The organism is Pelomonas candidula (assembly GCF_043555985.1).
Taxonomy (GTDB): Bacteria; Pseudomonadota; Gammaproteobacteria; order Burkholderiales; family Burkholderiaceae_C; genus Pelomonas; species Pelomonas candidula.
Genome location: NZ_JBIGIC010000004.1, coordinates 1 through 113338 on the forward strand (window position 1 = coordinate 1; position 113338 = coordinate 113338).

Here is a 113338-nt window from a genome sequence, read left to right on the forward strand (position 1 = left end):
GCATCCTTCATCCTTGGCCAAACCAGCGCTTCGACGCCACCCACCCAAGGCAGGAGCCCGGTGCGGGAATTCTGCACGCCGGGATCTGCGCGGGGGGCGCCCGGTAACGGGTGGCCCTATCGCAATTTTGCAGTATCGGCCCAGTGCCGGCGGACAGCAAAACGCCCATGCCGGCGCAAGGCCTGCATGGGCGTGAAGGGCGCATCGTGGCGCCGTGGACGTGTGCCGCGCCTCAGGCCTCGCGGCGCAAGGCCGGAGCGATCACGCCTCCCGGCGCAGCGCCGGGAACAGGATGATGTCGCGGATCGACGGCGAGTCGGTCAGCAGCATCATCAGCCGGTCGATGCCGATGCCGCAGCCGCCGGTCGGGGGCATGCCGTACTCCAGCGCACGGATGAAATCGGCATCGAAGAACATCGCCTCGTCGTCGCCGGCTTCCTTGTTGGCCACCTGGGCGTGGAAGCGGGCGGCCTGATCCTCGGCGTCATTCAGCTCAGAGAAGCCATTGGCGTACTCGCGGCCGGTGATGAACAGCTCGAAGCGCTCGGTGATCTTGGGGTTGGCGTCCGATGCGCGGGCCAGCGGCGAGACCTCGACGGGGTAGTCGATGATGAAGGTGGGCTCCCACAGCTTCTCTTCGACGACGGCCTCGAACAGGCCGAACTGCAGCTCGGCCAGGCTCCAGCGTGCTGGCGCCTCCTCGCCGGCGGCGACGATCTTCGCCCGCAGCACCTCGGGGTTGTCGGCCTCGGCCTCGGTCAGGCCGGCGAACTGGATCAGCGAATCACGCACCGACACGCGGGCGAAGGGCTTGTCCAGCGCGACGGGCTTGCCCGCATAGGTCAGCGCGGCGCTGCCGGTGGCGGCAATGGCGGCGTGGCGCAGCACGGCCTCCGTGAAGTCCATCTGGTCGTGATGCGTCCAGTAGGCCGCATAGAACTCCATCATCGTGAACTCGGGGTTGTGCCGGACCGAGATGCCTTCGTTGCGGAAGTTGCGGTTGATCTCGAACACGCGCTCGAAGCCGCCCACCACCAGGCGCTTCAGGTACAGCTCCGGCGCGATGCGCAGGTACATCTGCTGGTCCAGCGCGTTGTGGTGCGTGATGAACGGCTTGGCGTTCGCGCCCCCCGGGATGGGGTGCAGCATGGGCGTTTCGACTTCCAGGAAGCCGTGGTCCACCATGAAACTGCGGATGGCCGACACGGCCTTGGAGCGCGCCGTGAAGCGCTTGCGGGCGTCCTCGTCGGTGATGAGGTCGACGTAGCGCTGGCGGTACTTCTGCTCCTGGTCGGTCATGCCGTGGAACTTGTCCGGCAGCGGGCGCAGGCTCTTGGTCAGCAGGCGCAGCGTGGTGACGGCCACCGACAACTCGCCGGTCTTGGTCTTCATCAGCGTGCCCTCGGCGCCGAGGATGTCGCCCAGGTCCCACTTCTTGAACGCCTCGTAGACCTCCGCGCCGACGTTGTCGATGGTGACGCGCAGCTGGATGCGGCCGGTGGCGTCCTGCAGCGTGCAAAAGCTCGCCTTGCCCATGACGCGCTTGAGCATCATGCGGCCGGCCACGCTGACCTGGATGGCCTGCGGTTCCAGCGCCTCGTTGTCCAGCGCGCCGTACTGCTCCTGCAGCGGCTGCGCGCGGTGCTGGGGCTTGAAGTCGTTGGGGAAGGGCACCGCCGTGGTGGCCCGCAGCGCGGCCAGTTTTTCGCGGCGCTCGGCGATCAGTTGGTTCTCGTCGGCGGCGGGGGCGGCTGGGGTGGGCGGAGTCGTGTTGTTCATTGCGGACCTTGGGTGAACCGGCGATTTTAGAATCGCCCGCCTCCATGAACCCCCACAGTCTCCAGCGCGCCACTCTCACCCTGCTTGCGGGCAGCGCGCTGGCCCAGGCCGTGCCCCTGCTTCTGGGGCCCTGGATCTCGCGGCTGTACACCCCGGCCGAGTACGGCGAGTTCTCCCTCGTCTGGACCGTCGCCAGCAACCTCGCCGTCGTCGGCTGTGCGCGCTACGAGTTCGCGCTGGCCCTGGAAACCTCAGAAAAAGGCGCGGCGGCACTGCTGGCCCTGTGCCTGCGCCTGCTGATGGCGATGACCGCGCTGGCCATCGTCGTGGGCGCCGCCTGGATGGCCGGGGCGGATCTCCCCCTGGCTGCCACGCTGCCGTTCGCCGTGCTGGCGCTGGCTGCCAGCCAGGCGCTGGCGCAATGGGCGGCGCGGGGAGGGCGCTTCGCCGCGCTGGCGTGGGCGCGTGTCGTGCAGTGGGGCGGCGGCGCCGTGGGCCAGGTGGGCTTGGGGCTGCTGCAGCTCGGGCCCTGGGGGCTGGTGGGCGGTGCGACGCTCGCCACAGCCGCCGCGGCAGCGTTGCAGGCCCGGCCGACGCCGGCCGGCGGCTGGCGCCAGTTGCTCAAACCCCAGCCGCTGCGTGACATCGCCGGCAAGCACAAGGACTTCCCGCTGCTGAACACGCCGCACGCCTTTGCCGGAGCGCTGCAAGACACGCTGGCGATCGGGCTGCTGACGGCCTGGCTGGGCGCGCCCGAAGCCGGCGCCTGGGCCCTGGCGCTGCGCTACCTGAAGGCCCCGGCATCGCTGGTCGGGGGCTCGCTGTCGCAGGCCCTGTACCCGCGCCTGACCCAGACCGCAAACCTCACCGAGGCGCGCGCCCTGGTGCGCCGCAACCTGCTGCTGCTGGCCGCCATCGCGCTGCCGCTGATGCTGGTGCTGCTGGCCTTCGGGCCCTGGCTCTTCGCCACCGTCTTCGGGCCGCAATGGCGCAACGCCGGCGAGCTTGCGCGGTCGCTGGCGCCCTACATCGCGCTGCACTTCATCGCCGCGCCGCTGTCCGTTGTCACGATGGCCTGGGGCGCCCAGGCCTGGGCGCTGAAGCTGGCGCTGGTGGGGCAGGTCATGTTCATCGGCGGTCTCGCGGCCGGCCTCCAGCTCGGTGGCCTGGCCGGCGCCGGCTGGGGCGTGTCCGCGGCGATGCTGCTCTACTTCGGCTACTTTTTCTGGTCACTGTGGACCTGGGACTGATGCGCGTCTTCCTCAATCGCCTGCGTCGCCGCCTGGTGCGGCTGATCGGCTTTCGCATGCTGTTCGGCGAGGCCGGCGCGCCGCATACGCGCATCGCGCCCAGCACCTGCATCGAGGGCGAGGCCGGCCTGCAACTGGCCGACCATGTCTTCATCGGCCAGTTCAACTTCATCGACGCCGGCGCCGGCCTCGTCATCGAGGAAGGCGTGCAGATCACCAACTTCTGTTCCATCTTGACCCACAGCACCCACAACGCTCTGCGCATCAACGGCCGCCGCTTCGCGACCGCCGGCGGCGAGCCGCCCGGCTACGTCAAGGCGCCGGTACGCCTGGGCGCCTACAGCTTCGTCGGCCCGCACAGCCTCATCGAGCCCGGTGCGGTCCTGGGCAAGGGCGCCGTCCTGTGCGCCTTCTCGCAGCTGCGCGGCATTGCGCCCGACTTCGCCATCATGGCCGGCCAGCCGGCCCGCCAGGTAGGCGACACCCGCGAGCGCGACGCGGTGCTGCTGACCCGCCACCCTGAACTGCGCGAGGCCTACGAGGCCTGGGCTGGAGGCCAGCCATGAGCCTCGGTGGTGGCCTCAAGCTCGTGCTGATCGGCGACGGCGAAAGCCCGCATCTGCTGAAGTGGGCGAGGGCGCTCAACCCGCGCGTGCAGCTCTACGCCATCTCGTCGCGCGGCTTCCTGCCCGAGTTCCTGCAACTGCTGCCCGATGCGCGACGCCTCGCGCTGGACACCCAGCCCGAGCACGCCGGTGGCAATGTCGCGCTGATCAAGCAGCTGCCGAAGATCGGCGCCTGGCTGGCCGACACCGACGCCGACTGGCTGCACGCCCACTACCTGACCTCGCACGGCAGCCTGGCCTGGGCCGCCAAGCTCGGCTGGCGGCTGCGCGCACAAATCGCCGGCTCGGCCTGGGGCAGCGACATCCTCGTCACGCCGCAGCGCGGCGGCGCCTGGCGCTGGATGACGAAGAAGGTGCTGCGGAACTGCGCGATCACGACCTCGGACTCCCACTTCATGACCGAGCGCATGCGCGAGCTGGGCGCGGGTGAGGTGATGACCTTCCCCTTCGGTCTGGAGGCCATGCCCAGGCAGAACGCGAAGAAACAGCCCTGGCTGTGCTTCGCCAACCGGGGCCTGGAGCCCATCTACCGGCCGCAGCTCGTCATCGACGCCTTCGCGCGCATCGCCGCGGCGCAACCCGAAGCTCGGCTCGTCGTCGCCAACGACGGCTCGCTGCGAGCCGCGCTGGAAGCCGACGTGACGGCACGAGGCCTGACGGAGAAGATCAGCTTCGTCGGCCGCCTGGACGCGCAGGCGCAGGCCGCGCACTACGCGCGCTCGACCTGGTTCCTGAGCCTGCCCGAGAGCGACTCGGTGTCGGTGTCGGCGCTGGAGGCGATGGCCCACGGCTGCGTGCCGTTGCTGTCCGATCTGCCGGCCAACCGCGAGGTCATCGGTGACTCGGCGCGGGGCCTCATCGTCGGATCGCTGGACGACCTCCCCGCACGCATGGCCGCGCTGGACACAACCCGGTTCGCAGCGGTCAACCGCGACTGGGTCGCCGCCAACGGCCTATTCGAGCCCCACGTGCAGCGCTTCCTGACCCGCCTCAAGGAGCTCACCCCGGCATGAGGATCCTTCTCGTCAACCACTACGCCGGATCGCCCCGCCACGGCATGGAGTTCCGGCCCTACTACCTGGCCCGCGAGTGGGTGAGGGCAGGGCATGAGGTCACCATCGTCGCTGCGTCCTACTCCCATGTGCGCGCCGTGCAGCCGCAGGTGCCGGGTCATCCCGTCGAGGAGATCATCGACGGCATCCGCTACCGCTGGCTGCCCGTGCCGCAGTACGCCGGCAACGGAATGGGACGACTGCGCAACATCCTGTCCTTCTTGCGCCAGCTGCGCGCCGACGCCTGGCGCTTGACACGCGAGATCCGGCCCGATGCCGTCATCGCCTCCAGCACCTACCCGATGGATGTGTGGGTGGCCAGGAAGCTCGCCAAGCTCGCGAAGCCTGAGCGGGCGCCGGGCGCTGTCGGCCCGTCGCGGGCCAAGCTGGTCTACGAAGTCCACGACCTCTGGCCGCTGTCGCTGATCGAGCTGTCCGGCATGTCGCCGCGCCACCCCTTCGCGATGCTGTGCGGCAAGGCCGAAGCCGACGCCTACCGCGATGCCGACGTCGTCGTCTCCATGCTGCCCTGCGTGCACGACCACATGGCTTCCCGGGGCCTGGACCTGCGCAAGCTGCATATCGTGCCCAACGGCTTCGCGCCCGAGGAATGGCAGGGTGAGTCCGCCCCGCTGGGCGAAACGCTCCGGGCGCACCTCGACGCCGAGCGTGCGGCCGGCCGCGTCGTCGTCGGCTACGCCGGCTCCATGGGCCTGCCCAACGCGCTAGACGTGCTGCTGGACGCAGCGGCCAAGCTGAAGGACTCCCCGCTGAGCTTCGTCCTTGTCGGCAGCGGCCACGAGGCCGCACGCCTGGCCGAGCGCGCGACCGCCGAGGGACTCTCGAACGTGCGCTTCTTCGCCCCCATCCCCAAGGCGCAGATCCCGACCCTGTTGAGCCACTTCGACATCGCCTACATCGGCTGGCAGCGCACCCCGATCTACCGCTTCGGCATCGCACCCAACAAGCTCATCGACTACCTGATGGCCGGCCGCGCCGTGCTGCACTCCGTCGAGGCCGGCAACGACCCGGTGGCCGACGCAAACGCCGGCCTGACCGTGCCGCCCGAGGATGCAGAAGCTGTTGCCCAGGGCCTGCTGAAGCTGGCGGCCCTCTCGCCGCAACAACGCTCGGAGATGGGCCAGCGCGGCCGCGCCTTCGCGATGGCGCACCACGCCTTCCCCGTGCTCGCCGAGAAATTCATCAAGGCCCTGTCTTGAACGAACTGGAACGGATCGCGCAGCGCTACGCCCGCCGAGACGCGGGCGACCGCTACAGCCTGCTTCGCCCCGAGGTCTGGCAGATGTGGCAGGAACGCCAGCGCGTGCTGTTGAAGCTGCTGGCAACGCGCCCGGGTCACCCGGCGGACTGGCATGCCACCGAGGTTGGCTGCGGCGCCGGTGGCAACCTGCTCGACCTGCTGCGCCTGGGACTGCAGCCCGCACATCTGACCGGCATCGAACTGCTTCCCGAACGCCTGGCCGCCGCCCGCGCCGCGCTGCCCGAGAGCGTGCGGCTGCTGTCCGGCGACGCGTCGACGGCCGACGTGCCGCCTGCCAGCCAGGACCTGGTGCTGCAATCCACCGTCTTCTCGTCCATCCTCGACGACGCCCTGCAGCAGCGTCTTGCCGAGGCGATGTGGCGCTGGCTCAAGCCCCGTGGCGCGGTGGTCTGGTACGACTTCACCGTCGACAACCCACGCAACCCCGACGTGCGCGGCGTGCCACACCGGCGCGTCCACGAGCTCTTCCCGCAAGGCTGCTTCACTGCCCGCCGCGTCACGCTTGCACCGCCGCTGGCCCGCGCCTTCCCGGCCGCCTACGGACTGCTGAATCTCGTGCCTCTGTTGCGCACACACCGCCTCGTCCTGATCGAGAAGCCGTGATGACCGAAAATCCTGCCGGATGACTGCCCAGCCCTTCCTCCCCTTCGCCCTGCCCGACATTGGTGACGACGAGATCGCCGAAGTCGTCGACACCCTGAAATCCGGCTGGATCACCACCGGCCCCAAGGCCAAGCGCTTCGAACAGGCCTTTGCCGAGTTCCTCGGCGAGCCGCAGATCGAGTGCATCGCCGTCAACTCGGCGACCGCCGGCCTGCACCTGGCCCTCGAAGCCATCGGCCTCGGCCCCGGTGACGAAGTCATCACGACGACCCACACCTTCACGGCCACCGCCGAAGTCGTGCGCTACCTCGGAGCCGACGTGAAGCTGGTCGACATCGACCCCAAGACGCTGAACATCGACATCGCCGCCATCGAAGCCGCCATCACGCCCAAGACCAAGGCCATCATGCCGGTGCACTACGCCGGCCTGGCCGTGGACATGATCGCTGTCCTGGACATCGCCCGCCGCCACGGCCTGCGCGTCATCGACGACGCCGCCCACGCACTGCCGACGACGCTGGAAAAAGAGCTGATCGGCACCCTCGGCACCGACGCCACCGTCTTCAGCTTCTACGCCAACAAGACGATGACGACAGGCGAGGGCGGCATGCTGGTCACGCGCAATCCGGAGCTCGCCAAGCGCGCCCGCGTCATGCGCCTGCACGGCATGAGCCGTGACGCCTTCGACCGCTTCACGGCCAAGGTCCCGAGCTGGTACTACGAGATCGTCGCGCCCGGCTTCAAGTACAACCTGACCGACATCGCCGCGGCCCTCGGCCTGCACCAGCTCAAGCGCCTGCCGGCCTTCCAGCAGCGCCGCGAACAGATCGCGAACCGCTTCAACGAGGCCTTCGCCGACCTGCCGCTGATCCTGCCGCCCCAGGCGCCCGAAAGCGACACCCACGCCTGGCACCTCTACGTCGTGCGCCTGGCCGACGACGCCCACATCACACGAGACGCATTCATCGAGGGCATGTTCGCCGCCGGCATCGGCTGCAGCGTGCACTACGTGCCGCTGCACCTGCACCCCTACTGGCGCGACCGCTACGCCCTGACGCCGGAGCAGTTCCCGCAGTCGCAGAAGGCCTTCGAGCGCATGGTCAGCCTGCCGCTCTACACGGCCATGACGGATGCGGACGTGGAGCGCGTCATCGCCGCCGTTCGCGGCCTGCTGGCTTGATCAAGCGTCTCTTCGATGTCCTCTGCTCGGCGCTGGGCCTGCTGCTGCTGGCGCCGGCGCTGCTGCTGATCGCCCTCTGGATCAAGCTGGATTCGAAGGGCCCGGCGTTGTTCCGCCAGACCCGTGTCGGGCGCTACGGCGTGCCATTCACGATCCACAAGTTCCGCACCATGCGTGTCGAGCCCGGAGCGGCCATCACCGTCGGTGTCGATCCGCGCATCACGCGGGCCGGACGAGTCCTGAGAGCCAGCAAGCTTGACGAACTCCCGCAACTCTGGGACGTGCTTCGAGGAGCGATGAGCCTGGTCGGCCCGAGGCCCGAGTTGCCGCGCTACGTGGAGCTCTACCCGCAAGACCTGCGTGAGCGCGTTCTCTCCGTGCGCCCCGGCGTCACCGATCCGGCGTCACTGGCCTTCAGCCACGAAGCCGAACTGCTCGCAGCAGCAAGCGACCCCGAGCGCGAATACCGCGAAGTCATCCTGCCCGCCAAGCTGCGCCTATCGGCTGACTACGCCGCCAAGGCGAGCCTCGTCACCGATCTGAGGCTCATCCTCCGCACCCTCGGCCGGGTCCTGCGCGGCTGAGCCCTGACAATCACGCCCCTATGGATTGGCAACGTCTCGATGTGCTGCTGACCCGCGTGCGCCCGCACCGGGAGCGGCTCGCCCTGCTGCTCGACCTCGTCGTGGTCGCGCTCGCCTGGCAGTTCACCTACCTCTTTCGGCTCGGCTTCGAGCGTTGGTTCTCGGCACGCCCCGACTACGACGGCTATGTGCTGATCGGCGTGCTCGTGCTCTATGCGCTGGCGCTGCTACTACTTCGCGTGCCCAAGGGTATGTGGCGCTTCTCCGGCTTCGGAGAGGTCAAACGTCTTGCATTGGCGTGCGCCAGCGCCGGCCTCGTCGCTGCGACGCTCGTGCTGATGGCCCACCTGCATGGCGTGCCGCGAGCGGTATTGGCCCTGCATCCGGTCTTCGCGCTGATGCTGCTCGCCATGATGCGCATGGGTTACCGCATGCTCTACGAGCACATGCGAAGCAAGATCAGCGGCAGTGCGCAGGAACAGCGCCGGGCCCTCGTGATGGGAGCAGGCGACGCCGGCCGCCTGCTCGTCGCCGGCCTGCAGCACACGCAAGGCTGGGTCATCGTCGGCTTCCTGGACGACGCGCCCGAAAAGCTGGGCGCCCGCGTCGCCGCCGTGCCGGTGCTGGGGCGGCTGGAGCAGGCGGCCGAGTTCTCTGCGATGCATGGCATCACCCACCTGATCGTCGCCATGCCCGGCGCCAGCATGCCGCAGCGCCGCCGCGCGCTGGACATCGCCGGCAAAGTTGGCCTTCCCGTGCTGACCGTGCCCAGCAGTGAGGAACTGCTGTCCGGGCGCTCGGTCAACCAGGTCCGAGATATCGAGCCCGAAGACCTGCTGGGCCGCGAGCCCGTGGAGCTGGACGAAGGCGGCATCAGTGAATGCCTGAACGGCAAGGTCGTGCTGATCACCGGCGCGGGCGGCTCGATCGGCTCCGAGCTCTGCCGCCAGGTGGCTCGCTACGGCCCGTCCAAGATCGTGCTGTACGAACTCAGTGAGTTCAACCTTTACACGATTGAGCAAGAGCTCAGCGAAAAGTTCCCCCACATCCCTCTCGTACGCCTGATCGGTGACGTGAAGGACCTGGAGCATCTCAGACACGTCTTAGGTAAATACAAGCCCCAGATCGTCTTCCACGCCGCGGCGTACAAGCATGTGCCGCTGATGGAAGAGGAGAACGCCTGGGCCGCGCTGCGCAACAACACGTTAGGCACCTACAACGCCTGCCTGGCCGCGGCCGAGCATGGCGCCGAGCGCTTCGTGCTGATCAGCACGGACAAGGCGGTCAACCCAACGAACGTGATGGGCGCGACCAAGCGCGCGGCGGAGCTGGTGATCAGCTATATGGCCGGCCAGGGCCACGCGACCAAGTTCATAGCGGTGCGCTTCGGCAACGTGCTGGGCTCCAGCGGCAGCGTGATCCCGAAGTTCAAGGAGCAGATCGCCAAGGGCGGGCCGGTGACGGTGACCCATCCCGAGATCACGCGCTACTTCATGACGATTCCGGAAGCTGCGAGGCTGGTAGTGCAGGCAGGCGCGATGGGCGACACCGGGAAGGTTTTTATTCTGGACATGGGCGAGTCAGTACGCATTGCCGATTTGGCGCGAACGATGATTCGTATGGCAGGCTATCGCTCCGAGGCGATCCCGCTGGTGTTCACCGGACTGCGGCCTGGAGAGAAGCTTTATGAGGAGCTGCTAGCCGATGCCGATGCTACGTTGGCCACGCCTATTTCGAAACTCCGTATGGCCCGATTGAATGACAGTCAGGCGGCTTCGGGCATACGCGTCGGCGATTGGCTGGCCAGTTGGCACGACACGCGCGCGATGAACCAATCCGAGGTCATGCGACTGTTGCGCGAGGTCGTACCGGAGTACGAGGCGCGACTGCCGCGTGAGTGATCAGTCAAAGTAGTAGCGAAACAATCTGAACGACAGCAACAGGCGTTTGAGGCGGAACATAGACGGCTGCGCCAACAGACGCCAAACGCCCTCGAGGCCGATGTTCTGCACAAACAAAGGTGCGCGCTTGATCCGGCCAGCCATGAAATCGACCGTACCGCCCGCGCCGCAGGCGAAGCTGACGCCGTTCGCGGAAAAGAACTCCAATTGATCCTCGATCAGGAATTCCTGCTTGGGTGAGCCTAGGCACACCGCTACCGCCATGGGCTGCAGTGCCTTCACCCTGTCGCGCAGCGCGTCGATGTAGCCTTGGGACATTGGATAGGGCTCGAACGGCGGTTCCCAGCTGTGCGCGCCGTTGCCACCGAAGCGCTCGTTGAGTCGCCGTGCTGCCTCCGGTGCGACACCGGGGCCGCCCCCAAGGATCAGTAAGGTGCGCCCTGCAACATGGCATTGCTCGGCATAGCGGTAGATCAAGTCGGAGCCGCTGATCTTGTCGCAGGGCTCCCCGGGATGACGAAGTCGGGCGATCAGCCACGGCCAGAAACCGTCGAAGGTGCTGTAGTGCGTGTCGATGATGCGCCGCAGGCGCTCGTCGCCTTCGCGGGCGCGAACAATGAAATCTGCATTTACCGTGACGATGAACTTGCAATGGCCGGCCACGGGAGTCTCCACGGCGGCGCGGCATGCGCCGCGGAAGGTCAAACCCAGAACGTTCATGTCAGGTCTTGAAGAGAAGTGAACGGTATCGTCGTCATTGCAGCTCATCGGTCCAGGCCACACTCGAGCCCAGCAGAAATCGAAGAGTACCCATTGGAACGATCAGTCGTTGAGGTCGGAAGGGGCTTGGTTTAGGTGGTCAGACCGGGAAGCAAAGATCAATGTGTTCGGCGAGATCGGCCGCAACGATTGCACGATCAAAAGCCCTCGCCAACGCTTGACCGTTTGCTGCGAGCGCCGCCAAAGTCTCGTCGGATGCTTCGAGGGCGCGCGCCAAGACAGCGCCCAGGTCGCACGCCGAAGTGGGGTCGAAATGAAGCGCGCTTACTCCGTCGACCGTTATGTCGGTGAAGGGACGGATCCGGCTGCAGATCAACACGTGGCCTGCGCCCAGGCCTTCGATGGCCGCCAAGCCGAGGCTTTCGCGACTTGAGGGGACGACGTGGAAGTCGAATCGGGTATGTGCGGCGGGCAACTCTGCTGCTGGAACGGCACCGTGATGGGTCACCTGCCCTGCGGCTTCCATGGCAATGCGTTCGCGCAGGCGAGACGCCTCCTTACCGTCGCCCCAGAAGTGCAACTGTGCGCGTCGCCGCAGCGAATCGGGCAGTTGAATGAAAGCGTCGAACAGCACTTCCCATCCCTTGTCGGCGTCGATGCGGCCGATGTAGCCAAAGTTCGCAATCCTTGAGGATTGATCCTGCTGCCAATAGCTTGCGCGGTTCCGTGTGGCCGCGCTCAGGGACTGAAAGTCGATGCCGCTGGAGGGGGATACAACGACGCGGTTGGGATTGATGTCTGGCAGCGTTTGCATCAGTAAGTCGCGGAAATATGGCGAGGGGACCACGATCATGCGCGCTGATCGCAGCAGCAACGATTGACCGGTTTTCATTACGCGCCGATACAGGCTGACCCGTGCGAGCGCTAGGTCGTCACCGTGGATGTTCACCAGCACTTGTAGACCCAGAAATCGGGCGCCGAGCGCTGGCAATAGGCAATGATGCGATGCGTAGTGGATGTAGAGATGACGTAGCCTCGGCTGCAGCAGTAGCAGCGCCAACGCGGAGTAGTGCTTGGCATACGCGCGCAGGCGCGCCAGCCCTGAGCTGCGTCCGCGGATCAGGATCTCTGCCTCGATGTTGAAGCCCTGGGATATCAGATCCTCGCGGCTGCGCTGGACGAATGCTCCATAGGAAACGTCGTCCGCCGATGGGTACATGTTGGAGACGAAAGTCCACACACAGCGACGCACGGGAGAGGCCGTCATGACAATAGCGCCGACACAGTTGGCCCGGAGGCGGACTTTGGCGCGGCGTTTTCAATACCATGCGCTGCGCCTGCATTCCCGGGGAATGTGCGCGCTGAACTCAGGGCCAGCAGCGCGACGAATGGTGCCAGCGTGGCCGAGTACATCACGTGGCCCGCGAACATGCTGAGCAGCAGGAACATGGCGAGGATGTAAGCAGTGAACGAACCCTCACGACGACCTTCGCTCCACCGGACAGTTACCCCGCGCAGCATCCAGCCGAACCAGATGCCATAGACAAGAAGTCCCAGCAATCCTGCGTTATAGGTCAGGTCAAGAAGGTCGTTTTCAAAGGACGCAGCCAGCTCGCCAATGGACTGCCCCTCACCGAACAGTAGATGCCAAGGTGTGTCGGTACCATAGAGCCAGTCAACATAGCGGTCGATGCGGTCAGCACGACCGCTAGTGATGAAGGTTATGAAGTCTGGACTTCTCTCCCACATGAATTCCCAGCGGTCTATCGACGTTTGCAGTACCGGAATCCACCACGGCGAGGTGGCGAGCACGCTGACGGTCAGCAGCGCCGTGAACTTGATCTTTGTGGCCCGCGACAGGTAGGCTTGGATCACGAACAGCAGGATCAGCAAGAAGCCTAGCAGCGAGGTCTTGCTCAGCGACACCAGCGACGCGATGAAAAACACTGCCACGGTTGCGAGCAGCAGGGACTGCCGGCGCTGGAATTTGGCCCTGCCGGCAAAGATCACCAGCGCAAACACCGCGACCAGCGTTGCGGACACTTCATTGCCGGCATAGAAGAAGCCCTTGCTGCCTAAGAGTTCACCGTCCTCGGTTTCTCCATAGTTGCCGAAGCCGATGCCGAACAAGCCCAACGACAAGTTGATCAGTAGTACCGCGGCATTGAGGCCGAGGATGCAATGAAGTCGACGTCCGTCCAGCGCACCCTGCTCGAATTGGATTTGTAGCACCGTGTACAACAGCACCGGCGTCAACAGCTTCAGCAGGAACTGCAGGTCCGCAATGGCATGCGGCCCATCCATGCCTTGCGCCATCATGTGCGCGCCGATCCAGACGAAACACAGGAAGAGCAGCACTATGCCAGGCAAGCGACTGACGCTCGCATGGCGCAGGATGATGGCGATGAACAGGCCGACCGCGAACAGGCGGACCAGCGCGCTGACAGTCTGGTCGCCGGGAAGGAAGATGTTGTGGTTCTGGAGGAATCCGCTGAGCGTGTCCACCAGCAGCCAGGTGAGTTCGACGATGTAGGCGAGTCGAAGCATGTCAGCCGGCCTTCATCAGGCGATGCCGATAGCGATCCACCGGTTTGTCGATGGAGTGCGTGAGCAGCACGGCTATCCCGATCGCCGCCACGATCATCGCAACGTTCCGGCTCGCGCCTGGTGCCATGATCAATGCGAAGAGCTGGAACACGAAGACGTGGCAGAGATACAGTGGGTAGGAGTACTCGCCGATCGCACGGTCCCAGCGGGCGCTCCGCGTAAGCCGGAACAGCCATGGGATCGCTGCCGTGAGCAGGAGGGTCGCGGCCGCCGCGGGACTGAGCAGCTTGGCATTCACATGGCCGAAGCCGTTGGCCGCCAGACTGGCAACCGCTGCCGCGACCGCGCCCAGATAGAGCAGCCCTCCCGCCGACAGCAGTGACGCGCCTGGTGCGCAGACCCAGCGGAAGGCCAGCATGCCCAGCAGGAAGAATGACAGCTCGGACGGAAAGAAACGCGTCGCCCAGGGGTCCTGGCCGAGGTCGGCCCCGAAAGCGAGCGCCAGACGCAGGAGGATGCTCGCTCCCATGAGGACCGCGAGCCGACGCGTGGACCAGCGCGCCAGGAACGGGACGACGAGGTAGAACATCAGTTCCAACGACAGCGACCAGGCTGGGGGAATGATGTTCAGCGACGTAAGGGCCGTGCCCGGCGCGGCCTCCAACGGGCGGAAAGCAAGCATCCCTTGCGCGTCGAGTCCGAAGAAGAGCAGCACGTCCTGGCAAAGGATCAAGGCCTGCGACAGGATCCAGCCCAGGAACAGCCAGGGATGAGCGGTGGGGAGATCAAGCTCGAGCGCGAATCGCCACCCGTGCGAGGGCAGCCAGATGCCCAGTAGCACGGACAGGGCCAGCAAGACCCAATAGGTCGGGAACAGGCGCAGCAGCCGCTGCTTGTAGAACGTGCGCACCTCGCCATAGGCGCGCCTCTCCGCCAGCACCATGGCCATGTAGAAGCCCGAAATGGCAAAGAAGACGGTGACGCACAGGTCGCCGGACAAGCCCTTCGGCAGGCCGGCATGCGTCCAGGCGACGCTCAGTGCGAGCAGGAAGCGCAAGAGGCCCATGTTCAGTCCCGGCGACCCGCAGCCGGCAGGCCGTCGATCGATGTCGCGACGATGTTGACCAGGCTGTCGTGATACAGCGTCTTGCCGGCAGTGCGAAGGAAATCGCGCCCAGCCTCCCGGCGCCGCTGCCACTCGGCATCCGTCATTGCCGACACGCTGGCCCACATCGCCGCGTAGTCGTTGCTGCCGAAGTCGCGCATGTCGATGTAGGCCTGCGGGGGGATCAGCGTCGAGATGTCCGGCGCACCGAGGTACACCGGCACCGTACCGGCGTACAGGCAGTCGAAGATCTTCTCGGTCACGTAACCCAGCATCGGCATGTTCTCGAAGCAAAGGCTGAAACGGTACTGGCTCAGGGTGTCCATCTTCGACGCGCAACTGCCGCGGTACGTCGAGCGTATCGCGCGGCGGTGAAGCCAGTAGGCCGGCGACGCGGCCTGCCTCGTCCACCAGCGCTCCCAGCCGCGACCGTACAGGTCAACGGCCCCGAGCGGCTCCAGTGCTCCAACCGCCTCGATGCGGCTGCTGTAGAACTCCGGCTTGCGCCGACGCGGATTGTGCAGGCCGGCGATCACCACGAGCTTGCTCTGCCGGTCCGTGCGTGACCAGTGAGGTTCGGACGCGTCCGCATAGGGCTGTGGCCAATGCAGCTTGGCCAGCCGCGGCCGCGGGACCCCGGCGATCTCGTAACCGTCGCCCAGTGTGTTGTGCAGGAAGACCTGTTCGAATGTGTTGGCGAGTTCTGGCAGTGCGCGGTACATCCATGGCGCAACGAGCGGTGGTTCCAGCAGGATGAACCCGCGAAGCCGCACGTCGGCGCGGCCGGCCAGCGATCGGTGGCCGTTTAGCAGGCCCAGCGACCAATAGTGGTTGGTGCGCGCCTTCACGCTGCCATCGCGCAGGCGGTCAGCCGTGTGGACCGGAATGCCGTGCGCTTGCAGGTGCTCCCGCAGCCGCGCGAAGGGCAGCAGCGTGCCGTCACGATTCAGCGTGGGATTGCTGGTGTCGAACAACCGGTCTTCGAGGAAATGGTCGCTCGACGGATCGATGAAGACCGCGTGATTGGGCGTCGCGCTCACGGAGCGGATTCCAATGCGTTGTCGACAGCAGAAGGCCTGTCGGACGTCGCGTGCGACAACGTACCCAGCCCCATCTGCGCGAACACACCGTCGAAGCGGCGCGCGAATGTGTGCTCGGTCAGCGTGCGCGCGAGACCGGCCGCGGCGATGCGCTCGCGCAGGTCATTGTCGGCCAAGTAATAGCGCACCTTGTCGATCATCTCGTCCGGTTCCGCGTAAACGGCCACTTCTTCGCCGATGCGATAGGCTCGCTCGAGTCCCTCTACGTAGTAGGACAGCTGAAAGGCGCCGCAGGCATTGATCTCGAAGTGGCGCGCCTTGATCTGCTCGGCGGTCTTGTGGCTGCGCAACTGGCGCAGACCGTTGACTGGGTGGGTCGCCAGCATGCGCAGGTCCCAGCAGCGCGAGTTGGTGAGATTCAGATTGATTCGAGTCTCGTTGAACATGCGCACCATGGCGTCGTGTTCGATGATGCCCCCTGGCCAGCCGAACCCAGCGACAGCCACCTGGATTCCAGCCTTGCGCAGGCGGCCGATCAGCCATTCGCGTGCCGGATTCCAGCCGCCGATGAAGGACGCGTCATGGCGCTTGGGCTGGTTCAGAGGCTTGTACAGCCGAGGGTTGGCACCGAACGGGAAATGGATAACGTGCGGCAGACCGGCCTTGACATACTTGTTGTGACACTCGTAGTCCGACGAGGTGAAAAAGTCGAAATGTGGTGCCCAGGTGCGCACGAACTCCCGCCGCCAGTTGTCGTCATGAAAGAAGCACAGAGTGCGTGTGTGACGACGGACCGCATCCACCGCAGCAGGATCCAACTGGTCGGTGTACAGGGCGAAGATGGCCACGTCGAAGCCGCCGCTCGCAGCAGCCTCCACCAACCGTTCGTTCATGCGCGTCTTGCCATCAGCCTTCAGGCCCTGCATGTAGTCGAACAGTTCGACCTCATGGTCGGCGCGCAGGCTGTCGTAGAAATTGAAGTACTCGTAGGAGCGGCCCCGAGCGGGGTCGCCATAGTCGTACTCCATGCAAACGAGGAGGATCTTCATGGATGTTGGGCTCGGTTCATGAACGAGGGTTTCAGCAGTCGCCACGCCAGTAGGCTCCATACTGCGCCTATCCCCAGGCAGGCCAGCAGCGGCACACTGCGCTGGCTCAGGTCTAGCCAGGTCTGGCTGGCATAGGCCAGGGCTGCACAGGCCGCCATGGTCGCGGTGGCAGGCAGCAACCTCGGGAAATCGATCGTCATGTGGGCATCTCCCGCATAGGTGACGCCGTAGAGAAAGGCCACGATAGACAGCCCCCCCAGGAACACTGCCAACGGTGCGGCTGCCATGCCTATGGTGTGCGCAAGTGCGTAGAACGCGGCGTAGGTGGCCAGAGCTCCCAGGATATTGGGCACGATCAACGCGCGGGTCGCCATGTGGCGATGCGCGTTCAGGCCGATCATGCCGACCATCATCCGTGCCCATTCGGCCAGCGCACCCAGCACTACAAAGTCGGACACGCCGTGGAAGGCCGGCCCCAGCATCACGCGCGGCAGACTGGGCGCGGCGGCGATCAGCGCTGTGACGGCAAGCAGCGACGCGGGGATCAGTACCGACGCGTAGGTGGCCCATGCCCGGTCGCGCCGCAGCGGATCCTCTGCATTGACGTCGCGATAGAACTGAGGCTGGAACCAAGTGGTGAGGATAGTCTCCGCGGCGGACATGAGTGAAGCCGCCAGCCCATAGCCAGCGGCATACAGTCCGAGCTGGGCGAGGCCGAATCTCTCCGCCAGAAGGAAGCGGTAGCCCTGCATGTGGGCCCATTGAAGCAGCACCGCGATCGCAATTGGCCCGCAGAACTTGGCCATCTGTCGCAACTTGTCTGCGGTCAGCGGTGACGGTTCGTGCGTTTTCGCAGTACGTGCGCCGAAGAACACGCGGTAGCTGACCAACGAGAAGAGCACCTGCGCCAGCAAGATGCCGGTGAGCCAGTGCTCTGCGCTTTGGCCGGTGAAGTGGATCAGCAAGACGGAGGCGACCAGGCCGGTAACGAGAGTCCCGAGCGTCAAGGCGATAAAGGCGCGCGGCCGTCCGACCATGTTGAGCGACGGCACCAGCGTTTGCACCATGGTGCTGAAGAATATTGATCCGCAGATCAGGATTGCAGCCCATGTCAGCGAGGCCCCGCCGATGTCCACTCCTAGCCGGGCGGCCACCCACAGCGCGCCGCTTGCGAAGAGGCAGACGCCTGCGAGATATACCAGGTAAAGGTGGAAACGCACCCGCGCGACGCCCTGCTGCACCCATGCGTGCAGTCGGCGGTTGAAGAACATGCCGACCGGATTGACCAGGAACAGGGCGAACAGCGCAGTCGCAGTCGTGATGAGCGCCACGCGCCCCATGTCCGCAGGAGACAGCAACTGCGTCATGATGCGCACACTCGCGAACATCAGCGCAAACTGGACCAGGCGTCCGATCAAAGTGATCAGCATGGCGATGTTCAGTTCGCGCGTGTTAGCTGCTGGCGCACCAGTCTCCTCAGCTTGGCGGCGGAGCGCTGCCAAAGCGTCGGGCGGGTTAGGGCATAGGCCACGGAGCGCGTTAGCAGGAAGCGCTGGACTACGCGCCGGCGCCAAGGCTGTGCCTGCCTCGCCTCGCCACTGCATCGCCACCAATTCATCCAGTAACGATAGCGATACTGTTCGATCAAGGGTGAGCAGCGCTCGACCCGTGTCGTCGCATAGACGTACCGCAGGAGCCTCAACCGCTGCCCGACGGCTTCAGTGGCGCTGTCGTTGTGGTCGTGAATTCGATAGCGCATCAGCGGCTCGGCGAGCCAGAGCATCGGGCCGCGACGCAGTACCTTCAGAAGAAAGGAGACGTCTGAATACTTGCCGCCATGGCTCGGATCAAGGTACAGATCCTGAATCGCAGTTCGGCGGTACATATAGCCGGGAAAAGGGGCAGGGCCCTCGGGAGAGAGCGAGAAGTACTCGCGCAACAAGTCCTCAGGCGCGCGCAGCCTCAGGTCTCCGCGTTCGCTAGGGGCGAAACGCTCCTGCGTAGGCAGGTTCCCGCGCAGGATAGTGGCGTTGCAGCAAACGGCAGCTAGGGATGGATCGGCTTCTAGACGACTTCGTAGCGTCTGGACATAGTTGTTCAGCAAAACGTCGTCGTCATGGAACATGACCACGAACTCGACGTCAGCCTCGTCGATTACCGTACGGAAATGATCGAAGGGCCCGAGCGCGGGGACGCGGCGAACACAGTAGACATGAGGGAATTCCTCCGCCAACATGCGCGCGACATCTTCCCGTTCGGAGTTGTCCGAGACGATAACCTCAATGTCATCGCCCACTTGCGCAAGCGCAGAGCGCAACGTCTCCCGCAGATAGGCAGGGCGATCGCGCGAGAGGATGAAGAGCTGCAGACGGCTAGCCATTCTGTAACGCCCCGGCTCAGGGGACGATGCCGCCAATGCGATTGAGTGTTGCCTGCGAGCCCACCGTACCGCATACGACATGATTCAGCGCAATAGGGCGAATTCGGCAGCTGATACCAGTGTTCATTGCCTGTGACTCCAGTAGCCAGGACCCGAAGCCGCCGTCCTCGAGATGATCCTCCACTGTGACGATGTCGTCGTAGTCGGCGAGTAACGCTGCCTGAGAAGCCTTGCTCGCCATTGACCACAGGGGCATGGAGTACACGGAGCGGGCGGCGTGCTCCTCGGTTTGGACCCAGTCCATAGCGATCTGCAAACCCGCGCCGGTGCTGAGCAGCACAGACCTCCCTGTGCCATCACGCAGTTTTAGCCAGCGTCCCGGCGCCACGTCGGGTGGTGCAGCATGAAAGTTGGGTTCGCCAGCCTTGCCGAGTCGCAGGTACGACGGGCCGGGATGTTCGACCAAGTAGCGCATGCAAGCTCTGACCTCCATCGGATCACCTGGTGCCGCGATCAACATCCCGGGCAGCGTGCGCATCAATGCATAGTCCTGCACCGCGTGGTGCGAGTAGCCCAGCGCCCCGTAGGCCAAGCCGCCTCCGACCGACACCACGGTGACCGGCAAACGGTGATATGCGACATCGTTGCGAATTTGCTCCGCGCAGCGGAATGTCGGGAAATTGGCGATCGAGTAAGTGAAGACGTGGTATCCCTCGGATGCCATTCCCGCCGCTAGGCCGGTCATGTTCTGTTCAGCAACGCCGGCGTTAATGAAGCGATCTGGGAACTCGTCGGCGAAGGGTTCAATGACGGAGTAGCCGAGGTCGCCGACGATCAGTGCGATCTGAGGGTGTTGGCGAGCTAGGCTGACCAACTCCTGGATGAAGGCGTTACGCATGGTTCAGTTCTTCCAATGCCTGAGCGAGTTGATCGTGCGACGGTGATTTGTAGTGCCAGTCGACGCTGTTCTCCATGAAGCTCACGCCCTTGCCTTTGGTCGTGTGAGCGATGAGGAATGAAGGCTTGCCCCTTTCCCAAGGGGCGCCGCCCAGCAGGGCCGTCAAGCCGGTATGGTCGTGGCCTTCAACTTCGCGAACAGACCAGCCGAAAGCACGGGCCTTGTCTGCCAGTGGCTCGATGCGTAGCGTCTTGTCGACGGTCGTGAGGCTCTGCAGCTTGTTGTAGTCGACGATGGCGACAAGGTTGTCGAGCTGATGGTGGGCGGCGAACATCATGGCCTCCCAGTTAGAACCCTCTCCCAGTTCCCCGTCGCTGAGCAGTACAAAGGTCCGCCACGTCTGCTTGGAGCGGCTGGCCGCCAGGGCCTTGCCGGTCCCAAATGGGAGGCCGTGGCCCAGAGAGCCAGTAGAGAACTCTACGCCGGCCACCTTGTGGCTGACGTGGTTCATCAGCACCGAATGATCCTGGCCATACTTCAGCAGGTCATCGGTCGGGAAAAAGCCGGTTTCCGCGAGCGCCGCGTAGACCGCGACGCAGGCGTGGCCCTTGCTCAAGATGAAACGATCTCGTTGCGCCGCAGTCGGCTGTTTCGGATCGAGGTGCAAGACCTGGCCGTAGAGGACTGCGACGATGTCGCAGATGGACAGGGCCGACCCGATGTGCGAGGCCTTGGCCCGATGCACCATGTGGAGCGCCTGGATGCGCATGCGACGGGCCAAATCTTGGCTGTCGATGTGAAGGCTGTTCATGTCAGTTCCGGGAAGAGGTGCCGGCCCAACGGGCCGTGCGGAGGATGGCGTCGTCCAGGCCGACCGTAGGGCTCAAGCCTAGTTCGGCGGCGATGCGGTCTACCGAGGGCACGTAGGCCTGCGGCGCGGCGCCAAGCGGCGGCGTCTGGGCGATGCGCACTTCGCCAGTCCCGCCGAGTACGCGGTTGACGCGATGGGCGAGGTCGCCGATCGAGAGGGCCTCAGCACCACCGACGTTGTAGGCGCGGCCGCTCGGTGCGTCGAAAAGCATGACCCACAGCCAGTGCGCAAGATCTGCTGCGTACAGGTAGCTGCGCAGTGGCGTGCCGTCGCCTTGTATGCGGATGTCTTCGCCGCACAACGCGGCACCGATGAAATTGCCGATCGCGAAATGCTTGTCGAGCGGCAGGTGAGGGCCGACGAACGCGAAGCAGCGGGCGATGGCCACTTCGAGGCCGGGCCGCGCCGCTGCAGCCATCGTGCAGAGCAGTTCGCTGACGCGTTTGCCCTCGCCATAGGCGGAGGTGGGTGCCAATGGATCGGGCGCTCCGCTCCAATCCTCGGGAATGGCGCCGAGCTCGGGTGGTGTCCGGCCGTAGACGGCGCCCGAGCTCAGCGACAGCACGCGGCGCGGTGCGGTGCCGCCCGACGCCATCGCGTCGAGCACGCAGCGCGTGCCAGCGGTGCAGGTGTCCAGGATCTCCTGCGGCGGGCTGGTAGCCACGACATCCGTCGCGGCATGGATGGCGAACGCGCAATCACCAGCGGCTGCAGGCGAGAGTTCCCGCACATCGCCGGCGAGCCATTCAATCTCGTTGGCCCCGTGCAGTCCGGGGAACTCCCGAAGGAAGGACTCCGGCCGGCGACTCAGCACCACGACGCGGGCAGACAGGCCCAGCCGTTGGTTGGCGTGCAGGAAACTTGCCAGCAGCCACTTGCCGATGAAGCCGGTGCCGCCGGTCAACAGCAGGCGCTGGCCGCGCAGGCGCTCCCAACGAGCACCGACCGCATCGACGATGCGATCCAGGTCTTCAGCTGGCAGCCGCAGCAGGGAAGGGGCGCTGTACATGTTCAGAAGTTGACGCCGAAGAACTCTTCCAGCTTGTCCGCGATGTAGTCCAGCTGCGCCTGACCCAGAGCCGGGAAAGTGCCGAGCCAGAAGGTCTGGTTCATCACGATGTCGGTGTTGGTCAGCTCGCCGCTGACGCGGTAGTTGCGGCCGGCCATGTAGGGCTGCTTGGTCAGGTTGCCGGCGAACAGCAGGCGGGTGCCGATCTTGTTGTCTTCGAGGAAGTTGATCAGGTCGGCGCGCTTCACGCCGGCGCTGTCTTTCACGATGAGCGGGAAGCCGAACCACGACGGTTCGCTGTTGGGTGTGGCTTCGGGTAGGTGCAGGAAGTCGGCCACGCTGACCAACTTCGCCTTCAGGTAGGCGAAGTTGGCGCGGCGCTTGGCGATGAACTCCTCGACGCGGTCCATCTGCGCCAGCGCGCAAGCGGCTTGCATGTCGGAGATCTTCAGGTTGTAGCCGAGGTGGCTGTAGGTGTACTTGTGGTCGTAGCCGTCAGGCAGGTCGCCGCCGAGCTCCTTCTTGGTCCAGCAGAAGCGTTTGTCGCATGTGTTGTCCTTGCCGGGCGGGCAGTAGCAGTCGCGACCCCAGTCGCGGAAGGACTCGGCAATCAACTTGAGTTCGGCGTTATTGGTGAAGACCGCGCCGCCTTCCCCCATGGTGATGTGATGGGCTGGGTAGAAGCTCAGCGTGGCGATGTCGCCAAAGGTGCCAACCAATTGGCCGTTGTAGGTCGCGCCAAGTGCGTCGCAGCAGTCCTCGACCAGCCAGAGGTTGTACTTCTTGCACAGCGCCGTCACCACGTCCAGATTGAACGGGTTGCCCAGGCTGTGGGCCAGCATGATGGCCTTGGTCTTGGGCGTGATCGCTGCTTCGATCTTGCTGGCGTCGATGTTGTGCGTGGCGAGGTCAACGTCGACGAAAACCGGCACTGCGCCGAATTGGATGATCGGGTTGACCGTGGTGGGAAAGCCGGCGGCAACGCCAATGACTTCGTCGCCCTGCTTGATGGCGCGTTCGCCCAGCTTGGGACTGGTCAGCGTGGAGAACGCCACCAGGTTGGCCGACGAGCCGGAGTTCACCGTGATCAGGTACTTAACGCCAAGGAACTGCGCCAGGCGCTGCTCGAACATCGCGTTGAAGCGGCCCGTGGTCAGCCAGCCGTCCAGCGACGCGTCCACCATCATCTTCAGCTCGCCGGCGCCGATGACCTTGCCCGACACCGGCACGGCGGTTTGGCCAGGTACGAAAGGCTTGGGAGCGTAGGCGATGTCGGCGTATTGCTGGACCAGTTCGCTGATCTGGCTGCGCAGTTTGTCAAGCTGCGGCTGGAAGTTGACGGTGGTGGTGCTCATACGTCGGATTGATATTGAGAGATTTGGTTCAGGCAAAGGGCGCGCATGTCCTGACCGGCCAGCCAGGCTTGGTGCCATTCGGTGATGCGGGTCAGAGCGGTCTCGAGCGACCAGCGCGGGGCCCATTGCAGGCGCTGGCGCGCCTTGGAGATGTCCAGCTTCAGGAAGCTGGCTTCATGAGGGTGGTCGCCTGGCTGCAGGGTCCAGCTCGCGCCATCGCCCCAGGTGTCGCACAGGTGCTCGACGATCCATTGCACCGGGCGCGCGTCTTCGTCGCGCGGGCCGAAGTTCCAGCCTTCGGCGTCCGCCTGGCCTTGCGTATATAGGCGCTCGGCCAGCAGCAGATAGCCAGACAGCGGTTCCAGCACGTGCTGCCAAGGACGGATGGCGTGAGGGTTGCGGATGAGTACCGGCTCCCGCTTCTGCAGGGCACGTAGGATGTCAGGGATCAGTCGGTCCTGCGCCCAGTCGCCTCCGCCGATGACATTGCCGGCGCGCGCCGTGGCCATCGCGATACCGGCCTCCTTCAGGAAAGACTTGCGATAGGCCGAACTGACCAGTTCAGCGCATCCCTTGCTGTTGGAATACGGGTCGTGCCCACCCATCGGCTCGTCTTCACGATAGCCCCAGACCCATTCGCGGTTCTCGTAGCACTTGTCTGTCGTGATGTTGACGATGGCCTTGACCGAGCCGGCATGGCGGGCGGCCTCAAGCACATGTGCCGTGCCCATCACGTTGGTCGCGTAGGTCTCGACTGGTTGGTGGTAAGACAGGCGTACGAGCGGCTGTGCCGCCATGTGGATGACGATCTCTGGTTTGAATTCGCCCATCTGCTCCTTCACCGCAGCGAAGTCGCGGATGTCGACGATGCGGTGGTCCATGCCGACGGCAACGCGGGCCACATCGAATAGCGCGGGCTCGGTAGGCGGCGTCAGCGACAGGCCGTGCAGCCGTGCGCCCATGGATTGCAGCCACAGGCTCAGCCAGCTGCCCTTGAAGCCGGTGTGGCCGGTCAACAGGACGCGCTTGCCGTGCCAGAAGGTCGGATCGATTTGAGCGATGCGCGTCATTTCCAGGTCTTCCAGGGGGCCTTGCCTGAGGCCCACAGCTCTTCGAGGTAGGTCTTGTCGCGCAACGTGTCCATCGGCTGCCAGAAACCGTGATGTTCGTAAGCCATCAATTGACCGTCGGCAGCGAGACGCTGCAATGGCTGTTGCTCCCATACGGTGGTGTCGTCTTCTAGATAGTCCAGAACCCGCGGCGACAGCACGAAAAAGCCTCCGTTGATCATGGCGCCGTCACCCTTCGGCTTTTCCATGAACTGCTTGATCTGATGACCCTGGATGTCTAGCGCCCCGAAGCGGCCAGGCGGGAAGGTGGCGGTCAGCGTCGCGGCCTTGCCGTGCTGCCGGTGGAAGGCGATGGACGCGCCGATATCGATGTCGCTGACCCCGTCGCCGTAGGTGAAGCAGAAGGCCTCTTCATCGCGGACGTAATCGGCTACCCGGCTCAGGCGGCCGCCTGTCATAGACTCGTCGCCGGTGTCTACCAGCGTGACGTTCCACGGGTCGGCACGCTTGTGGTGCACTTCCATGCGGTTGTTGCGCATGTCGAAGGTGACGTCGGACATGTGCAGGAAGTAGTTGGCGAAGTACTCTTTGATGACATAGCCCTTGTAGCCGCAGCAGATCACAAAGTCGTTCACGCCGTGGTGCGAGTACATCTTCAGGATGTGCCACAGGATGGGCTTGCCGCCGATCTCGACCATCGGCTTGGGCCGGGTGGAAGTCTCTTCGCTGAGCCGGGTGCCCAGTCCGCCGGCCAGAATCACTGCTTTCATTGAATGGTCCTATCGGATTGGTGAGTCGGAAAATTCGACTTTCAGGTCACGGCCGAACACACGAAGGCGTCGGAATGGAATTGCCGGTCGGGCAGGCCGGCTGCATGAAGTTGGGCTTGAGCGCCTTGGATCATGGCGTCCGAGCCACAGGCGTAGACGAGGGTGTCGGCGAGGTAGGTGTGCTCGCGCAACATCACATCCTGGACGTGGCCGTGCCGGCCCGTCCAGTCGCTGCCCGCGCGGGACAGCACTGGAATGAATTTCAGGTCGGGCATGTCGGGCGGTTGCCAGTAGAGGTCTTCGCGATGCCGCCCACCCCAATAGACGCTAAGGCTGCGCGGCTGGGCCTCGGCCGGTAGGCTCGATAGGCTTTCGAGGATGGCCTTGACCGGCGCGATGCCGGTGCCGGTGGCCAGCAGCACGAGGTCCTTGCCAGCCTGCCCGCGCAGGAAGAAGGTGCCGAGCGGACCGCGCAGACGCAGCAGGTCGTTCACTTTGGCCTGCTGGAACCAATAACGGCTCATCGCGCCATCCGGCACCTCGCGGATGTGCAGTTCGATCTGCTTGTCGGCGCGCGGAGCGTTGGCGACGGAATAGCTGCGACGCAAGCCTTCGGCGCCAATGACGTCAACGTACTGGCCTGGTAGGAATTCGAGTGCGAATGTCGGTGGCAGGCGAAGCATGACGCGTACGACGTCGGGTGCTAGGCGGTCGATGGACTGGATGCGGCAGGGCAGGGTCTTAGCCTCGGGCAGGATAACGTCGCCAAGATCGTCGATCTCAAGCTCAACGGAACCACAAGCCTGACGAACGCAGGTCAGAATGAATCCTTGCGCTTTGTCCTGTGCACTCAGACCCAGTTCGTCGTGCAATGCAGCGGTTTCACCCGACCGCACCCGCCCCTTGCATGAACTGCAGCGCCCCGTTCGGCAACTGTAGTCAAACGCAATACCTTGTCGGAGCGCGGCATCGAGCAACGCTTCGCCAGGCCGTGCCTCGTACGACTTGCCGCTGCTGATGTTGACGGTATGCATCCCTACTTCCCGGTGTTCTCTGTCAAGCCTCAAGAGAGCCCGTTCTTTTCGCTTCCGCTACTTCGTTGCGAAGCGCACCGATCTGGCGTTGAAGCTCTTCGAACTCCTTTTCCTTAATCGCGAGGAACTTGCGTGCCATGCGCAACTTGGCCGCCGCGCCGCTAGGGGTCAGCAGGTAGGCATAGGACAACTTGTTGTCAGCGCGGCGGAAGTTGTTGACCTTGACCCATCCGCGATCAACGAGCGCACGCATGCAGAAATTTACTTTCCCGACACTCACACCAAGCCGCTTGGCAAGGTCACGTTGACTGCTGTCGGTCTTTCTTTCTAGCTGCTGTAGCAGTGCGTAGTCGAGTTCGTTCTCCGTCGGCGCTGGGTCGCTCAATGAACACCACCCGTTCAATCGATGAACGAGTGGAAGTCTAGCATGGCCAGTCGGCGCCCTCACACGAGTGTGGAGCGCCAGTCTCTGGATCAGATGGTCTTCAGCACCTTCAGGGCGTCGACGATCGGATAGTGATGGTTCCCGATGAAAAGGCCGAAATTGTCGATGTGATCTGCGTTGCGCAGCGCGCCGTGAATGGACGCATCGAAGTACTTCATGACTTCGTTCTTTGCAAAGTTGCCGGCAACGATGGGGCGAGATTCAAAGCCGAGTTCATTCAGACGCGTGAGCAGATGTTGGCGCGTCATCGTCGACTGAGGTCGGATAACCAGACTGAAACCAAACCAACTGCTTTTGCCAATCTCGCGTTGGATCATTAACTCTGGGTGCGTGCCCATCACGTCCTGCAGCACGGCTGCGTTCTTTCGACGCTCGGACACGATGGTAGGTAGCTTTTTCACCTGTTCAATGCCCAGGGCGCCGGACATCTCCAGCGGGCGAAAGTTGTAGCCCGGTAGGACAAAGCGGAAGGACTCCTTGAAGGGGTCATCACTCTTCTCGCCTACTACATGGTTGAACTTGGGAAGATTGCGGGTCCAACCATGTGCGCGCAGCGACAGCATGATGTGAAACAGCTCTTCATCGTCGGTGACGACCAAGCCGCCTTCCATCGTCGAAATATGGTGTGAGAAGAATGAGCTATAGCTCCCCATGACGCCGAATGTGCCTGCCTGCTTACCTTCGAACTCGGCGCCCATGGACTCGCAGTTGTCCTCAATGATGCGGATGTCACGACCAGCAGTCACGCGCTGGATGGCGGTGAAGTCATTGGGATTGCCGAGCAGATTGACCACCATGATAAGGCGGGTCTTGTCGGTAACTGCTGCGGCCAGTTCGTCCAGATCGTAGTTCAGCGTTTCAAGGTCGATATCAACGAACCGCAGTTTCAGACCGTATTGATGCAGTGGATAGTATGTGGTGCTCCACGACACCGCAGGGACGATGACTTCGTCGCCAGGCTGCAGGCGGTTTTCCTTGGTGAAGAACAGCGCGCCGACCATCAGCAGGTTTGCCGAAGAGCCCGAATTGACCATCACTGCATGACGGCTGCCGACGAAGGAAGCGAAGTCCTTCTCGAACTGCTGCACCTCACGGCCCATTGTGAACATGCCGGAGGCAATGACACGCTGAATGGCTGCGTATTCAGCGTCGTCCCACGTAGCAGTGGCGAGTGGGTACTTAATTGTGTTCACTTGGAAATTTCCTGAATGTAGTATTGGTAGGTTAAACGCAAGCCTTCCACGATCGATGTTTTGGCTTGCCAACCCCAGGCTGAAGCGCGCGACACATCGACCATCTTCTGCCTCATTCCGACTGGCTTAGTGAGGTCGTGCACGAACTCGCCCTGATAGCCGATTACGTCGGCCGCGGCACGGTAGTACTCGTTTACGGTCAGATCGTGACCGAGGCCCACGTTCATCATCGACGGGAGATTGTCGAATCTATCTACCGCCTGCCAGATGCAGTCGGCGAGATCGCCCGAATACATAAACTCTCGACGGGCAGTTCCGTCGCCCCAGATGTCCACTTGCGGGGCGTCGGACAGTTTGGCCTGGTGAAGCTTGTGGATGATGGCCGGAACCATGTGGGAGTGGCGCGGATCGAACTTGTCGTGACGGCCGAACAGGTTGCAGGGCAGCAGCGTTTTGTACTGGTACTCCGGCGATTCCTTTGAGATGTAGTCGCACAGCCGCGCAGTCGCGATCTTGGCGAGTGCGTACCCTTCGTTAGTAGGCTCCAGCGCGCCGGTAAGTACGGCATCTTCAGGGATCGGGTTGTGCGTTTCCCGCGGATACATGCACGAGCTGCCTAGGTTGATGAGGCGCTTGACGCCGGCGTTGCGTGCCGCGCCAACGATGTTGCGCCCCATGTCTAGGTTGTCCAGCAAAAAAACTACCGGTTCACGGATGTTCGCCTGAATGCCGCCGACGCGGCCGGCCGCATGGATGACGATGTCGGGCTGCAGCTTCAGCAGGTACGAGTCAACCGCTGATTGGTTGCGCAAGTCAAGTTCGCGGCTATCCGGCGCTATCAGCTCGTAGTCAGCCGCAGCTGCGTGTTCCGCAACATTGCGACCGACCATGCCGGTGCCCCCAGTCAGAAGTACTCGCTTCATCTGTCCGGCGCCGCTTACTCGTTGTAGTTGAAAGTCGCGAAGCCGTGGCCCTTGACCAACTCGTCGCGCTGGGCTGACCTCAGGTCCTCGCGGATCATCTCGGACACCAACTCGGCGAAGGTGGTGCGAGGAGTCCAGCCGAGCTTCTCGCGTGCCTTGGTTGGATCGCCCAGCAGGGTCTCAACTTCGGTCGGGCGGAAGTAGCGGGGGTCGACCGCCACGATCGGTGTGGCGCGAGCGTTCGGCGCATCCACCCAGAAGCCCTTTTCCTCCTCGCCCAGGCCTTCCCAGCGGATTTCCATGCTCAGTTCCTTGGCGGCAAGACTGACGAAGTCGCGTACGCTGAACTGCACGCCAGTGGCAATGACGAAGTCTTCCGCAACGTTTTGCTGCAGCATCAGCCACTGCATTTCGACGTAGTCGCGTGCGTGGCCCCAGTCGCGTTTGGCGTCCATGTTGCCGAGGTACAGGCATTCCTGCAGGCCCAACTTGATGCGTGCCAGCGCACGCGTGATCTTGCGCGTCACGAAAGTTTCGCCGCGCAGCGGGCTTTCGTGGTTGAAGAGAATGCCGTTGCACGCGTAGATCCCGTAGGCCTCGCGATAGTTCACGGTGATCCAGTAGGCGTACAGCTTCGCGACCGCATAGGGGCTGCGCGGGTAGAACGGAGTAGTTTCCTTTTGCGGAGTCTCCTGTACCAGGCCGTACAACTCGGACGTCGAGGCTTGGTAGAAGCGCGTCGTCTTCTCGAGCCCCAGGATGCGGATCGCCTCCAAGATGCGCAGGGCGCCCAGCGCGTCCGAATTGGCGGTGTATTCCGGCTCCTCGAAGCTCACGGCAACATGAGACTGGGCGGCTAGGTTGTAGATCTCGTCCGGCTTGACCTTCTGAATGATGTGGATGAGGCTGGACGAATCCGTCATGTCGCCGTGATGCAACACGAAGCGTCCATCGGAGTTGTGCGGATCCTGGAACAGGTGATCGATGCGGTCGGTGTTGAACAGCGAGGTGCGGCGTTTGATGCCGTGCACCTCATATCCTTTGCTCAACAGCAACTCCGACAGGTAAGCGCCATCCTGGCCGGTAACGCCGGTGATCAATGCCTTCTTCATAGTGGTCCTCAAATGAACTGCGCGTAGTGCCTTCCGGGCCAACATGGCGGAAAGGCGATCATGTTTGTGATTGTCGCGGGCGCGAACTCGCCCTTATCAAATCCGCGAAATCACTTTTGTTTTCTGGTTTTGCGTTCAGTCGCCCTTCCAAGCCAGTCTGATGCGGTCTAGCTTGCTCCTATTGGCGGGATCCTGGCGGATTGTCGTCAGCAAGTGCACGACCATGAGTCCGGTGAGTATCAACATGCCAGTGACGAACCAGGTCAATAGTGCTGCCATGGCTCGCTTAGGTCGACTCTTGTACTCTGGCTTCGTCGCAACATCTATGACCTGCAGTAGGCCACCGTCGCGGGCCTCGTCCAGCCGAGCCATTTCATACTGCTTGGAGAACAGCTCGAACAAACTCTCTTGATATTTGTATTCGCGATAGCGACTCACATAGTCAGACAAACCGACGGTGTTGTCAGCGCTCTCGATGCGGCGCAGCTCGGCGCGTAGCGCGGCAATCGTGGCGTTTTGACGTTGGATCTCGGATGCGCTGTCGACAAGCGTGCGGCGCATCGCTTGCAGTGAGACTTCGGCGGCGGTCGTTTCGGCCCTTAGTCGGGCGTACTCTTCGGCGGCCGTCTTGGGTTCGGCTTTGATGGCACTGGGATTGAAGCCGCTGCCCTGTAAGGCCAGTTGCGCTTGGGTCAGGCGATCCCTGGTCCGCTTCAGCTCCGCTTCGAAGAAGACGCGCCGCTGCTGTGCCTCGGTTAACGCCAACTCGTTGGTCAGGCGGCGCAGCTCGACGATGTATTGGTTGGCGATGTCGGCGGCTCGTTGTGGATCCTTGTCGTCCACCTCGATAGCGATCATCGTGTCTTTCTTGCCCAGCGCAAAGCGGACGTTCGCCTCGAGTGACCGGCGTGCCTGGAATCGGAACTCTGACTTGAAAACGTCCATCAGTTTGAACTTGTCGACAATGCGGTCCTGCACGTTGACACTCTGCATGAGGCCGATGTACTGGTCGCCAGGAGACTTCATGCCGGAAAGGCCGCCCGCCAAGCCGCTGAGCGCACCTAGACTGGCCAGCGCCGACATCGATGACGACTGTTGCTGTTGAGGCGGTAGGAAGCTGACTTTGGCCGTGTAGATGGGGTCCATCAAGTAGGTGGCTCCCAGCGCCAGCGAGCCGGCGGCGAGCGGGGCCAGTATCAGAAGACGCCGATAGCGTGCGAGCACGGCCGCAAAATCGAGAAGGCCGCTGTTCTCCGCGGTGGAGTGGCTGGATGCGTTCATGTCGCAAGTCGATGGGACGGTTGCCGGCATCAGTTCTTGATCGTCTTCAACGCCGCGGCGCCAAGGCCGAACTGATAAAGGATCTGCGTCCAGTCCTTGGCTTCCTGCATGAAGGTGGTCTTGTTTAGTTCTTCAGGCACAAACACCGTGTCGCCGGGTAGTGCTGGCGTACTCGAGAGGCCGCTGCTGCCGAACCAACCGCTGTTGGACTGCCGGGCGCTGATGACGCTGCCGTTGGCCCGAAGCACGAACATGCTGGCCGCGTCGGCGCCTCGGGTCGGGCCACCAGCCAGCTTGACGATGTCTTCGATCGAGCTGCCCGATCTGAGTAGATAGCTACCGCCGTTGAAGACGCTGCCGAACACGCCGACGGTGTTGGGGCGGGACGGAATGTAGAGTCGGTCCCCGTCTTCAACCGCGAGCGGGGGTACGTCGCGTGAGGTGTCGGTCAAGTCCAGCACGACACGCCCCGACGGACGAACTGCCCGTAGGCGCTCGATGAGTCGCGTCGTCCCAGCTTGCTTCTGCAATGTCGCGGCCGCGTCTTCAGCATTGCTTACTCGCTGTGTCGAGGTACTTCGGGTGAAGTCTGTTTCAAGATCCCGAAGGGCCCGGTCGTACTGCACTTCCTGCACCTTGCGCACGCTTTCGCGCGACAGATCGGTGCCGAACAGGTAGGCCTGCGCAGTCAAACCACCAGCGGCTTGCACAGCATCCGCCAGCGTGCTGGTGGGTGGCAGCACATAGTCGCCCGGCCGCCCCACCTCACCTTCGACGCGAACGCGTTTGTATTGCTTGGCCTGCGGCAGCACTGCCGAGACGCTGTTGAAGGCGCGTACCACGTCGCCGTTGTTCAGCCGCTGTCCGGCGTCTTGCGGCAGCGCCAGTTCCACCACGCGGCGATCGTTGCGCTCACTCAGCCGCTCGATGGCCACTCGACGCGTGTCGGCAACCGTCGACAGGCCGCCGGCATAGCCGATAGCGTCGTTCACGCTTTCACTGCCCTTCAGCTCGACGATAGCCTGCCGGTTGACACTGCCGATCAGCGCGACTTGTGAACCGACGGGGCCGACATAGAGCACGTCGTCCGCCTGCAAGGGCAGGTCGCCCTTCTTGTCGCCTCGGACCAGTAGGTCGTACAGGTCGAAGCGACCCACCACCTGGCCGCTACGGCGCAGCTCGATGTTGCGGAAGCTGCCAGCTGCGGCGGGGCCACCGGCCTGCACCAGGCCGGTCATCACCGTTGCCAGGCTGCTGACACTGTAGGCACCGGGGCGGGCGACAAAGCCTGTCACGTAGTAGCGGATGCTGCGAAGGCGGCCAAGCGTGGCGCTGAGCTGGAAGTTCTTGAACACCTGGCCGACGCGGCGGGTCAGCAGTTCGTTCAGGTCGGCGTGCCGCACGCCGGCCACCACAACTGGACCAACGCGCGGGATGACGATGCGACCAGCTCGGTCGACCGATAGACGTAGGTCGGCGTCCACCGATCCCCAGATCGTCAGTTGAATTTCATCACCCAGACCAACGACATAGTCAGGAGGAACTTGTCGATTGGCCTCGACCGACGCGGCACTGCGGCTGGGCAACATCAGATCGCTGCCCAGGCGCGCCACCGGCATCCCGGCAAGTTCTGAGGCGTACGCTTCAAACTCACTGGGCGCTGTCGCCTTGCCAACGAAGGGGCGATCTTCGGTCGGGCCAAATCGCGAATCTTCTGACGACGTCGTGCGCGTTGGCGACGGGCCAAGCCGGATGGGACCTGAGTTGCCAGCACTCAGACCTTGGTTTTCCGCATCCGTGGAGTCAGGGGCCGCTGACGCGGACACATTGCCGGCCAGAAGGCTGGCCACCAGGAGGGCTGTAACAGTTTGGCAGCGCAAGAGATTTACCAGTCGGTTGAACGGCGGGGTGAAGTGCCTCGTGATCCAAGGTACTCAGTAGAGCGGAGGCGGATTCTAGAGGTGGCGCGGTTGAGGTCTCGCCACACTCGCGTCGGTAAACTTCGGCCAATGCTTTATCTTCTCGTGTCGTTCTTTGTGGCCGCGCTAGTGACGTTGATGGTCATCCATTCGTCTCGCAGCCATGGGCATCTGTCCGCTGATGCCGACCTTTCCGGCCCGCAGAAGTTTCATGCAACCCCGGTCCCGCGAATCGGTGGAGCGGGAATGTTCACCGGGCTGTTGAGCTGTATCGCCGTCGCCGCCCTGGCCAGGCACCCAGACTGGAAATTCGGGGCGATGCTGATGATCTGCGGTCTGCCCGCGTTTGTCGCGGGCCTGATCGAAGACCTGACGAAGCGCGTGTCACCCGCCAAAAGGCTGCTCGCTACGGCGGTCTCCGCTGCGCTTGGCATCTGGCTGCTTGGCGCCACGATCACCAAAACCGACGTACCCGGCCTCGACTGGCTGGTTTCGACCGCTCTGGGGGCCTGGATCGCCACCATCTTCACCGTCGCGGGCGTCGCCAATTCCGTCAACATCATCGATGGCTTCAACGGCTTGTCGTCCATGTGCGTCAGCCTGATGTTGTTGGTGTTCGCTTACGTGGCCTACCAGGTCGGCGATTTCCCACTGGCCTTGTGGGCGCTTGCTGGCGTTGGCGCAGCGTTGGGCTTCTTCGTCTGGAATTTCCCCTCGGGCCTGATCTTCCTGGGCGACGGAGGGGCGTACTTCCTGGGTTTCTACCTCGCCGAGATCGGCATCCTGCTGATCGCGCGCAACCCCGAGGTTTCGCCGCTGTTCCCCCTGATGGTCTGCGTCTACCCGGTGTTCGAGACGGTGTTCTCCATGTACCGCCGCAAGGTCATCCGCGCCGTGCCGACGGGCTTGCCGGACGGTATCCACCTGCACTCGCTGATCTACCGCCGCCTGATGCGCTGGGCCATTGGTGCCCGCGACGCACGTGCCATGACGCGACGCAACTCCATGACCGCGCCCTACCTGTGGATGCTCTGCGTGACGTCGCTGGTGCCGGCGCTGGCGTTCTGGGACTCCACGCCTTTGATCGCCGCCTGCATGGTGCTGTTCGGTGCGATCTACGTCGCCCTCTACCGCCGCATCGTTCGCTTCAAGACGCCCAAGTGGTTGGTCGTGACGCGCTGAAACGCTCCAAATCGGCCGGCCAGCGATAATCGCTGGATATGAGCGAAAACGCGTCCCTTCCCGTCGTGCCTGCCACTGCGGACGCCGAACCGGCCCCGCCGGCCCGGTTCGACACCCTTCCCCTCGATCCCAAGCTCCTGCGTGCGGTGGCCGATTCCGGCTACCTCACGATGACGCCCATCCAGGCCAAGGCGATCCCCATCGTCCTGGAAGGACGCGACGTCATGGGCGCAGCCCAGACCGGCACCGGCAAGACCGCCGCGTTCTCGATCCCCCTGCTGCAGCGCATGCTCAAGCACGAGAACCCCAGCGTGTCGCCGGCCCGCCACCCCGTGCGAGCGCTCGTGCTGGCGCCAACGCGCGAACTGGCCGACCAGGTCGCCGACAACGTCAAGAAGTACGCCAAGCACACGCAGCTGCGCTCGGTCGTCGTCTTCGGCGGCGTCGACATGAAGCCGCAGACGGCCGCGCTCAAGGCCGGCGTCGAGGTGCTGATCGCCACACCGGGCCGCCTGCTGGACCACATCGAGGCCAAGAACTGCGTGTTGAACCAGGTCGAGTACGTCGTGCTCGACGAGGCCGACCGCATGCTGGACATCGGCTTCCTGCCCGACCTGCAGCGCATCCTCAGCTTCCTGCCCAAGACGCGCCAGACCCTGCTGTTCTCGGCGACGTTCTCGCCCGAGATCAAGCGCCTGGCCCAGAGCTATCTGCAGGATCCCATCCTCGTCGAGACGGCGCGCCCCAACCAGACCGCGTCGACGGTCGAGCAGCGCTTCATCGCCGCCACCGACGACGACAAGCGGGCCATCATCAAGCAGATCCTCAAGGAACGCTCGATCAGCCAGGCCATCGTGTTCGGCAACTCCAAGCTGGGCGTGGCCCGCCTGGCGCGCTCGTTCGAGCGCGACGGCCTGCGCACGGCGGCCCTGCACGGCGACAAGTCCCAGGACGAGCGCCTGAAGTCGCTGGACGCCTTCAAGCGCGGCGAGGTGGACCTGCTGGTCGCGACCGACGTGGCCGCTCGCGGCCTGGACATCTCCAACCTGCCGGCCGTTTTCAACTTCGACGTGCCCTTCAATGCCGAGGACTACGTACACCGCATCGGCCGGACCGGCCGTGCGGGCGCATCGGGCCTGGCGGTCACGCTGGTCACCAAGTCTGATGCCCGCCTGGTTGCCGACATCGAGAAGCTGATCAAGCGCAAGATCGATCTCGACGCCTTCGAGCTCGAGAACACCGAGCGCCCGCGCTTCGAGCGTCGTCCCCGTGACGAATCGTTCGAGCGCTCGGAGCGTTACGAGCGTCCGGATCGTCCGGTTCGCACCACCAGCCCGGCGCTGCGCACGCCGGCGCCCTCGGCGGACCCGTTCTTCAACAAGCCCTACGAGGCCAGCGCGCGCGACGAGCCGCCTGCCTGGGAAAAGGCCAAGGCTGCAGCACCCATCAAGGGGCTGTCGAGCTACATCAAGCCCAAGCGCCAGGTGGCAGCGCTGTTCGGTGCCAAGAAGCCGACGGCACCCGCCGAAGGCTAAGCCAGCAGCGAAAAGACCGCCGGTATGCGGTCGGGCAGGGCGGTGCCGCCGCCTCGCTTCCAGTCCGCCACCGTGGCGGTGCGCGTCCAGCCGCCCGGCAGTGTCAGCCCGACGCTGATCGACAGCCGTGTGGTCGGCTTCAGCGCGGCCAGCAGCGCCTGGCGCAGCGCCTCGTTGCGGTAGGGCGTCTCGATCAGCAGCTGCGTCTGCTGCGCCTTTGCCGACAGCGCCTCCAGCTCGCGGATGCGGGCCGTGCGGCCACCGCCGTCCACCGGCAGGTAGCCCACAAAAGCAAAGCTCTGACCGTTCAATCCGCTCGCGGCCAGTGCCAGCAGCAGCGAGCTGGGGCCGGACAGCGGCACGACCTCGATGCCCGCCTCATGCGCCAGCGCCACCAGCCGTGCGCCCGGGTCCGCCACGGCAGGTAGGCCGGCTTCCGAGATCAGGCCCAGGTCCTGGCCCTCCAGTGCCGGCTTCAGCAGCGCGCGCCAGACCGCCGAGTCGTCGCCAGACGGCTTGCCGCCCTTAGGCGGTCGCGGCAGCTCGGCGATCTGAACGGCCTGCAGCGGCTGGGCCAGCGGCGCGACCGCGTCGACGCGCTTGAGCAGCGCCCGTGTCGTCTTCGCGTTCTCGGCAGCCCAGTGCGCCAGCCGTGCGGCCGTCTCGATGACGCGCTGAGGCAGCACCTCGCGCAGGTCCAGCGAATCGTCGACGCCGAAGTCCAGCGTGTTGGGCATCAGGATCAAGCGCCCTTTCGTGGTCGTGCTCATGCCAGTGGCTCCAGCCCGGCACGGCGCAACAGCGCGCAGGTGCGGATCAAGGGCAGTCCGATCAGCGCGGTCGGATCGTCCGACTCCACCGCATCCAGCAGCGCAATCCCCAGGCTCTCGACCTTGGCGCTGCCGGCGCAGTCATAAGGCTCATCGGCGCGCAGATAGGCCTCGATGGCGGCATCGCTCAGTTCGCGAACGCGCACGCGCACCTCGGCGCGCTCGATGGCGGCCAGCCCCGGCGCGACAACCGCCACCGCCGTCTGAAAAATCACCTCGCGTCCGCTCATGCGCCGCAGCTGGGCGGCGGCGGCCTCGTGCGTGCCGGGCTTGCCGATGGCTTCGCCGGCCAGGTCGGCTACCTGATCGGAGCCAATCACGACAGCGCCGGGGAAGCGCGCTGCCACCGCACGCGCCTTGGCCAGCGCCAGCCGCTCGGCCAGCGCCGCGGGCGCCTCGCCGGGCAGGGCAGCTTCGTCGACCGCAGGCGCGACAGCCTCAAAAGGCAGGCGAAGCCGGGCGAGCAATTCCTGGCGGTAGCGGGACGTGGAGGCAAGGATCAACTGCGGCATCTGACCATTCTCACCCGCCTAAAATTCATGCCATGAAACCGCGCGCCTTTGCTCCCGAGAAGCTCGACCTCGCTGCCTTCATCCATGACGGCGCCAGCCTGGAGGGCGAGTGGCCGGCCGCGTCACTGGAGCGCCTGGCCGATTCGGCCGCGCCCGAGGCGCCTGCCAAGGATTGGCCCGCGGTGCGCTGGAGCCTGCTTGGCGAGACCCGCCAGCCCAAGGGCGGCAAGGCTCAGGCTTGGCTGCGAGTGACGGCCGATGCGCAGGTGTCGCTGACCTGTCAGCGCTGCCTGAAGCCTGTCGAGGAGCAGCTTGACGTGGAGCGCTGGATCCGATTCGTCGACACCGAGGCCGAGGCCGCCGCACTGGATGCCGACAGCGATGACGACGTGCTGGCCCTGCCGCGCCATCTGGATGCCCGCGAGCTCATCGAGGACGAGTTGCTGCTGGCGCTGCCCTTGGTGCCCCGGCACGAAGTCTGCCCCGAGCCACTACCGCAGGCGGTTGGGGACGAGCCGGCCGCGGACGAGGAGGCCGAGCGTCCCAACCCCTTCGCCGCGCTGGCGGCACTCAAGCGCGGCGGCAGCGCCTGACGCGATGCGCCACGCAGCCCTGTCGGACGCCGTTGTGAGGCGCGCTTGGCGGGCGGCGTATTCGCTGCTACACTCATGGGCTTTTCTGCGGCCTGGGGTTCGAGCTTTGATCTCACTCCACGGGGTCGCAACCCCAAACCCCGCAGATTTCGGAGAATTTCATGGCCGTTCAGCAAAACAAGAAGTCGCCTTCCAAGCGCGGCATGCACCGTTCCCACAACGCCCTGGTCACCCCGGGCACGGCCGTCGAGCCGACGACGGGCGAAGTGCACCTGCGTCACCACATCAGCCCCACCGGTTTCTACCGTGGTCGCAAGGTGCTGAAGAGCAAGGCCGACGCGGCCTGAGCTTGATCGGGCCTTTGACAGGCCTGACGCTCCTGCGCCGCTTCATGGCGGTGCACACTGATGAATCTGCCGACCCGGCCTGCGCCCCGCGCAGTGCCGGGTTTGGTCTTTTCTGACCCGCTTTTGCTCCGATGACCACCCACGCGCCCCTGCCTGATCCCGTCCGCCTTGCCGTCGACTGCATGGGCGGCGACCATGGCCCCTCGGTCACGCTGCCGGCCTGCCGCGCCTTCCTCGACAAGCACCCCGGCGCCGAACTCATCCTCGTCGGCAGGCCTGAGGAGCTGACGGCCGCGGCGGCCTGGCCGCGCTGCCGCGTCGTCGCGGCCAGCGAGGTCGTCACGATGGACGACCCCGTCGAGATCGCGCTGCGCCGCAAGCGCGACTCGTCGATGCGCGTCGCCATCCAGCAGCTCAAGGCCGACCGCGACGGCAATCCAGCGCTGGCGCACGCCTGCGTGTCCGCCGGCAACACCGGCGCGCTGATGGCCGTGGCCCGCTACCTGCTGAAGACGCTGGACGGCATCGACCGCCCGGCCATCGCGACCGTCATGCCCAACCAGCGCGGCCGCTTCACGACCGTGCTGGACCTGGGTGCCAACGTCGACTGCACGGCTGAGCACCTGCTGCAGTTCGCCGTCATGGGCAGCGCCCTCGTGTCGGCGGTGGAGGGCATCGAGGAGCCCAGCGTCGGCCTGCTCAACATCGGCGAAGAAGTCATCAAGGGCAACGAGACCATCAAGCAGGCGGGCGAACTGCTGCGCGCCGCAGGGGGCGCCGGCCAGCTGAACTTCTTCGGCAACGTCGAGGGCAACGACATCTTCAAGGGCACGACGGACATCGTCGTCTGCGACGGTTTCGTCGGCAACGTGCTGCTCAAGACCTCCGAGGGGCTGGCCACCATGATGGGCGCCTTCATCAAGGAGGAGTTCAGCCGCAGCCTGCTGACCAAGGCTGCCGCGGCCATCGCGATGCCGGTGCTGAACGCGTTCAAGCGTCGCGTCGACCACCGCCGCTTCAACGGCGCGGCACTGCTGGGCCTGCGCGGCCTGGTGTTCAAGAGCCATGGCTCGGCCGATGCCTTCGCGTTCGAGCAGGCGCTGGCCCGCGCTTATGATGCCGCCCGCAACCGGCTGCTTGACCGGGTACACGATCGCATCGTCACGACGCTGCAGGCCAGCGCCACCGATGCCGGAGACAAGGCGGCGCCCGCCGCCCAGGCTGCATGAGCCCCACAGCACACACCGCTCCCCGCTATTCCCGCATCCTCGGCACCGGCAGTTTTCTGCCCGCCGACCGCGTGACCAACCAGGCCCTGGCCGACCGCCTCGCGGCGACCGGCATCGAGACCTCCGACGACTGGATCGTCGAGCGCACCGGCATCCGCGCGCGCCATTTCGCGGCGCCCGACCAGGCGTCCAGCGACCTGGCCTACCCGGCCGCCCTGGCGGCGCTGGAGGCGGCCGGCATCCAGGCCGATGAACTGGACCTCATCATCGTCGCGACGTCCACGCCCGACATGGTCTTCCCGTCCACGGCCTGCCTGCTGCAGAAGAAGCTGGGCGCGTTCGGCTGTGCGGCTTTCGATGTGCAGGCCGTCTGCGCGGGCTTCGTCTACGCGCTCAGCGTGGCGGACTCGATGATCAAGAGCGGCGCAGCCTCCAAGGCGCTGGTCGTCGGCGCCGAGGTGTTCTCGCGCATCCTCGACTTCAAGGACCGCACGACCTGCGTGCTGTTCGGCGATGGCGCCGGCGCCGTCGTGCTGGGTGCCAGCGACACGCCGGGCATCCTCGCGACCGAGCTGCACGCCGATGCACGCCACACCGACATCCTCTGCACACCCGGCACCGTCTCGGGCGGTCAGGTGCTGGGCTCGCCGCTGCTGCGGATGGACGGCCAGGCCGTCTTCAAGCTCGCCGTTGGTGTGCTGGACAAGGTGGCCCGCTCGGTGCTCGACAAGGCCGGCCTGACCGACGCCGACATCGACTGGCTCATCCCCCACCAGGCCAACATCCGCATCATGCAGGGCACGGCCAAGAAGCTGCGCATGCCGCTGGACAAGCTCATCGTCACCGTCGACGAGCATGGCAACACCTCGGCCGCGTCCGTGCCGCTGGCGCTGGACGTCGCGGTGCGCAGCGGTCGCGTCAAGCGCGGCGACACCGTCATGTTGGAAGGCGTTGGCGGCGGCTTCACGTGGGGCGCGGCCCTGCTCAATTACTGATCCTGAATTCCATGACTGCACCTTTCGCCGTTGTCTTCCCCGGACAAGGCTCGCAGGCCGTCGGCATGCTCGACGCCTTCGCCGACCATCCTGAAGTCCGCCGCACGCTCGAAGAAGCCTCCGCCGCGCTCGGCGAGGACATCGCCGCGCTGATCCATGCCGGCCCCAAGGACCAGCTGGACCTGACGACCAACACCCAGCCCGTCATGCTGACGGCCGGCATCGCCTGCTGGCGCGCCTTCGTCGCCGAGACCGGCGCGACGCCCGTTGCGGCGGCTGGTCACTCGCTGGGCGAGTACACGGCGCTGGTCGCCGCCGGCGCGCTGAGCCTGGCCGACGCGCTGCCGCTGGTGCGCTTCCGTGCGCAGGCCATGCAGGAGGCCGTGCCGGTCGGTGTCGGCGCGATGTACGCCATCCTGGGTCTGGACGGCGAAGCCGTGCGCGCCGGTTGCGCGCAGGCCGCCGCCGAGACGGGCGAGGCCATCGAGGCCGTCAACTTCAACGACCCCAAGCAGACCGTCATCGCCGGCAGCAAGGCCGGTGCCGAGAAGGCTGCCGAGATCCTGAAGGCCTCCGGCGCCAAGCGCGCGCTGCCGCTGCCGGTGTCTGCGCCGTTCCACTCCAGCCTGATGAAGCCGGCCGCCGAGCGGCTGAAGGAAAAGCTGGCCTCCGTGCAGTTCCAGGCTGCCGCCTTCCCCGTCATCAACAACATCGACGTGGCCGTCACGGACAACGCCGACGCGCTGCGCGACGCGCTGTACCGCCAGGCCTTCGGCCCGGTGCGCTGGGTCGAGGTTGTGCAGGCGCTGAAGGCCCGTGGCATCGGTCACGTCATCGAGGCCGGCCCCGGCAAGGTGCTGACCGGCATGGCCAAGCGCATCGACGCCGAGCTGCAGGCTGCCTGCGTCTTCGACCCCGCCTCGCTGGCCGAGGCCCGTGCCCTCCTCGGAGGCTGAATCCATGACTGAATCTGCATCGTTGGGTGTCGCCCTCGTCACTGGCGCCAGCCGCGGCATCGGCCGCGCCATTGCGTTGAACCTGGCCCAGGCCGGCTGGCGCGTCGTCGGCACCGCCACGTCCGAGTCCGGCGCCGCCGGCATCACCGAGGCGCTGGCAGCCCATGGTGGCCGCGGCATCGTGCTGAACGTGACCGATGGTGCCGCTGTCCAGTCCGCCGTCGACGAGATCGTCGCCAAGGAAGGTGGCCTGCATGTGCTCGTCAACAACGCCGGCATCACGCGCGACATGTTGTCCATGCGCCTGAAGGACGAGGACTGGGACGCCGTGCTGGACACCAACCTCAAGGCCGTGTTCCGCCTCGCCCGTGCGGCGACCAAGCCGATGATGAAGCAGCGCTCCGGCCGCATCATCAACATCACGTCCGTCGTCGGTGCCTCCGGCAATGCCGGCCAGGCCAACTACGCCGCCGCCAAAGCCGGCGTGGCCGGCCTGACCCGCTCGCTGGCCCGCGAACTGGGCAGCCGCGGCATCACCGTCAACTGCGTCGCACCGGGCTTCATCGCCACCGACATGACCGAGGTCCTGCCCGAAGCGCAGAAGACCGCGTTGCTGGCGCAGATCCCGCTGGGTCGCCTCGGCGCCCCGGAGGAAATCGCCGCGGCGGTCGCCTTCCTGGCCTCGCCCGGTGGTGCGTACATCACGGGCACGGAGCTGCACGTCAACGGCGGCATGTACATGGCCTGACGGCCTGTCCGAGCGGCCTTCCCGACCCCCTTGGGCCCCCGACTTAGGGGCGCAACTCTAGAGCCCGTAGAATGCTGGGCTGTTTTCTGCAAACCCCTCCTGGAGGAGTGTCATGAGCGATATCGAAGCACGAGTCAAAAAGATCATTGCCGAGCAACTGGGCGTGGCTGAAGCCGACGTCACGAACGAGAAGGCATTCGTCGCCGACCTGGGCGCCGATTCCCTGGACACGGTGGAACTGGTGATGGCCCTCGAGGACGAGTTCGGCATCGAGATCCCGGACGAAGAGGCCGAGAAGATCACCACCGTGCAGCTGGCGATCGACTACGCCGTCAAGCACCAGAAGGCCTGAGCGCCTTCCCTTTCTCGCAACTCTGATCCCTGATCCGCACCGCATGACCCGTCGCCGTGTCGTCGTCACCGGTCTTGGCCTCATCAGTCCCGTCGGCAACAGCGTTGCCGAAGGTTGGGCCAATATCCTCGCCGGACGTTCCGGCATCGCCACCATCACCCGCTTCGACGCCAGCAACCTGGCGTGCCATTTCGCGGGTGAGGTCAAGGGCTTCAACATCGAGGACTACATCCCCGCCAAGGAAGCCCGGCACATGGATAACTTCATCCATTACGGGCTGGCGGCGGCGTTCCAGGCGGTGCGTGACTCCGGTATTCCCACCGGCGATCAACTGACCGAAGAACAGGCCGAGCGCATCGGCGTGCTCGTGGGTTCCGGCATCGGCGGCCTGCCGCTGATCGAGGACACCCATACCGAGTACATGAACCGCGGCCCGCGCCGCATCTCGCCGTTCTTCATCCCGGCCTCGATCATCAACATGATCTCGGGCCACGTCTCCATCAATTTCGGCTTCCAGGGCCCCAACCTGGCGATCGTGACGGCCTGCACCACGGGCCTGCACGCGATCGGTGAAGCCGGCCGCCTCATCGAGTACGGCGATGCCGACGTGATGGTCGCGGGCGGCGCCGAAGGCGCGGTGTCGGCGCTGGGCATCGGCGGTTTCGCCTCGGCCCGCGCGCTGTCCACCCGCAACGACGACCCCGCGACCGCGTCCCGCCCCTGGGACAAGGACCGCGACGGCTTCGTGCTGGGCGAGGGCGCCGGCGTGCTGGTGCTCGAAGAGTACGAACACGCCAAGAAGCGCGGCGCCAAGATCTACTGCGAACTGGCCGGCTTCGGCATGGGGGCGGACGCGTACCACATGACCGCGCCCAACGTCGACGGCCCCAAGCGCTCCATGCGCGCGGCGCTGCGCAACGCCGGTCTGAACCCCGACCAGGTCCAGTACATGAACGCACACGGCACCTCCACGCCGCTGGGTGACTCCAACGAGACCAACGCGATCAAGCTCGCCTTCGGCGACCACGCGAAGCAGATGGTCGTCAGCTCGACCAAGTCCATGACCGGCCACCTGCTGGGCGGCGCGGGCGGCATCGAGTCGGTCTTCACGGCGCTGGCCATTCGCGACCAGGTCGCCCCGCCGACGATCAACATCTTCAACCAGGACCCCGAGTGCGACCTGGACTACTGCGCCAACGAGGCGCGGCCGATGAAGATCGACGTCGCTGCCAAGAACAACTTCGGCTTCGGCGGCACCAACGGCACGCTGATCTTCAAGCGCGTCTGAGCCTCGCGGGCAGGCGATGCGTCGCACGCCGCCCGTCGTCGTGCATTTGCGGCCCCAGCGGCTGATCCAGGCCAGCGTGGCCGGCATTGCCGTTCTCGCCGCAGCCGGGCTCGCTGGCTGGGCCGTCAGCCACCGCGAATTCTTCTGGCCGGCATGGCTGGCCGTGCCGGCCATCGCCACCTATGCCTGGCGTGCGGCCGTCGTGCTGCCGCGCCGGTTGCGCTGGGATGGCCAGGCGTGGTGGCTGACCGAACCCGGCCGTGATGACGAAACCGCTGTCCAACTGGCCGTGCTGATCGATCTCGATGCCTGGCTGCTGTTGCGCGCCACCCCGGGGCCACGCTGGTTGCCGCTGGCCCGGCACCAGCAGGCGGCGCACTGGGGCGCGCTGCGGGCGACCCTGTTCTCGGCGGTCGCCGCTGCGGTGCAGCGATGAGTGCGGACGCCGACGCACTGCTGGTCCGCGAGGCGCAGGCCGGCAGCCGCGCTGCTTTCGACATGCTGGTGCTGAAGTACCAGCGTCGTGTCGAGCGCCTGCTGTCGCGCAGCGTGCGCGATCCCGCCGATGTGGCCGACCTGTGCCAGGAGACCTTCCTGGCCGCCTACCGCGCGCTGCCGGCCTTCCGCGGCGATAGCGCCTTCTACACCTGGCTCTACCGCATCGCGGTCAACGCGGCGCAGCGCCATCGTGGGCGTCATCGCCCCGTGGAATCCCTGGACGATGACGAGGGAACTTTCGGCACCGAGGCCGCTCCAACCGACGATGCGACCCCCGAAGCCCTGCTCGCCAGCCGCCAACTGGCCGTGGGTCTGAACGAGGCGGTCGAAGGCCTGGTGGAGGAACAACGCCGGGCGTTACTGCTGCGAGAGGTGGATGGCTTGAGCTACGAAGAGATCGCCGACTTGATGGACTGCCCGCCGGGCACCGTGCGTTCGCGCATCTTCCGCGCCCGCGAGGCCTTGGCCGCTCGGCTGCGGCCGCTGCTGGCCGGTGGAGGCTGGCGATGAGCACGGCCCCCGACAGCACGCTGGACCAGGCCTTGTCCGCCGTCATGGATGGCCGTGCCACACCGGCCGAATGGGCGCTGGTGAACGCCGCCTGGTCTGCCGACCCGGCGCTTCGCGAGCGCTGGGCGCTATGGCATGCCGTGGGTGATGGCCTGCGCTCGGCCGAACTGCCGGCGTTGCACCGCGAGCCCCAGGCCTTGCTCGACGCGCTGCACACACAGATGCCCGCGCCCGCTGCCGGGCAGCGACGCCGTCGCGATTGGTTTGCGCCCTTCGCCGTCGCAGCCGGCTTCGTCGCCGTGGCCCTCGGTGTGGGTGCGCTGCGGCCGCCAGCCGGGCCTGATGATGCGACCGTGGCGGCCGCTGGACCGTTCGCAACACCGCGCTTGCAGGGGCTTAGCGGCCTGAGCTTTGCGCAGACGGCCGCAGGCCGTACGCTGCCGGGCTGGGGCGCGGCTCCAGAGTCCGGCTTGCCTGTCCAGGCATCGCCGGAGATCATCGACTGGGGGCTGTCGCTGCCCGACCAGGCGGCGTCCCACCCCGCGCCCTGAAACTCCCATCTTTCGCTGCCCGTTGAATCTGGAATCTTCTATGCACGCTGAGAACCGCCTTCCTCCCGCGCGCGCGCGCCTGCTTTTGTCGGGCACCGCGCTGGCCCTTGCGCTCGCCCTTGGCCATGCACCGGCCGTCGCCCAGCCGCGTGAGCTGCCGGACTTCAGCGAACTGGTCGAACGCGTGGGGCCGGCGGTCGTCAACATCCGCACGGCGGAGAAGGTCAAGGCACCTGAAGGCCAGGCCGAGATGAACGAGCAGATGCAGGAGTTCTTCCGCCGCTTCGGCATCCCCGTGCCCAACCAGCGTCGGGGCGCACCGCGCGGCGGCACGCCCGACGACGACGGCCCGACGCGCCGCGGCGTCGGCTCCGGTTTCATCCTCAGCGCCGACGGCTATGTGCTGACCAACGCCCACGTCGTGCAGGGCGCCGATGAGGTCATCGTCACGCTCACCGACAAGCGCGAACTCAAGGCCAAGATCATCGGCGCCGACCAGCGCTCCGACGTGGCCGTCGTGAAGGTCGAGGCCACGGGCCTGCCGGTCGTCAAGGTCGGCGACAGCAACAAGGCCAAGGTCGGCGAATGGGTCATGGCCATCGGCTCACCGTTCGGCCTCGAGAACACCGTGACGGCTGGCATCATCAGCGCCAAGCAGCGCGACACCGGTGATCTGTTGCCGCTGATCCAGACCGACGTGGCCATCAACCCCGGCAACTCCGGCGGCCCGCTGGTCAACATGCGCGGCGAGGTCATCGGCATCAACTCGCAGATCTACAGCCAGAACGGCGGCTACATGGGCATCTCGTTCGCGATCCCCATCGCCGACGCGATCCGTGTGTCCGACGAACTGCGCGCCGGCGGCCGCGTCGTGCGTGGCTACCTGGGCGTGCTGCCTGACGACATCACGAAGGAGATCGCCGAGGCGATCGGGCTGGGCAAGCCGCAGGGCGCGGTGATCCGCCAGGTCGTCGCCGGGAGCCCCGCCGAGAAGGCGGGCGTGGAGGGCGGCGACGTCGTCACCAAGGTCGACGGCAAGACGGTGGACAAGGCTGCCGACCTGCGCCGACTGGTGGCGGCCGTGAAGCCCGGCTCCAAGACGACGCTGACGGTGTTCCGCCGCGGCGCGACCAAGGACATCGTCGTCACCATCGGCGAAGACGAGCGCAGCAAGAAGCCCGGCAGTGACAGCGACGAGGACAAGGGGCCCGCACCGGCCGTCACGCCGAGTGCAGCGCTGGGGCTGAAGGTGTCGGAGCTGACCGAGGCGCAACGCAAGGAGCTGAAGCTCAAATCCGGCGTCAAGGTCGACAGCGCCACTGGTGCCGCCGCCAAGGCGGGCCTGCGCGAGGGCGACCTCATCCTGTCCATCGACAACGTGGAGGTGTCGTCGGTGAAGGTCTTTCAGGCTCAGATCGCCAAGGCCGACAAGGCCAAGCCGATGAATCTCGTCGTGCGCCGGGAGGACGTCACCAGCTTCGTGTTGCTCAAGCCGGCCGCCAAGCCCTGAGGAAAACAGGGCCGCCCGCTGGGGCTTTCCGCGATGCGGCAAGCCGGCGGCGGGCGGCGCCAAATGTTGTCCACCGTTTCTGAAAGTTGGCGCCGGCTAACTTTTTTGAACGACCCGGGATTGTTCGCGCGGGCCGCTAAAATCGAGACAAGACGTCCCTCCGCTAGGGGTGTTTGGCGATGCAATCGTGGGCTGCCGGCAACGACCAGATTTGATCCACAGGCGATCCACAAGAACTTGTGGATAAGCTGTGGTTAAAAATCCTTGTTGGTGGCCTGCAACGGGCGGAAAACCAATGCTGGTGCGGCTTCCCGGCCGACCCTTTTGGCTACAATGAAAGCCCAACAAGCAGTTGCCATACCTTTTGTTGGAAGGCACGTCGCCTCTTCGACGTGCCTTTTTTTTACCTGCCTCTACCCTGAGACACGGCGCTCCCGCGCCCTCACATCGCTGCGCTTCTGAGGCGCCTCCAACGGCGTCGCCGTTGATGCTTCTGCAGCGCCGCCGCCCCCATGAACCACATCCGCAACTTCTCCATCATTGCCCACATCGACCACGGCAAGAGCACGCTGGCCGACCGCATCATCCAGCGCTGCGGGGGCCTCAGTGATCGCGAGATGGAAGCCCAGGTGCTGGACTCGATGGACCTGGAACGCGAGCGCGGCATCACGATCAAGGCGCAGACGGCAGCCCTGCAGTACAAGGCCAAGGACGGCCAGGTCTACAACCTGAACCTCATCGATACGCCGGGGCATGTGGACTTCTCGTACGAAGTCAGCCGCTCGCTGTCGGCCTGCGAGGGCGCGCTGCTGGTGGTCGACGCGTCGCAGGGCGTCGAAGCGCAGACGGTGGCGAACTGCTACACGGCGCTGGACCTCGGCGTCGAGGTCGTGCCGGTGCTGAACAAGATGGACCTGCCGTCCGCTGACCCCGACAACGCCAAGGCCGAGATCGAGGACGTTATCGGCATCGACGCTGACGCCGCCATCCCCTGCTCGGCCAAGACCGGCATGGGCATCGACGAGATCCTCGAAGCCGTCATCGCCAGGATGCCGCCGCCCAAGGGCATTCCCGACGCGCCGCCGCGCGCGATGATCATCGACGCCTGGTTCGACAACTATGTCGGCGTTGTCATGCTGGTGCGCGTGGTGGACGGCGAACTGCGCAAGGGCGAGCGCATCCGCATGATGGCGACCAACTCGGTCTATCCCATCGAGCACCTGGGCGTGTTCACGCCCAAGAGCGAGAACCGCGACGCGCTCAAGGCCGGCGAGGTGGGCTTCATCATCTGCGGCATCAAGGAGCTGGCCGCAGCCAAGGTGGGCGACACCGTCACGCTGGAAAAGAAGCTGCCCAACAACGCCGGCCCGGCGACCGAGGCGCTGCCTGGCTTCAAGGAGATCCAGCCGCAGGTGTTCGCGGGTCTGTACCCGACCGAGGCCAGCGAGTACGACCAGTTGCGCGACGCGCTGGAGAAGCTCAGCCTCAACGACTCCTCGCTGCGCTACGAGCCCGAGGTCAGCCAGGCGCTGGGCTTCGGCTTCCGCTGCGGCTTCCTGGGCCTGCTGCACATGGAGATCGTGCAGGAGCGGCTGGAGCGTGAGTTCGACCAGGACCTCGTCACGACCGCGCCCAGCGTCATCTACGAGGTGGAGTTGAACGACGGCGAGGTCATCCAGGTCGAGAACCCGTCCAAGATGCCCGACGTGGGTCGCATGCGCGAGATCCGCGAACCCATCGTCACGGTGCACCTCTACATGCCGCAGGACTACGTCGGCGTCGTCATGACGCTGGCCAACCAGAAGCGCGGTGTCCAGCTCAACATGGCCTACCACGGCAAGCAGGTCATGCTGACCTACGAGATTCCGCTGGCCGAGATCGTGCTGGACTTCTTCGACAAGCTGAAGAGCGCGTCGCGCGGCTACGCGTCCATGGACTACGAGTTCAAGGAATACCGCGCGGCCGATGTCGTCAAGGTCGACATCATGATCAACGGCGACAAGGTCGACCCGCTGGCCATGATCGTGCACCGCAGCCAGAGCCAGTACCGCGGCCGCGGCGTGGCCGCCAAGATGCGCGAGCAGATCCCGCGCCAGATGTACGACGTGGCCATCCAGGCGGCCATCGGCGCCAACATCATCGCCCGCGAGAACATCAAGGCGCTGCGCAAGAACGTGCTGGCAAAATGCTATGGCGGCGACATCACCCGCAAGCGCAAGCTGCTGGAAAAGCAAAAGGCCGGCAAGAAGCGCATGAAGCAGATCGGCTCGGTCGAGGTGCCTCAAGAAGCCTTCCTCGCCATCCTGCAAGTCGACGACTGACCCCTTTCCACAGCCGGAACCTCCCGCCTTGAAAACCTCCTCGATGAGCGCCCTGACCGGCGTTTTGTACGCGGCCCTGGTGGCCTATCTCGGCGGCTGGTACGTCGGCCGCTGGAGCGGCAACTTCGCACTGCTGCTGTTCGTGCTGACCGCGGTCACGATGCTGTACTGGCTGGCCGAGCGCTTTTACTTCGCGCCGGCCCGTCGCGCGGCGGCGCAGAACCTCGTCGACAACGACGCCAAGCGCCGCGAGACGCTGGCCGCCCAGGGCATTGCCCGCGTGGACGGCGACATCGAGCCCGCGCGCCAGCAGATCCTGCAGCAGCCCTGGTGGCTGGACTGGACCGCCGGCCTGTTCCCGGTGATCCTGGTCGTCTTCCTGCTGCGCAGCTTCCTGTTCGAGCCGTTCAAGATCCCGTCCGGCTCCATGGTGCCGACGCTGCTGGTGGGCGACCTCATCCTCGTCAACAAGTTCCACTACGGCATCCGCCTGCCGGTGCTGAACAAGAAGATCATCGCCAACCACGACGTGCAGCGCGGCGACGTGATGGTCTTCCGCTATCCCGAGGACCCGACGACCGACTTCATCAAGCGCGTCGTCGGCATCCCGGGTGACGAAGTGACGTACGTCAACCAGAAGCTCTACATCAACGGCCAGCTGCAGCCGACGACGCCGGTCGACAACTTCTACGATGACAGCGGCACGCCTCGCGTCTATCGCCCTCGCTTCACGGAGAAGCTGGGCGAGAAGTCGCACCAGATCCTCGTGCAGCCGGATGCCCAGCGGTTCTTCCATCCGGACCGCGCCGACGGCCCGTTCCCTTTCCAGGAAAACTGCCGCTACACGATCGAGGGCGTGACCTGCAAGGTGCCAGCTGGCCACTACTTCATGATGGGCGACAACCGCGACAACTCGCGCGACTCGCGCTTCTGGGGCTTCGTGCCCGACGAGAACATTGTGGGCAAGGCCTTCTTGGTCTGGATGAATTTCGGTAACCTCAAGCGCATCGGTACCTTCTTCGATTGATGCCCAGATGAGTTGCAGCCATCGTTCACAGTCCTCCTCCTCCTCCCGCCAGCGTGGCCTGAGCCTCATCGGTCTGCTGTTCTGGGGCGCCGTCATCGCCTGCGTGGCGGTGGTGGGCATGAAGGTCTTCCCGACCGTGCTGGAGTACATCACCGTGCAGCGCGTCGTCGACCGCATCGCCGCCGGCAACCCGGCGACCGTGCCGGAGGCCCGCAGCCAGTTCGACCGCGCCACGCAGGTCGAGTACTCCATCCAGAGCATCAGGAGCAGTGACCTCGTCATCAGCAAGGACGGCAACGACAAGGTCGTCATCGAGTTCGCCTGGGACAAGGAAATCGACGTCTTCGGCCCCGTCTACCTGCTGATCAAGTACCGGGGCAAATCGCATTGACCGTGCTCATGCTGGCGCCCCGACGATGAACGCCGCCGCTCTCGACAACCTGCAACAACGACTCGGCCACCGCTTCCAGCGGCCCGAACTGTTGGTGAGGGCGCTGACGCACCGCAGCTACGGCGCCGACCACAACGAGCGCCTCGAATTCCTCGGCGACGCCGTGCTGAGCCTGGCCGTGTCCAGCCTGCTGTACGAGCGCTACGCCGGCTCCGACGAGGGCGACCTGACGCGCGTGCGCGCCCACCTCGTGCGCGAGGACAGCCTGCACAAGCTCGGCCTGACGCTGGGCCTGCCGGCCGTGCTGAAGATGTCCGACGGCGAGGCACGCGGTGGTGGCGCGCACAGGCCTTCCATCCTGGCCGATGCCGTCGAGGCCGTGCTGGGTGCTGCCTACCAGGACGCCGGCTACGAGACCGCACTGGCCATCGTGCGCCGGCTGCTCGGCGAGACCATCTCGACGGCGGCGAGCGCCGGCGACTTCGGCAAGGACGCCAAGACCGCGCTGCAGGAATGGCTGCAGGCCCGCCGCATCGCCGTGCCCAGCTACCGCATCGTCGCCACGCGCGGCCAGGCCCATGCGCAGACCTTCGAGGTCGAGTGCGCGGTGCCGGCGCTGGATGTGGCCGAACTGGGCGAGGGCCGCTCGCGCCGCGCCGCCGAACAGGAGGCCGCCCGCCGCCTGCTGGACCGATTGACCGCCGAACGAGGCAAACCATGACCGAGCCCACGAAGCCCGCCCCCGAAGTCCCGCAGCCGTCCGCTCAACGTTGTGGCCTCATCGCCATCGTCGGCCGGCCCAACGTCGGCAAGTCCACGCTGCTGAACGCCCTCGTGGGCCAGAAGGTCAGCATCACGTCCGACAAGGCGCAGACCACGCGCCACCGCATCACCGGCGTGCGCACCGTCGACGAAGCGCAGTTCGTGTTCGTCGACACGCCCGGCTTCCAGACCAAGCACAACGCCGCGCTGAACCGCACGCTGAACCGCACCGTGCACGGCGTGCTCGCCGACGTGGACCTGGTGCTGTTCGTCGTCGAGGCGGGTCGTTTCGGCCTGGATGACGCCAAGGTGCTGGGCCTGCTGCCCGAGGACAAGCCGGTCGTGCTGATCGCCAACAAGCTCGACGCTGTGCACCGCCGCGCCGAGCTGGCGCCGTGGCTCAAGGGCATGCAGGAGCGCCGCAACTTCGCCGAGTTCGTGCCGCTGTCGGCCAAGAAGGAGGCCGATGTCACACGCCTCTTCAAGATCCTCAAGCCTTATCTGCCGGAGCAGGGCTGGTTCTACGAAGAGGATGCGCTGACCGACCGCAGCGAGAAGTTCCTGGCCAGCGAAATCATCCGCGAGAAGCTGTTCCGCCTGACCGGCGACGAGCTGCCCTACACGTCCACCGTCGTCATCGACAAGTGGGAAGAGGAGGGCGAGCTGCGCCGCATCAGCGCCAGCATCGTCGTCGAGCGCGATGCCCACAAGGGCATGATCATCGGTCAGGGCGGCGAGCGCCTGAAGCGCATCGGCTCCGAGTCGCGCCAGGAGCTGGAGCACCTGATGGACGGCCGCGTGTTCCTGGAGCTGTGGGTCAAGGTGCGCTCGGGCTGGGCGGACACGGAAGAGCATCTGCGCTCCTACGGTTACGAGTAGCGCGAGATGCGGCTGACGCGCCCGCCTGCCGTCCAGCAGGCCTACGTGCTGCACCAGCACGACTGGAGCGAGACCAGCCTCATCCTCGACCTGTTCACCCGCGAATCCGGCCGCGTCGCCGTCGCCGCCAAGGGCGCCAAGCGGCCGTACTCTCAGCTGCGTGCCGTGCTGCTGCCGCTGCAGCGCATCGCGGTGTCGCTGAGCAAGCCGGCCAAGGCCGACGGCGGCGAGGTGCAGACGCTGCGCAGCGCCGAGTGGGGCGGCGGCGCGACCCTGCCTGCAGGGGCCGCGCTGTTTTCCGGCTACTACCTCAACGAGTTGCTGCTGAAGCTGCTGGCCCGCCACGACCCGCATCCGCAGCTCTTCGATGCCTATGCCGACACGCTTGCCCATCTGGCCGAGGGCGACGAGGTGTTGCGCGCCTTCGAGCTCAAGCTGCTGGCCGAGCTGGGCCTGCTGCCCGACCTCAGTCTCGTCACGCCGACGCAGGCACCTGTCGATCCGGAGCGCCGCTACCAGCTGTCGCCCGAGTCCGGCGTCGTCCCGCCCGCCGGCGAGGCCGGCCTGCCCGGCGCGCTGCTGGTCCAGCTGCAGGCGGCGCTGCTGCACGGCAGCATGGCCGCGCTGCGCCAGGCCTGCGCGGCAGAGCCGCAAGGCCTGAAGACGACGTTGCGCGGGCTGCTCCACTACCATCTCGGCCATCAGCCGCTGCGCACGCGGGCCCTCATGGTCGACGTGCAGAACCTGCTCGACACATGAACCCATTAGCCCACGCCGGCGCCCGCTGCGCGCTGTCAGTCAACGTCAACAAGGTCGCGCTGCTGCGCAACACGCGCCACCTGGGGATTCCCAGCGTGCTGCGCGCCGCCGAGCAATGCCTGCTGGCCGGCGCTCAGGGCATCACCGTGCACCCGCGTCCCGATGCCCGCCACATCCGCCCCGGCGACGTGGACGACCTCGCCGCCTTCCTGAAGGACTGGTCGCAGGCCGAGTTCAACATCGAAGGCAACCCGACGCAGAACCTGATGGACTTCGTGCGCAGGCACCGCCCGCACCAGGTCACCTTCGTGCCGGACTCGGAAGACCAGTTCACGTCCGACCACGGCTGGACGCTGCCGCAGGACGCAGAGCGCCTGAAGCCGCTGATCCGCGAGGCGCAGGACCTGGGCGTTCGCGTCAGCCTCTTCATGGACCCCAACCCGGCCGCGATGGCCGCCGTGGCCGAGCTGGGCGCGGACCGCATCGAGCTCTACACCGAGACCTTCGCCAGCGCTTTCGGCACCGCGCGCCAGGCCGACGTGCTGGCCGGCTTCACGGCCACAGCCGAGGCCGCGCTGAAGGTGGGGCTGGGCATCAACGCCGGCCACGACCTGAACCGCGACAACCTCAGCGTGTTCCTGCGCCACGTGCCGGGCGTGCTGGAGGCGTCCATCGGCCACGCGCTGATTGCCGACGCGCTGGAGCTGGGCTACGCCGAGACGGTGAAGGCCTACCAGCGCGTCATCGCCACCGCCTACCAATGATCTACGGCATCGGCACCGACATCTGCGACATCCGGCGCATCGCCGAGGCGCTGCAGCGGCGCGGTGACCGCTTTGCCGAGAAGGTGCTGGGTCCCGACGAACTGCAGGTCTTCCGCGCCCGGCGCGCGCGCTCCGACACCCGTGGCATCCGCTACCTGGCAACGCGCTTCTCGGCCAAGGAGGCCTTCAGCAAAGCCATCGGCCTGGGGCTGCACCTGCCGATGCGCATGCCCGACTGCCAGATCCTCAACGAGGCCAGCGGCAAGCCGATGCTGAAGCTGAGTGGCGCGTTGGCCGGTTGGTGGGCCGAGCGGGGCCTGAGCGGGCAGGTGACGCTCAGCGACGAGAGCGACTACGCCGTCAGCTTCGTCGTCGTGGAGACGACGAAAGCCTAGGACTTCCGGCTCAGGACTTCTTCTTGAGCGGTGCCTTGGCGATAACCGGCTTGGCCAGCGATTCACCCTTGGACAGGACCGTCATGTCCATGTCCATCAGCATGCGGGTGTTGTCGGGGCCGTCCATCGTCATCTTCATGTCCATCGCCAGGCGGCTGGCCAGCTGTAGGTTGTCGGCCAGGCGCAGCGAGCTGGTGCCCTTGCCGCTGCCGTTGACGGCCATGTGCAGGGTTGGCGGCGTGGCTGCCGGCGCGTCGGGGGCCGACGCCGCGGAAGCCGCTGAAGCGGCGGCATCGGGCTTGGCCGGCAGCGGCACGCCGGCGGTCATCTTCATGTCCATGCCGAGGTCGAAGTACGCCACGCCCTTGTCCACGCGGACCAGCTTGTAGTGCACCGTGCCCTGCATGGCACCGGCGCCGCTGGGCATCGGAATGGGCAGGTTGATGGCCAGCGGCACGTCCACGCTTTCGCCGACCTTCAGCGGATGCTGGGCGAGGGCCTTGGACAGCTGCAGGGCCTCGCTGATCATGGCACTGCCCTGCTTGAGCAGGGTGTCGTTGACATCGGGCGACGGGCCGTCGAACTTCTTCACGTCGACGGCGAAATCCTTGGGGTTGAAGCGCGCTTCGAAGCGCATGTCCAGCGCCTTGTTGCTGGGCAGAGGCACGGTCTTGCCGCCGACTTCCACCTGGCCGCCCTTGCTGTCCATGGCAAAGGTCAGCGGTAGCCAGCCCTCGGCATCGGCCGCGTCGACCTTCATGGTCTGCTGCATCTGCATGGCCATCTTCATGGCCCCGGTCTGGCTCATGCGCTCGGCGGTCTGGGCGATCTTGGCGCGCTGCTCGTCCGTGGCTTCAGGCGCGGCCTCCAGACGCATCTTCATCGTGGCCAGCAGGTCAACCGACTGGCGCTGGTGCTGGCCGGCGCGCGGCGTCGTGTCGAAGCTGATGGCGACAGGCTCGCGGGGGGCGGCCTGGGCGGAGAGGCCGAAGCCGAACAGAACGCCGAGCAGTGTCGGGCGCAGCGGGAAAGCGAGGTTCACGAAATCAGCTCCTGTGGAGCCGCCCTGTTGGCGGCGGGCGCATCGTAGGAGGCCCGACCGCAAGGGGTCGTTGGGACTCGCCGGTAAATTTCACCGCGGACGATGGTTGCCGGTGAACGGCGGCGCCGAGCGCCCGTTCATTCCAGCACGGCTCCTTCCCGCGGAGCCGCCGTGTGGATGCCGCGCGCTGCCGCCGCGGGCCTCAGCGCCCCGTCTGGAACAGCAGCTTCTCGGCCAGCTCGCGCCGTGCGGGCGATTGGGCCGGCATGCGGTCCAGCATCGCGATGACGGGCTCGCAGGAGGCGCCGGCACCGCCGGCCGCCTCGGGCGTGTCGGCCCACAGGTGCGACAGCATGCCCAGCGCGGACGAGCCCACCGTGCGGTCCAGCACCTCCAGTTCGATGGCGCTGGGCGGCTTGGGCAGCCAGCGCGGCGGGGCACTGTTGGCTGCGTCGAGCAGCCATTCCGTCTCGCGGATCTGCGTCTCCAGCGGCAGTTGCTGGCGCACGGCCAGACGGCCGTCCAGCAGGTCGCGGCAGGCGGGCCGTGTGCCGGGCTTGGGCGGCGTGCGCAGCGCCTTCAGCTGCTCGCTGACGAGCTGTACGTAGCGCCGCCGCAGGATCGGGTCGGCGCCGTTGACCAGCGTCGGCATCTGCCTGGCCAGTGGTGCCAGCGCCGCGGCCTGCACGTCCTCGTCGCTGGCGCCGGATGTGCGGGCCTCCAGCATGCGCTTGGCGACCGCGTCCACCGTGCCGGCGGTGCGGCGCTCCAGCGCCTCCCAGACCGGGTGCATGTGCAGCGCGTCGTCGAAGTCGGCCAGCGGCGCGCCGGCCTGCGGCAGCGGGATGGCCAGCGTGCGCGGCGAAGGCGCGATCAATGCATACGACTGCAGCTCCTCGCGCGGCACGAACCAGATGCTGCGCGACGGCGTCTTCAGCGTCTTGTCGATCATGGGCTGCGGCAGACCTAGATCCTGGTAGGTCCTGGCCAGCTGCTGGTTGGCCAGTTCCTCGAAGACCGGGTTGTAGGTGCCCGTCGAGGCGCGGTGAAAGCCCAACTGCCCGTCGGGTGCCAACTGGCGCGGGTTGCCGGCCAGGAAGACCAGCGTGCAGGCGCTGGCGCAGGTGCCCACGGCGCGGGCCTCGTGGCCATGCTGTTTCAGCGCGGCCACCATGCGCTCGGCCTCGCGCACGCGGCCGCCGGGGGAGGATAGGTCGATGCGCTTCAGGTTGCGCGCGGCCTCGCTGGCCAGCAGCGCCTTCAGCCGCTCGCCGTCGCCCATGCCGATGACGCCGTCCAGCTTGAGGCTGCGGCCGTCGGCGGAGAAGCTGAACGTGGCCTGGCCGATGGGGTCGATGCCGCGCGCCATCTGCCAGAACTCGCCGACGTCGGGCAGGAAGCCGAACAACACCGACACGGCCAGCTGCAGCGTGCTCAGCACCAGCGTGATGCGTGCCAGCCAGCCCCACAGCGTGGAACCCCGCTCGCGCAGATAGTTCGTCGCCGAGCGCCACGCGCCGACGATGCACCAGACATCCAGCGCCATCAGCAACGGGAAGCCGATCAGCAGGACGATGGCAAAGACCTGCAGCGAGTCGCCCTTGGCGCTGATCCAGCCCATCAGGCCGGTCAGTGCAAAGGCCAGCGGCGTGGCGACCAGGAAGCTGTTGACCCAGTAGGCGCGCACCAGGCTGTGCTCGCCGCGCCAATGCGCCTTGAAATAACCCGTGCGCTGCACCTTGGGCGGCCGCGCGGGCCGGCGCGGCGCGCGCCGCGGCTGGTGCGAGGCCTGCTCCCAGGCCGCGGGCTCGGGGGCGGGCACCGGGGCTGCAGGGGGCGCGTTGTGGTCGACCTGCGTGGGGTCGACGTAAGGGCGGGGCGGGCGTGCGTCGGTCATGGCCGTCGCAGCTTACCGATGAACGGCGGCGTCACTGACGTTGCTATTCACCGGAGCCGCCCCAGCGCGTCAATGGCGGTAGTGGTCCTGCATCGGGTAGCGCCGCGCCACCAGCCCGAACAGGGCGGCGGCCACCAGGGCGAAGCCGGCGAAGAAGAACATCAGGCAGGCGGTCTCGCTGTAGCCGGTGGCGTGGATGACCTCCATCGCCGCCGGGCTCTTCACGCTGACGTTGGACAGCAGCACCCACAGGTTGCCGATGGTCACCGACAGGCTCCAGAACGCCATGATGGTGCCCTTCATGGACAGCGGCGCCTGGCTGTAGGCGAACTCCAGCCCGGTGGCCGACACCAGCACCTCGCCCATCGTCAGCAGCGCGTAGGGCAGCATCTGCCAGACGATGCTGACCGCCTCGCCGCCGTCCAGCCACAGCTGCAGCACGCCGGCCACGATCCAGGCCGCGCCGGCCAGCGCGATGCCCATGCCCATGCGGCGCAGCGCCGTCACGCGCAGGCCCGCCTTCGCGATCAGCGGGTAGAGCACGAGGTTGTTGAAGGGGATGAGGATCATCACCAGCGCCGGGTTCAGCGCCTGCATCATGGACGACTGGAACCATTCGGGCTTGCTCATCTGGTCGGCCTGCAGCACCCAGGTCGAGGCCTTCTGGTCGAACAGCGACCAGAACGGCGTGACGAGGGCGAACAGCACCAGCACGCGCAGCACGGCGCGCACGCCGTCCACCGCGTCGTCCGGATGCACGCCGCGGGCGCGCTCCAGTTGCAGCGCCGCGCCGATGCCGCCGAACAGCATGACCAGCACCAGGGCCAGGCACACGGCGGGGACGAAGCCCAGGCCGGCCATCTGGCTCAGGCTGTAGGCCGCGCCCAGCACGCCGAGCGCCGCGACGCCCATGCCGGGGCCGCCGCCCTTCAGCGCCGTCCACACCACCTTCAGGAAGTTGTGCGGGTTGGCGCCGCGCGCCGGTTGGTGCACGTACTTGCGGCGGCCGCTCCACAGGATCAGCGTGGCCAGCGCCATCAGCACGCCGGGCAGGCCGAAGGCGGCGCTGGCGCCCCACTGCTTCAGCACCACGGGCATGAGTAGCGATGCGAAGAAGCTGCCGAAGTTGATGATCCAGTAGAAGGCGTCATAGACCTTCAGCGCGAGCGACCGGTTGCTCTTGTCGAACTGGTCGCCGACGAAGCTGCTGACCAGCGGCTTGATGCCGCCGGAGCCCAGCGAGATCAGGAACAGGCCGAAGTAGAAGCCGCGGATGCTGCTCTCGAAAATCGCCAGGCAGGCGTGGCCGGCGCAGTAGACGAGGCTGAGCCAGAAGATGGTGTTGTACTTGCCGAAGAAGCGGTCGGCCAGGCAGCCGCCCAGCAGCGGGAAGAAGTAGACGCCGATGACGAAGGTGTGGAACACCTCCTTGGCCTCGGCCTTGCGCAGGCTCTCGGGCACTGCCAGCAGCAGGCTGGTCATCATGAACACCGTCAGGATGTTGCGCATGCCGTAGAAGCTGAAGCGCTCGCATCCTTCGTTGCCGATGATGTAGGGGACTTGCGGCGGCATCTTGGCCGCGGCGGGCGCTGCGGCGGTGGCCGCGTCTGGGAAGGCTGTGGTCGTCATGGGGCCTCGGGGTCGGGCGCTGGATGCGATGACGCCGCCGGCTTGTGGCCGGGCGGCGTCCGATGAGGGGCGAAGCGTATCTCAAGGGGCGGCGGGTGGCCGCGGCGCAAAAGCGCGTGCTGCCTGCCCAACAACGCCGACCGGGGCGAGGTGATCCAACCGAGAACTGTTGCGCGAAAACACGTCGATGTCACCCGCGACGGGCTTGCCGGTGGAGACACGACGGACGGTGCGTGACAAAGTGATCAGGCCGACGCAACACGATTCGGCAGCAGTCACCGGATCGGTCCGCTGGCGGCAATGAAGAGGGGCCAGGTCCTGCCTGTCGGTGCCCATCCGCGGGTCGGACACGGGTGTCCTGGCTGACGCTGTTTGATGGAGACAAGACCTATGAACCTGAACAACCTGCGCGTCTCGAGCAAGCTATGGGGCGCGATCCTGTTGCTGCTGATGGCCATGCTGCTGATCTCCGGCATCACGCTCAAGCGCGTCAACAGTGTGTATTCCGAGGCGATGGTGGCGGTCAACGCCAGCTATGACCTGATCGAGAAATCGGCCGTCTGGAAAGGCATGACCGAGACGGCCGTGACCCGCAGCATGGCGGCGGCGGTCAGCAGCGACCCGGGCGTGGGCGAGCTGTTCAAGGAAAACCTGGCCAACGACACGGCCCGCATCGTCAAGCTGCGCGAGCAGATCACCGGGCTGGCCAAGACGGAGGCGGATCAGGCCCAGCTGAAGAAGGTCCTGGCCAACGGCGGTGTGCTGCTGGCGGCCAGCAAGAAGGCCAAGGAGCTCGGCGCAGCCGGTGATCAGGCCGGCGCCAGGGAAGTGATCCAGAAGGAATACGTGCCCTCGGTGGCAGCCTATCTGGGTGCCATCGACGAGTTCGTCAAGCTGCAGAAGGACAAGAACGAGCAGGCCCAGGCGACGGCCGCCGCGGCGCAGCAGGGCCTGTTGCTGTGGAGCGCCGTCGGCGCGCTGGTGGTGATCGGCCTGGGCATGTTCGTGGCGTCCGCGTTGGTCCGCGCCATTCGCCAGCCGTTGCAGACGGCGGTCGATTTCGCCAAGGCCATCGCCGATGGCGACCTGACGCGCGGCATGAGTGCCGACCGCAACGACGAGTTCGGCGAGCTGCTGAATGCGCTGGGCCAGATGAACGCGTCGCTGGCCCGCATGGTGAGCAATGTGCGCGGCGCCACCGACAGCATCGCCACCGCCTCCACCGAGATTGCGACCGGCAACACCGACCTGTCCAGTCGCACCGAGCAGACGGCTAGCAACCTGCAGCAGACGGCCTCCAGCATGGAGGAGCTGACCAGCACGGTGCGCAACACCGCCGACTCCGCCACGACGGCCAACCAGCTCGTGAGCTCCGCCACGGCGGTGGCCAGGCGCGGCGGCGAGGTCGTGTCCCAGGTCGTCTCGACGATGGATGAGATCAACGCCAGCTCGAAGAAGATCAGCGACATCATCGGGGTCATCGACGGCATCGCCTTCCAGACCAACATCCTGGCGCTGAACGCGGCCGTTGAGGCCGCTCGTGCCGGGGAGCAGGGCCGCGGCTTCGCCGTGGTGGCCGGCGAAGTGCGCAGCCTGGCGCAGCGCAGCGCCGAGGCCGCCAAGGAAATCAAGACGCTGATCAACACCAGCGTCGAGAAGGTCGACTCCGGTTCGCGCCTGGTGGCGACGGCCGGCGAGACCATGGGCGAGATCGTCTCCAGCGTGCAGCGGGTCACCGACATCATTGGCGAGATCAGCGTGGCCAGCGGCGAGCAGAGTTCGGGCATCGCCCAGGTCAACGGCGCGATCAGCCAGCTGGACCAGATGACGCAGCAGAACGCCGCGCTGGTGGAGGAGTCGGCCGCCGCCGCGATCAGCCTGCGCGAGCAGGCCACCAAGCTGGCCGAGGTGGTCAGCAGCTTCCGCGTGCCGGGCGCGGGCCCAGCCGTCGTGCAGCGCGCGCCCCGCCCGAAGGCCGTCGTGCCGGCGTCACCGCCGAAGGCGCCGGCAGCCAGTCGCCCGGCCACCGTCAAGACCGTCGCCCGTCCGGCAGCAGCACCGGCCCGCGTGAGCCCACCACCGCCTCCCAAGGTCGTCGTGCCCGACGCAGACACTGGGGACTGGGAGACGTTCTGAGCGCGGGCGCCCCGGCGCCTGGCTTCCTGCCGTCGCGGCGGGCTTGGCCCACGGCCGGCTTTCCGGTCGGTTGAACACACGACAGAGGGCCGGCCCCGTGCACGGCTGCGTGCAGCCCTGACCCACAACCGGCAAAGAAAAACGCCGCGCGGCTTGCGGCCGGCGGCGTTCGGGCACGGTTGAGCGTGCGGAGGTCAGGCCTCGAAAGGCAGCTTCACCTGGCTCAGGTCCTTGCGGGTCTCGACCAGCACCAGCGGGCCTTCGTCGACGATGACGACCGCAGCCGGCTCGCGGCCCAGCGGGGCCGGGGCGGGCTCGGCGGCGATGGCGGCCTGGGCGGCGGCGATCTTGTCGGCGTCGGAGTTGACCCACTGCAGGCCGGCGCCTTCGGCGATGGCTTGCAACTCGCCCAGCGGCAGCTTGAAGGCTTCGACGACCGGGGCCGGTGCGGCTTCCGGTGCGGGAGCCGGAGCGGGCGGGGGCGGCGCCACCACGTCCACGACCGGAGCGGGGGCCTGGACCGGTGCAGTGGCGCCGGCCATCGCGGTCTCGATCAGCGAACCCTGCACCGGTGCGGCGGCTTCCTCGCCAGCCGGCGCTTCCTGGCCGTCGACGCCACCTTCTTCGCGGCGGTTGCGGTTGCGATTGCGGCCACCGCGGCGGCTGCGCTCGCGCGCCTGGCCCTCGCCGGTGTCGTCGCCTTCGGCGGCCGGGGCGGCTTCGGCGGCGTCGCCAGCAGCCTCGGCGGGCGCTTCAGCGGCGCCTTCCGGTGCGGCCTGGCCGTCGGTCGTCGTACCGTCTTCGGCGCGGTCACGGCCACCGCGGCGGCGGCGGCGGCCACGGCCCTGGCGCTCCTCGCCCACCGGCGTGTCACCCGTCGGCGGCAGGCCGGCTTCGGCCTGGCTGTCGACAAAGGCGGGCGGCGCATCGTGGATGGCGGCCTGGTCTTCGGTCAGCGGCGCGGCCAGCGGCAGTGCGGCCTCGACCGGTGCCTTGTCCTGGCGCTCTCCACGCGGGCGGCGCTCACCACGGTCACCACCGCGCTCGCCGCGTTCGCCACGCTCCTGGCGCTCACCGCGTTCGGGGCGTTCCGCGCGCTCGGGGCGCTGCTGCTGTTCGGGCTTGTCGCCGTTCTCGTTGCGGGGCTTGCGGTCACCGCGCTCGGGGCGGTCGCCTCGTTCGCCGCGCGCTTCCTGCGGCTTGCCGTCACGGCGGCCGTTCTTGTCGCCACGGTCGTTGCGGTCGCCACGGCGGCCATCGCGGCCACCGTCGCGGCGGCCGTCACGGCCACCTTCGCGCTTGGGCTTGTCGGTCGCGGCGGCGGCCGGGGCGGGTGCCTCGACGGCCGGCACCGGTGCCGGTGCGGGGGCGCTGCCACCCGCCAGGAACCCGAACAGGCGGCTGAAGAAGCCCTTGGGTGCCGGCGCGGCCACTTGCGGCGCAGGCGCCGGTGCGGGCGGCGGCGGGGCCACGACGGGCGCCGGCGCCGCGACCGGGGCGGGCTGCTCGGGCAGGATGCCCTTGATGACCGGTTCCTGCTTGTTCTTCTTCTCGACGTCGCCGCGGCGCGTGATGCCGACCTCGTCGGTCGGCTCGTCGATCATCGTGTAGCTGGCCTGCAGGTTTTCCAGGCGCGGGTCGTCGTGGCGCAGGCGCTCCAGCTTGTAGTTCGGCGTCTCGAGGTGCTTGTTGGGCACCAGCAGCACGGTGACGCGCTGCTTGAGCTCGATCTTGGTGATTTCGGTGCGCTTCTCGTTCAGCAGGAAGGACGTGACTTCCACCGGCACCTGCACGTGCACGGCGGCGGTGTTGTCCTTCATGGCCTCTTCCTGGACCATGCGCAGGATCTGCAGCGCCGACGACTCGGTGTCGCGGATGTGGCCGGTGCCGTTGCAGCGCGGGCAGGTGATGTGGTTGCCTTCGCTGAGCGCCGGGCGCAGGCGCTGGCGGCTCATTTCCAGCAGGCCGAACTTGCTGATGGAGGCGAACTGCACGCGGGCACGGTCGCTGCGCAGCGCATCGCGCAGGCGCTGTTCCACGTCACGGCGGTTCTTGCTCTCCTCCATGTCGATGAAGTCGACAACGATCAGGCCGCCCAGGTCGCGCAGGCGCATCTGGCGGGCGATCTCGTCGGCTGCTTCGAGGTTGGTGCGGGTGGCGGTCTCTTCGATGTCGCCGCCGCGCGTGGCGCGGGCGGAGTTGACGTCGACAGAGACGAGGGCTTCGGTGTGGTCGATGACGATGGCGCCGCCGGAGGGCAGGTTCACCGTGCGGCTGTGGGCCGTCTCGATCTGGTGCTCGATCTGGAAGCGGCTGAACAGCGGCGCGTCATCGCGGTAGCGCTTCACGCGATGGCCCTGGTCGGGCATCACGTGGTTCATGAACTGGTGGGCCTGCTCGAACAGGTCATCCGTGTCGATCAGGATCTCGCCGATGTCGGCGGTGAAGTAGTCGCGGATCGCGCGGATCACCAGGCTGGATTCCTGGTAGATCAGGTAGGCACCCTTGCCGCCCTTGGCCGCCTCGTCGATGGCGGTCCAGAGCTTGAGCATGTAGTTCAGGTCCCACTGCAGCTCGGCGGCGGAACGGCCGATGCCGGCGGTGCGGGCGATCAGGGACATGCCCTTGGGATACTCGAGCTGGTCGAGGTTTTCCTTCAGCTCCTCGCGGTCCTCGCCCTCGATGCGGCGCGACACACCACCGCCGCGCGGGTTGTTGGGCATCAGCACCAGGTAGCGGCCGGCCAGCGACACGAAGGTCGTCAGCGCCGCGCCCTTGTTGCCGCGCTCTTCCTTCTCGACCTGGACCAGCAGTTCCTGGCCTTCCTTGATCGCGTCCTTGATGGTTGCGTTCTTGACGTCGGTGCCTTCGCGGAAGAACTGGCGCGAGATTTCCTTGAACGGCAGGAAGCCGTGGCGGTCCTCGCCGTAGTCGACGAAGCAGGCTTCGAGCGACGGCTCGACGCGCGTCACGACGGCCTTGTAGATATTGCCCTTGCGCTGCTCGCGGCCTTCGATTTCGGTCTCGAAGTCCAGCAGCTTCTGGCCATCGACGATTGCGAGGCGCCGCTCTTCCGGCTGCGTCGCATTGATCAGCATGCGTTTCATGTCATCTCCTCACGCGCCGGGCCGGACCTAACCGCCGCGAACGCGCACGTTCATCGCGCTGTCCGAAGACAGCTCAAGATGCACGGGCGATGGCTGAGAACCGAGGAAGGAATCGCCCTGGACCGAAAGCGCGGCCGACCGGTAGGTCAGCGTGCAGTCGGCGTTGGCGCGTGCGCCGCAGCAGCTGTCATGCGAGCCGAGCCGCCGGCTCCCGCGCGCACCCGCCCGGCATGAGGCCGGGGCAGGGCGGCCACTCCGGCATCGAGCCGGGGCCGCAGGGGGGCGTGTGGGGGGAGGGGCATGCTCATCCGCGTGGGCTGCTGGACGCTGGTGACAGCTCGCTTGGGGCTAGGCCCGGCGTTCTGTCGCCATGGAAACCTTGTTGTCTGCGGGCGCCGTATGCCTTGGGGGCTGCGGGCTCGCGGGGTTCTTGTGTCATCGCTCTGCCGCGTCGGGCGGCGGGCCGTTCACTCACTCGGGGAGGGAACCTGCCGGCCATCGTTCGCGTTGCATCGCCTGGTGACCGCCGGGCTATTTGCTCCGTCGGCCACACGTCACCGTCGCTAAAATCAAAAAAATCAAACACTTACGACAGCAACGTGGTGAAAAGGATTATAGGGGCAGGCCCTGAGGCCCCCGCCACGGGCGAGACAGCCGTCAAGGCTCCGGACAAACCCGCAGTCCGGCGCGTCTTCGTGGACGAAGGCTCGGCCGGCCAGCGGCTGGACAATTTCCTGCTGCGCGAACTCAAGGGCGTGCCGAAGACCCACGTCTACCGGGTCATCCGCGCGGGGGAAGTGCGCGTCAACAAGGGCCGCGCGCAGGCCGACACGCGGCTGGAGATCGGCGACGAGGTCCGCATCCCGCCGGTGCGCGTGCCCGAGAGGATGCAAGCGCCCGCCGCGCCGGCGCGCGAGTTCCCGGTCGTGTTCGAGGATGAGCACCTGCTGGTCATCGACAAGCCGGCCGGCGTGGCCGTGCACGGTGGCTCGGGCGTCAGCTACGGCGTCATCGAGGCGCTGCGACGCGCGCGGCCGACGGCCAAGTTCCTGGAACTGGTGCACCGGCTCGACAAGGAAACCTCTGGTCTGCTGATGATCGCCAAGAAGCGCAGTGCGCTCGTCAATCTGCAGGACCAGCTGCGCGACCGCGAGACTGGCAAGACCTACGCGGCGCTGGTCTGGGGCGACTGGCCGGCCAAGCTCAAGGTCATCGACGTGCCGCTGGTGAAGTTCGTCGGCAGCGACGGCGAGCGCTGGGTGCGACCGGGCAAGGAAAGCGAGGAAGACGCCAAGCGGTCGATCAGCCTCGTCAAGGTCGTGCAGCGGACGAAGGACTTCAGCCTGCTGGACGTGACCATCAAGACCGGCCGCACACATCAGATCCGCGTGCATCTGCAGCAGGCCGGGCATGCCATCGTTGGCGACCCGAAGTACGGGGACTTCGAGCGCAACCGCGAATTGGCCCGTGGCGCGCACAAGTTCGACCGGATGTTTTTGCACGCGCGGCGTTTGACGTTCCAGCATCCGGCGACGGGGGAGACGGTGACGTGCGAGGCCGCGTTGCCTGCCGACTGTCTCGGGTTGCTGGGGGCGGCCGCATGAGGACGGGTTCGTCCAAGGTGTGGATCGCCCGCTGGGCCATGACGGCGATCTTGGTCTTGTCCGGTATTCACGACGCCTCAGCGTTCATGGCGGCCGCACCGCCGCCGTCCATCCAGTTCGAGCGAGGAACAGATCGGTTGACGCGAGACGGCGAAATTCAGGTGGATCGCTTGGCGGTCCTTGCAGCTCGCTGTGGACCCGGGGTGCTGACGCTTCGAGTGCTTACCGCCAAAGGGGTGGTTGCTGCGCCTCGGGCCGTGGCCATTCAGCGGCGATTGAGGCGACTGGGACTGCTGGTTCAGACGGGTGAATGGGCCTTCGACCGTGACGACGAGAAGCCGCGGCCCCGGCAGCCGGCCGTCGTGATCGCTGAGGTCGGCAGTGTGGACGGGCGTTGCGAAGACTACGGGGAGGGCTATGCAAGCGCCGGCTCGGCCCTCTATGGCTGGATTGATGCGCTGGCCCGCCATCTCCACCAGCCGTCAACGCCGTTGCCAGACTTCTGGCAACGGATTTCCGTCGAGGCGAGGCGCGACAGCCTGTCTTTGCCCATGGCGTCGACTGCGCTGTGTGAATGGTCGGACGACTGCGTTAGACATTCAGACGTTGCCATTTGGCTGGCACGTTGGGCAACAGCCGGCACGACGAGCGCGGGAAGGCGAAAGTGGCTTGTTCGTTTGTGGCCTTTGGCCGACGATGCTGAGGCGGAGGATCTCTCGACGGTGTTACGACTCAAGCCGTTGACCGCCGAGCAGAAAGGCTTGGTGGCGGAGGTGCTGGTCGGCAGCAAACTGCCATGGGAGACCATCGAGCGCCGACTGTTGGAGCCGGGTGTCATGCAGGCCTTTGCGGTCGCTCCACCCCAGGGCGATGTGGGGCCGGCCAACCGCGCCTTGATTTCGGCAGCCGTTCGCAGAGACCAGGTGTCTTCGATGGGCCGGCTGGTGGCCGCGGCAGGTGCTGCCAAGGCTTGCTTCATCGACACCGCAATCTACTTCTCCATGGCGAATGCAGAAATGCATGGCGCCATGTCAGCGCAGTTTGTCGAGTGGGCCAAGGTGGGAGCCATCCCTCCGTGGGAGCCGAGACGCGCATTTCGTCCACAGCCGTGCGATCCGACGGGTACGTTGCTGTGGGCGGCCTACTGCGATGAAGACGCAGAGAACCGGGGCCGAGGCCAAAGGACATGGCGGAGCATGCTCGCCGCTGGATTCAAACCTCATCGGCCCACCATCGAGAGGCTGATCGCCCACGGAGCGCCTGAGCATGCTCCGCAGTGGAAGCTGCAGCCCGTGGACAACGAGGCAAATGAGTTCACCTGCGTGGCGGTGAACCGCCCCGCGACAATCTCCCCATGACCACTCGCCCCCGACGCTTCGACCTCATCGCCTTCGACTGGGACGGCACGCTGTTCGATTCCACCGCGCTGATCGCCCGCTGCATCCAGCGTGCGGCCGTGGACATCGGCCTGCCGGAGCCCGAATTCGAGCGGGCCAAGTACGTCATCGGACTGGGCCTGCGTGACGCGCTGGAGCATGCCGTCCCCGGCCTGCCCGAGGAGCGCTATCCCGAGCTGGGCCTGCGCTACCGCCATCACTACCTGGCCTCCGAGCATGAGCTGTCGCTGTTCGACGGCAGCCTGGAAATGCTGGAGGCGCTCAAGGCCCGTCACCACTGGCTGGCCGTCGCGACGGGCAAGAACCGCGTGGGCCTGGACCGGGTGCTGGCGACCAGCCAGCTCGGCCATCTGTTCGACGGCACGCGCACGGCCGACGAGACGCGCTCCAAGCCGCATCCGCAGATGCTGCTGGAGCTGATGCGCGAGTTCGGCGTCGATGCCGAACGCACGCTGATGATCGGCGACACGACGCACGACCTGCAGCTCGCCGCCAACGCCGGCGCGCCCTGCGTGGCGGTCAGCTTCGGCGCGCACGACCACGAGACGTTTGCCGAGTTCAACCCGCTGTTTGTCGCGCACTCGACGCGCGAACTGCATGACTGGCTGATCGAACATGCCTGAGCAGGACGTCGCGCCGCCCCAGCGCCTGTGCACGTCCGCCGAACTGCTGGAGCGCGGCAAGGCCGTCACGTTCGACGTGATCCAGTGGCGCGAGCCGGTGCGGGCCTTCGCGCTGCGCTTCGACGGCCAGGCCGTCGCCTACCTGAACCGCTGCGCCCACGTGCCCACCGAGATGGACTGGCAGGAAGGCGAGTTCCTGGACGGCGACAAGCGCTTCATCATGTGCAGCATCCATGGCGCCGTGTACGACCCCTTGAGCGGTCAGTGCGTCATGGGCCCGTGCAACCGTGGCCGGCTGACGAAGATCGACCTGACCGAGCGCGATGGCGAGGTCTACTGGCACCCCACGCGCGACACCAAACCCGCCTTTGAAGACTGATATGAGCAGCAACTCCGACGACTCCCTGCCCCCGCCCATGCCCGAGCCGGTCGGCGTGCCGCCGGTGGCGCCCCAGCTCTCGTCTCACAGCGAGACGTTGCTGGCCCAACTGGCGGGCGACTTCCTGCGCGAGCGGCGGCTGGAGCGGCGCTGGCGCACGGTGTTCCGGCTGTTCTGGCTGCTGCTGGCGGGGCTACTGGTCTACAGCCTGTGGCTGCAGGGGCGTCATGTCACGCCGTCCACCGCGCCGCACACGGCCCTCATCGAAGTGCGCGGCGAGATCGCCGCCGACACCGAAGCCAGTGCCGAGCAGTTGTTGGCCGCGTTGAAGGATGCCTTCAAGGACGATGCCGCCCAGGCCATCGTGCTGCGCATCAACTCGCCCGGCGGCAGCCCGGTGCAGGCCGGCATCGTCTACGACGAGATCAAGCGGCTCAAGAAGATCTACGACAAGCCGGTCTACGTCGTCGTCGAGGAGATGTGCGCGTCCGGGGCCTACTACATCGCCGCCGCGGCGGACGAGATCTACGTCGACAAGGCGTCCATCGTCGGCTCCATCGGCGTGCTGATGGACGGCTTCGGCTTCACCGGGTTGATGGACAAGGTCGGCATCGAGCGCCGCCTGCTGACGGCCGGTGAGAACAAGGGCATGCTGGACCCGTTCAGCCCGCTGCCGCCCAAGCAGCGCGCCTTCGCGCAGGCGATGCTGGACCAGATCCACGAGCAGTTCATCACCGTCGTGCGCGAGGGCCGCGGCAAGCGGCTGAAGGAGACGCCGGAGACCTTCTCGGGCCTGTTCTGGAATGGCGAGCAGGCCGTGCAGATGGGACTGGCCGACCACTACGGCAATCTCGACTACGTCGCCCGCGAGGTCGTGAAGGCCGAGGACGTCGTCGACTACACGCCGCGCGACAACGTCGCCGAGCGCCTGGCCAAGCGCTTCGGCGCGGCCATCGGCGCGGGCGCCGTGAAGGCGCTCAAGGAGCTGGCGCCGATCCGCTGAGGGTCAGCGCTTCGCGCGGCGGCGGGCCATGCTCGCCGCGAAGAGCCCCAGCCCGACGAGGGCCAGCGACGCCGGCTCGGGCACGCGCTGCACCTTCGCGTTGGTGGTCGTCGTCGGCATCGGCGCGTCGTTGACCTGCACGCTGCTGTTCCAGTCCTTCACGACCACCTGGCCGTTGATCTGGCCCCAGCCGGAACCGACCGTGGCCTGTGTGGCCAGCAACGAGGCGTTGATGCCGCCGTTCAGCGTGATGCTGGTCGCCTCGGGCAGGTTGAACAACACCTGGCCCTTGGCGAAGCCGGTGTAGCCGTGGTTGCCGAAGTCCACCGTCGAGCCGTGGATGTTGATGATGATCTGCGCGCCGCTGGCCAGGCCGTCGATCTCCAGGTTCTTCATCGCGTCTGCGGCGAGGATGTCGAAGACGGCCAGCATCTGGCCGGTGGCGTCGAAGTGCAGCGTGCCCCACTGGTCGACGGCCGAGCCGGTGTTGAGCATGGCGTCCAGCGAGGACGACAGCGTGTTCAGGCGTTGCTGCTCGCTCGCGAAGGCGAAGCCCTGGCCGCTGGCGGTGCCGCCGATGACGTTGCCACTGTTGTTGGGCGTGTAGCTGCCGCCCACCACCGCGCCGCCCCAGATCGTGCCGTTCGTGAAGGCGAGGTTGCCGCCCACCGTCAGGCCCGTGCCGCTGTACAGCGCGTTGGAGCCGGTCTTGGTGTTGATCGAGTAGCCGTTGATCGTCGCGTTGCCGCCGACGGCGACACGGCCTTCTACGTCGCTGCTGGCCACGTTCATGTTGCCGAAGGCGAGCAGGTTGAGGCTGGGGTCCAGGCCCAGGCTGACCGGTGCGGCCTGGGCGGCGGTGGCGGCGAAGAGGGCGGCTGCGAGGGAGAGGAAACGAGGGAAGCGATGCATGGCCGGCAGTCTAGGAAGCGGGCCGGATCTGCATCACGCCTTGTCGAGGGGGTTGGCGGGGCGCTTCGCGAACCAGTTCACGGCCGGCGGGCCGTGCAACAAAAAGGCCGCAGCCGTTTGACGGGCTGCGGCCTTGCGCGGAGCGCTGGTGCGCTTACTGCGTCTTGGTTTCGGTCTTGGCGTCCGCCTTGGCTTCGCCGTGCTTCTTGGCGTGCTTGTGAGCATGCTTGGTGGCGCTGGCGGCTTCGGCCGGGGCGGCTGCCGTTGCGGGCTTGGCGGCCGGTGCAGCCGTGGTGGTGGCAGCCGTAGCGGCGGGCTTCGTGGCGGGAGCCGGCGTGGCGGCCGGGGTCTGGGCCATCGCAACGCCCGAGGCGAGCGTGATGAGGGCGGTGGCGATGGTGGTCTTCAGCGTGTTCATCTTGGGTGCTCCAGGGTGTCGGGTTCAGTTGCTTGGGCTTCGCGAAAGCTTGTGTCCACAACGACGCCTCTGCGGGTCGCGTTGACGGAGTTGCAAAGGTTTACAAGCGCAGAATCAAAACCCATGAGCACCGACTTCCGCTTCGACTGGACCGCCGGCTACGCCAGCCGCCGCAGCCCGCTGTTTGCTCGCAACATCGTGTCGACCTCGCACCCGCTCGCCGCGCAGGCCGGGCTGCGCGTGATGCAGGCGGGCGGCAACGCGGTGGATGCGGCCATCGCCGCGGCGGCCTGCATGACGCTGGTCGAGCCCTGCAGCAACGGTCTCGGCTCGGACGCCTTTTGCATCCTGTGGGACGGCCGGCAGTTGTATGGCCTCAATGCCTCGGGCCCGGCACCGGCCGCGTGGACGCCGGGCTTCTTCGAAGGCCGGGCCATGCCCCGGCGGGGCTGGGGCTCGGTGACGGTGCCCGGTGCGGTGGGCGGCTGGGTCGCGCTCAGCGAGCGCTTCGGCCGGCTGCCGTTCGCGGACCTGATGCAGCCGGCCATCGAGATCGCCGAGCGTGGCTACGCGGTGCCGCCCATCGTGCAGGGCAAATGGGCGATGGCGGCCGCGCTGCAAGAGCTCACGACGCAGCCCGGCTTCGCGCAGGCCTTCCTGCCCCACGGATGCGCGCCGGCGGTGGGCGAACTGTTCCGCTTCGAGGCGGCCGCCCGAAGCCTGAAGCTGATTGCCGCATCAAGGGGCGAGGCCTTCTACCGTGGCGAGATCGCCCAGGCGCTGGCGCGCTTTGCGCGCGACACCGGCGGTGCGTTGACCGAGGCCGATCTCGCCGGCTACCGCCCCGAATGGGTCACGCCGCTGGCCAAGGACTTCGCCGGCCACACGCTGCACGAGATCCCGCCCAACGGTCAGGGCATCGCGGCGCAGATGGCGCTGGGGCTGCTGGCGCATTGCGACGTGGCGGCCCACGCCGTCGACAGCCCCGAGGCCCAGCACCTGATGATCGAGGCGATGAAGCTGGCGTTTGCCGATGTCTACCGCTTCGTCGCCGAGCCTGCCGCGATGGCGGTCAGCCCGGCGCAGCTGCTGGACGACGGCTATCTCGCTGAGCGCGCGAAGCAGATCGATCCGCGGCGCGCCCAGGTGTTCGGGGCCGGCAATCCCGTCAAGGGCGGCACCATCTACCTGACCGCGGCCGACGAATCGGGAATGATGGTCAGTTTCATCCAGAGCAACTACATGGGCTTTGGTTCGGGCCTGGTGCTGCCGGGCTACGGCGTCAGCCTGCAGAACCGCGGCCACTGCTTCACGCTGGAGGCCGGCCACCCCAACCAGGTCGCGCCGGGCAAGCGGCCCTTCCACACCATCATCCCGGCCTTCCTGACGAAGGACGGCGCGCCGGTCATGAGCTTCGGCGTCATGGGCGGCAACATGCAGCCGCAGGGCCATCTGCAGACACTCGTGCGCATGCTCTGCTACGGCCAGAACCCACAGGCCGCCTGCGACGCGCCGCGCTGGCGCTTCAACGAGGGCCTGTCCATCAACATCGAGCCGCACATGCCGGCCGCCACCATCGAGGCCCTGCGCGCGCGCGGCCACGAAATCGGCGATATCCACGACAGCTACCAGGACTTCGGCGCCGGCCAGTTCATCTGGCGGCTGGGCGACCCGGGCGTGGACGGCTACGTCGCCGCGAGTGACCCACGCCGCGACGGCGCGGCCGTGGGCTGGTGATGCTGCAGCCGCTGCGCCTGAACCCCGGCGACGACCTGCGCGCCGCGCTGGAGGCCGGCGCCCCGACCGGCTTCGTCGTGGCCGGCATCGGCAGCCTGGCCCATGCACAGCTGCGTTTTGCCGGCGAGCCGGGTCCGACGCGCATCGAAGGCCCGCTGGAGATCCTGACGCTCAGCGGCAGCCTCACGCCCGACGGCGCCCACCTCCACGCCAGCGTGTCCGATGCTGCCGGCCGCGTGCTGGGTGGCCATGTCTGCGCCGGCTGCGAGGTGCGCACGACCGCCGAACTGCTGGTCGCGCCGCTGCCGGCCGGATCGCTGTCGCGCGCCTTCGACACGGCCACCGGCTATCCGGAGCTGCGCATCGGCGACAGCTGACGGCTGGCTGCGCTGCTAGCATGCACCGATGACCAAGCTGCTCGACCTCGACTGACGGCCCTGACCCTGCCGTCCCGGCGCCCGCCCCGGGTGCTGTCTCTCGTCGAGTCTTGGAGCCGTTGTCGTCATGCTCTCCCGTCTGATTTCCTACTTCGCCCTCGCGCCGCAGGACCTGCTGCGCAATGCCGTCTACCGGCGTCTGTGGACGTCCATCCTCTGTTCCTCCCTCGGTGGCCAGATCACGCTGCTGGCGCTGCCGCTCACGGCCGCCGTGATGCTGCACGCCACGCCCACGCAGATGGGCCTGCTGCAGGCGCTGGAGGTGCTGCCGTTCGCGCTGTTCTCGCTGCCGGCCGGCGTGCTGCTGGACCGCGTGCGCAAGTTGCCGGTCTACATCGGCGGCGAGATCGTGCTGGCCGTGGCCGTCGCGTCAGTGCCGATCGCGGCCTACCTTGGTGTGTTGGGCATGGGCTGGCTGTACCTGGTCGCCTTCGTCATCGGCAGCGTCAACACGACGGCGGGCAGTGCCGCGCAGATCGTGCTGACGCAGGTCGTGCCGCGCGAGCGGCTCGTCGAGGCGCATGCGAAGAACGCGCTGGCGAGCTCGGGCGCCGACGTGGCCGGGCCGGGGCTGGCCGGCCTGCTGATCAAGCTGCTGGGCGCGCCGGTCGCGCTGGCCATCAACGCGCTGATGCTGGCGGCGTCGACCGCCATCCTGCGTGGCGTGCGCGTCAGCGAGCAACTGCCCGCGCGCAAGGCGAGCGACTTCCTGGCGGAGCTCAAGGTGGGCCTGCGCTTCGTGCGCGAGCGGCCGCTGCTCGTCAGCATGGCCATCACCGTCGCGGCCTGGCATCTGTTCCACAACGCGGCGCTGGTGGTGCAGATCCTGCTCGCCACGCGCGAGCTGCACCTGGAACCGCAGACGGTGGGCTGGTCGTATGTCGCCATCGGCGTCGGCACGGTGCTGGCCAGCGTCTTCGGCCATCGCATCAGCCGGCGGCTGGGGCCCGGGCCCTGCCTGGTGCTGGGCTTCTCGCTGTGCGGCGTCGCGTGGCTGCAGCTGGCCTTCGCGCCGGCGGGCGCCTGGGGCGTCGCCAGCTTCGCGCTGATGCTGTTCACGTGGGGCGTGGGCGCGGTGCTGATGTTCATCAATTTCCTGTCGCTGCGCCAGGCCGTCACGCCGGCGCCGCTGCTGGGCCGCATGACCAGCACCGTGCGCTGGCTCATCCTGCTGCCGGCGGCCCCGGGCGCGCTGCTGGGCGGCTGGCTGGGCGAGCACTTGGGGCTGCGTGCCGCGCTGGCCTTTGCCGGCGTGGGCAGCGTACTGACGGCCGTGTGGGCCTGGAACCACCCCGTCATCCGCGGCGTGCGCGAACTGCCCAAGCCGGTGGAGGTGGCCACGGCGTGATCGACCCCGTCCTGATCGACATCCCCGAGCGGCTGGACGGCGAAGGCATCGTGCTGCTCGCGCCGCGTGCCGGACTGGGGGCCGAGCTGGCCGTCGTCATCACGCAGTCGCTGTCGCACCTGCGGCCGTGGATGGCCTGGGCACAAGATGCGCCGACGGCCGAGAGTGCCGAGCTGGTCGTGCGGCGCATGCAGGCCGATTTCATCGCGCGGCGCGACCTCTGCTTCCAGGTCTACGCGTGTCGCGCCGACGGCAGCCCCGGCCGGCTTCTGGGCGGCACGGGCCTGCATCGCATCGACTGGGCCGTGCGTCGGTTCGAGGTCGGCTACTGGATACGGCCCGAAGCAGCGGGGCAGGGGCACGCCAGCGAGGCCGTGCGGCTGCTGACGGCGCTGGCCTTCGGCACACTGGAGGCGCGGCGGGTCGAGATCCGCTGCGATGCGCGCAACCTGAAGAGCCGGGCTGTGGCCGAACGCTGCGGCTTCGAGCTCGAGGGCATCCTGCGGCGCGATGCCCTCGGCGTGGACGGCTCGCCGCGCGACAGCTGCGTCTACGCCCGGCTGGCCTGATCGCGCCGTCTCGTCGCTTGTCTGCAAGCTTGCAGCGCCTGCAGCGGGCTGCCTGTTTCGTCAACCGGCCGAGATAATTGAGGCGCTCAGGCCCGCCCATGCTGAACAGTCTTGCCCTTCGCAGCCGTCGACTCAGGATGCTGATGCTCCTGCTGATCGGCTTCGTTGTCGGCACGCCGATGGTGGGTGGCAACGTCTTCGTCGCGTCGGCGCTGCAGCGCGGTGAGTTCTACGCCGGCCTCGCCGCCGACGCGGTGCCCGATGCCGGCGCGGCGCGGGCCCTGGTGGCCAAGGTCGCCCAGCATGTGCACGCGCATGCGCATAAGTCCGTGGGCAAGCTGACGCTGCTGAACCTCTTCCTGCATCTGAAGGGCATCGCCGCCTGGGCCTTGCCCGGGCCGCTGCCCGGGGCCGGCGACGGCGCCCGGCGTGCCGTTGTCGGCGTGCTGCCGAGATGGCAACTGGTGTTCGCCATCTTCGAGCCCCCCTGGGGCCGTCCTTCGCTGCGCTAGACCGGTCGCGTCCGTCTGGGGCGTGGCCGCCCCTGTCTCGCGCGCGGACCGTGCTCCGGCCTGCGGGGCCGTCCGTCGCGCATGCAACCACGACGGCATGGACGACTCCCTTCACCTCCCCACCGCGGGGGCACGCCGCCCCCGCGGCATCACGCTGCGCGCCCGCTGCGGCCGCTCCCAACGCCGCGTCGCCGACCTCGTCGGCCGCCACGGCCTCGATCCCCACATCCGCATCGACCCCACCGACGCCGGTCTGCAGCTGGCGCTGCGGGACGGTGTGGCCGACGAGCTCACGCCGGGCGGCGACACCCTCGGCCTGGCCGGGCGAATGGCGGCCGCCGACCTCGACCGCGAGATCCTCGTCGCGATGCTGGCCGCGCCGCGCGAGCTCGACTTCCCGAGCGTCGACGAACTCGACTCGGCGCTGCGCATCCGCCGCCACATCGCCGAGGCCGCGGCCCTGACCCAGCTCGCCTTCGATACCGAGGCCGTCGAGCGCCCCGAGGACTGCTGGCGCTACGACGAGGAACACGGCTTCACGCTGCGACCCGGTGTCACGTTGATCGACGCACTGACCAAGGCCACCCAGCCCGGTGTCAGCGGCCGTCGCTACGCCTTCTCGTGCTACCGCGCGACCGAGTACGTGATCCTGCTCGGCCTGGCGCGCGAGCTGGCCGACAGCAACCCGGCGCTGCTGGAGCGGCTGCAGGCGCGCTGGCAGCGCAAGGCCATCATGTCGGGCGCCTTCCACGAGGCCTTCCTGGTCGAGCACGGGTCCATCGAAGCGCCCATGCCGGAGCGCTACTACGTGCCGGGCGACCGGGTCTGGTTCCGCAACCCTGATCCGGTGTCGGCCGACGTGGCCGGCTACGAGGGGTCGTGGGTCATCTACCTCGGTGGTGGCCTGTTCTCGAATTTCTGGGAGCTGGGGGCGCCGTTCACGCTGGAGCGCAAGTGCGTGGAGATCTATCACTGGCGAGACGGTGTGCGGGCCGCGTCCGGCGGCGAGCCGACGATGGACGAGGCGGTCGTCGCGGCGCGCGTGGAGCAGACCCTCGCCGACGCGGCGCTGACCCGCACCATCGTCGAGCGCATGTGGCGGCTGCGCGATCCGCGCGGCGTCTATGCCAGCGGCGGCTGCATCGACGCGTCGCGCGAGTCGACCCGCTTCGTCAGGCCCCAGACTTCGGACATCCGACTGGATGTCTAGCGGCCCGGGCCCAGCGCGTCCACGCGGTCGGTGATGAGGCCGTCGATGCCGTCGGCGATCAGCCGCTCGGCCACCGACGCATCGTTGACCGTGTAGACCAGCGCCCGCCAGCCCCTGGCGTGCAGCCGTTCGATGCGCGCGCGGTCCATCAGCCGCCAGTTCGTGATGACAGCGACCACGCCCAGCGCCTCGGCCGTGTCGGGCCAGCCGTCCCACAACGCGTCCAGCAGCAGCGCGCGGGGCAGCGCGGGGGCGGCGTCGCGGGCGCCTTCGAGCGCCTCGGGCTTGAAGGAGCTAAGCAGCGGCGGGATGGCGGCGCCGGCCCACAGCCGCTCGGCCTCCAGCGCGGCGACCTCGCCGGTCACGCGCTCGAAGCCCGGGCAGGGCTTGATCTCGATGTTGAGCGCGCAGTCGTTGGCCTGGCAGAACGCGGCGATCTGGGTGAGGCGCGGCAGCGGCTCGGCGGTGAACGGCGGGCTGTGCCAGCTGCCGGCGTCCAGCCGGGCCAGCGCCGCCCAGTCGACCCCCGCGGGCGATCCCTGGCCGCTGGTCGTGCGGTCCAGCGTGTCGTCATGCAGCAAAAAGGCTTCGCCGTCGCGGCTGAGCTTCACATCGCATTCGAAGGCTCGGAAGCCGAAACCCGCCCCCAGACGGAACGCCGCCAGCGTGTTCTCCGGGGCGAGCTTGCCGGCGCCGCGATGAGCGAGCCAAAGGGGGTAGGGCCAGGGCTTCATCCAGCGGATTTTGGGGGGAAACCCCCTGCGATACGATCCCAGCCCGCTCCCCTTTTCCTCTATGAACGCCCCGCATCCTCTGATGCCGGCCGCTGCTGAAGCGACCGACACACACGCCGACGCGCCGCGTCTGCGCGAGATTCCGTACAACTACACGTCGTTCTCCGACCGCGAGATCGTCATCCGCCTGCTCGGCTCTCGTGCCTGGCAGCTGCTGGATCAGTTGCGGCTGGAGCGGCGCACGGGTCGATCCGCACGGATGCTGTACGAGGTGCTGGGCGACATCTGGGTGGTGCAGCGCAACCCTTACCTGCAGGACGACCTGCTGGACAACCCCGGCCGCCGCTCGCTGCTGATCGAGGCCCTGCACCACCGACTGGCCGAGGTGCAGAAGCGCCGCGACCCGGCGAGCGACCCGCAGCGCGATGCCGCCGTCGGCGAGCTGCTGACGGCCGCCAAGGCCGCCGTGGCCGAGTTCGCGGCGATGTTCGAGCGCGTGGCCGGTCTGCGCAAGCGCGCGTCCAAGACGCTGGCCAAGCACACCGCCAAGGACAACATCAAGTTCGACGGCCTGTCCCGCGTGTCCCATGTGACCGACGCGACCGACTGGCGCGTGGAGTACCCCTTCGTCGTGCTGACGCCCGACACCGAGGCCGAGATGGCCGGCCTGGTGGGCGCCTGCTTCGAGCTGGGCCTGACCGTCATCCCGCGTGGCGGCGGCACGGGCTACACGGGCGGCGCGGTGCCGCTGGTGTGGAACAGCGCCGTCATCAACACCGAGAAGCTGGAAGCGTTGCGCGGCGTCGAGATGCTCAGGCTGCCGGGCCTGGACCGCGAGGTGCCGACCATCTTCAGCGAGGCCGGTGTCGTCACGCAGCGCGTGGCGGACATGGCCGAGGCCAACGGCTTCGTCTTCGCCGTGGACCCGACTTCAGCCGAGGCCAGCTGCATCGGCGGCAACGTGGCCATGAACGCCGGCGGCAAGAAGGCCGTGCTGTGGGGCACGGCGCTGGACAACCTGGCCAGTTGGCGCATGGTGACGCCCGAGGCCAAGTGGCTGGAGGTGATTCGCCTCAACCACAACCTCGGCAAGATCCACGACGTGGAGGTGGCGAGCTTCGAGCTGCGCTACTTCGATGCCTCCGGCAAGACGCTGGAGAAAACCGAGCGCCTGGACATCCCCGGCCGCGTGTTCCGCAAGGAGGGTCTGGGCAAGGACGTGACGGACAAGTTCCTCGCCGGCCTGCCGGGCATCCAGAAGGAAGGCTGCGACGGCCTCATCACCAGCGCGCGCTGGATCGTGCACCGCATGCCGGCGCACACGCGCACGGTCTGCCTGGAGTTCTTCGGCAACCCGAAGGACTGCGTGCCCAGCATCGTCGACATCAAGGACTACATGTTCTCGATCGCCGATACCGGTGTGCTGCTGGCGGGCCTGGAGCACCTGGACGACCGCTACCTGAAGGCCGTGGGCTACGCGACCAAGAGCAAGCGCGGCGGCTTCCCGAAGATGGTGCTGATCGGCGACATCGTCGGTGACGACGCGGACGCCGTGGCGCGCGCGACGAGCGAGGTCGTGCGCCTGGCCAACGGCCGCTCGGGCGAGGGCTTCATCGCCGTCAGCGCCGACGCACGCAAGAAGTTCTGGCTGGACCGCAAGCGCACCGCCGCGATCAGCAAGCACACGAACGCGTTCAAGGTGAACGAGGACGTGGTGATCCCGCTGCATCGCATGGGCGAGTACACGCTGGGCATCGAGCGCATCAACATCGAGCTGTCGCTGCGCAACAAGCTGGCGCTGGTGGACGCGCTGCAGGCCTTGTTCACGACGGGCAAGCTGCCGCTGGGCAAGAGCGACGACGCTGGCGAGATCCCCAGCGCCGAGCTGCTGGAAGACCGCGTGCAGCAGGCGCTGGCGCTGCTGCGTGAAGTCGGCGGCCTGTGGCAGCAGTGGCTGGACGGGCTGGACGGCGAAGGCTTCTTCGAGCAGCTGCAGACGCACGAGCTGCGCGCGTCGTGGAAGACGCAGATCCTCAAGCCGCTGCAGAACCTGTTCGCCGGCGCGGCCTTCGAGCCGCTGATTGCCGAACTCAAGCGCATCCACAAGGACGTGCTGCGTGGCCGCGTGTGGGTGGCGCTGCACATGCACGCCGGCGACGGCAACGTGCACACCAACATCCCCGTCAACAGCGACAACTACCAGATGCTGCAGACGGCCCACGAGGCCGTGGCGCGCATCATGACGCTGGCGCGCTCGCTGGACGGCGTGATCTCGGGCGAGCACGGCATCGGCATCACGAAGATCGAGTTCCTCAGCGACGCCGAGCTGGCCAACTTCACCGACTACAAGAGAAGAGTCGACCCGGAAGGCCGCTTCAACAAGGGCAAGCTGCTCAAGGATGAGTCGCTGCCGGCCGACCTGCGCAATGCCTACACGCCGTCGTTCGGCCTGATGGGCCACGAGTCGCTCATCATGCAGCAGAGCGATATCGGCGAGATCGCCAACTCGGTGAAGGACTGCCTGCGCTGCGGCAAGTGCAAGCCAGTCTGTGCCACGCATGTACCGCGCGCCAACCTGCTCTACAGCCCGCGCAACAAGATCCTCGCGACGTCGCTGCTGGTCGAGGCCTTCCTGTATGAAGAGCAGACGCGCCGTGGCGTGTCGATCAAGCATTGGGAAGAGTTCGAGGACGTGGCCGACCATTGCACGGTCTGCCACAAGTGCCTGAACCCCTGCCCGGTCAAGATCGACTTCGGCGACGTGACGATGAACATGCGCAACCTGCTGCGCAAGATGGGCAAGAAGACCTGGCGCCCCGGCAACGCGGCGGCCATGTTGATGCTGAACGCGACCAACCCCGAGACCATCAAGCTGGCCCGCACGGCGGTGGTGGGTGTCGGCTACAAGGTGCAGCGCCTGGCCGTGGATCTGTTCAAGCCCGCGGGCCGCAAGCAGTCGAGCGCGCCGCCGGCCACGGTCGGCAGCGCGCCGATCAAGGAACAGGTCATCCACTTCATCAACAAGAAGCTGCCCGGTGGCCTGCCCAAGAAGACGGCGCGCGCGCTGCTGGACATCGAGGACAAGGACTACGTGCCCATCATCCGCCCGCCCGAAAGCGCGAGCGAGACCGAGGCCGTGTTCTATTTCCCCGGCTGCGGCTCCGAGCGGCTGTTCAGCCAGGTGGGCTTGGCCACGCAGGCCATGCTGTGGCACGCCGGCGTGCAGACGGTGCTGCCGCCCGGTTATCTCTGCTGCGGCTACCCGCAGCGTGGTTCGGGCCAGTTCGACAAGGCCGAGAAGATGATCACCGACAACCGGGTGCTCTTCCACCGCGTCGCCAACACGCTGAACTACCTGGACATCAAGACCGTGGTGGTGAGTTGCGGCACCTGCTACGACCAGCTGCAGGGCTACAAGTTCGAGGACATCTTCCCCGGCTGCCGCATCATCGACATCCACGAGTACCTGCTGGAGAAGGGCATCACGCTCGGCTCCAAGACGAGCTACCTGTACCACGACCCCTGCCACACGCCGATGAAGCTGCAGGAGCCGATGAAGACGGTGAAGGCGCTGGTGGGCGAGAACGTCGTGAAGAACGAACGCTGCTGCGGCGAGAGCGGCACGCTGGCCGTCACGCGGCCGGACATCTCGACGCAGGTTCGCTTCCGCAAGGAAGAGGAACTGCGCAAGACCGAGGCCAAGCTGCGCGAGAGCGGCAAGGTCGGCGCCGACGAGAACCTGAAGATCCTCACGTCATGCCCCAGCTGCCTGCAGGGCCTGACCCGCTACGGCAACGACCTGCAGAACGGCCTGCTCGAGGCCGACTACATCGTCGTCGAGATGGCGCGCCAGATCCTCGGCGACAACTGGCTTCCGGACTACGTCAAGAAGGCCAATGAAGGCGGTATCGAAAGGGTGCTGGTATGACCAGAGCCAGTTGCGGCGAGGCTCATGCCCGCCTTGGCGGGCGTGAAGCTGGCGTAGCCAGCAGCCGGAGCCAGAACTGGATGCCGGACTATGTGGCCAAGGCCAATAACGGCGGCATCGAGCGGGTGCTGGTGTGAGCTGTGTGCTGTGCGACAGCGACGGCGGCTTGATCGTCGTTCGTACCGAAAAGTTCCGCGTCATCCGAGTCGTCGATGGCGAGGAGGCGCGGCGCTTCCCGGCGTTCTACCGGCTCATCTGGAACGACCATGTCGCCGAGTTCAGCGATCTGTCGGTCGCAGACCGGCATGCATGCATGGACGCCGTCGCCGAGATCGAGCGCGTGCTGAGATCCCTGCTGCATCCGACCAAGGTCAACCTGGCCGCGCTGGGCAATGTCGTGCCGCATCTGCACTGGCACGTCATTGCCCGCTTCGACTGGGACAGCCACTTCCCCGCGCCCGTCTGGGCCGCAGCCCAGCGCGACGAGGTGCCGGGCGGCGCGGCCGCGCGTCTGGCGCAGCCGCTGGTGGCGGTGGACGCCGCCATCTTGCAGGCGATCAGCCGCTGATGCGGATGCCGCGCGCGCCGGCGGTGCGCGTGGTGTTGTCGTTCACCGGCGCGTCCGGGTCGATGAAGTCGACGCTGAAGCGATAGAGCTGCGTGCCGGCGCTGGCCTGGGCGCAGTTCAGGCGGTTCACGGCGTGGCGCACGCTGCGAGCCACGCTGTAAGAGACGCCCTTGGCGTCGACGGCGTCGACGTGGCCGTTCTCCAGCACGAGTTGCACCTTGACCTCGCCGTAGCGGCCCTCCGTGGCCCAGGTGCGTGCCAGCGCGCCTTGCAGCTGGTCAGCGATGGTGTTGCAGGCGGCATGCACGTCGTAGCGCGGCGTGGCCTCGACGACGCGGCCGTGCACCTCGACGCGCTCCAGCTCGTCTGCCATTGCAGGCCCGGCGGTGAATGCCAGCACGGCAAGGCTTGCGAACAGGCGGGTGGAAGTGATTGCGGACATGACGGACTCCTGGTGTTGCGTTGGGGCTGGAGACGCGGAATTGCGTCGACCTGTGTTCAGGCTAGTTGCGCGGTTATCGATGCCCAACCTGCAAGCGATGAGTTGCTGCCCGCATGCGATGGTCCGCAGAAAAACGCGGCTGAGCTGATTTCGCGCCGCCATCGTCCGTTCACCGTTGCCCATGCCGTTCGTCATGAACTTCTCGTCGGGGCAGGCCCACTCGGGCGGGGGGCGCCTGCGGCTGCAGCGATGTCGGCGTGTCGGGCACGTTGAGCAGCGTGTCTGCTGGCCGCGCCCACCGAATCGGTGTCGACAGTTGGACCGGCGGCTAGCCCCTGTTGGCCGTGCTCGGCGCCTGTTCCGGCTTGGCCTTGATGGCCGTGGCACCTTCAAGGCTTCTCCGGCGAACGAGATACCACGCCGCGGGCATGACCAGCAGGCTCAGCAGCGGCGCGGTCACCATGCCGCCCACCATGGGGGCGGCAATGCGTGTCATGACCTCGGAGCCGGTGCCGTGGCCAAGGAGGATGGGCAGCAGGCCGGCCATCACGACGGCCACGGTCATGGCCTTGGGGCGCACGCGCAGCACCGCGCCCTCGCGGATGGCGGCGAGCAATGTCGCCTCGTTGTCGGGCTCCCCTTCTGCCAGGCGCCGGGACCAGGCGTTCTGCAGGTAGACCAGCATGACGACGCCGAACTCTGCGGCGAGGCCGGCCAGCGCGATGAAGCCCACGGCCGTGGCGACCGAGACGGCATGACCCAGCACCCAGACCAGCCAGAAGCCTCCCACCAGCGAAAACGGCACGGCGGCCATGACGAGGGCCGCATCACCTGCCGAGCGGAACAGCAGGTAGAGCAGCACGAAGATGACGGCCAGCGTGACCGGCACGACGAGCTTGAGCCGTTCGGCGGCGCGCTCCAGGTACTCGAACTGGCCGGACCACGACACGGCATAGCCGGCCGGAACGATCACCTGGGATTGCACGGCAGCCTGCATGTCGCGCACGACGGAGCGCAGGTCGCGGCCTCGCACGTCCACGTAGACCCAGCCGGACAGGCGCGCGTTCTCGCTGCGCAACATGGGCGGCCCGTCCTCGACGGCGACACGGGCCACGTCCTGCAGCAGTACGGTGGCGCCGCGCTCGGTGACGAAGGGGAGCTGGCGCAGGCGCTCCAGCGAGTCGCGGATCTCGCGCGGGTAGCGCAGGTTCACGGGGTAGCGCTCGCGGCCCTGGATGACCTCGCCCACGTTGTCGCCGCCGATGGCGGTCGAGACGACGGCCTGCACGTCGGCGACGGACAGGCCCAAGCGCGCGGCGGCGGCGCGATCCACGTCGACGTCGATATAGCGCCCGCCGGTCAACCGCTCGGCCAGTGCGGACGAGACACCCGGGACACCCTTCACCGCGGCCTCGATCTGCGTCGTGAGCTTGTCCAGCGTTGCCAGGTCGGAGCCGGCGACCTTGATGCCCACGGGGCTCTTGATGCCGGTGGCCAGCATGTCGATGCGGTTGCGGATGGGAGGCACCCAGACGTTGGACAGGCCGGGCACCTTCACCACGCGGTCCAGCTCCTCGACGAGCTGGTCGGGCGTCATGCCCGGGCGCCACTGCTCGCGCGGCTTGAAGCGGATCGTCGTCTCGAACATCTCCACGGGTGCTGGATCGGTGGCTGTGTCGGCGCGGCCCGCCTTGCCGAAGACGCGCTCGACTTCGGGCACGGTCTTGATGAGACGGTCCGTCTGTTGCAGCAGCTCGGCCGCCTTGGCCACCGACAGGCCCGGCAGCGCCGAGGGCATGAAGAGCAGGTCGCCTTCGTCCAGCGGTGGCATGAACTCGCCGCCAATTCGCGCTACCGGGACGACGGTGATGGCCAGCACCAGGGCGGCAGCGAGCAGCGTCGTCTTCGGCCAGTGCAGCACCATCTCCAGCGCCGGCCGGTAGGCGGCCATCAGCAGGCGGTTGACCGGGTTGGCCGTTTCCCTGGGGATGCGGCCGCGGATGAGGTAGCCCATCAGCACCGGCACGAGGGTCACGGACAGGCCCGCCGCCGCCGCCATCGCATAGGTCTTGGTGAAGGCAAGTGGCGCGAACAGCCGCCCCTCCTGCGCCTCCAGCGTGAACACCGGCAGGAAGGACAGCGTGATGACGAGCAGCGAGAAGAAGAGTGCCGGCCCCACCTCCACGGCGGCCTGGGCGATCAGCTCCCAGCGCTCGGCCAGCGTCGGCATGCGGCCCTGCCGTTCCCCGAAATGCTCCAGGTGCTTGTGCGCCGCCTCCACCAGCACGACGGAGGCGTCCACCATGGCCCCCAGGGCGATGGCCACGCCGCCCAGCGACAGGATGTTGGCGCTGACGCCCTGCGCGTGCATGACGATGAAGGCTGCAAGCACGCCGACCGGCAGGGTGACGACGGCGACCAACGCCGAGCGCAGGTGGAACAGGAACACCGCGCAGACGATGGCGACGACGATGAACTCCTCGGCCAGCTTGAGCTTGAGGTTGTCCAAGGCGCGGTCGATGAGCTGCGAGCGGTCGTAGGTCTCGACGATCTCCACGCCCTTCGGCAGGCTGGACTTCAGGGCTTCCAGCTTCGCCTTCACGGCGGCAATCACGGAGCGCGCGTTCTTGCCCGAGCGCATCACCACGACGCCGCCCGTCACCTCGCCTTCGCCATCCAGCTCGGCCACGCCGCGGCGCATCTCGGGCCCCCACTGAACGCGGGCTACATCGCGCAGCAGCACGGGCGTGGCGCCGGTCACTGCGATGGGGAGGCCCCGAAAGTCCTCCAGCGATTTCAGGAAACCGCGCGAGCGAACCATGTACTCGGTCTCGGCCATCTCCACGACCGAGCCACCCGAGGACTGGTTGCCCTGGCGCAGCGCCTCGGCCACACGGGCCTGCGTGACGCCCAGTGCTCGCATGCGGTCAGGGTCCAGCACCACCTGGACCTGCTTGACCATGCCGCCGATGCTGGCGACCTCGGCCACGTCGGACACGGTCTTCAGCTCGAACTTCAGGAACCAGTCATTCAGTGCGCGCAACTGGCCGATGTCGGTGTGCCCGGTGCGGTCCACGAGGGCATATTCGTAGACCCAGCCAACACCGGTCGCATCGGGCCCGAGGGCTGCGGTGGCGCCGGCCGGCAACCGGCCCTGCACCTGGTTCAGCGACTCGACGACACGCGAGCGCGCCCAATAGGGATCGGTCCTGTCGTCGAACAGCACGTAGACGAAGGAGTCGCCGAAGAAGGAATAGCCACGCACCGTCTTCGCGCCGGGGACGCTGAGCAGCGTCGTGGTGAGGGGATAGGTGACGAGGTCTTCCACCACCTGCGGCGGTTTGCCGGGGTAGGTGGTGCGCACGATGACCTGGGTGTCGGACAGGTCGGGCAGTGCGTCGACAGGCGTGCGAGCGGCCGACCACAGGCCCGTCGCGACGAGGAACGCCGTGGCGATCAGCACCAGAATGCGGTTGGACACGGACCATCGGATCAGGGCGGCGATCACTGCGCACTCTCCTTCGGCATGGACGCGGCCGGGGGCGCGGACAGGGCGCCGAGGGCGGACTTCAGTCGCGCCTCCGAGTCAACCAGGAACTGGCCGCTGGTGACCACCCGCTCGCCTTCGACCAGGCCTTGCAGCACTTCGACGTCGTCGCCCAGCTCGGCACCCAGCTTGAGCTCGCGTGGCTCGAAGCCGCCGCCATCGCGGCGCACCAGGGCGACGGCCCGCGTGCCGGTGCGGATGACGGCCTCGGCCGGCACCACCAGTCGCGTGGCCTGCGCCTCGTGCAGCTGAAGGCGCAGCAGCATGCCGGGCAGCAGCCGGCCGTCGCGGTTGTCCACCTCGAAGCGGGCCTGCAGCGTGCGCGTCGCAGCGCTCACCTGCGGCAGGATCTCCCTCAGCTCGCCGTCGAAAGTACGCGAGGCATCCGCCTGAAGCGTAGCGCTCACCTTCTGGCCGCGCCTGAGGTTCAGGGCCTGCGCCTCGGGCACGTCGACCACGGCCCAGACCTTGCTCAGCCCGGCAATGCGGAACAGCGTCATGCCCGGCGTGACGGCCATGCCCTCGCGCACACCCAGCTCCGCGACGACGCCGCCCAGCGGCGCATTCAGCGTGTAGCGAGCCTGGGCGGTGCCGGCCGCTTCGCTCTGCTGCACCAGTGCGTCGGGCACGGACAGGGCGCGCAGGCGCTCGCGGGCGGCAGCCACCAGCTCCGGCGCGGCGCCGCTGCGCTTCAAGGCCAGCCACTCGTTCAGCGGTGCAAGCCAGTCGGGCGCATAGACGGTGGCCAGCGGCTGGCCGACACGCACCGTCTCCGCCGGCGCGCGCACGGCCAGACGTTCGATGTAGCCGGCCACGCGCGTCTGCACGGCAGCGGTCAGCCGCTCGTCGAACTGGACGCTGCCCACCGCGTCAAAGCTGGAGGCGACCTGGGCGTGGCGAACAGCAGCGGTGCGAATGCCGAGGTTCTGCTGCACCGTGGCGCTGACCTTCACGCCACCATCCGCGCCACCTTCGTCCGCGTAGACCGGCACCAGCTGCATGTCCATGAAGGGCGACTTGCCGGGCTTGTCGAAGCGTGGGCCGGGCACCATCGGGTCGTGCCAGTACAACGGCTTGCGGTCGGTGGCGGCACCTGTTGCGACGGTTGCAGCTTGGCTCGCGCGGCCGACGTAGTAGCCGCTCGCGGCGAGCAGTGCGCCGGTGGCGACGGCAGCGAGGATGAATGGGGCGTGCTTCACAGGACACTTCCTTCGGCAAGGGGTTTGAAGGTGAGCTGGGCCTGGATGCGCGCGAGTTCACGTTGCAGGGCGAGGTGCTTGCGTTCGGCTTCCAATGCTTGACGGCGGGCCTCGAAGACGGCGCTCAAGGGCGCCTGGTTGCTGCGATACCCGGCCAACAACGCTTCCGTGCGCTGGCGCGCCGGGATGGTGACGGCGGTCTCGAAACGGACGACGCGTTGTGCCTGGCGCTCGGCATCACCCGACAGTGCCTGGTACTCGGCCGTCGCGGCGCGGGTCGCCTCCGCCAGCTCGGCCTCGGCCTTGTCCACGAGGGCCAGGCGTGCCGCCGTCTCGCGGTCCTGCCGCTGCGACGGCGCGATCTGCAGCGGGATGCTGACGCCGATCGACACCATGTCCGAATAGCCGGTGCGCTGGCCATAGGAGACCGCCCAGGTCCAGTTGGCGTGGCGCTCCTGAGCGGCGACGGTCGCGTTGCCGCGTGCCACCTCCACGTTGCGCCTCGTCACGGCCACCTCGGGATGGCGAGCCACATAGTCGGCCTCGGTCGGCATGACGAAGACAGGCCCCGTGGCCAGTGCGTCTGGCCGGTAGCCTGCCCAGCGCTGCAACGAGGCGAAGGCTAAGGCCTGCCGCTGGCGGGCCTCGGCGCTGTCGTCCTCGGCCATGCCTTGGGCCGCAGCCAGCTGCAGCATGTCGGCGCTGCCTCCCCCGGCTGCAGCCAGACGGGCACGGGCGGTGTCGAGCTCCTCGCGCAGATGGTGCTCGGCCTGCGTGGTGAGCTTCAAGGCTTCGCCGGCATACCAGGCGTCGACATAGGCCATGGCCGCCTGCAATCTGGCCTCGGCTTGGGCGGCAGCCGCTTGCGCCTCTTCGACGCCGGCCATCGCGCGTGCAGCAGCCTCGCGCGCGGCGCGCTTGTCGGCGGACACCCATTCCTGGCTGAAGCCGACGCGCTTGGTCGTCATCGATTCGCGATTCGTGCTCAGCCTGTCTGGGCCGGTGACAGGCAGGTTGTCGATGCCGGCGCTGAACACCGGGTCGGGCAACTGGCTGGCGGCGCGGGACGATTCGGCGGCGCTCATGGCGGCAGCATGGCGGGCGCGAGCGGCCTCGGATCGTTGGGCGGCCAGGCGGATAGCCTGGTCGAAGGACAGCGGCTCAGCGCCGACGAGGGCGGGCAGCCATGCGGCCGCCACGGCGGCGGCGCACAAAAGGAATCTGGACATGGGAACTCCGAAGACGAGCGGGAGCGTTGCTGGCATGCGGACAAGCCGCGGCAGCGCCGGTCAGTCGACGGAGCAGGTCAGACGCGGAGTCTGAGCGTGGAGAGGAACAGCGGGTCAGGAGGCGGCTGGGCCTCGCGGGTGGCGGCCGGAGGTACCGCCGTCTGCGCCGCCTCGGCCTGGAGTGCTAGCGGCAGTTCCAGTACCTGAACGAGCGCAGGCAACGAGGCGACAGGCAGTTTCGCCGCCTCAAAGCTCTGGCCCGGATCGGCCGCATGCAAGTGGCACAGGGCTGGCTGCCGGTCGTCCATGCGGTCGCAGGGCTGGCCAGCGGCCATCATCTTCGCCATGGCCTGTCCATCCGCCTGCGCAGGGCAGACGTACGCAGCCAACGCCAACTGCGAGAACAGCAGCGACAACACCACCATGAAGGCGGTGCCGAGACGGTGCAGGCGTTGGCGGGACATCGCGAGCCAGTCTAGCGCGTACGAAGTGGAGCGCTTCCGGCATCGAGGAGATCCGTTGAGCCAAGTCAGACGAACGCGCCGAAGGCCGCCACCGCGGCAAATCCTCGCGCTTGCCCGCCAGGGCGCCACCCGGCCAGGCGCATGGAGCGGTCGGGGTTCAGGTGGCGGCCCGAGGTGCACGGAAGCGCCGGCGCACGCACAAAACAAAACAAAACAGGCCTCCCGGGGGAGGCCTGTCCATGTGCGAGGCAGCCCGGCTTATTCGCCCGGCTTGGCTTCGGCCTTGCGCTCCAGCGGCGCCTTGGATGCGATGACTGGCTGGCCCTTGAGCTTGTTCAGGGCCTGCACCAGCGGGAAGTCCTCGGCCGAGCCGAACTCGGGCAGCGGCTTGGGCGGCTCGGCGCGCTTGGCGTACTCGGCCTCCAACTTCTGGCGGGCTTCCTCGCGGGCCTTCTGGCGCGCTTCGGTGTCTTCCTCGGGGCCGTTGTTCAGATGCTTCTCGAGATCGGCTTCGCGGGTGCGCAGCGCGGCGAAGACGTTGCCTTCGGCGGTCTCGTCCAGCGCGACGTCGGGGACGATGCCCTTGGCCTGGATGGAGCGGCCGCTCGGCGTGTAGTAGCGCGCCGTGGTGATCTTGATTGCCGTCTCCGGGCCCAGCTGGCGCACGGTCTGCACCGAGCCCTTGCCGAAGGTCTGGGCGCCCATGATGATGGCGCGGTGGTGGTCCTGCAGCGCGCCGGCGACGATCTCGCTGGCGCTGGCCGAGCCTTCGTTCACCAGCACCACCAGCGGCACGTTCTTCAACGCGGCGGGAAGGCGCTTGAGCGGGTCGTCACCGCCGCGGCGGCGGTAATCGTCCGGGTTGGCCTTGTAGCTCGCCTTGGACTCGGGGATCTGGCCGTTGGTCGACACGACCTCGACGTCCTTGGGCAGGAAGGCGGACGAGATGGCGACGGCGCCGTCCAGCAGGCCGCCCGGGTCGTTGCGCAGGTCCAGCACGAGGCCCTTCAGGTGGGGCTCCTGCTTGTAGATCTCTTCGAGCTTCTTGGCGAAGTCGTCGACCGTGCGGTCCTGGAACTGGCTGACGCGCAGCCAGGCGTAGCCGGGCTCCATGACCTTGGCACGCACGCTCTGGACCTTGATCTCCTCGCGGGTGATGGTCACGGGGAAGGTGCGGTTCTCGGCCTTGCGGTAGATCGTCAGGCTGACCTTGGTGGCCGGGTCGCCGCGCATCTTCTTGACGGCCTGGTCGATGGACATGCCGCGCACGGCGGTGTCGTCGATGCGGCTGATCAGGTCACCGCTCTTCAGGCCGGCGCGGAAGGCGGGCGAGCCTTCGATGGGGGAGACGATCTTGACCAGGCCGTCTTCCATGCCGATCTCGATGCCCACGCCGACGAACTTGCCGGACGTGCCTTCGCGGAATTCCTTGAAGCTCTTCTTGTCGAAGAACTGCGAGTGCGGGTCCAGGCCGGCCACCATGCCGCCGATGGCGTCGTTGATGAGTTTTTTCTCGTCGACGGGCTCGACGTACTCCGCCTTGACGAGGCCGAAGACCGCAGCCAACTGCTGCATTTCGTCCAGGGGCAGGGGGGACAGGGCGCTGCGCGCGTTGGCCTGCAGCTGCATCGTGGTCAGTGCACCCGCGACGGCACCGAGGGCAACCCAACCGGCGACTTTCAATTTGGAGCTCATGAGGCCGAGTCCTCTATCAACGTGATCCTGCAAAAACAGCTTGACAGGTGGGCCAAGTGTAGCCCTGGGGGGTAGAGGCGACGCCCGATTTACCCCACAGAAACCCTTCAAATCGGGCTCGGAGTGATGAATTACGCGGGCGTTACTTCCCGGGAACGAAGCGGGCGCCGGTGCCGGAGGGCAGGGCGGGCGCGGCCCCCTTTCAGCAGCGCAGCTTCTGCCCGGCCAGCGAGCAGGTGGCCAGCGGCTGGCCCAGCGTGTCGAAGGCCTGCACGCGCCAGCCCTGAGGCGTGGCGGTCAGCAGCGTGAAGCCGAAGTCGGTGTGGCTCTCGAAGGTTTCCAGCCGCGCGCCGGGCAGCGGCTCGGTCTTCAGTGCGGCGGCGGCGTTGAGGCGGCCGGACGCGGCCGAGCCGCCGTTGCCGATGACGAGGCTGGCCGGCTGGTTGCTCGCGAAGCCCAGCGCCTGGTGGATGTGGATGTGCCCGGCCAGCGTGGCCTGCACGCCGGGCGGGAACAGGCGCGCACCGAAGGCCTCCTGCAGCAGCGGTGTCAGGCCGGAGTGGCCCTGGCCGGGCTGGCCGCTCGCGCTGGGGCTGAAGGCCAGGCTGGGGTGGTGGCTCAGGAACAGGCTTTGCGCGCGGTTGCCGGCCAGGTCGGCGACAACGTCCAGCTGCCGGCGCCAGTGCGCCCAGGCGGCGGAATCGGGCGGCGGCGCGGCGCTGCCGACCTCCGACGTGTCGAAGACGATGAGCTGGCTGCGCGGCGACAGCGGTACCGGGAAGGGCGTCGTGAAGTCGCCGTCGTTGATGCCCTCGGCGGCCGAGGCGCAGGCGCGTGCGGGGCCGGTCTCGGCATCCAGGTAGCGTAGCCAGCCCTGGCCGGCTCGCGCACAGGCCTCGTGGTTGCCGCGCACGAAGACCCAGGGCACCGCAGCCAGCAGCGCCCTGGCGGGCTGGAAGAAGTCGGCCTGCCAGGTGTCGTCGCCATAGCCCCAGGGGCTGCTGGCGCAGCTGCCCATGCCGGCTGGGCAGGGGCTCTCGCGGTAGAGGTAGTCGCCAACGTGGATGACGAGGTCGGGCTTGAGCGCCAGGGCCCGCGCCAGCACGCGCGGGAAGGGCCAGCCGGACGCGTCGTTGCAGGGCTGGAAGGCTTTGCCGGAGGCCTTCAGGCGGCAGCCGGTGTCGCCCATGACGACGATGCGGCGCATCTCGGCGGCCGGTGCGTGCAGCGTGACGCCGCCGACCTGCACGCTGGCGGCGCCGGCCGGCCAGGGTGCCTCGCAGGCGCGCAGCGTGAAGTCCGTCGGCTTGTGCTGCGGTTGCGTGTTGCCGGGCGGCGGGGGCTGCTCGCCGGGGGCGGCGCGCTCCTGCATCGCGACGAGGCTGCTGCCCCAGCGCAGCGAGGGGCAGGCTTCGCCCGTCAGCGCGCGCACGACCCAGCCAGGGCCGGTCGCGGCCTGCACCCAGGCCTGCTGCAGGCCCACGGGCGCGGGCGCCTGCGCGGCAGGTGGCGGCTGGTTTGCACAGCCGGCCAGCGCAGTCAGGGCGGCCAGCCAGGAGAAGAAACGCGCGCGATGAATCATGTGTTGATCAACAGTGTGAGCGGCGCCAGATTAGCGCCCTCGTGGCGGAGCGGAGCCGGTAGATTGCCGGCCACCCCCAAACTTCGGCGTTCGTCATGCCTGCTGTCCGTCGTCTGACCCTGCTCGCCCTGGCCCTCTCGTCGTCGGCGTTCGCCGCGCGGATCGGCACCATCCCGCCGGCCGAGGCGCTGACGGCCCAGCGCGTCGCCGCATTGCCGGCCGCCGAGCGTGCACCCTGGGCCGCCTACCTGGCTCGCTCCGACGCTCAGCGCGCCGCCGATCGTGCCGCGCTGGCCGCCGAGCGCCAGGGCCTGACAACGCTGCCGCCGACGCCCGCGGGTGGCCACAGCGAAGGCAGCATGCCGCTGGACAAGCCGGCCGCCTGGTACGCCAGCGAGCCGGCGCTGCGCGTGGCCCGCAACATCCTCAGCTTCCAGACGCCGGCCGGCGGCTGGGGCAAGAACCAGCCACGCGACGCCGCGCCGCGCGAGCGCGGCCAAGCCTACGTTGCCGACAACAACCTCAAGAAGCCCACGCCCGACGACTTCGATCTGGCGAAGGACCCGCAGTGGAGCTACGTCGGCACCATCGACAACGACGCGACGATCACCGAGATCCGCTTCCTCGCCCGCGTGGCCGCGCAGCAGCCCGGTGATGCCGGCGAGCCCTACCGCCAGAGCGCGCAGCGCGGCCTGGCCTACCTGCTGGCGGCGCAGTTCCCGAACGGCGGCTGGCCGCAGGTGTGGCCGCTGCAGGGCGGGTACCACGACGCGATCACGCTGAACGACAACGCCGTCGTCGAGGTGGCCGAATTGATGGGCATGGTGGTGCACGGCGAGGCGGATCTGGGCTTCGTGCCGCCTGCGCTGAAGACCGCGGCTGCGGTGGCCGAGGAGCGCGCCGTGCAACTGCTGCTGGCGACGCAGGTCCGCATCGACGGCAAGCCCGCGCTGTGGGCGCAGCAGCATGACGCGCTGACGCTGGCGCCGACCTCGGCACGCAACTACGAGCCGCCGGCGCTGTGCAGCGGCGAGAGCGCCCGCGCGCTGGGCTACCTGATGAGTGTGCCGAATCCGTCGCCTGCCGTGGTGGACGCGGTGAAGGGCGGCATCGCGATGCTGAAGTCGCTGGCCGTGCGCGACGTCGCCTTCGTCAGGGTGGACGACGCGCGCCGGCTGGTGGCCAAGCCGGGTGCCGGCCCGCTGTGGGCGCGCTACTACGACGCGACCACGCTCAAGCCCGTGTTCGGCGACCGCGACAAGAGCCTGCACGATGACGTCAACGACCTCAGCGCCGAGCGCCGCAACGGCTATGCCTGGTGGGGCACCTGGCCGATGAAGACGCTGGCGGCCTACGACGCCTGGGCGGCCAGGCATCCCTGACCGCCCGGGCCGGCGGGCTGCGATCAGAACTCCGCCTTGGCCGACAGCTGCCAGCTGCGCGGTGCCTGGAAGGTGTACTGGTCGTACTTGGCGACCTTGGCGGGGCTGATCGACGTCACGTCCTGCTTGTTCATCAGGTTGAAGACGTTGAGCTGCAGCTTCAGCCCGCGCACGCCCCAGCCCAGGCCGGTGAAGCGGTAGGAGAGGCTCAGGTCGGTGTTGGTCGTCGCGGCGATGCGGTAGGTGTCGTACGCGGCCGGGTTGGTCGCGTCGTAGTCCTGCTGGTAGCTGCGGCCGGTGCGCTTGAAGATCAGCGAGGCGCCCCAGGGACCGCTGTTGTACAGGGCGCCCAGCGCCGCCGTCGAGTCGGGCGCGCCGGAGATGGTCTTGCCCGTGTCGTTGGCGGTGGCCTTGTTGATGGAGCCGTTCACGTAGGCCGCGATGCCGTTGCCGATCAGCCAGGTCGCCTGGCCTTCCACGCCCTTGTAGACCGCGCCGCCGATGTTCACGTAGGCCGCCGCCGTGCCGCCCAGGCCGTTGGAGACGTACTTGTTCGTGAAGTCGATCTTGTAGAGGTCGGCGTCCCAGGTCAGCGCGGCGCTCTTGCCGACGATGCCGAGCTGGTAGTTGGTGGACTTCTGCGGGTCGCTGCTGTTCTTGGTCGGGTCGGCGATGTAGAAGGACTTCAGGTCGGGGATCTGGAAGCCCTTGGCGACCTGCGCGTAGGCGGCCAGCCCGCTGCCCAGCTGCTGGTTCAGCGTCAGGAACGGCAGGTTGGCCGTGTAGTTCATGCTGGCGTTCTGCGGCACGCGCGTCGTCTGGTTGACGAGGGCGCTGACCGAACGCGTGATGTCCGCGTGCTTGAAGCCCGGCGTGACGGTGGTGCCCTGCAGCGGCTCCCACTCGAATTCGACATAGGGCTGGAAGGACGAGATCTTGGACTGCTGGTCGAACAGCACGCTGGGGTTCTGCACCGGCGTGGGCTTGGTCTCGCGCGGGTCGCGCACGCCCAGTGTCAGGTCGAGGTCGTACTGGTGGCGGTCGGTGTCCGAGCTCTCCACCCAGGCGCCGGCGCGCAGCAGGCCGGCGTCGAGCTGCGTCTCGGTGCGGAAGATGCCGCCGGTGACGCGGTACTTGTTCTGCTTGTCGATGCCGGGGATGTCGGTGTTGCCCTTGGGGCCGGCCTTGGTGCCGGGCGCGGTGGCGCCGGTCGGGTCGGTCGACGAGATGGTCTGGTTGTCGTAGCTGTAGGTGTAGACCTGGGCTTCGCTCGAGAAGGTGGTCGACCAGCGCGAGCGCAGGCGCAGGTACTCGAAATCCGTCGCCTTGGCCGTGTGGTTGAAGCCGGTGTAGTTGAAGCTGGTCGGGTCGTCGTTGAGGCTGTAGTTCTTGCCGTATTGCGCGACCTGGTCCAGCGTCGGGCCCTTGCTGTTGTCGGGCTGCACGTAGCGGATGCGGTTGATGGACGCGAAGCCGGTCAGTGTGTGGCGCTCCGACAGCGGCAGGTCCACCTTCAGCGTCACGTTGTTGCTGCCGATGTGGTTGCCGGTCAGGTAGCCGTCGGAGGACAGGCGCTGCACATTGAGCTGCACCGTGGCCTTGTTGAACTGGGCCAGCTGGCCGCTCTCCAGCGAGACGCCGACGAGGCGCGTGTTCCACGTGCCGAAGGAGGTGAACACGCTGCCGCCCGCTTCCTTGTTCGCCTGTTTGGAGAACAGGTTCAGCGAGCCGCCGAAGGTGGCGAAGCCGAGGTTGCTGGCATTGCCCGGGCCGCGTTCGACGACCGCGCCACCGATGACGGCGCCGGGGAAGAAGGACGTGGAGTGGTGGGCGGGGTTGTTGGTGTCACCCCAGGGAATGCCGTCGAAGGTGATGTTGTACTGGTCGTCGCTGAAGCCGCGCAGCGTCGTCTTCGTCTCCGACAGGCCGGGGCCGTTGGCTGAGTCGCCCGACACGCTGGGGGCGATGGCGACGATGCGGCTGTACTCGGCCGTGGGCGCGACCGACTGCTCGATGAACTCGCGCGTGATGACCGACTGCGGCTGCGTGGCCGTCAGGCTGGCCTGCGTGGGCGCCACGGCCGAGGCGGTGTTCTTTTCCTTGCGGTAGGCGCCGGACTGGGCCGACACCGTGACCGGGTCCAGCGTGACGACGTCGGCGCCCGGCTTGGCCTCGTCGGCAGCCTGGGCGCCGAGCGACAGCGCGAGGCCCGCAAGGGCGAGGCCGTGGCTGAGGGGAAGGAGGGCGAGGGAAGTCTTGGGGCGCTGGCTCATGGGGAGGCTTTTCAAGCGGCGGCGTGCCGTGTTCAAAAAGCCTCGCAGGCTAGAAACGCCGCATGAAAACCCCGTGACGGGCGCTGTCGCCAGCCTTGCGGTGTGGTGCGCGCCCCGCGCCTACTTTCGCAGCTCGAAGCGCTTGATGTCGCCCACGACGAAGAGATAGCAGCACACGGCCAGCAGCGCGTTCGCGGCGACGAACACCAGCGCCGCGTTGAACGAGCCCGTGCCCTTGACCAGGTAGCCGATGACGATGGGCGTCGTGATGCCGGCCGTGTTGCCGAAGGTGTTGAACAGCGCGCCGGACAAGCCCGAGATCTCCTTGGGTGAGGTGTCCGACACGACGGCCCAGCCCAGAGCGCCCAGGCCCTTGCCGAAGAAGGCCAGCGACATGATGGCCACGACGACGGCGGCGCTGTCGACGTAGTTGCACAGGATCATGCTGGTGGACAGCAGCATGCCGATGACGATGGGCGTCTTGCGCGCGAAGGTCAGGCTCTTGCCGCGGCGCAGCAGGCCGTCGGAGATCAGCCCGCCCAGCACGCCGCCGGCGAAGCCGCAGATGGCCGGCAGTGCCGCGACGAAGCCGGCGTTCAGGATGGACATGCCGCGTTCCTTGACGAGGTAGACGGGGAACCAGGTCAGGAAGAAGTAGGTCAGCGTCGTGATGCAGTACTGGCCCACGTAGACGCCCATCAGCATGCGGTTGGACAGCAGCTGCTTGATGTAGCCCAGGCGCGGTGCGTTGGGCGCGAAGCTGCGGCTCTGCGTGCCGGGCTCGTCCATGTTGACCAGCGCGCCGCCGGCGGCGAGGTAGTCCAGTTCGGCCTGGTTGACGCTGGGGTGGGTGCGCGGCGTGAAGACGGTCTTCAGCCACACGATGCTGAACGCCACGCCCAGCGCGCCCATGACGACGAAGACGGCCGGCCAGCCGTAGCTGTGCGTGATCCAGCCCATCAGCGGCGCGAACAGCACGGTGGCGAAGTACTGGGCCGAGTTGAAGATGGCCGAGGCCGTGCCGCGCTCGTTGGCCGGGAACCAGCTCGCGACGATGCGGCCGTTGGCCGGGAAGGACGGCGCCTCCGCCGCGCCGACGAGGAAGCGCAGTGCGAACAGCGTCACCACCGCCGTGCCGACGGTGGCCGTCAGGAAGGTGATGCCGCCCTGCAGCAGCGTGAAGACGGACCACAGCAGGATGCTGCCGGCGTAGACGCTCTTGGAGCCGAAGCGGTCCAGCAGCCAGCCGCCGGGCAGCTGCGCGATGACGTAGGACCAGCCGAAGGCCGAGAAGATGTAGCCCATCGTCACGGCATCGATGCCCAGCTCCTTGGACAGCGCCGGGCCGGCGATGGACAGCGTGGCGCGGTCGGCGTAGTTGATCGTCGTCACGATGAAGAGCATCGCGAGGATGACGTAGCGCTTCTTCGTGCGGGCAGCGCTGCTGCTGGCGGATTGGGCCAGCGAGGCGGTGGTGGTGTTCATCGGGTGTCTCCGGGGCGATGCGGCGGCGCCGCCTTCTGCGGGCGGGTCCGCCGGGATGGTGGGCGGGCCTGGCGAATCAGGCTCGGCGAATCAGGCCTGGGTATAGGCCGTCTTCACGGTCGTGTAGAACTCGGCGGCGTACCGGCCCTGCTCGCGCGGGCCGTAGCTGGAACCCTTGCGGCCGCCGAACGGCACGTGATAGTCCACACCCGCCGTCGGCAGGTTGACCATGACCATGCCGGCCTGCGAGTGCCTCTTGAAGTGCGTGGCGTGCTTCAGCGACGTCGTCGCGATGCCGGCGGCCAGGCCGAACGGCGTGTCGTTGGAGAGCGCCAGCGCGTGCTCGTAGTCGCGCGCGCGGATGACGCTGACCACCGGGCCGAACACCTCCTCGCGGTTGATGCGCATCTCCGGCGTCGTGTCGGTGATGAGGGCCGGCGTCAGGTAGAAGCCCGGCGCGCCGTCGGCGTTGTGCTCGATGCGCTGGCCGCCCTGGGCCAGCTTGCCGCCTTCACTCTTGGCAATGCCGATGTAGTCGGTGTCCTGGCCCAGTTGGCTGGCGTCGACGACGGGGCCGATGTCGGTGCCGGCCTTGCGGGCGTCGTCGACCTTCAGGCCCTTCATCTTCTCGACCATGGCCGCGATGAAGCGGTCATGGATGCCGTCGGTGACGATGAGGCGCGACGATGCCGTGCAGCGCTGGCCGGTGGAGAAGAAGCCGCTGTTGACGGCCGCGTTCACCGCGACGCCCAGGTCGGCGTCGTCCAGCACGATCATCGGGTTCTTGCCACCCATCTCCAGCTGGAACTTGGCCATGCGCGCAACGGCGGCCGCGGCCACCTTCTGGCCCGTGGCGACCGAGCCGGTGAAGCTGATGGCGGCGACGCGCGGGTCATTCAGCAGCTTCTCGCCGACGACCGAGCCGCGGCCCATGACGAGGTTGAACACGCCGGCCGGCAGGCCCGCACGGGACAGGATCTCGGCCAGTGCCCAGGCTGAACCCGGCACCAGGTCGGCCGGCTTGAAGACGACGCAGTTGCCCCAGGCCAGCGCCGGCGCGATCTTCCACGCGGGGATGGCGATCGGGAAGTTCCATGGCGTGATGAGGCCGACGACACCGACGGCTTCACGCGTGATCTCGACGCCGACGCCGGGGCGGACGGACGGCATGGTCTCGCCGCCCGGGCGCAGCGCCTCGCCGGCGAAGAACTTGAAGATGTTGCCGGCGCGCTGGACCTCGCCGATGGCCTCGGGCAGCGTCTTGCCTTCCTCGCGGGCCAGCAGGTCGCCCAGCTCGGCGCGGCGCGCCAGGATCTCGGTGCCGACGGCGTCGAGGATGTCGAAGCGCTGCTGCGGCGTGGACAGGCTCCAGGCCGGGAAGGCGGCCGCCGCGGCCGTGATGGCCAGTTCAGCCTGGGCCGCATCGGCCTGCGCGTATTCGCCGATCAGGTCACGCGTGTCCGACGGGTTGATGTTGCGCGAGACGCCGTGGCCGTCCAGCCACTCGCCATTGATGAGGTTCTTGAACATCGGGGTTTGCTTTCAGTTCAGCGGTCGAGGGCGGGGCGCTTCGGGTTGAAGGTCCAGCCGGGGATCAGGTATTGCATCGCGATGGCGTCGTCGCGGGCGCCAAGACCATGCTGCTTGTAGAGCTGGTGCGCCTTCTCGACCTCGGCCATGTCCAGCTCGACGCCGAGGCCCGGCTTCTTAGGCACCTGCACGTGGCCGCCGACGATCTGCAGCGGGTCTTTCGTGAGCCGCTGGCCGTCCTGCCAGATCCAGTGCGTGTCGATGGCCGTGACCTTGCCGGGTGCGGCGGCGCCGACGTGCGTGAACATCGCCAGCGAGATGTCGAAGTGGTTGTTCGAGTGGCTGCCCCAGGTCAGGCCCCAGTCGCGGCAGGTCTGCGCGACGCGCACGGAGCCGGCCATGGTCCAGAAGTGCGGGTCGGCCAGCGGGATGTCCACGCTCTGCAGCGACAACGCATGCGTGAGCTGGCGCCAGTCGGTCGCGATCATGTTGGTGGCCGTGGGCAAGCCGGTGGCGCGGCGGAACTCGGCCATCACCTCGCGGCCTGAGAAGCCGTCCTCGGCGCCGCAGGGGTCTTCGGCGTAGGCGACGATGCCGCGCATCTGCTGGCCCAGCCGGATGGCGTCCTTCAGCAGCCAGCCGCCGTTGGGGTCCAGCGTCACGCGGGCGTCGGGGAAGCGTTCGTGCAGCGCGCGGATGGCTTCGACCTCCTCGTCGCCGCGCAGCGCGCCGCCCTTGAGCTTGAAGTCGTTGAAGCCGTAGCGTTCGCGGGCCGCCTCGGCGAGCCGCACGATGGCCTCCGGCGTCATGGCTGCCTCGTGGCGCAGGCGGAACCAGTCGTTGTCGGCACCGGGGTTGCTGTCGTAGGGCAGGTCGGTCCTGGTGCGGTCGCCGACATAGAACAGATAGCCCAGCATCTCCACCGATTCGCGCTGCTGGCCTTCGCCGAGCAGGGCGGCGACCGGCACGCCCAGGTGCTGGCCCAGCAGATCCAGCATGGCCGACTCGATGGCGGTGACGGCGTGGATGGTGGTGCGCAGGTCGAAGGTCTGCAGGCCGCGGCCGCCGCTGTCGCGGTCGGCGAAGGTCTTCTGCACCTTCTGCAGCAGGCCCTGGTGGGCACCGATGGGCTGGCCGACGACGAGGGCGCGCGCGTCCTCCAGCGTCTGGCGGATCTTCTCGCCGCCAGGCACCTCGCCGACGCCGGTGTTGCCGGCGCTGTCGGTCAGGATCAGCAGGTTGCGCGTGAAGAACGGCGCGTGCGCGCCGCTGAGATTGAGCAGCATGCTGTCACGCCCGGCGACCGGGATGACACGCAGCTCTTTGATGACGGGTGTGGAGTTCATGGGGTGATCCAGGGTTGGGGCCGCAGGTCAGGGCAGGGCGACGGCCTGGCGGGCCAGCAGTTGCCAGCCCGTGCGGCTGTCATTGCCGCGCAGCCACACGCTCAGCACCTGCAGGCGGACCCTCGACGGCGGCTTGCCGGCGGGGCGGTTGTCGGCGTCGAAGACATGGCGCACGCTGGCCACGTCGCCCACCACGTCCACCGTCTGCGCGCTCAGGTCGATGCGGCCGAAGGCCGAACGGCCGCTGACCAGGGCGTCGGTCAGGCTGGCCTTGCTGTCCACCTTGCCACCCGAGTGGCCGTAGGTCAGGTGGTCATGCAGCACCAAGCCCAGGCCCGTCGCGTCGGGCTTCAGCATGAGCTGGGTCAAACGGTCGACCGCGGCCGCCACGGCGCGGCTGTCGTCCGCCGTGGCTGGTGGTGGTGCCGGTGTGGCGCAGCCGGCCAGCAGGGCGAGGGCGCCGAGGCCCAGCAACTGCCGGCGGCACGCGTTCGGGGTGGTCGTCATGGACGGGTTCCGTGGTCCGGTCGTGTCTCGCAGCCCGAGCGCGCTCCAGGGAGCGTTACTGCGGGCCGAGCTTGGAGATCAGCGCGCCGAGCTGGTCGACCTCGGTCGGCAGCAGGTCGGACAGCGGCGGGCGCACCGGGCCGGCACCGTGGCCCACCAGCGTGGCGCCCGCCTTCACGATGGACACGGCGTAGCCCTCGGCCTTGTTGCGGATGGCGATGTAGGGCAGGAAGAAGTCGCGGATCAGGCGGTCGGTCGTGGCCGTGTCGTTCGCGGCGTGCGCGTTGTAGAACTCCATCGCGGTCTTGGGGATGAAGTTGAAGACGGCGGACGAGTAGACCGGGCAGCCCATGGCCTTGTAGGCGCCGGCGAAGACCTCGGCCGTCGGCAGGCCGCCCAGGTAGGCGAAGCGCTCGCCCAGCGTCTGGCGGATGGCGACGAACTTCTCGATGTCACCCAGGCCGTCCTTGAAGCCGATCAGGTTGGGGCAGCGGTCGGCCAGGACCTGCAGCGAGGCCGGCGTCAGCTTGCAGGCGCCGCGGTTGTAGACGACGACGCCGAACTTGACGCTCTTGCAGACGGCCTCGACGTGGGCGATCAGGCCTTCCTGGCTGGCTTCGGTCAGGTAGTGCGGCAGCAGCAGCACGCCTTGCGCGCCCAGGCGCTCGGCTTCCTGAGCGTACTGGATGGCGACGCGCGTGCCGCCGCCGGCACCGGCCAGGATGGGCGTGCGGCCGCGGCAGGTGTCCAGCGCGACCTTGATGATGTCGGTGTACTCGCCCGGCTCCAGCGAGAAGAACTCACCCGTGCCGCCGGCCGCGAACAGCGCCGAGGCGCCGTAGGGCTGCAGCCACTCCAGGCGGTCGGCGTAGGCCTTGGGCGCGAAGTTCAGCTGGGCGTCGAAGTCGGTCAGCGGGAAGGACAGCAGGCCGGCTTGCAGGACGGCTTTGAGTTCTTGGGGCGACATGGGCGGGTCTCCGTGGGGTGGGGTGGAATGAGGTTCGACGATCAGAAGGTAGCGTCGACTGCTTATGTTGTATGTCATCGTACAACTTAGGTCAAATCGAGAAATCCTGGGGATAACCCTTGGTTCTGGATTTCCTTCTGGCTGAGTGTCCCGGGCGCTCCCATGCCGCGCCGGGCACATGGCCGCGATTCAGGTGGCCTGGGCCTGCGCCTTGCGGCGGCGCTCGCGGCTGTTGCTCAGGTGGGTGCGCATGGCCGCGCGGGCCGACTCGGCATCCTGGCTCGTGATCGCGTCGAGGATGCTTTCGTGCTCGGCGTTCACGCGCCGCATGTAGGCCAGCCGCTCGGCGGACATGTCGGCACCCGTCGCGCTCCGCGCTGTCCCGCCAGGCGGGAGCTGAGCGCCTTCGGGCGGCCGTGCGGCGCTCATGTCCGTCGTCTCCAGCCGCGCACGCGGGATGATCTGGGCCCCGAGCGTGGCCATCAGCTCGGTGAAGTGGCTGTTCTGCGTCGCGCGGGCGATCTCCAGGTGGAACTGGAAGTCGGCGGCCACCGAGTCCTGGCCGGCCTCCACGGCGGCGATCACCGCATCCAGCGCCTTGCGCAAGGCGGCGAGGTTGGCATCGCTGCGCCGCTGGGCGGCCAGGCCGGCGGCCTCGGTCTCCAGGCCGATGCGCAGTTCCAGCACGGCGATGACGTCCTGCAGCGTGCTGAACTGCTCCGGCGTGATCTTGAACGAAGGCCCGTCACCGGGGCCCAGCACGAAGGTGCCGATGCCGTGGCGCGTCTCGACCAGCCCGGCCGCCTGCAGCTTGGAGATGGCCTCGCGCACGACGGTGCGGCTGACCTCGAACTCCTCCATGATGGCCGCCTCCGTGGGCAGCTTGTCCCCGGCCTGCAACTGGCCGGCGCGGATGCGGTTGCCCAGCGACTCGACCAGTTCAAGGGCCAGCGTGCGGGGCCGGCGGCGGGTGACAGGAGCGTGCATTCGCGGGTTTTCCCGGAGTTTTGAAGTGAGCAGGGCGTCTAAAGTGGCGTAAGTTGTACGACAACTAGACGACGTACAACAAGACCTGTTCGCACTTTAGCCACTCCGACGCCGGATATGAATGCCGTTTCCCCCCGCCCCCCGCTGACCATCCGCATGCGCGACGAGGACAACGTCGCCATCGTCGCCAACGACGGCGGGCTGCCCGAGGGCACGCTGCTGCCCGCCGGCATCCCCGGCGCCGGCCTGGTGCTGCGGGACAAGGTGCCGCAAGGCCACAAGGTCGCGCTGACGGACCTCGCCGAGGGCGACGTCGTGCTGCGTTACGGCGTGCCCATCGGCTACGCGCTCAAGGCCATCCCGGCCGGCAGCTGGGTCCACGAGCGCCTGCTGCAGATGCCGTCGGCCCGTGCGCTGGAAGGCCTGCCCATCGCCACCGTGAAGCCGCCGGTCGCCGAGCCGCTGGAGGGCTACACCTTCGAGGGCTACCGCAATGCCGACGGCTCGGTGGGCACGCGCAACATCCTGGCCATCACGACGACGGTGCAGTGCGTGGCCGGCGTCGTCGCGCAGGCGGTGGCCCGCATCAAGGCCGAGCTGCTGCCGCTGTATCCCAACGTCGACGACGTCATCGGCCTGGAGCACAGCTACGGCTGCGGCGTGGCCATCGACGCGCCGGACGCCGTCATCCCCATCCGCACGCTGAAGAACATCTCGCTGAACCCCAACTTCGGCGGCGAGGTCATGGTGGTGAGCCTGGGCTGCGAGAAGCTGCAGCCCAGCCGCCTGCTGCCGCCGGGCAGCTTCCCCATCGTCGACGAGCGTGGTGCGGACGCCGGCCCCGAGACCGTCTGCCTGCAGGACGATGCGCATGTCGGCTTCATGTCCATGCTGGACGACATCCTGCAGACCGCGAAGCCGCATCTCGCTCGCCTGAACGCCCGCAAGCGCGAGACCGTGCCGGCGAGCGAGCTGGTCGTCGGCGTGCAGTGCGGTGGCAGCGACGCCTTCTCCGGCGTGACGGCCAACCCGGCCGTGGGCTTCTGCGCCGACCTGCTGGTGCGTGCCGGCGCCACCATCATGTTCAGCGAGAACACCGAGGTGCGCGACGCCGTCGAGCAGCTCACCAGCCGCGCGGCCACGCCCGAGGTGGCCGACGCCATCATCCGGGAGCTGGGCTGGTACGACCGCTACCTGGACCGCGGCCGCGTCGACCGCGCCGCCAACACGACGCCCGGCAACAAGGCCGGCGGCCTGTCCAACATCGCCGAGAAGGCGATGGGCTCCATCATCAAGAGCGGCAGCTCGGCGATCTCACACGTGCTGGCGCCCGGCGACAAGCTGCGGCAAGACCAGCGTGGCCTCGTCTACGCGGCCACGCCAGCGAGCGATTTCATCTGCGGCACGCTGCAACTGGCCGCCGGCATGAACCTGCACATCTTCACGACCGGCCGCGGCACGCCCTATGGCCTGGCCGAATGCCCGGTGGTGAAGGTCGCCACGCGCACGGACCTCGCGCGCCGCTGGCACGACCTGATGGACATCAACGCCGGTCGCATCGCCGACGGCGAGGCGAGCATCGAGGAGACGGGCTGGGAAATGTTCCGCCTGCTGCTGGACGTCGCCAGCGGCCGCAAGAAGACCTGGGCCGAGCACTGGAAGCTGCACAACGCGCTGGTGCTGTTCAACCCGGCCCCGGTGACTTGAGTGCTGTGCGGTTACTGCGGAATTTTGATCGGCGGCAACTGATTGGCACGCGGCTTTGAAAGCGGCGTGGACGTGCGCTTCACCACGTCAATCAAAAAGCGGCTGCCGCTTTCGTTCTCGATCTCCAGTTCATCGCGCCCAGGCACTTGTTGCATGGTCTTGAAGTAGAGGCCTATCGTGTCCACACCTGACGGCGCGTGGTCTTGAACGTCGTAGACCTTCAGCGTCCAAAGACGTTGTCCTGTTGCGATGTCGATGGCGCACAGATAGCCACCCGGTTGGTCGCCTCCATGGCTGTAGCTGCTCATATCCTGTTGATAGCGAACGCCGTTGATCTCAACGGGCGCAACGTCTGCAGATGCAGCGCGGCTGGCTTGGGGGGAGGTATTCATCGTGTGTTTCTCCGTTGCAGCGCTAGGCGAGGCACAAACCATCATGTTGATCCACAGGCCTGCCACTGTCAGCCAAGAAGCACTGCTAGGACGGCTGGCCCGGTTCATACGATTTTCCGTGCTTTCACTGACTCAGCCTCTGTCAGGACTTGCGCGCAGTCAGCACAAAAGAACGCCCAGTTGTCGGCATTACGGATAGCGTCGCTTCCCGGATACCCCGCATGCGGGCCGATGCCGTACCACGCATAACGAACCGCGCCTTTTTTCACGTCGGTGGTGCCGCAAACCAGATGGGTCAGTTCGTGCACCAGGATGCGTGACCAATTCCTGACGCCATTCAGCACATTACCTGGATGATTTACGAAGAACGACCTCTCGATATAGACAACACTGAGTCCTTCACCGTTGTTGGCAAACGTGAAAGCTTCGGAGTTCAGGTATTCGATTTCTTCATCGGTCGTCGCGTTGCGCAAAGGCATCCAATCGGTCAGGATCAGCCGGCCCTTGTTCAACATGGCGGTGATGTCCTTGAATCCTTGGGACAAAGTCGCAACGTACTTGCTCAGTTCCTCATCAGTGGTGCCCGGGTCGGCAAACCAGCGCTTTACGAAAGACATAGCGACTGACTTCTTGGTGGCGTCATTGCTTCGGGCCTGTGACAGCACAGCGTTGGTTTTCTGACACCACGCCAAAGCATGCTGAGCGGAAGCTCCCAGATTGCGCTTGTCTTCTTCACTGAAGTGCTCGCGGTCATCCTTGAGCAGCGTTTTGACTTCACCCGTGGTCGACGCCCACGAATTCAGGTGGATGGAGGGCCAGTGCAGAAAGACCTTCGGCGAGGAATGAACCCACAGTGTGCGACTTCCTGATGTGTGGACCAGATAGGTGTGGGCTAGAAACTTCAGCACCGATGCCCTCATCTTGGGATCGTCAGGGACCGAAGCCACGCCGAGGGCGTCGGCTTTAACGGCAGCCAGGATGCCCAAGTCGGCGCTCACACGTTTGCCGTTGGCCTGAACCATCTTTGTCCGCAGTGCGGTGAGACTGTCTGCCTTACTAACGTCGAATCCATCCGCACCCATCAAGCCTTGAAGCGCCGCCACGATGCCAGCCCAGTCGCCAGAAAAGTCGCTGATGCTGCCCAGCTTGCTCTTGGCAAAGTCGTATTGCCACTTGAATTTGAGTGTCCAGTCCACAGCCCCTCCTTGACTCAAAAGTCGTAGCTGACCAAGCAGCCGCCAGATACGCCTGGAGCCCGACTCTATTCTGACGGACGGTCTGCTCGAATAGGACGCCAGCAGGCCAGTCCGCCGCAACGGACGACCGCCGGTCGTGCCGAGGCGCACACCACAACCTGTGAACTCCGGGCTGCGGGTTATCAGCTTCAGCCCAGCATCGGCTGCGTCAGCCGGTAGCCGGCCAGCGCGGCCGCGCCGACGGCGATCACGTCATCGCCGAAGCGCGACACGCGCAGCGCGGGCTCGGGCAGCCCCGCAGCCTGGGCGTAGGACTGCAGCGTCTCTCGCACGGGCTCCAGCAGTGCGTCGCCCAGGGCCATCGCGGGGCCGGCCAGCACGATGCAGGCCGGGTCGTAGGCAGCGGCCAGGTTCTGCAGCAGCACACCCAGGTACTGGCCGGCCGTGGCCAGCGCGGTGGCGGCCTGCGCGGAGCCGGCCGGGTGGTCCTGCCGCAGCAGCGTGCGGTTGCCGATCAGTGCCTCTGCACAGCCGCGGCGGCCGCAGGAGCACAGCGGGCCGCCGACCTGCAGCACCATGTGCCCCACCTCGCCGGCCAGGCCGCGTGCGCCGGTCAGCAGCCGGCCCCCCACCACGAGGCCGGCACCGACGCCTTCGCCGACGAGCACCAGCAGCAGCGGATCGGCCGCGGGCGAGGGGTTGAACTCGGTCTCGCTCAAGGCGGCGACGTCGGCGTCGTTCTGCATGAAGACGGGCGCGTTCGACAGCGGTGTGCCGCGCAGCGCCGTGCGCAGCAACGTGCCGAAGGGCACGTGGTGCCACTGCAGGTGGGGCGCGAAGACGAGCTGGTCCTGGGCCTGATCGACGCCACCGGGCAGGCCCAGGCCGATGCCGATGATGGTCTGCGAGGCGCTGCACTCGGCCGTCGCGGCCAGCAGCGTGCGGGTCAGCACCTGGATGCAGGCCTCGGCCTCCCGGGTGTCGTCGTAGGTGGCGCTGCGGGCCGACAGGACCTCGCCCGTCAGCGAAGTCAGCACGACGCGCACATGGCCGATACCCACCTGGGCGCCCAGCAGCAGCAGGCGCGTGGGATCGATGAACAGCGGCGTCGGGCGGCGGCCGAGGTCACCGGTGGCGATCACCTCGCGCTCGACCAGCCAGCCCTCGTCGATGAGTTCGCGCACCAGCGCGCTGACCGTGGACTTGGTCAGCCCGATGGCTTCGGCCAGGTCGACGCGCGACAGCCCCGGCTGCACGCGCAGTTGGCGGATCAACGCCATGCGGTTGGCGCGCTTGAGTTGGGCCTGACCGCTGGGGCTCTCGGCTTTCATCAACATGGTGCCCTCAACGGCCCTTGCCGGCGCGCCAGACGGCGAAGTCGGCGGCGACGTCCGGGTCGGTCGGCGGGTACAGGCCCAGCACGCTGCGGCCGGTCATGACCTTCTCCTGCACGTAGTCCTCGAACACGGTCATCTGCACGGCCTCCTCGGCGATCTCGTCGGCCAGGTGGGCCGGGATGACGATGACGCCCTCGGCATCGCCGACCACCACGTCACCCGGAAACACCGGTGCGTCGCCGCAGCCGATGGGCTCGTTGATGGCGATGGCCTGGTGCAGGGTCAGGTTGGTGGGGGCGCTGGGGCGCGAGTGGTAGGCGGGCATCGTGTATTTTGCGATGTCGGGGCTGTCGCGAAAGCCCCCGTCGGTGACGACGCCGGCGCAGCCGCGCACCATCAGCCTCGCGACGAGGATGCCGCCAGCCGATGCCGCGCGGGCGTCCTTGCGGCTGTCGATGACGAGCACCGCGCCCTCGGGGCATTGCTCGACGGCCACGCGCTGCGGGTGCGTGCGGTCCTTGAAGACCTCGATGCCGTTCAGGTCCTCGCGCGCCGGCATGTAGCGCAGCGTGTAGGCCGGGCCCACCATGTTGGGCAGGCCGGGGTTCAGCGGCAGCACGCCCTGGATGAACTGGTGCTTCAGGCCGCGCTTGAACAGCGCCGTGCACAGCGTGGCGGTGCTGACGCCCATCAGCTTTTGTCGGGTGACTGGATTCATGGTCAGTAGATGACGGGTTCGGGCACCGGGGCGCCGAACTGGGTTTCGAGGAAGTCGAAGTCGCAGCCTTCGTGGGCCTGCAGGATGTGGCGGCCGAACATCCAGCCGTAGCCGCGCTCGTAGCGCGCGGGCGGCGGCGTCCAGGCGGTGCGGCGGGCGGCCAGCTCCTCGTCGCTGACTTCGAGGTGGATGCTGCGGGCCGGCACATCGACGGTGATGCGGTCGCCGGTCTTCACCAGCGCCAGCGGGCCGCCGACGAAGGCCTCAGGCGAGCAGTGCAGCAGGCAACCGCCGTAGCTGGTGCCGCTCATGCGCGCGTCGGACAGGCGCAGCATGTCCTTCACGCCAAGCTTCAGCAGCTTGGTCGGGATGGGCAGCATGCCCCACTCGGGCATGCCGGCGCCCTTGGGCCCGGCGTTGCGCAGCACGAGGATGTCGTCGCCGGTGACGTCCAGGTCCGGGTCGTCCACGGCGGCCTTCAGGCTCGGGTAGTCGTCGAACACCAGCGCGCGGCCGGTGTGCTTCAGCAGGTGCGGCGCGACGGCGCTGGGCTTGATGACGACGCCGTCGGGCGCCAGGTTGCCGCGCAGCACGGCGAGGGCCCCTTCGGCGTAGATCGGGTTGTCCAGCGGGCGGATGACGTCGCTGTTGAAGACCTCGGCGCCATCGATGTTCTCGGCCACCGTCTTGCCGTTGACGGTCAGCGCGGTGAGGTCGAGCTTGTCGCGCATGACGTTCATCATCGCCGGCAGGCCGCCAGCGTAGAAGAAGTCTTCCATCAGGTAGTGGTCGCCGCTGGGCCGGATGTTGGCGATGACGCCGACGTGGCGGCTGGCCGCGTCGAAGTCGTCCAGCGTGACGGCGAGGTTGGCGCGGCGGCTGATGGCGACGAGGTGGATGATGGCGTTGGTGCTGCAGCCCATGGCCATCGCGACGTTGATGGCGTTCTGGAAGCTGCCCTTGCTGAAGAGCTTGGCCGGCGTCAGGTCGTCCCACACCATCTGCACGATGCGGCGGCCGCACTCGGCGGACATGCGGATGTGGTTGGCGTCGGGCGCCGGAATGCTCGAAGCGCCCGGCAGTGTGACGCCCAGAGCCTCGGCAATGCCCATCATCGTGGCGGCCGTGCCCATCGTCATGCAGGTGCCGTGGCTGCGCGCGATGCCGGCTTCCATCTCGGCCCAGGCCTGGTCAGACAGCCGCCCGGCGCGGCGCTCGTCCCAGTACTTGAAGGCGTCCGACCCCGAGCCCAGCACATTGCCGCGCCAGTTGCCGCGCAGCATCGGGCCGGCGGGCAGGTAGATCAGCGGCAGGCCCATGCTGATGGCGCCCATCAGCAGGCCCGGCGTGGTCTTGTCGCAGCCGCCCATCAGCACCGCGCCGTCGACCGGATGGCTGCGCAGCAGCTCCTCGGTCTCCATCGCGAGGAAGTTGCGATAGAGCATGGAGGTCGGCTTGACCATGCTCTCGGACAGCGAGATGGCTGGCAGCTCCAGCGGCCAACCTCCCATCTGCAGGATGCCGCGCTTGACGTCCTCCACGCGCTGCTTGAAGTGGGTGTGGCACTGGTTGGCATCGCTCCAGGTGTTGACGATGGCGATGACCGGCTTGCCGATGAAGTCCTCGGCGGCGTAGCCCATCTGCAAAACACGGCTGCGGTGGCCGAAGGAGCGGAAGTCGTCCTTGGCGAACCAGCGCGCGCTGCGCAGGTCTTCTGCTTTCTTCATGCCTGCCCCCGCGCGTCGATCAGCCAGGCCGGCGCGTCCTGCAACGCGACGGGGCGCAGGAAGCGCTCCATCGCGGCGTAGCCGACGCTGGTGGTGAGGGCGTTCGTCGTCGACGGCCAGGGGCCGCCGTGCTGCTGGGCGGCCGTGACGGCCACGCCGGTCGGCACGCCGGCGAACAGCACGCGGCCGGCGATGGCCTGGGCGGCGCGCACGAGGCGGCGGTTGTCGGGCGTGTCGGCGTTGGCGCCCCACAGCGTGGCGGTCAGGCAGCCTTCGATGGCGTGCAGCACCTGCAGCGTCTCATCCATGTCACGCACGGTGACGACAACGCAGCTGGGACCGAACACCTCCTCGCGCAGCACCTCGTCGGCCAGGAAGCTGGCCGCATCGGTGACGAAGAGATGGGCGCCCGGTGCGGCCTCGCGTGCGGGCAGCGCCAGCAGCGACTTGACGCCGGTGCGGCCGTGCAGGCGGGCCACGCCCGCGTTGAAGCCGGCACGGATGCCTGCGTTCAGCATCGCGTGCGGACTGGCTGCGGCCAGGCTCTCGGCCAGGTGCTTGACGAAGGCGCGGCTGGCCTCGTCGTCACGCACGACGACGACGCCGGGGCTGGTGCAGAACTGGCCGCAGCCCACCGTGATGCTGCCGGCCAGCTGCGTGGCCAGTGCGGCGCCGTTGGCGGCCAGCGCCTCGGGCAGCGCGACGACCGGGTTGATGGAGCCCAGCTCGCCGTAGAACGGGATGGGCCGTGGGCGGGCATTGGCTTCCTTCCACAGCGCCACGCCGCCGCGCACGCTGCCGGTGAACGCGCCGGCGGCGATGGCCGGGTCGCGCACCAGCGCCACGCCGACGGGGATGCCCGCGCCTTCCACCATCTGCAGCACGCCGGCGGGCAGGCCCTGCGCGGCGACGCAGGCTGCGGCCAGCTCGAACACGGCGCGCGACAGCTGCGGGTGGCCTGGGTGGGCCTTGATGACGACGGTGCAGCCGGCGGCTAGCGCCGACGCGGTGTCGCCGCCCAGCACGCTGAACGCGAATGGAAAGTTGCTGGCCGCGAACATCGCGACCGGGCCGACGGGCACGGCCACGCGCGTGAGGCGGGGGCGGCCGGCGGGTGGCGCGCCGGCCACGGCCGGGTCGTCCTGCATGGGCTGGGCGCGGCCGGCTTCGAGCTGCTGCGCGAAGCCGCGCAGCTGGAAGGCGGTGCGGTCCAGCTCGCCGTTCAGGCGTGCGGTGCCGAGGTGGGTTTCTTCATCGGCCAAAGTGACGAGGCCGTCGCGGGCGGACTGCAGCGCGTCGGCCAGCGCGTTCAGCAGCGTGACGCGGCGTGCGATGGGCGCCGTGGCCCAGCCGGGCGCGGCATCGGCCGCGGCCTGGCAGGCGGCGCGGATCTGCTCGGGGGAACTGTCGGTGAGGGTGGTCATCGGGAACGGTCGGTCAGCGGGCGGGCATCGCGCGCAGGGCGTCGGCGATGGCGGTTCGCAGGGGTTTTGGGTTGAAGTGGTTGTCGTAGGGCAGCACGCGCTTCAGGGCCTTGTCCGGGCGCGGGTCGAACTGTTGCAGCCAGCTGTGTTGATCCGCCAGGCCCCAGCACAGGAAGCGGTGCAGGCGCCGGGAGGTCAGTGTCACGTCCAGCCAGTCTCGCGCAGCGGCGGCCACGGCGGCGTCGCGCTGGGCGATATCGTCGGGCATGCCTTTGTCATTGACGTCGAACTCGGTGATGAGCAGGTCCAGGTCCAGCGCCATCACGTCGTCGAGGAAGCGGCGCCAGCCGACGGCTTGCTGGCCGGGCGCGTCTTCCGGCGTGCCGGGCTTTTTATACGTCGAGATATGGCCCTGGATGCCCAGCGCCTGCACCGGCGTGCCGCGGCGCTTCAACTCGGTCAGCAACTTGAGCACACCGGCGCGGTGCATGGCGTCGCCGGCGCCCCAGCTCATGTAGTCGTTGTAGACCAGTTGGGCCTTGGGCGCGGCCTCGCGGGCGAGGCGAAAGGCGAGGTCGATCTGTTCCACGCCGCCGAGAGGGGCGCTGAAGACGTTGCGGCGCAGCTCCCCGGTCTCGGGCGTGACGGCCTCGTTGACGACGTCCCAGCTCTCGATGCGGTCGCCGAAGTGGCCGCAGGTGGTGCGGATGTGCTCGGCCAGCACCTGGCGCGCGGCTTCTCCGTCGCCGGCGCCGTAGTTCAGCGCGTTGACCCAGGCCGGCAGCCACTTGGGCTCCAGCCACAACAGGCAGTGGCCGCGCAGCGCCATGCCGCGCGCCTCGGCCCAGGTGAACATCTCGTCGGCCGGTGCGAAGTGGTAGGGCTGCGTCGGGTCGGGCCGCAGCTGCTGCCACTTGGTCTCGTTCTCGGGAACGAGCACGCTGCACTCGCGGCCGGTGAGCTCGCGGTACGGCAGGTCGTGGAAGCGTGACGTGCGGCCCAGGCTGCCCAGCGTGCTGCCGAAGCGCAGGCCCTTGGCCCGCGCCAACTGATCCAGCGTGGGCTCGCCGGCCGGCGCTGTCGCGCAGCCGCCGAGCAGGGTGCTGCCGGCCCCCAGGGCCAGCGCTCGCGCGACGGAGCGGCGGGACAGCGACATCTTGCTTTGAGGATGGATATTCAAATTGGTATCGCTATCATAAGTATTGGTTCGGACACCAAACTTAGTGGTTTCCCAGGGGAAGTCGTCTGACTATATATGGATAGACTGAAAATGATCGCGCAACCATTTTGATGTCATGACCTTGATTCCCTGTGCCGGCGGGCGGCCGTTGCTGTCCCGGTTCCACCTGCTGGCCCTGGGGTTGGCGTTCGTCAGTGCGGGTGCGCTGGCCTGTGACACGCCGGCCTCCGTCTGCGCGCGCGACGCGGCCGGCAGTTTCGGCCTTGTGCGCGCCGGCCAGCCGGCCGCCGTCATCGTCGAGGCGGGGGCTGACCCGGCGCTGAAGCACGTCGGCCGCAGCCTGGCGTCCGATCTGGGCCGGGTGGCCGGCCGCGCGGCGCCGCAGTTGGCCAGCGTGGCCGGTGCGCCGCGCGAGGTCGTCGTCATCGGTGAGCTGGGCCGCAGCCCCCTGGTCGATCAACTCGTGGCCGCCGGCAAGCTCAAGCCTGCCGACCTGACAGGGCAGTGGGAGGCCTACCGCCAGGTCGTCGTCGACCAGCCGTTCGCCAACGTCGACCGTGCGCTGGTCATCGTCGGCTCGGACCGGCGCGGCGCGGTGTTCGGCGCCTACGACCTGTCGGCACGCATCGGCGTCAGCCCCTGGCACTGGTGGGCGGACGTGCCGGTGGCGAAGCGGTCAGACGTGTTCGTCACCGCCGGTGCACGCGGCGACCAGCCCGTGGTCAAGTACCGCGGCATCTTCATCAACGACGAGGCGCCGGCGCTCAGCACCTGGGCGCAGGCCCATTTCGGCGGCGCCAATGCGGGCATGTACGAGCATGTCTTCGAGCTGCTGCTGCGCCTGAAGGCCAACTACCTGTGGCCGGCGATGTGGCCGCCGCGCGCCTTCAACGCCGACGACCCCAAGGCCAAGGTGCTGGCCGACGAGATGGGCATTGTCATGGGCACGTCGCACCACGAGCCCATGACGCGGGCGCACGATGAGTGGGCGCGCTTCAAGGGCGGTGCGTGGGACTACGCGAAGAACGCCGACAAGCTGCGCGAGTTCTGGCGCGGCGGCATGCAGCGCAACATGGGCCGGCCCGACGGCAGTGCCTTCGACACCCTCATCACCGTGGGCATGCGCGGCGACGGCGACGAGCCGATGAGCGAAGGCACGGCCACGGCGCTGCTGGAAGGCATCGTCAAGGACCAGCGCCAGATCATTGCCGATGTGACCAAGCAGCCTGCCGAGAAGACGCCGCAGATGTGGGCGCTCTACAAGGAAGTGCAGGACTACTACGACAAGGGCATGAAGGTGCCCGACGACGTGCTGCTGCTGTTCTGCGACGACAACTGGGGCCAGATCCGCCGCCTGCCCGAGCCGGGGGCCAAGCGCCCTGGCGGCTACGGCATCTACTACCACTTCGACTACGTCGGCGGGCCGCGCAACTACAAGTGGATCAACACCAACCAGATCGAGAAGACCTGGCAGCAGATGGACCTTGCACACCGCCGCGGCGCCGACGCGCTGTGGATCGTCAACGTCGGCGACATCAAGCCGATGGAGTTCCCGATCAGCTTCTTCCTCGACATGGCCTGGCAGCCCGAGCGCATGACGCCGGCGGCGCTGGCGGCCTACCCGAAGGACTGGGCGGCGCAGACCTTCGGCGCGGACCAGGCGGCCGAGATCGGCGACATCGTCACGCGCTACAGCCAGTACGCGGCGCGCCGCAAGCCGGAGCTGGTGGACGAACGCAGCTTCGCGCTCGGCACCGCCACGGCGGAGCGCCTGTCCGGCGGTGAGTTCGGCCGCCGGGTGGCCGAGTGGGACGCGCTGGAGGCCCGCGTCGCGCAGGTCAAGGCCCGCCTGCGGCCCGAGCAGCTCGACGCCTACTTCCAGCTCGTCGAGCACCCGGTGCTGGCGCTGGCCAACCTCTA

General features: G+C 67.3%; 100 protein-coding genes (1 of these 100 cut by a window edge). 48 read left to right on the forward strand and 52 right to left on the reverse strand.

Going from position 1 to position 113338, the window contains the following annotated elements:
* Nucleotides 1-261: 261 nt before the first annotated feature.
* Nucleotides 262-1779: a lysine--tRNA ligase gene (gene lysS / locus ACG04R_RS08820; protein WP_394408315.1), complete on the reverse strand. Its 1518-nt coding sequence runs from the start codon at nucleotides 1777-1779 to the stop codon at nucleotides 262-264.
* A gap of 44 nt (nucleotides 1780-1823) precedes the next feature.
* Here lysS and ACG04R_RS08825 point away from each other — a divergent pair, with 44 nt between their 5' ends.
* From ACG04R_RS08825 to ACG04R_RS08860, 8 genes are read left to right on the forward strand one after another with little or no spacing between them, the layout of a single operon-like run.
* Nucleotides 1824-3029, forward strand: a complete 1206-nt coding sequence (locus ACG04R_RS08825; protein WP_394408318.1) for a lipopolysaccharide biosynthesis protein — start codon at nucleotides 1824-1826, stop codon at nucleotides 3027-3029.
* Nucleotides 3029-3595, forward strand: coding sequence for an acyltransferase (locus ACG04R_RS08830; RefSeq protein ID WP_394408321.1), 567 nt, complete (start codon nucleotides 3029-3031; stop codon nucleotides 3593-3595). The genes ACG04R_RS08825 and ACG04R_RS08830 overlap by 1 nt, the downstream gene beginning before the upstream one ends.
* Complete coding sequence (locus ACG04R_RS08835) at nucleotides 3592-4668, forward strand: glycosyltransferase (RefSeq protein WP_394408324.1); 1077 nt, start codon at nucleotides 3592-3594, stop codon at nucleotides 4666-4668. Before ACG04R_RS08830 ends, ACG04R_RS08835 begins: the two co-directional genes overlap by 4 nt.
* Nucleotides 4665-5927 carry a glycosyltransferase family 4 protein gene (locus ACG04R_RS08840; RefSeq protein ID WP_394408327.1) on the forward strand — a complete coding sequence of 421 codons (1263 nt, stop codon included), beginning with the start codon at nucleotides 4665-4667 and terminating at the stop codon, nucleotides 5925-5927. The genes ACG04R_RS08835 and ACG04R_RS08840 overlap by 4 nt, the downstream gene beginning before the upstream one ends.
* Entirely contained in the window at nucleotides 5924-6592 is a 669-nt protein-coding gene (locus ACG04R_RS08845; protein WP_394408330.1) for a methyltransferase domain-containing protein, read from the forward strand. Before ACG04R_RS08840 ends, ACG04R_RS08845 begins: the two co-directional genes overlap by 4 nt.
* A gap of 19 nt (nucleotides 6593-6611) precedes the next feature.
* The gene (locus ACG04R_RS08850; protein ID WP_394408332.1) at nucleotides 6612-7772 is read left to right on the forward strand and encodes a DegT/DnrJ/EryC1/StrS family aminotransferase; all 1161 of its coding nucleotides are present in this window, start codon (nucleotides 6612-6614) and stop codon (nucleotides 7770-7772) included.
* The gene (locus tag ACG04R_RS08855) at nucleotides 7769-8356 is read left to right on the forward strand and encodes a sugar transferase (protein WP_394408335.1); all 588 of its coding nucleotides are present in this window, start codon (nucleotides 7769-7771) and stop codon (nucleotides 8354-8356) included. Before ACG04R_RS08850 ends, ACG04R_RS08855 begins: the two co-directional genes overlap by 4 nt.
* A 20-nt stretch (nucleotides 8357-8376) precedes the next feature.
* Nucleotides 8377-10257 carry a polysaccharide biosynthesis protein gene (locus tag ACG04R_RS08860; protein ID WP_394408339.1) on the forward strand — a complete coding sequence of 627 codons (1881 nt, stop codon included), beginning with the start codon at nucleotides 8377-8379 and terminating at the stop codon, nucleotides 10255-10257.
* Here the strand turns inward: ACG04R_RS08860 and ACG04R_RS08865 are convergent, their stop codons facing one another.
* The 21 genes from ACG04R_RS08865 to ACG04R_RS08965 all read right to left on the reverse strand — a co-directional run bounded on the left by ACG04R_RS08865 (nucleotide 10258) and on the right by ACG04R_RS08965 (nucleotide 32909).
* Entirely contained in the window at nucleotides 10258-10977 is a 720-nt protein-coding gene (locus tag ACG04R_RS08865; protein ID WP_394408342.1) for a WecB/TagA/CpsF family glycosyltransferase, read from the reverse strand. It abuts the gene before it with no gap.
* Between the two features lie 139 nt (nucleotides 10978-11116).
* Nucleotides 11117-12244 carry a glycosyltransferase family 4 protein gene (locus ACG04R_RS08870; protein WP_394408345.1) on the reverse strand — a complete coding sequence of 376 codons (1128 nt, stop codon included), beginning with the start codon at nucleotides 12242-12244 and terminating at the stop codon, nucleotides 11117-11119.
* Nucleotides 12241-13524 (reverse strand): O-antigen ligase family protein, encoded by a 1284-nt coding sequence (locus ACG04R_RS08875; RefSeq protein ID WP_394408348.1) that lies wholly within the window; start codon nucleotides 13522-13524, stop codon nucleotides 12241-12243. Before ACG04R_RS08875 ends, ACG04R_RS08870 begins: the two co-directional genes overlap by 4 nt.
* A gap of 1 nt (nucleotide 13525) precedes the next feature.
* The gene (locus ACG04R_RS08880) at nucleotides 13526-14581 is read right to left on the reverse strand and encodes an acyltransferase family protein (protein WP_394408350.1); all 1056 of its coding nucleotides are present in this window, start codon (nucleotides 14579-14581) and stop codon (nucleotides 13526-13528) included.
* 11 nt (nucleotides 14582-14592) lie between these two features.
* Entirely contained in the window at nucleotides 14593-15669 is a 1077-nt protein-coding gene (locus tag ACG04R_RS08885) for a glycosyltransferase family 10 domain-containing protein (protein WP_394408353.1), read from the reverse strand.
* Nucleotides 15666-16718 carry a CgeB family protein gene (locus ACG04R_RS08890; RefSeq protein ID WP_394408356.1) on the reverse strand — a complete coding sequence of 351 codons (1053 nt, stop codon included), beginning with the start codon at nucleotides 16716-16718 and terminating at the stop codon, nucleotides 15666-15668. The genes ACG04R_RS08885 and ACG04R_RS08890 overlap by 4 nt, the downstream gene beginning before the upstream one ends.
* Nucleotides 16715-18148: a lipopolysaccharide biosynthesis protein gene (locus tag ACG04R_RS08895; protein ID WP_394408359.1), complete on the reverse strand. Its 1434-nt coding sequence runs from the start codon at nucleotides 18146-18148 to the stop codon at nucleotides 16715-16717. Before ACG04R_RS08895 ends, ACG04R_RS08890 begins: the two co-directional genes overlap by 4 nt.
* An 8-nt stretch (nucleotides 18149-18156) precedes the next feature.
* Nucleotides 18157-19098: a glycosyltransferase family A protein gene (locus ACG04R_RS08900; RefSeq protein ID WP_394408362.1), complete on the reverse strand. Its 942-nt coding sequence runs from the start codon at nucleotides 19096-19098 to the stop codon at nucleotides 18157-18159.
* A gap of 16 nt (nucleotides 19099-19114) precedes the next feature.
* Nucleotides 19115-19996: a transketolase family protein gene (locus ACG04R_RS08905; RefSeq protein WP_394408365.1), complete on the reverse strand. Its 882-nt coding sequence runs from the start codon at nucleotides 19994-19996 to the stop codon at nucleotides 19115-19117.
* The gene (locus ACG04R_RS08910) at nucleotides 19989-20807 is read right to left on the reverse strand and encodes a transketolase (RefSeq protein WP_394408368.1); all 819 of its coding nucleotides are present in this window, start codon (nucleotides 20805-20807) and stop codon (nucleotides 19989-19991) included. Before ACG04R_RS08910 ends, ACG04R_RS08905 begins: the two co-directional genes overlap by 8 nt.
* 1 nt (nucleotide 20808) lies before the next feature.
* The gene (locus ACG04R_RS08915; protein ID WP_394408371.1) at nucleotides 20809-21876 is read right to left on the reverse strand and encodes an NAD-dependent epimerase/dehydratase family protein; all 1068 of its coding nucleotides are present in this window, start codon (nucleotides 21874-21876) and stop codon (nucleotides 20809-20811) included.
* Between the two features lie 2 nt (nucleotides 21877-21878).
* On the reverse strand, nucleotides 21879-23231 hold the full coding sequence (gene rfbH / locus ACG04R_RS08920) for a lipopolysaccharide biosynthesis protein RfbH (RefSeq protein WP_394408374.1): 1353 nt from the start codon (nucleotides 23229-23231) through the stop codon (nucleotides 21879-21881).
* The gene (gene rfbG, locus ACG04R_RS08925) at nucleotides 23228-24301 is read right to left on the reverse strand and encodes a CDP-glucose 4,6-dehydratase (protein ID WP_394408377.1); all 1074 of its coding nucleotides are present in this window, start codon (nucleotides 24299-24301) and stop codon (nucleotides 23228-23230) included. Before rfbG ends, rfbH begins: the two co-directional genes overlap by 4 nt.
* The gene (rfbF, locus tag ACG04R_RS08930; protein ID WP_394408380.1) at nucleotides 24298-25071 is read right to left on the reverse strand and encodes a glucose-1-phosphate cytidylyltransferase; all 774 of its coding nucleotides are present in this window, start codon (nucleotides 25069-25071) and stop codon (nucleotides 24298-24300) included. The genes rfbG and rfbF overlap by 4 nt, the downstream gene beginning before the upstream one ends.
* 41 nt (nucleotides 25072-25112) lie before the next feature.
* Nucleotides 25113-26105, reverse strand: a complete 993-nt coding sequence (locus ACG04R_RS08935) for an FAD-binding oxidoreductase (protein WP_394408383.1) — start codon at nucleotides 26103-26105, stop codon at nucleotides 25113-25115.
* A gap of 22 nt (nucleotides 26106-26127) precedes the next feature.
* Nucleotides 26128-26490, reverse strand: a complete 363-nt coding sequence (locus tag ACG04R_RS08940; protein WP_394408386.1) for a MarR family EPS-associated transcriptional regulator — start codon at nucleotides 26488-26490, stop codon at nucleotides 26128-26130.
* An 89-nt stretch (nucleotides 26491-26579) separates the two neighbouring features.
* Complete coding sequence (locus tag ACG04R_RS08945; protein WP_394408389.1) at nucleotides 26580-27743, reverse strand: DegT/DnrJ/EryC1/StrS family aminotransferase; 1164 nt, start codon at nucleotides 27741-27743, stop codon at nucleotides 26580-26582.
* Complete coding sequence (locus ACG04R_RS08950; RefSeq protein WP_394408392.1) at nucleotides 27740-28666, reverse strand: GDP-L-fucose synthase family protein; 927 nt, start codon at nucleotides 28664-28666, stop codon at nucleotides 27740-27742. Before ACG04R_RS08950 ends, ACG04R_RS08945 begins: the two co-directional genes overlap by 4 nt.
* Before the next feature lie 14 nt (nucleotides 28667-28680).
* Nucleotides 28681-29778 carry a GDP-mannose 4,6-dehydratase gene (gene gmd, locus ACG04R_RS08955; RefSeq protein ID WP_394408395.1) on the reverse strand — a complete coding sequence of 366 codons (1098 nt, stop codon included), beginning with the start codon at nucleotides 29776-29778 and terminating at the stop codon, nucleotides 28681-28683.
* A gap of 135 nt (nucleotides 29779-29913) precedes the next feature.
* Nucleotides 29914-31059: a Wzz/FepE/Etk N-terminal domain-containing protein gene (locus ACG04R_RS08960; protein ID WP_394408398.1), complete on the reverse strand. Its 1146-nt coding sequence runs from the start codon at nucleotides 31057-31059 to the stop codon at nucleotides 29914-29916.
* A gap of 29 nt (nucleotides 31060-31088) precedes the next feature.
* Nucleotides 31089-32909 (reverse strand): SLBB domain-containing protein, encoded by a 1821-nt coding sequence (locus tag ACG04R_RS08965; RefSeq protein ID WP_394408401.1) that lies wholly within the window; start codon nucleotides 32907-32909, stop codon nucleotides 31089-31091.
* A 159-nt stretch (nucleotides 32910-33068) separates the two neighbouring features.
* Between ACG04R_RS08965 and ACG04R_RS08970 the strand changes: the two genes are divergently transcribed.
* The gene (locus ACG04R_RS08970; protein WP_394408404.1) at nucleotides 33069-34160 is read left to right on the forward strand and encodes an MraY family glycosyltransferase; all 1092 of its coding nucleotides are present in this window, start codon (nucleotides 33069-33071) and stop codon (nucleotides 34158-34160) included.
* A gap of 38 nt (nucleotides 34161-34198) precedes the next feature.
* Entirely contained in the window at nucleotides 34199-35695 is a 1497-nt protein-coding gene (locus ACG04R_RS08975) for a DEAD/DEAH box helicase (RefSeq protein ID WP_394408407.1), read from the forward strand.
* Here ACG04R_RS08975 and ACG04R_RS08980 read toward each other — a convergent pair.
* Nucleotides 35692-36465 (reverse strand): SAM-dependent methyltransferase, encoded by a 774-nt coding sequence (locus ACG04R_RS08980; RefSeq protein WP_394408410.1) that lies wholly within the window; start codon nucleotides 36463-36465, stop codon nucleotides 35692-35694. The two genes, ACG04R_RS08975 and ACG04R_RS08980, sit on opposite strands and share 4 nt — an antisense overlap.
* Nucleotides 36462-37037 carry a Maf family nucleotide pyrophosphatase gene (locus ACG04R_RS08985; RefSeq protein ID WP_394408413.1) on the reverse strand — a complete coding sequence of 192 codons (576 nt, stop codon included), beginning with the start codon at nucleotides 37035-37037 and terminating at the stop codon, nucleotides 36462-36464. The genes ACG04R_RS08980 and ACG04R_RS08985 overlap by 4 nt, the downstream gene beginning before the upstream one ends.
* A gap of 32 nt (nucleotides 37038-37069) precedes the next feature.
* Between ACG04R_RS08985 and ACG04R_RS08990 the strand changes: the two genes are divergently transcribed.
* From ACG04R_RS08990 to acpS, 20 genes are all read left to right on the forward strand, one after another.
* A complete protein-coding gene (locus ACG04R_RS08990) occupies nucleotides 37070-37630 on the forward strand; it encodes a YceD family protein (protein WP_394408416.1) in 561 nt (186 codons plus the stop codon).
* Nucleotides 37631-37791: 161 nt separating this feature from the next.
* Nucleotides 37792-37977 (forward strand): 50S ribosomal protein L32, encoded by a 186-nt coding sequence (rpmF, locus tag ACG04R_RS08995; protein WP_394408419.1) that lies wholly within the window; start codon nucleotides 37792-37794, stop codon nucleotides 37975-37977.
* Nucleotides 37978-38108: 131 nt separating this feature from the next.
* Nucleotides 38109-39206, forward strand: coding sequence for a phosphate acyltransferase PlsX (plsX, locus tag ACG04R_RS09000; RefSeq protein ID WP_394408422.1), 1098 nt, complete (start codon nucleotides 38109-38111; stop codon nucleotides 39204-39206).
* A complete protein-coding gene (locus tag ACG04R_RS09005) occupies nucleotides 39203-40201 on the forward strand; it encodes a beta-ketoacyl-ACP synthase III (RefSeq protein WP_394408425.1) in 999 nt (332 codons plus the stop codon). The genes plsX and ACG04R_RS09005 overlap by 4 nt, the downstream gene beginning before the upstream one ends.
* Nucleotides 40202-40212: 11 nt before the next feature.
* Nucleotides 40213-41157, forward strand: coding sequence for an ACP S-malonyltransferase (fabD, locus tag ACG04R_RS09010; RefSeq protein ID WP_394408428.1), 945 nt, complete (start codon nucleotides 40213-40215; stop codon nucleotides 41155-41157).
* Nucleotides 41158-41161: 4 nt separating this feature from the next.
* Nucleotides 41162-41905, forward strand: coding sequence for a 3-oxoacyl-ACP reductase FabG (gene fabG, locus ACG04R_RS09015; protein WP_394408431.1), 744 nt, complete (start codon nucleotides 41162-41164; stop codon nucleotides 41903-41905).
* Between the two features lie 112 nt (nucleotides 41906-42017).
* Nucleotides 42018-42257 carry an acyl carrier protein gene (gene acpP / locus ACG04R_RS09020; protein ID WP_056204266.1) on the forward strand — a complete coding sequence of 80 codons (240 nt, stop codon included), beginning with the start codon at nucleotides 42018-42020 and terminating at the stop codon, nucleotides 42255-42257.
* Between the two features lie 43 nt (nucleotides 42258-42300).
* Nucleotides 42301-43545: a beta-ketoacyl-ACP synthase II gene (gene fabF / locus ACG04R_RS09025; protein WP_394408434.1), complete on the forward strand. Its 1245-nt coding sequence runs from the start codon at nucleotides 42301-42303 to the stop codon at nucleotides 43543-43545.
* A gap of 16 nt (nucleotides 43546-43561) precedes the next feature.
* Entirely contained in the window at nucleotides 43562-43981 is a 420-nt protein-coding gene (locus ACG04R_RS09030; RefSeq protein WP_394408437.1) for a hypothetical protein, read from the forward strand.
* Nucleotides 43978-44553, forward strand: coding sequence for a sigma-70 family RNA polymerase sigma factor (locus ACG04R_RS09035; protein ID WP_394408440.1), 576 nt, complete (start codon nucleotides 43978-43980; stop codon nucleotides 44551-44553). The genes ACG04R_RS09030 and ACG04R_RS09035 overlap by 4 nt, the downstream gene beginning before the upstream one ends.
* Entirely contained in the window at nucleotides 44550-45104 is a 555-nt protein-coding gene (locus ACG04R_RS09040) for an RseA family anti-sigma factor (protein ID WP_394408443.1), read from the forward strand. The genes ACG04R_RS09035 and ACG04R_RS09040 overlap by 4 nt, the downstream gene beginning before the upstream one ends.
* Before the next feature lie 40 nt (nucleotides 45105-45144).
* Nucleotides 45145-46614: a DegQ family serine endoprotease gene (locus ACG04R_RS09045; protein ID WP_394408446.1), complete on the forward strand. Its 1470-nt coding sequence runs from the start codon at nucleotides 45145-45147 to the stop codon at nucleotides 46612-46614.
* 512 nt (nucleotides 46615-47126) lie between these two features.
* Complete coding sequence (lepA, locus tag ACG04R_RS09050) at nucleotides 47127-48935, forward strand: translation elongation factor 4 (protein ID WP_394408449.1); 1809 nt, start codon at nucleotides 47127-47129, stop codon at nucleotides 48933-48935.
* A 43-nt stretch (nucleotides 48936-48978) separates the two neighbouring features.
* Nucleotides 48979-49962, forward strand: coding sequence for a signal peptidase I (lepB, locus tag ACG04R_RS09055; RefSeq protein WP_394408452.1), 984 nt, complete (start codon nucleotides 48979-48981; stop codon nucleotides 49960-49962).
* A 7-nt stretch (nucleotides 49963-49969) separates the two neighbouring features.
* Nucleotides 49970-50353: a DUF4845 domain-containing protein gene (locus ACG04R_RS09060; RefSeq protein ID WP_394408455.1), complete on the forward strand. Its 384-nt coding sequence runs from the start codon at nucleotides 49970-49972 to the stop codon at nucleotides 50351-50353.
* 25 nt (nucleotides 50354-50378) lie between these two features.
* The gene (gene rnc / locus ACG04R_RS09065) at nucleotides 50379-51074 is read left to right on the forward strand and encodes a ribonuclease III (protein ID WP_394408458.1); all 696 of its coding nucleotides are present in this window, start codon (nucleotides 50379-50381) and stop codon (nucleotides 51072-51074) included.
* On the forward strand, nucleotides 51071-51994 hold the full coding sequence (era, locus tag ACG04R_RS09070; RefSeq protein ID WP_394408461.1) for a GTPase Era: 924 nt from the start codon (nucleotides 51071-51073) through the stop codon (nucleotides 51992-51994). The genes rnc and era overlap by 4 nt, the downstream gene beginning before the upstream one ends.
* A 6-nt stretch (nucleotides 51995-52000) precedes the next feature.
* Nucleotides 52001-52753, forward strand: coding sequence for a DNA repair protein RecO (gene recO / locus ACG04R_RS09075; protein ID WP_394408463.1), 753 nt, complete (start codon nucleotides 52001-52003; stop codon nucleotides 52751-52753).
* On the forward strand, nucleotides 52750-53517 hold the full coding sequence (locus tag ACG04R_RS09080; RefSeq protein ID WP_394408465.1) for a pyridoxine 5'-phosphate synthase: 768 nt from the start codon (nucleotides 52750-52752) through the stop codon (nucleotides 53515-53517). The genes recO and ACG04R_RS09080 overlap by 4 nt, the downstream gene beginning before the upstream one ends.
* Nucleotides 53514-53912, forward strand: a complete 399-nt coding sequence (acpS, locus tag ACG04R_RS09085) for a holo-ACP synthase (protein ID WP_394408469.1) — start codon at nucleotides 53514-53516, stop codon at nucleotides 53910-53912. The genes ACG04R_RS09080 and acpS overlap by 4 nt, the downstream gene beginning before the upstream one ends.
* A 10-nt stretch (nucleotides 53913-53922) precedes the next feature.
* Here acpS and ACG04R_RS09090 read toward each other — a convergent pair whose 3' ends face one another.
* From ACG04R_RS09090 to ACG04R_RS09100, 3 genes are all read right to left on the reverse strand, one after another.
* Nucleotides 53923-54954 carry a hypothetical protein gene (locus ACG04R_RS09090; protein ID WP_394408472.1) on the reverse strand — a complete coding sequence of 344 codons (1032 nt, stop codon included), beginning with the start codon at nucleotides 54952-54954 and terminating at the stop codon, nucleotides 53923-53925.
* Nucleotides 54955-55156: 202 nt separating this feature from the next.
* Nucleotides 55157-56851: a COG3904 family protein gene (locus ACG04R_RS09095; protein WP_394408475.1), complete on the reverse strand. Its 1695-nt coding sequence runs from the start codon at nucleotides 56849-56851 to the stop codon at nucleotides 55157-55159.
* Nucleotides 56852-56920: 69 nt separating this feature from the next.
* Nucleotides 56921-58480: a POT-type proton-dependent oligopeptide transporter gene (locus ACG04R_RS09100; protein ID WP_394408478.1), complete on the reverse strand. Its 1560-nt coding sequence runs from the start codon at nucleotides 58478-58480 to the stop codon at nucleotides 56921-56923.
* A gap of 390 nt (nucleotides 58481-58870) precedes the next feature.
* Here ACG04R_RS09100 and ACG04R_RS09105 point away from each other — a divergent pair, with 390 nt between their 5' ends.
* Entirely contained in the window at nucleotides 58871-60616 is a 1746-nt protein-coding gene (locus ACG04R_RS09105) for a methyl-accepting chemotaxis protein (protein WP_394408481.1), read from the forward strand.
* A gap of 194 nt (nucleotides 60617-60810) precedes the next feature.
* Here ACG04R_RS09105 and ACG04R_RS09110 read toward each other — a convergent pair whose 3' ends face one another.
* Nucleotides 60811-63723: an Rne/Rng family ribonuclease gene (locus ACG04R_RS09110; RefSeq protein WP_394408484.1), complete on the reverse strand. Its 2913-nt coding sequence runs from the start codon at nucleotides 63721-63723 to the stop codon at nucleotides 60811-60813.
* Nucleotides 63724-64325: 602 nt separating this feature from the next.
* Here ACG04R_RS09110 and ACG04R_RS09115 point away from each other — a divergent pair.
* The 5 genes from ACG04R_RS09115 to sppA are packed head-to-tail and all read left to right on the forward strand — an operon-like array spanning nucleotide 64326 to nucleotide 68729.
* Nucleotides 64326-65327, forward strand: coding sequence for an RluA family pseudouridine synthase (locus ACG04R_RS09115; RefSeq protein WP_394408487.1), 1002 nt, complete (start codon nucleotides 64326-64328; stop codon nucleotides 65325-65327).
* Between the two features lie 38 nt (nucleotides 65328-65365).
* Nucleotides 65366-66685, forward strand: coding sequence for a hypothetical protein (locus tag ACG04R_RS09120; RefSeq protein WP_394408490.1), 1320 nt, complete (start codon nucleotides 65366-65368; stop codon nucleotides 66683-66685).
* On the forward strand, nucleotides 66682-67347 hold the full coding sequence (locus ACG04R_RS09125) for an HAD family hydrolase (RefSeq protein ID WP_394408493.1): 666 nt from the start codon (nucleotides 66682-66684) through the stop codon (nucleotides 67345-67347). Before ACG04R_RS09120 ends, ACG04R_RS09125 begins: the two co-directional genes overlap by 4 nt.
* Nucleotides 67340-67726, forward strand: a complete 387-nt coding sequence (locus ACG04R_RS09130; RefSeq protein WP_394408496.1) for a Rieske (2Fe-2S) protein — start codon at nucleotides 67340-67342, stop codon at nucleotides 67724-67726. Before ACG04R_RS09125 ends, ACG04R_RS09130 begins: the two co-directional genes overlap by 8 nt.
* 1 nt (nucleotide 67727) lies before the next feature.
* Nucleotides 67728-68729, forward strand: a complete 1002-nt coding sequence (sppA, locus tag ACG04R_RS09135; RefSeq protein WP_394408499.1) for a signal peptide peptidase SppA — start codon at nucleotides 67728-67730, stop codon at nucleotides 68727-68729.
* 3 nt (nucleotides 68730-68732) lie between these two features.
* Here the strand turns inward: sppA and ACG04R_RS09140 are convergent, their stop codons facing one another.
* Nucleotides 68733-69641, reverse strand: a complete 909-nt coding sequence (locus tag ACG04R_RS09140; protein WP_394408502.1) for a choice-of-anchor A family protein — start codon at nucleotides 69639-69641, stop codon at nucleotides 68733-68735.
* Between the two features lie 154 nt (nucleotides 69642-69795).
* Complete coding sequence (locus tag ACG04R_RS09145) at nucleotides 69796-70059, reverse strand: hypothetical protein (RefSeq protein WP_394408505.1); 264 nt, start codon at nucleotides 70057-70059, stop codon at nucleotides 69796-69798.
* 123 nt (nucleotides 70060-70182) lie between these two features.
* Between ACG04R_RS09145 and ACG04R_RS09150 the strand changes: the two genes are divergently transcribed.
* The 6 genes from ACG04R_RS09150 (at nucleotide 70183) to ACG04R_RS09175 (ending at nucleotide 75872) form a co-directional block, all read left to right on the forward strand.
* The gene (locus ACG04R_RS09150) at nucleotides 70183-71796 is read left to right on the forward strand and encodes a gamma-glutamyltransferase family protein (protein ID WP_394408508.1); all 1614 of its coding nucleotides are present in this window, start codon (nucleotides 70183-70185) and stop codon (nucleotides 71794-71796) included.
* Nucleotides 71793-72173 (forward strand): PPC domain-containing DNA-binding protein, encoded by a 381-nt coding sequence (locus ACG04R_RS09155; protein WP_394408511.1) that lies wholly within the window; start codon nucleotides 71793-71795, stop codon nucleotides 72171-72173. The genes ACG04R_RS09150 and ACG04R_RS09155 overlap by 4 nt, the downstream gene beginning before the upstream one ends.
* Nucleotides 72174-72300: 127 nt before the next feature.
* Nucleotides 72301-73581 carry an MFS transporter gene (locus ACG04R_RS09160; RefSeq protein WP_394408514.1) on the forward strand — a complete coding sequence of 427 codons (1281 nt, stop codon included), beginning with the start codon at nucleotides 72301-72303 and terminating at the stop codon, nucleotides 73579-73581.
* Entirely contained in the window at nucleotides 73578-74150 is a 573-nt protein-coding gene (locus ACG04R_RS09165; RefSeq protein ID WP_394408517.1) for a GNAT family N-acetyltransferase, read from the forward strand. The genes ACG04R_RS09160 and ACG04R_RS09165 overlap by 4 nt, the downstream gene beginning before the upstream one ends.
* Before the next feature lie 143 nt (nucleotides 74151-74293).
* Nucleotides 74294-74662: a hypothetical protein gene (locus ACG04R_RS09170; protein WP_394408520.1), complete on the forward strand. Its 369-nt coding sequence runs from the start codon at nucleotides 74294-74296 to the stop codon at nucleotides 74660-74662.
* A gap of 97 nt (nucleotides 74663-74759) precedes the next feature.
* Nucleotides 74760-75872 (forward strand): hypothetical protein, encoded by a 1113-nt coding sequence (locus ACG04R_RS09175; protein ID WP_394408523.1) that lies wholly within the window; start codon nucleotides 74760-74762, stop codon nucleotides 75870-75872.
* Here ACG04R_RS09175 and ugpQ read toward each other — a convergent pair.
* Nucleotides 75869-76606 carry a glycerophosphodiester phosphodiesterase gene (ugpQ, locus tag ACG04R_RS09180; RefSeq protein ID WP_394408526.1) on the reverse strand — a complete coding sequence of 246 codons (738 nt, stop codon included), beginning with the start codon at nucleotides 76604-76606 and terminating at the stop codon, nucleotides 75869-75871. The genes ACG04R_RS09175 and ugpQ overlap by 4 nt on opposite strands.
* 61 nt (nucleotides 76607-76667) lie before the next feature.
* Between ugpQ and ACG04R_RS09185 the strand changes: the two genes are divergently transcribed.
* The 3 genes from ACG04R_RS09185 to ACG04R_RS09195 are packed head-to-tail and all read left to right on the forward strand — an operon-like array spanning nucleotide 76668 to nucleotide 81102.
* On the forward strand, nucleotides 76668-80534 hold the full coding sequence (locus ACG04R_RS09185; protein WP_394408529.1) for a DUF3683 domain-containing protein: 3867 nt from the start codon (nucleotides 76668-76670) through the stop codon (nucleotides 80532-80534).
* Nucleotides 80531-80671 carry a DUF3400 domain-containing protein gene (locus ACG04R_RS09190; protein WP_394408532.1) on the forward strand — a complete coding sequence of 47 codons (141 nt, stop codon included), beginning with the start codon at nucleotides 80531-80533 and terminating at the stop codon, nucleotides 80669-80671. Before ACG04R_RS09185 ends, ACG04R_RS09190 begins: the two co-directional genes overlap by 4 nt.
* A gap of 29 nt (nucleotides 80672-80700) precedes the next feature.
* Nucleotides 80701-81102, forward strand: coding sequence for an HIT family protein (locus ACG04R_RS09195; protein ID WP_394408535.1), 402 nt, complete (start codon nucleotides 80701-80703; stop codon nucleotides 81100-81102).
* Here ACG04R_RS09195 and ACG04R_RS09200 read toward each other — a convergent pair.
* From ACG04R_RS09200 to ACG04R_RS09230, 7 genes are all read right to left on the reverse strand, one after another.
* The gene (locus ACG04R_RS09200; RefSeq protein WP_394408538.1) at nucleotides 81092-81544 is read right to left on the reverse strand and encodes a hypothetical protein; all 453 of its coding nucleotides are present in this window, start codon (nucleotides 81542-81544) and stop codon (nucleotides 81092-81094) included. The two genes, ACG04R_RS09195 and ACG04R_RS09200, sit on opposite strands and share 11 nt — an antisense overlap.
* Before the next feature lie 328 nt (nucleotides 81545-81872).
* Entirely contained in the window at nucleotides 81873-85052 is a 3180-nt protein-coding gene (locus tag ACG04R_RS09205) for an efflux RND transporter permease subunit (protein WP_394408541.1), read from the reverse strand.
* Nucleotides 85049-86290 (reverse strand): efflux RND transporter periplasmic adaptor subunit, encoded by a 1242-nt coding sequence (locus ACG04R_RS09210; protein WP_394408544.1) that lies wholly within the window; start codon nucleotides 86288-86290, stop codon nucleotides 85049-85051. Before ACG04R_RS09210 ends, ACG04R_RS09205 begins: the two co-directional genes overlap by 4 nt.
* On the reverse strand, nucleotides 86287-87519 hold the full coding sequence (locus ACG04R_RS09215) for a TolC family protein (RefSeq protein WP_394408547.1): 1233 nt from the start codon (nucleotides 87517-87519) through the stop codon (nucleotides 86287-86289). Before ACG04R_RS09215 ends, ACG04R_RS09210 begins: the two co-directional genes overlap by 4 nt.
* Before the next feature lie 77 nt (nucleotides 87520-87596).
* Nucleotides 87597-87983, reverse strand: coding sequence for a hypothetical protein (locus ACG04R_RS09220; protein ID WP_394408550.1), 387 nt, complete (start codon nucleotides 87981-87983; stop codon nucleotides 87597-87599).
* A 258-nt stretch (nucleotides 87984-88241) separates the two neighbouring features.
* On the reverse strand, nucleotides 88242-89678 hold the full coding sequence (locus ACG04R_RS09225) for a S41 family peptidase (protein ID WP_394408553.1): 1437 nt from the start codon (nucleotides 89676-89678) through the stop codon (nucleotides 88242-88244).
* 202 nt (nucleotides 89679-89880) lie between these two features.
* The gene (locus tag ACG04R_RS09230) at nucleotides 89881-91260 is read right to left on the reverse strand and encodes a metallophosphoesterase family protein (RefSeq protein WP_394408556.1); all 1380 of its coding nucleotides are present in this window, start codon (nucleotides 91258-91260) and stop codon (nucleotides 89881-89883) included.
* Between the two features lie 95 nt (nucleotides 91261-91355).
* Between ACG04R_RS09230 and pelA the strand changes: the two genes are divergently transcribed.
* Entirely contained in the window at nucleotides 91356-92642 is a 1287-nt protein-coding gene (pelA, locus tag ACG04R_RS09235; RefSeq protein WP_394408559.1) for a pectate lyase, read from the forward strand.
* Nucleotides 92643-92665: 23 nt separating this feature from the next.
* Here the strand turns inward: pelA and ACG04R_RS09240 are convergent, their stop codons facing one another.
* From ACG04R_RS09240 to ACG04R_RS09270, 7 genes are all read right to left on the reverse strand, one after another.
* Nucleotides 92666-94915 (reverse strand): TonB-dependent receptor, encoded by a 2250-nt coding sequence (locus ACG04R_RS09240; protein ID WP_394408562.1) that lies wholly within the window; start codon nucleotides 94913-94915, stop codon nucleotides 92666-92668.
* Nucleotides 94916-95035: 120 nt separating this feature from the next.
* Complete coding sequence (locus tag ACG04R_RS09245; RefSeq protein WP_394408565.1) at nucleotides 95036-96400, reverse strand: MFS transporter; 1365 nt, start codon at nucleotides 96398-96400, stop codon at nucleotides 95036-95038.
* 90 nt (nucleotides 96401-96490) lie between these two features.
* Nucleotides 96491-97930: an aldehyde dehydrogenase family protein gene (locus ACG04R_RS09250; protein ID WP_394408568.1), complete on the reverse strand. Its 1440-nt coding sequence runs from the start codon at nucleotides 97928-97930 to the stop codon at nucleotides 96491-96493.
* Nucleotides 97931-97947: 17 nt separating this feature from the next.
* Nucleotides 97948-99276 (reverse strand): glucarate dehydratase, encoded by a 1329-nt coding sequence (gudD, locus tag ACG04R_RS09255; RefSeq protein ID WP_394408571.1) that lies wholly within the window; start codon nucleotides 99274-99276, stop codon nucleotides 97948-97950.
* A 27-nt stretch (nucleotides 99277-99303) separates the two neighbouring features.
* The gene (locus tag ACG04R_RS09260) at nucleotides 99304-99783 is read right to left on the reverse strand and encodes a nuclear transport factor 2 family protein (protein WP_394408574.1); all 480 of its coding nucleotides are present in this window, start codon (nucleotides 99781-99783) and stop codon (nucleotides 99304-99306) included.
* Between the two features lie 55 nt (nucleotides 99784-99838).
* On the reverse strand, nucleotides 99839-100750 hold the full coding sequence (kdgD, locus tag ACG04R_RS09265; RefSeq protein ID WP_394408577.1) for a 5-dehydro-4-deoxyglucarate dehydratase: 912 nt from the start codon (nucleotides 100748-100750) through the stop codon (nucleotides 99839-99841).
* A gap of 189 nt (nucleotides 100751-100939) precedes the next feature.
* Nucleotides 100940-101737, reverse strand: coding sequence for a FadR/GntR family transcriptional regulator (locus ACG04R_RS09270; RefSeq protein WP_394408580.1), 798 nt, complete (start codon nucleotides 101735-101737; stop codon nucleotides 100940-100942).
* Nucleotides 101738-101854: 117 nt separating this feature from the next.
* Here ACG04R_RS09270 and garD point away from each other — a divergent pair, with 117 nt between their 5' ends.
* Nucleotides 101855-103444 carry a galactarate dehydratase gene (garD, locus tag ACG04R_RS09275; RefSeq protein WP_394408583.1) on the forward strand — a complete coding sequence of 530 codons (1590 nt, stop codon included), beginning with the start codon at nucleotides 101855-101857 and terminating at the stop codon, nucleotides 103442-103444.
* An 11-nt stretch (nucleotides 103445-103455) separates the two neighbouring features.
* Here the strand turns inward: garD and ACG04R_RS09280 are convergent, their stop codons facing one another.
* The 7 genes from ACG04R_RS09280 to ACG04R_RS09310 form a co-directional block, all read right to left on the reverse strand.
* Entirely contained in the window at nucleotides 103456-103836 is a 381-nt protein-coding gene (locus ACG04R_RS09280) for a PQQ-binding-like beta-propeller repeat protein (RefSeq protein ID WP_394408586.1), read from the reverse strand.
* A gap of 104 nt (nucleotides 103837-103940) precedes the next feature.
* Nucleotides 103941-105032, reverse strand: a complete 1092-nt coding sequence (locus ACG04R_RS09285; RefSeq protein WP_394408589.1) for a M35 family metallo-endopeptidase — start codon at nucleotides 105030-105032, stop codon at nucleotides 103941-103943.
* Between the two features lie 188 nt (nucleotides 105033-105220).
* A complete protein-coding gene (locus ACG04R_RS09290; protein WP_394408592.1) occupies nucleotides 105221-106369 on the reverse strand; it encodes an ROK family protein in 1149 nt (382 codons plus the stop codon).
* Nucleotides 106370-106376: 7 nt separating this feature from the next.
* A complete protein-coding gene (locus ACG04R_RS09295) occupies nucleotides 106377-107087 on the reverse strand; it encodes a ribonuclease activity regulator RraA (RefSeq protein WP_394408595.1) in 711 nt (236 codons plus the stop codon).
* A gap of 2 nt (nucleotides 107088-107089) precedes the next feature.
* Nucleotides 107090-108814 (reverse strand): L-arabinonate dehydratase, encoded by a 1725-nt coding sequence (araD, locus tag ACG04R_RS09300; protein ID WP_394408598.1) that lies wholly within the window; start codon nucleotides 108812-108814, stop codon nucleotides 107090-107092.
* Entirely contained in the window at nucleotides 108811-110238 is a 1428-nt protein-coding gene (locus ACG04R_RS09305) for an aldehyde dehydrogenase (NADP(+)) (protein WP_394408601.1), read from the reverse strand. Before ACG04R_RS09305 ends, araD begins: the two co-directional genes overlap by 4 nt.
* A 13-nt stretch (nucleotides 110239-110251) precedes the next feature.
* On the reverse strand, nucleotides 110252-111394 hold the full coding sequence (locus tag ACG04R_RS09310; RefSeq protein WP_394408604.1) for an endo-1,4-beta-xylanase: 1143 nt from the start codon (nucleotides 111392-111394) through the stop codon (nucleotides 110252-110254).
* A gap of 139 nt (nucleotides 111395-111533) precedes the next feature.
* Between ACG04R_RS09310 and ACG04R_RS09315 the strand changes: the two genes are divergently transcribed.
* A protein-coding gene (locus tag ACG04R_RS09315) for a glycosyl hydrolase 115 family protein (protein ID WP_394408606.1) crosses the window boundary here: on the forward strand, nucleotides 111534-113338 show its 5' portion. It continues 823 nt past the right edge of the window; the window shows 1805 of its 2628 coding nt (coding positions 1-1805); the start codon lies at nucleotides 111534-111536; its stop codon lies beyond the right edge, outside the window.

Excerpts from the sequence above, each read along its gene's own strand:
- fabD (WP_394408428.1), top strand. The coding sequence starts at position 40,213 with ATGACTGCACCTTTCGCCGTTGTCTTCCCCGGACAAGGCTCGCAGGCC.
- garD (WP_394408583.1), top strand. The coding sequence starts at position 101,855 with ATGAATGCCGTTTCCCCCCGCCCCCCGCTGACCATCCGCATGCGCGAC.
- ACG04R_RS09145 (WP_394408505.1), bottom strand. The coding sequence starts at position 70,059 with ATGAACACGCTGAAGACCACCATCGCCACCGCCCTCATCACGCTCGCC.
- ACG04R_RS08830 (WP_394408321.1), top strand. The coding sequence starts at position 3,029 with ATGCGCGTCTTCCTCAATCGCCTGCGTCGCCGCCTGGTGCGGCTGATC.
- gmd (WP_394408395.1), bottom strand. The coding sequence starts at position 29,778 with ATGAAGAAGGCATTGATCACCGGCGTTACCGGCCAGGATGGCGCTTAC.
- sppA (WP_394408499.1), top strand. The coding sequence starts at position 67,728 with ATGAGCAGCAACTCCGACGACTCCCTGCCCCCGCCCATGCCCGAGCCG.
- ACG04R_RS09305 (WP_394408601.1), bottom strand. The coding sequence starts at position 110,238 with ATGACCACCCTCACCGACAGTTCCCCCGAGCAGATCCGCGCCGCCTGC.
- ACG04R_RS08980 (WP_394408410.1), bottom strand. The coding sequence starts at position 36,465 with ATGAGCACGACCACGAAAGGGCGCTTGATCCTGATGCCCAACACGCTG.
- ACG04R_RS08850 (WP_394408332.1), top strand. The coding sequence starts at position 6,612 with ATGACTGCCCAGCCCTTCCTCCCCTTCGCCCTGCCCGACATTGGTGAC.
- ACG04R_RS09220 (WP_394408550.1), bottom strand. The coding sequence starts at position 87,983 with ATGTCCCGCCAACGCCTGCACCGTCTCGGCACCGCCTTCATGGTGGTG.
- ACG04R_RS08975 (WP_394408407.1), top strand. The coding sequence starts at position 34,199 with ATGAGCGAAAACGCGTCCCTTCCCGTCGTGCCTGCCACTGCGGACGCC.
- ACG04R_RS09110 (WP_394408484.1), bottom strand. The coding sequence starts at position 63,723 with ATGAAACGCATGCTGATCAATGCGACGCAGCCGGAAGAGCGGCGCCTC.
- ACG04R_RS08895 (WP_394408359.1), bottom strand. The coding sequence starts at position 18,148 with ATGCTGATCACTTTGATCGGACGCCTGGTCCAGTTTGCGCTGATGTTC.
- araD (WP_394408598.1), bottom strand. The coding sequence starts at position 108,814 with ATGAAGAAAGCAGAAGACCTGCGCAGCGCGCGCTGGTTCGCCAAGGAC.
- ACG04R_RS09250 (WP_394408568.1), bottom strand. The coding sequence starts at position 97,930 with ATGTTCAAGAACCTCATCAATGGCGAGTGGCTGGACGGCCACGGCGTC.
- ACG04R_RS09005 (WP_394408425.1), top strand. The coding sequence starts at position 39,203 with ATGAGCCCCACAGCACACACCGCTCCCCGCTATTCCCGCATCCTCGGC.
- ACG04R_RS09160 (WP_394408514.1), top strand. The coding sequence starts at position 72,301 with ATGCTCTCCCGTCTGATTTCCTACTTCGCCCTCGCGCCGCAGGACCTG.
- ACG04R_RS08875 (WP_394408348.1), bottom strand. The coding sequence starts at position 13,524 with ATGCTTCGACTCGCCTACATCGTCGAACTCACCTGGCTGCTGGTGGAC.
- ACG04R_RS08910 (WP_394408368.1), bottom strand. The coding sequence starts at position 20,807 with ATGAACAGCCTTCACATCGACAGCCAAGATTTGGCCCGTCGCATGCGC.
- pelA (WP_394408559.1), top strand. The coding sequence starts at position 91,356 with ATGCCTGCTGTCCGTCGTCTGACCCTGCTCGCCCTGGCCCTCTCGTCG.
- recO (WP_394408463.1), top strand. The coding sequence starts at position 52,001 with ATGCGGCTGACGCGCCCGCCTGCCGTCCAGCAGGCCTACGTGCTGCAC.
- ACG04R_RS09280 (WP_394408586.1), bottom strand. The coding sequence starts at position 103,836 with ATGAATACCTCCCCCCAAGCCAGCCGCGCTGCATCTGCAGACGTTGCG.
- ACG04R_RS09215 (WP_394408547.1), bottom strand. The coding sequence starts at position 87,519 with ATGTCCAGATTCCTTTTGTGCGCCGCCGCCGTGGCGGCCGCATGGCTG.
- ACG04R_RS08950 (WP_394408392.1), bottom strand. The coding sequence starts at position 28,666 with ATGAAGCGAGTACTTCTGACTGGGGGCACCGGCATGGTCGGTCGCAAT.
- ACG04R_RS09080 (WP_394408465.1), top strand. The coding sequence starts at position 52,750 with ATGAACCCATTAGCCCACGCCGGCGCCCGCTGCGCGCTGTCAGTCAAC.
- rfbF (WP_394408380.1), bottom strand. The coding sequence starts at position 25,071 with ATGAAAGCAGTGATTCTGGCCGGCGGACTGGGCACCCGGCTCAGCGAA.
- lepB (WP_394408452.1), top strand. The coding sequence starts at position 48,979 with ATGAGCGCCCTGACCGGCGTTTTGTACGCGGCCCTGGTGGCCTATCTC.
- ACG04R_RS09225 (WP_394408553.1), bottom strand. The coding sequence starts at position 89,678 with ATGAGCTCCAAATTGAAAGTCGCCGGTTGGGTTGCCCTCGGTGCCGTC.
- plsX (WP_394408422.1), top strand. The coding sequence starts at position 38,109 with ATGACCACCCACGCGCCCCTGCCTGATCCCGTCCGCCTTGCCGTCGAC.
- ACG04R_RS09290 (WP_394408592.1), bottom strand. The coding sequence starts at position 106,369 with ATGTTGATGAAAGCCGAGAGCCCCAGCGGTCAGGCCCAACTCAAGCGC.
- ACG04R_RS08960 (WP_394408398.1), bottom strand. The coding sequence starts at position 31,059 with ATGAACGCATCCAGCCACTCCACCGCGGAGAACAGCGGCCTTCTCGAT.
- era (WP_394408461.1), top strand. The coding sequence starts at position 51,071 with ATGACCGAGCCCACGAAGCCCGCCCCCGAAGTCCCGCAGCCGTCCGCT.
- ACG04R_RS08990 (WP_394408416.1), top strand. The coding sequence starts at position 37,070 with ATGAAACCGCGCGCCTTTGCTCCCGAGAAGCTCGACCTCGCTGCCTTC.
- ACG04R_RS09295 (WP_394408595.1), bottom strand. The coding sequence starts at position 107,087 with ATGAATCCAGTCACCCGACAAAAGCTGATGGGCGTCAGCACCGCCACG.
- ACG04R_RS09190 (WP_394408532.1), top strand. The coding sequence starts at position 80,531 with ATGACCAGAGCCAGTTGCGGCGAGGCTCATGCCCGCCTTGGCGGGCGT.
- rnc (WP_394408458.1), top strand. The coding sequence starts at position 50,379 with ATGAACGCCGCCGCTCTCGACAACCTGCAACAACGACTCGGCCACCGC.
- ACG04R_RS09310 (WP_394408604.1), bottom strand. The coding sequence starts at position 111,394 with ATGTCGCTGTCCCGCCGCTCCGTCGCGCGAGCGCTGGCCCTGGGGGCC.
- ACG04R_RS08890 (WP_394408356.1), bottom strand. The coding sequence starts at position 16,718 with ATGAAGATCCTCCTCGTTTGCATGGAGTACGACTATGGCGACCCCGCT.
- ACG04R_RS09185 (WP_394408529.1), top strand. The coding sequence starts at position 76,668 with ATGAACGCCCCGCATCCTCTGATGCCGGCCGCTGCTGAAGCGACCGAC.
- fabG (WP_394408431.1), top strand. The coding sequence starts at position 41,162 with ATGACTGAATCTGCATCGTTGGGTGTCGCCCTCGTCACTGGCGCCAGC.
- ACG04R_RS08870 (WP_394408345.1), bottom strand. The coding sequence starts at position 12,244 with ATGACGGCCTCTCCCGTGCGTCGCTGTGTGTGGACTTTCGTCTCCAAC.
- ACG04R_RS08840 (WP_394408327.1), top strand. The coding sequence starts at position 4,665 with ATGAGGATCCTTCTCGTCAACCACTACGCCGGATCGCCCCGCCACGGC.
- ACG04R_RS08935 (WP_394408383.1), bottom strand. The coding sequence starts at position 26,105 with ATGCATACCGTCAACATCAGCAGCGGCAAGTCGTACGAGGCACGGCCT.
- ACG04R_RS09170 (WP_394408520.1), top strand. The coding sequence starts at position 74,294 with ATGCTCCTGCTGATCGGCTTCGTTGTCGGCACGCCGATGGTGGGTGGC.
- ACG04R_RS09230 (WP_394408556.1), bottom strand. The coding sequence starts at position 91,260 with ATGATTCATCGCGCGCGTTTCTTCTCCTGGCTGGCCGCCCTGACTGCG.
- ACG04R_RS09140 (WP_394408502.1), bottom strand. The coding sequence starts at position 69,641 with ATGCATCGCTTCCCTCGTTTCCTCTCCCTCGCAGCCGCCCTCTTCGCC.
- rfbH (WP_394408374.1), bottom strand. The coding sequence starts at position 23,231 with ATGAGCACCACCACCGTCAACTTCCAGCCGCAGCTTGACAAACTGCGC.
- ACG04R_RS08905 (WP_394408365.1), bottom strand. The coding sequence starts at position 19,996 with ATGCGTAACGCCTTCATCCAGGAGTTGGTCAGCCTAGCTCGCCAACAC.
- rfbG (WP_394408377.1), bottom strand. The coding sequence starts at position 24,301 with ATGACGCGCATCGCTCAAATCGATCCGACCTTCTGGCACGGCAAGCGC.
- ACG04R_RS08985 (WP_394408413.1), bottom strand. The coding sequence starts at position 37,037 with ATGCCGCAGTTGATCCTTGCCTCCACGTCCCGCTACCGCCAGGAATTG.
- ACG04R_RS08825 (WP_394408318.1), top strand. The coding sequence starts at position 1,824 with ATGAACCCCCACAGTCTCCAGCGCGCCACTCTCACCCTGCTTGCGGGC.
- rpmF (WP_394408419.1), top strand. The coding sequence starts at position 37,792 with ATGGCCGTTCAGCAAAACAAGAAGTCGCCTTCCAAGCGCGGCATGCAC.
- ACG04R_RS09035 (WP_394408440.1), top strand. The coding sequence starts at position 43,978 with ATGAGTGCGGACGCCGACGCACTGCTGGTCCGCGAGGCGCAGGCCGGC.
- ACG04R_RS08915 (WP_394408371.1), bottom strand. The coding sequence starts at position 21,876 with ATGTACAGCGCCCCTTCCCTGCTGCGGCTGCCAGCTGAAGACCTGGAT.
- lepA (WP_394408449.1), top strand. The coding sequence starts at position 47,127 with ATGAACCACATCCGCAACTTCTCCATCATTGCCCACATCGACCACGGC.
- ACG04R_RS09240 (WP_394408562.1), bottom strand. The coding sequence starts at position 94,915 with ATGAGCCAGCGCCCCAAGACTTCCCTCGCCCTCCTTCCCCTCAGCCAC.
- ACG04R_RS09060 (WP_394408455.1), top strand. The coding sequence starts at position 49,970 with ATGAGTTGCAGCCATCGTTCACAGTCCTCCTCCTCCTCCCGCCAGCGT.
- ACG04R_RS09040 (WP_394408443.1), top strand. The coding sequence starts at position 44,550 with ATGAGCACGGCCCCCGACAGCACGCTGGACCAGGCCTTGTCCGCCGTC.
- ACG04R_RS09120 (WP_394408490.1), top strand. The coding sequence starts at position 65,366 with ATGACGGCGATCTTGGTCTTGTCCGGTATTCACGACGCCTCAGCGTTC.
- ACG04R_RS09030 (WP_394408437.1), top strand. The coding sequence starts at position 43,562 with ATGCGTCGCACGCCGCCCGTCGTCGTGCATTTGCGGCCCCAGCGGCTG.
- ACG04R_RS09100 (WP_394408478.1), bottom strand. The coding sequence starts at position 58,480 with ATGACGACCACAGCCTTCCCAGACGCGGCCACCGCCGCAGCGCCCGCC.
- ACG04R_RS09245 (WP_394408565.1), bottom strand. The coding sequence starts at position 96,400 with ATGAACACCACCACCGCCTCGCTGGCCCAATCCGCCAGCAGCAGCGCT.
- ACG04R_RS09175 (WP_394408523.1), top strand. The coding sequence starts at position 74,760 with ATGGACGACTCCCTTCACCTCCCCACCGCGGGGGCACGCCGCCCCCGC.
- ACG04R_RS09260 (WP_394408574.1), bottom strand. The coding sequence starts at position 99,783 with ATGACGACCACCCCGAACGCGTGCCGCCGGCAGTTGCTGGGCCTCGGC.
- ACG04R_RS09270 (WP_394408580.1), bottom strand. The coding sequence starts at position 101,737 with ATGCACGCTCCTGTCACCCGCCGCCGGCCCCGCACGCTGGCCCTTGAA.
- fabF (WP_394408434.1), top strand. The coding sequence starts at position 42,301 with ATGACCCGTCGCCGTGTCGTCGTCACCGGTCTTGGCCTCATCAGTCCC.
- ACG04R_RS08970 (WP_394408404.1), top strand. The coding sequence starts at position 33,069 with ATGCTTTATCTTCTCGTGTCGTTCTTTGTGGCCGCGCTAGTGACGTTG.
- ACG04R_RS09105 (WP_394408481.1), top strand. The coding sequence starts at position 58,871 with ATGAACCTGAACAACCTGCGCGTCTCGAGCAAGCTATGGGGCGCGATC.
- lysS (WP_394408315.1), bottom strand. The coding sequence starts at position 1,779 with ATGAACAACACGACTCCGCCCACCCCAGCCGCCCCCGCCGCCGACGAG.
- ACG04R_RS08900 (WP_394408362.1), bottom strand. The coding sequence starts at position 19,098 with ATGGCTAGCCGTCTGCAGCTCTTCATCCTCTCGCGCGATCGCCCTGCC.
- ACG04R_RS09150 (WP_394408508.1), top strand. The coding sequence starts at position 70,183 with ATGAGCACCGACTTCCGCTTCGACTGGACCGCCGGCTACGCCAGCCGC.
- acpS (WP_394408469.1), top strand. The coding sequence starts at position 53,514 with ATGATCTACGGCATCGGCACCGACATCTGCGACATCCGGCGCATCGCC.
- ACG04R_RS09095 (WP_394408475.1), bottom strand. The coding sequence starts at position 56,851 with ATGACCGACGCACGCCCGCCCCGCCCTTACGTCGACCCCACGCAGGTC.
- ugpQ (WP_394408526.1), bottom strand. The coding sequence starts at position 76,606 with ATGAAGCCCTGGCCCTACCCCCTTTGGCTCGCTCATCGCGGCGCCGGC.
- acpP (WP_056204266.1), top strand. The coding sequence starts at position 42,018 with ATGAGCGATATCGAAGCACGAGTCAAAAAGATCATTGCCGAGCAACTG.
- ACG04R_RS09130 (WP_394408496.1), top strand. The coding sequence starts at position 67,340 with ATGCCTGAGCAGGACGTCGCGCCGCCCCAGCGCCTGTGCACGTCCGCC.
- kdgD (WP_394408577.1), bottom strand. The coding sequence starts at position 100,750 with ATGTCGCCCCAAGAACTCAAAGCCGTCCTGCAAGCCGGCCTGCTGTCC.
- ACG04R_RS09125 (WP_394408493.1), top strand. The coding sequence starts at position 66,682 with ATGACCACTCGCCCCCGACGCTTCGACCTCATCGCCTTCGACTGGGAC.
- gudD (WP_394408571.1), bottom strand. The coding sequence starts at position 99,276 with ATGAACTCCACACCCGTCATCAAAGAGCTGCGTGTCATCCCGGTCGCC.
- ACG04R_RS08860 (WP_394408339.1), top strand. The coding sequence starts at position 8,377 with ATGGATTGGCAACGTCTCGATGTGCTGCTGACCCGCGTGCGCCCGCAC.
- ACG04R_RS09200 (WP_394408538.1), bottom strand. The coding sequence starts at position 81,544 with ATGTCCGCAATCACTTCCACCCGCCTGTTCGCAAGCCTTGCCGTGCTG.
- ACG04R_RS08835 (WP_394408324.1), top strand. The coding sequence starts at position 3,592 with ATGAGCCTCGGTGGTGGCCTCAAGCTCGTGCTGATCGGCGACGGCGAA.
- ACG04R_RS08865 (WP_394408342.1), bottom strand. The coding sequence starts at position 10,977 with ATGAACGTTCTGGGTTTGACCTTCCGCGGCGCATGCCGCGCCGCCGTG.
- ACG04R_RS09045 (WP_394408446.1), top strand. The coding sequence starts at position 45,145 with ATGCACGCTGAGAACCGCCTTCCTCCCGCGCGCGCGCGCCTGCTTTTG.